The sequence below is a fragment of the Saccharopolyspora sp. NPDC045839 genome (assembly GCF_056431645.1).
This window is the reverse complement of sequence record NZ_JBWKKH010000007.1, coordinates 1-115,343: the sequence shown is the minus strand read 5'-3', so window position 1 is coordinate 115,343 and position 115,343 is coordinate 1. Positions and strand designations below refer to the sequence as shown.

Below are 115,343 nucleotides of genomic sequence, written 5' to 3'. Positions count from 1 at the left end.
GTGCTGGTCGCCGAGCACGTCGCGCACCTCAAGGCGGTCGCCGCGATGAGCGGCCGCGACCTCGACCCGTACGTCGGGGACGCGCTGATCAGCGGCGGCCTGGCCACCACGCTGGCCGGCTCGGCGGGTGGGTCGGCGCTGAGCAGCTACGCGGCGAACATCGGGGTGATGGCCGCGACGCGGGTTTACTCGACGGCGGCCTGCCTGGTCGCCGCGGTGGGCGCGATCGTGCTGTCGTTCTCGCCCAAGCTCGGCGCCCTGATCAACACGATTCCGCTCGGCGTGCTCGGTGGCGCGACGCTGGTGCTCTTCGGGCTGCTGGCGCTGGTCGGGGCGCGGATCTGGCTGGACGCCGCGGTGGACTTCGCGGATCCGGTGAACCTGGTGGTGATGGGCACCGCGGTGATCGCCGGGGTCGGCAACCTGACGCTGCAGGTGGGGGAGCTCCGGATCACGGGCCTGGTGTGGGGTTCGGTCGGCATCGTGCTGATCTACCCGATCCTGCGGGGCCTCGCCGACGCCCGCGACGCGGCCAACGAAAGCTGACGCACCGATACCGCGAATCCTTGGGCGCTGCAAGGCTGTTTCGTATGCGGTGGTGTGGGTGCGGTAGGGCGGGTTATGAGCGGCGCAGCCGCTTAGCCCACCCTCGCAGCCGGCACCGCCGCAGGTTCACGGCGCCCACCCCTCCGGGGTTCTCCCAGCGAGGACAGCCGCGACGTGGTGAATTGGCATTCATGATGTCGGGGATCCCACAGCGAGAAGGCGGCAGTGACTCCCGCAGGGGGCCGCTACCCACACCACCACGCAAAACGATCCTGGAAACAACCTCTATCAGGGTTGGCAGCGGGGGCAGTGGTAGGTGACGCGCGCTTCGACGTCGTCGCCCTGGGTGCCGCGGCGGACCGGGCCGCCGCAGCGCAGGCAGGTGCGCCGGTCGTAGACCCAGTGCTGGGTGCCGCGCCGCAGGCTCTTGGTGGTGGACTGCTCGGGGTGCCAGGCGTTGCGCAGCAGCAGTTCCCGGCACAGCCGCACCGCGCGTGCCGCGTCGATCTCCGCGACCGGCGTCCACGGCGAGCGGCCCAGCAGGAAGCACACCTCCGTCTTGTAGATGTTGCCGACCCCGGCCATCACGGTCTGGTCCAGCAGCGCCAGGCCGAGCTCCCGGTCCGGGTCGGCGGTCAGCCGCCGGATCGCCTCGGCCGCGTGCCCGTCGTCCCACGCCGGATCGAGCAGGTCCGGCCCGAGATGGCCGATCAGCTCGGATTCCGCCGAGGTCGGCAGCCAGCGGAGGTCGTGCAGGTTGAACCCGACCGCCACCCGGTCGGCCGTGCCCAGGACGGCCCGGGCCTGATGCGCCGGCCGCCGCCACCTGGCGCCGGGGGAGTAGAGGTGCCAGGCGCCGTCCATGCGCAGGTGGTTGTGCAGGGTGTGGCCGTCGTCGAAGCGGATCAGCAGGTGCTTGCCCGCCGGGCGCACCTCGCGCACCCGCCGGTCATTGAGGTCCAATGTGGACAGGCGGGGGTGCCGCAGCTCGCCACGGGTCAGGACCTGCCCGGCCAGCGCCTCGTGCAGCCGGTGGCAGGTGAGGAAGACCGTGTCGCCTTCGGGCAGGGCTCGCTCACCCCTCGGCTGCCAGCTTCAGGCCCAGGCCGATCAGCACCGTCGCGGTGATCCGGTCCAGCCAGGCGCGCACCCGCTGCCGCTGGAACAGCGCGCGGGCCCGGCCGGCGAGCCACACCAGCGCGGTGGACCACAGCAGCCCGATGGAGATGTGCGTCGCCACGAGCAGCGGGCCCCAGGCGAACGCCGCCGCCCCGGGCGGCAGGAACTGCGGCAGCAGGCTGACGTAGAACACGCCCACCTTGGGGTTGAGCAGGTTCGTGGCCATCCCCGAGCGCAGCGCGCCGAAAGCGGTCAGCGCCACCGGTTCGACCGGGACGTCGTCGGCCTGCTGAACCCTGTTGCGGGGCAACGACTTCCACAGCGCCGAGCCGCCCAGCCAGAGCAGGTAGACGGCGCCCGCCACCCGCACGATGTCGTAGGCCACCTGGGAGGCGGTGAGCAGCGCGGTCAGGCCCGCGATGCTCGCCGTGCCCCAGATCAGGCAGCCGAGGTTGATCCCGAGGAACGTCGCCACCCCGACGCGGCGCCCGCCGAGCAGCGAATGCCGCAGGATCAGCATCGTGTCCAGGCCGGGCGTCAGGACGCCGATCAGCGCGACGAAGACGAACGTCAGGAACAACGTCGTGGTCATTCGGCACCGTCCAGCAGCTCGTCGTCGTCCGGCTCGGCTCGGCGCGGCCGGCCTGCCCGCAGCGTACGGGCCAGCACCAGGTTGAACGCCAGCGCGACCTCCCGCGCTCCCGGCGTGCCCCACTGGTGGATCGGCATGCACGCCCCTTGCGCCTGCTGCACGGCCAGCCGATCGGGCAGCGCGACCGGCAGCACCAGCGGGCCGAAGATGTCCCGCAGCTCGTCGATGCGGAACTGGTGCTCGTGGGAGCGCGGCCGAACCCGGTTGACGATGACGCCGAGCGGCTGCAGGTCAGGGTTGGTCGACTGGCGCTCGGCCTGCACCGCCTCGAACGCCCGCTGCACACCGGAGACCGCGAAGATCGTCGGCTCGGTGACCAGCAGCGCGCGATCGGCGGCGATCAGCGCGGAGCGGGTCAGCCGCCCCAGCGACGGCGGGCAGTCCAGCAGCACCAGCTGGTACGGCAGCTCGCCGTCGGCGATCAGGCCGTCCAATTCGGACAGTGCCGTGGTGAGGCGGGACAGATGTTCGCCGTCGCCGTGCTGGCCGTTGTGGCTCTCGGCGTCCTCGGAACCGACCAGGACGTCGACCTCTTCGCCCCAGGAGCTGCCGGTCACCGCCGCCCGCAGCACCTCCGGGCTCGGGTCGGCCAGGACGTCGCTGAGGCCCTTGGCGGTCTCCTCCGGCTCCAGGCACGCGGTCGCGTTGCACTGCGGATCGAGGTCGACGACCAACGTCCGAACCCCGCGGCGCATGGCGGCCGAGGCAAGCCCGAGCACCACGGTCGTCTTGCCCACGCCACCCTTGAGACTCAGCACTGCCACCGTCTGCACGGTCGTAGCCTACGGAACCGGGGACCGTCCCAGAACTGCTCCCTGAAACTTGATCAATGCCAGTGGTGCGGGTGGCGGAACGGGTTCTGCGGAATGCCGCCGGGAATCCGCCGATCCGCACTCCGGTGAAACCCGTCCGCGACCCCGCATTACGCTGCTCACCATGAGATCCGACGCCGTCCACCAGGTGCTGGAAGCCGAACTCGACGCTGCGCGGCGGCGACGCGGCGGGCGCCCGCCGCGGGTGCTCGACGTCGGTGGCGGCAGCGGCGTGTGGGCCGTGCCGCTGGCTTCCGCGGGCTGCTCGGTGACGGTGGTCGATCCGAGCCCGAACGCGTTGGCGATGCTCCAGCGCCGGGCCGTCGACGCCGGCGTGGCCGACCAGATCACCCCGCTGCAGGGCGACACCGACGCGCTGGCGGCGTTCAGCCCGGAAGGTGGCGCCGATCTCGTGCTGGCGCACGGGCTTCTGGAGGTCGTCGACGACGTCGAAGCGGCGGTGGCGGCGCTGGCCGCGGCCACCGCACCCGGCGGCGCGGTGTCTGTGCTGGCCGCCAACCGGTACGCCGCGGTCCTGGGCTGGGCGCTGGCCGGCCGGCTCGCCGAGGCGCTGCAGCTGATCCAGGACCCGAACGGGCGGCTCGACGAGGCATCGGACACCCTGCAGCGCCGGTTCGACACCGACGGCCTGCGCGATGTCTTGACGGGTGCCGGATTGGCCGTGGAGCTGATCCAGGGCCAGGGCGTGCTCAGCGACCTGGTGCCCGGCTCGGCGCTGGACAACAACCCCCGGGCGGCCGACACGATGGCCGAGCTGGAGCGGGCGGCGGCACGCCGAGCGCCGCTGCGCGACATCGCGACCCGGCTCCACGCCATCGCGCGCCGGCCGGCATAAGGACTGCTTCCAGGCTTGTTCGGCCAGCTTGCAACGCCGTTTCCGCTGGGCGTGGCGGCCCGGTGCGGATCGATCACTGCCCCGAGGGGATGATGTCGGCAACCTCGCACAGTTCCGGTGCCGGGACCGGGTAGTACTCGCGTGCCGGGAACCGTATCCTCAGGGGTGACGCCCCCAAGCGTTCGCCGGTCCCCAGCCTGTGTGGGCAAAAGCCCACCGGGTCTCCGGCGCCACTGAGAGACCTGTGCCGGAGGAGGAGTCATGCCACTCTCCGAGCACGAGCAGCGACAGCTCGAACAAATCGAGCGCGCGCTCTACGCCGAGGACCCCAAGTTCGCCTCCACCGTGCGCGGAGGACGGCTGCATCGCCCATCCAGACGCCGGCGGCTGCAGGGCATCGCCGTCTTCGTCCTGGGGTTGGCCCTGCTGGTAATCGGTGCGGTGATCCCGGCCCTCAGGCCGGCCGACATCCCCGTGTTGAGCGTGGTCGGCTTCCTCGTGATGTTCGGCGGAGCAGTGATCGTCCTGTCCGCGTTGCGCGGTGGCGGGGACGACATCGAATCGGGACTGGAGAACGGCGGTGGTGGTCGGCCGAAGCGGGGCGCAGACCGCAGCAAGCCCGGACGCAGCTCCTTCACGCAGCGGATGGAGGAGCGTTTCCGCAAACGCTTCGATCAATAGCGGCTGATCGACCCGGAGATCGCCGCCGATTCTGCTCCACCGAGCAGAACCGGCGGCGATCTCCGCTATGCACGCGCTTTCACGGCCGATCCTCCGGGGCCGCTGCAGGGAAACCTTTGCGGCGATTTCGCGCGAAATCGCCAACCCTCGCCACAAGGCTTCGGCACTGCAGAGGCGGATGCACGGGTGGCATCACCACGTCCCGCCGTGGCAACTCAGGGGTTTCCGGCCGCGTGTTGCTCCGGGTCAGCGGCTGGCCTGGCGGAGCTCCAGCACCGAGCGGGGGAACAGGCGCGAGCGCCAGTCCAGCGGTGCCGTGCGGCGGAGGCTGTCCAGGACGCCGCGCAGCGTCTCCGGGAGCGTCGCCTCCGGTTCCTGCCCCGGTGGTGCGTACCACTCCCGCTCCACCGCCACCACCAGCGCTCGCATCGCCTTGGCGCCGGACTCGTCCAGGCCGTGGCGCTCGATCAGCCCCGTCGCGACCCGGCGTGCCGTGTCGGCGGCCGCCGGCCGCGTGCCCCGGTCCTGGAACTCGTCCAGCACCTCCCGCCACGCGATCCCCGCGGCGCCCTCCGCGCCTTCGGCGACCGCGCGCAGCCGTCGCCTCCGGCGGACCTCCCGCACCGCGGCCGGCGCGGCTAGCAGCACCGACCCCAGCACCAGGACGCCGATCACGACCGGCCACGGGTTCGGGCTCTCCGCCTCGTGCGGTGCCCGGGGGGTGCCGACGTCCGCGCCGTCCGGGTGCTCCGACCCGGGCACCGAGCCGGCGGTGGGCGGCGTGCTCGGCTGGGGCTGGCCGGGCTGCGGCGCCGGTTGCTGAGCCTGGTTCAACTCGCCGTCGAGGAACTCCGGCAGCGCGGCCCGGCCGTCGCTCAGCGGCGTCGGGTCGAAGGTCTGCCAGCCCCAGCCGGGGAAGTACGCCTCGACCCAGGCGTGCGCGTCCTCGGTGGTGATCACCCGCTCGTCGCCGTCGCGATAGCCGGGGGTGAAGCCGATCGCCACCCGGGACGGGATGCCGACCGAGCGCAGCAGCACCGCCATCGACGAGGCGTACTGCTCGCAGAACCCGCGCTTGCCGCGGAACAGGAAGTCGGACAGGGCGTCGCCGCCGGTCGACGGGGCGGTCTGCAGGTCGTAGCGGAAGCCGTTGGCCGGGTCGGTGAAGTAGCGGTTGAGCGCGACCGCCTTGTCGAAGTCGGTGGGCGCGTTCGCGGTGAGCCGCCTGGCCAGGTCGGCCACCTGCGGCGGGATTCCCGCGGTGTCCAGATAGGCGGGCGCGATCGGCGCCGGGCCGTGGGCCTGGCGCAGCTGGTCCGGCGTCGGCCGCTGGACGAGCAGCTGCTCGACGTAGGGGCGGCTTTCCTGGTTGGTCTGGGTGAACACGATCCCGGCGGACGGGTCGTAGCGCCAGTTCGTGCCCATCCCCGAGACGAACAGCGGGACGCCGAACACCGGCAGCCACGGGTCGCGGTAGCCGATCGGCTGAATCTCGACCCGTTCGTGGTCGCCGAGCATGATGTCGGTGCCGTCGGGCAGCGCGAGCTTGGCGTTGGCGTCGACGCCCTGGGTGAGGCCCTCCAGCTCCCAGCCGCGCTCCGGGTCGAACTTCCGCAGCGTCATCGCCCGCAGGTAGGTGTCCTGCCGCAGGCTGCGGACCCGGAACAGCTCGACGACGCGGTCCCGGTTGAGCTGGCCGCGCAGCGAGGTGAACGGCTGCAGCCCGATGCCGTCGGTGCCGCTGAACTGCTCCGGCACGGATCCCGGCAGCCGGCCCTCGGTGCCGACGCCGGTGAACACCACGCCCGTGAGCACCGCGATCACCCCGGCGGTTCCGGCGATCGTGGCGGTGGAGCGGCCGAACACGGTGTGCGCGACCTGGTTGCGATCCTCCTGCCGCCGCCACCTGCGGTGCTGGCCGCCCGAGGCCAGCAGCACGGCGTAGCCCAGTGCCCCGGCGGTGGAGGCCCACCACGGCAGCATGTCGTCGGCCAGCGACGCCGGGACGGCGAACACGCACAGCAGCACCAGCCCGGCCACCGCCGGGCTGCGGTAGGTCACCACGATGACGTCGACCGCCAGCGCGACCAGCCCCAGGCCGAGGCAGACCATCAACTGCAGCGCCGGTTCGGCGGGCACCGGCGGCACCCCGGTGCGCACCAGGTCGCCGGACTCGGTCAGCAGGCCGCCGAGCTCCCCGAGGGCTGCCGGGCCGGGCAGCACGCCGAGCACCGCGCTCTCGGCGAACTGCGCGGTCAGGACCACCAACAGGCCGGACAGCTGCGCGAGCACGGTCAGCGGCAGCGACCACCGGACCCGGCGGCACAGCGCCCCGATGACCGCGACGGCCAGCACGGTGACCATCGTGGGGAAGACCCACCGGCTGTCGGCCAGCACCCCGGCGAACGCCGTCGACGCGCACAGCACGGCCAGCGCCGCGGCCGCGGTCGCCACCAACGACATGTCGATGGCCGCCGTCATCCGGTTCGCGGTCATGGCGCGACCTCCGATTCCGGTGCGGTCGTCTCCCGGCAGAGCCGCTGCCAGACGTCGGAGATCGCGACCCCCGGGCCGTCCACGACGACCACCGTCCAGCCGGCCGCGCGCAGCCGCCGGGCGGTCTGCTGCGGGTCGAAACCGCCGCCGTTCTCCCCGTTCCAGGCACCGACGTCGAGCAGCAGCGCGAGGCTTCGAGTCTCTTGTGGACGGAGCTTGGTCAGCTCGGCGACCGCCGCGGTGGTCGTCTCGCCGAGCACCGCGATGAGCTCCTGCCCGCTGCCCGGATCGCGGGTGGCCACCAGGTCGCGCTGCGGCGAACTGCGCACCGCGGCCAGCGCGTCCAGCACCGCGTCGTCGTCGTGCCCGCCATCGGACGGCCCGGTGCCGCCGGTCAGCACCTGCCCGTCCTCGGTGACCAGCCGGACCTGCTGGCCGTTCTGGTGCAGGTGCAGGCAGATGCTGGCCGCCGCGGAGATCGCCCACTCGACGCTGCTGCGCGCGCCGCTGCCCCGGTGGGCTGCCGAGCGCCGGTCCAGCAGCACCGTGACGCCGCCGTGCCAGGGCCGTTCCTCGACCCGCACCATCAGCTCGTCGCGGCGCGCGGTGGACTTCCAGTGCACCCGCCGGATGTCGTCGCCGTGCCGGTACTGCCGCACCATCGTGTCGTCATCGCCGTGCCCGGAGCGCAGGCGGGTCGTGCCGTCGTCGCCGGTGCCCAGCCCAGAACCGGCGGGCAGTCCGGTGAGCCGGAACACCCTCGGCACCGCCACCAGCCGGTTGCGGCCGGCGAGCTCCCGTTCGAACTCGGAGAGCCCGAAGGGATCGTTGATCCGGGTGCGCAGCGGCCCGATGTGGTGGATGCCGCGCAGCGTGGGCGTCACCGCGTACTCCAGGATCGTGCCGCCGTGCCGGGGCGCCGCGTCCAGCCGGAACCGCGGCCGCCCGCCGAGCGCGTGCGGGGTGTTGTCCTCCAGCACCAGCCCGTCGACCGGGAGCCGGCCGCTGCCGGTGACGTGCAGCTGGACGCTTGCCTCGGTGCCGACCGGGACGCGCGGCTGCACCACCTGCCGCCGGGCCGCGATGCCGAACCGGGTGCGGCTGGCGAGCACCAGCGCCAGCAGCGGCAGCGCGATCACGAACGCAGACACCCGCAGGAGGTCCCGCTCGTCCAGCACGAGCGCGCAGATGCCGGCGGCCACGCCCGCCGCCAGCAGGCAGCGCCCGCGGATGGTCAGCCCCGAGAGCACGACTACCTGCGTTCGCCGTCGCTGTCGCCGCGCGGCACCGGGATCCGGTTGAGCAGCTGCCGCACCAGGTCCGTCGCCGAGCGGCGCGACGCGCGGGCCTCGCTGGTCAGCACCAGCCGGTGGGCCAGCACCGGGACGGCGATCGCCTGCACGTCGTCGGGGACGACGAACTCGCGACCGGACAGCGCGGCCTGCGCGCGGGCGGCGCGGACCAGCTGCAGGGTCGAGCGGGGCGAGGCGCCCAGCCGCAGCTCGGGGAGCTGGCGCGTCGCCGTCACCAGGTCGATCGCGTAGCGGCGGATCTCGGTGGACAGGTGCACCCGGCGCACGGCCCGCAACAAGGCCTGCACCTCGCCGCCGTCGGCGACGGGGCGCAGGTCGCGCAGCGGGTCGTGCCCGGCGTGCTCGTCCACCATCGCCAGCTCCGCCTTGGCGTCCGGGTAGCCGATCGACACCCGGGTCGTGAAGCGGTCGCGCTGCGCCTCGGGGAGGGCGTAGGTGCCTTCCATCTCGATCGGGTTCTGGGTGGCGATCACCATGAACGGCGCGCTGAGCCGGTAGGTCTCGCCGTCGACGGTGACCTGGTTCTCCTCCATGCACTCCAGCAGCGCCGACTGGGTCTTCGGCGAGGCCCGGTTGATCTCGTCGCCGACGACGATGTTGGCGAACACCGGGCCGGGCCGAAACTCGAAGGACTCGGTCTGCCGGTTGTAGATGGACACGCCGGTGATGTCGCTGGGCAGCAGGTCCGGGGTGAACTGGATCCGGCTCACCGAGCAGTCGATGGACCGGGCCAGGGCCTTGGCCAGTGAGGTCTTGCCGACCCCGGGCACGTCCTCGACGAGCAGGTGGCCCTCGGCGAGCATGGTGACCAGCGCCACCCGCACCACCTCGGGCTTGCCCACCAGGACCTGCTCGACGTTGGCGGCGATGCGCTGGATGGTGCCGTGCAGCCGGTCGATGCTCGGTGCGGGCTCGGTGCCGGTCGGCGCGGCGCCGGACAGCTGGGCTTCAGGCGTCACGCCACCTCCTGCGTGTTGCGGCGCGGCAGCACGCCGGAACGGTCGCGCATGCGAACCTCCAAAGTCTGCGGCCGGCGGGCGGTTGTCGCGGTCCGCGCCGGCACGCCCGGCAAAGCGGAAACGATCACCTGATCGAGACCGGCGGGCACGTGCAGTGTGCCAAACCGGCGGTGCCCGGCGGGACACCCGCACCGAACCTCGCCGCGGGCGGCGGACCGCACGCCCCACTTCGCCCCACCGCGCTCGCGCCACCGGTCGGCGACCGGTGCCCGGTCGGGCGGTTCCCGAGCATAACCGCGCGCTCCGACGGGTTGATCAAGGTCGGGCGGGCGAAACCCCCCACTGTGCCGCCACGCTGTGCTACCAGGGCAAACGGGGCCAATCCTGCCGGGGGAACCGAGGCAACTCGTGTTGACGGTGGAGTGAAGTGGGGTAGTGTGGGGGAAGGTGGGGCAAACGGGGGTCCTGCCTCTTGAGGTGGGGCACTGCTTCAGGTGGGCACTGCTTCCGATGGCCATCGGATTTGGCGACCAGCGGGAGCACCGGCTCGGAGGCCGTTCGGGGAGTGGGCGGCATCGGGACGGTCCGGGGTCGTCCTGCGGGCGGCCTGGGCGGGGAGGTGGACCGGGATGTTCCTCGGCACCCACCACCCGAAGCTCGACGACAAGGGGCGCTTGACGCTGCCGGCCAAGTACCGGGAAGCATTGGCGGGGGGGTTGATGGTCACCAAGGGACAGGACCACTGCCTCTACGTCTTCCCGCGCGATGAGTTCGAGCAGATGGCGCGCAAGGTCGCCGAGGCGCCGTTCACCAACGAGGCGGTCCGCGCCTACCAGCGGTACCTGTTCGCCGGCACCGACGAGCAGCAGCCGGACGGGCAGGGCCGGATCAAGATCGCGGCGGAGCTGCGGCGCTACGCCGGGCTGGCCAAGGAGTGCGTGGTCATCGGCGCGATCAACCGCCTGGAGATCTGGCACTCGGAGAGGTGGCAGAGCTACCTCGACGAGCACGAGGAGGGCTATGCGAAGGCGCAGGAGGAGGTGTTGCCCGGCGTGTTCTGAGCGTTCCGCCGACCGGCGGGGCGGGAGTTGACGGCAAGGGACCCGGGTTTCGTGAGGCCTCGGTCCGCTCGGCTATCGCATGCCTGGTGCATCTTCCCCGGCACCAGGACGCGACGGGCGGGCGGGGACCTGACGGGATCCGGAAAACCAGGGGGCTTACCGAAGATCGCCACGCGCCGCTCGCGCGTGGCGATCGGCGGTATTCGACCGCGGTGTCGAACCGGAACGGGGCACGCGGGAAGGGAGGGACCGCCGTGGCCGAACAGCGGCATGATCAGGGCGGATCCGCCCGCGACAAGCACGTTCCCGTGCTGCTCGACCGGACGCTGGAGCTGCTCGCGCCCGCGCTGTCCCGCGAGGGGGCGGTGGTCGTCGACGCCACGCTCGGCATGGGCGGGCACTCCGAGGCGATGCTCGCCGCGCACCCCGGGCTGACGCTGGTCGGGCTGGACCGCGACACGGACGCGCTGCGGCTGGCCGGTGAGCGGCTCGCGCCCTACTCCTCCCGGATCCACCTGGTGCACGCGGTGTACGACGAGTGGGCCGACGTGCTCGCCGACCTCGGACTGCCCGAAGTGGACGGTGCGCTGTTCGACCTCGGGGTTTCCTCGCTGCAGCTGGACGAAACCGCCCGCGGCTTCGCCTACGCGCACGACGCCCCGCTGGACATGCGGATGGACCCGGGAGCGCCGCGCACCGCCGCGGACGTGCTCAACACCTACAGCGCGGACGAGCTGGCGCGGGTGCTGCGGACCTACGGCGAGGAGAAGTTCGCGGGCAAGATCGCCGGGGCGATCGTCCGGGAACGCCAGAAGGAGCCGTTCACCAACAGCGCGCGGCTGGTCCAGTTGCTCTACGACACCGTGCCGGCCGCGAGCCGGCGCACCGGCGGGCATCCCGCCAAGCGCACCTTCCAGGCGCTGCGCATCGAGGTCAACGCCGAGCTCGACGTGCTGGACCGCGCGCTCCCGGCGGCGCTGGACTCGCTGGCCGTGGGCGGTCGGATCGCGGTGATGTCCTACCACTCGCTGGAGGACCGGATGGTCAAGCGGGCCTTCGCCGACCGGACGAAGTCGCGCACCCCGGTCGACCTGCCGGTGGAACTGCCGGGCCACGGACCGGAATTCCGGTTGCTCACCAGGGGCGCCGAGCTCGCCGGTGAGCAGGAGATCGAGGCCAACCCCAGGGCCGCATCGGTGCGGCTGCGGGCCGCGGAGCGGGTCGGCCGGGGGAACGCATGAGCGGCAAGGCGAGGGAGGCGAGATGACTGCACCTACGCGTGCCGGCAAGAAAGCCGCTTCGCGGGCGGGTTCTGCCGAGCGAACGCAGCAGGCCGCCCAGAAGACTGCGCAGAAGAGCAGCCAGAAGAAGTCCGGGCAGAAGCCCGCCCAGAAGTCGGGGCAGAAGACGAGCGAGAAGCCGCGGACGCGGTCCGCCGCGGCCGAGCGCGCCTACGCGCGTCGCGAGGAGCGGCGGGACCGGTCGGTGCGGGAGCCCGCCGACCGGCGGCCGCGCCAGCTGCGGCAGGGCGTTGAGGAGCGGCGCCCCGCGGCGAAGCCCAAGGCGAAGGCGAAGCAGCTGCACGAGCGGGTTTCGCTCGCGCGGTTGCCGCTGGTGGTCGTGGTGATGGCGGTGCTGGCCACCGGGCTGGCCGCGACGTTGTGGCTGTCCATCGCCGCGGTCAGCGGCAGCTACCGGCTGCAGCAGGGCGAGGACCAGATCAACGCGCTGAACGAGCGCAAGGAGCAGTTGCTGAGCGAGGTCAGCTCGATGGGCTCGACGCCGGAGATCCAGCGTCGCGCCGAAGAAGCCGGCCTGCGGCAGGCGCCGTCCCCGGCCCGGCTCGTCCAGCAACCGGACGGCTCGGTGACCGTCATCGGTGAGCCGAAGAAGGTCACCGCCGCACCGCCGCCCGCTCCGCCGCAGCCGCCGGCCGGGCAGCCCCCGGCGGAGCAGCCGCAGGCCGGGCAGCCTCCGGCGGCGGAAGGCCAGGTGTCGCAACAGCCTCCTGCGGACCAGCAGGTCGCGCAGGCGGGCCGCTGATGGCCCGAGGGTCGACCAGCGGTATCCGGCGGCGCACCGCGCGCACGAACGTGGCCGGCAGCAACCGGCGGCTGCTCGTCGGCCGGTTGCTGCTGGTGATCGCTTTGGTGCTCACCGGCGGCAAGCTGATCCAGGTGCAGGGGTTCGAGGCCAGGGCCCTGTCCGAGAAGGCGCAGGCGCAGCGCGCGGCCAAGCAGATCATCCCGGCCGAGCGCGGATCCTTCACGGACCGCAGCGGGAACGTGCTCGCGTTCAGCGGTGAATCGCGGCAGCTCTACGCCAACCCGAACCTGCTGACCAAGACCTTCGACGAGGAGCACGCGAAGAACCCCGCGAAACCCACTTCGGAGCAGTACAAGCGGGAGATCGCCCGCTACATCGCGCAGGTGCTGCCGGGGGTGATCGGTGAGCAGGAAGTGCTGGACGCGCTGTTCAAGGACGCCGGGTTCACCTACTTCGGCCCGCCGATCGATCCGAGCCAGGCGCGGCTGATCACCGAGAAGTACCCGCACATCGGGGCCGAGTACCGGGCGACCCGCGAGTACCCGGCGCGCTCCGTGGGCTCGAACATCATCGGCGTCGCGAACTGGCGGCGGGACGACCGGAAGATCAAGGGTCTGATGGGCCTGGAGGCCTCGATGGACCCGCTGCTGGCCGGCACCGCCGGAGAGAAGGTCTCCGACACCGCGAGGGATTCGAACCTGGTCATCCCCGGCACCGAGCGGGAGCTGAAGGCGGCGATCCCGGGCTCCGACGTGCAGCTGACGATCGACTCGGATCTGCAGTTCATGCTGCAGCGCCAGCTCGCCGACTACACCCGCGCGGCCCAGGCAAGGAGCGCCAGCGCGGTGGTGCTGGACGCCAAGACCGGCGAGATCTACGCGCTGGCCAACGACAAGGCCTTCGACCCGGGCGCCCCGTCGTGGGGCGACAGCCCGGACAGCAACCCGGCGGTGACCACGCCGTACGAGCCGGGCTCGGTGGGCAAGGTGATCACCGCGGCCGGGGCGATCGAGAACGGCATCGTGAAGCCGGACACCGTGCTGCAGGTGCCGGGCTCCATCAAGGTCGCCGACCGGACCGTCGGCGATGCCTGGGCGCACGGCACGCTGCCGCTGACCTTCACCGGCGTGCTGGGCAAGTCCTCCAACGTCGGCACCCTGATGGTCGCGCAGCAGCTCGGCGAGGACCGGTTCTACGACCTGGCCAAGAAGTTCGGGCTGGGCCAGGTGACCGGCAGCGGCCTGCCGGGGGAGAGCGCGGGCAGCCTGCCGCCGCGCCAGTCCTGGTCCGGGTCGACGTTCGCGAACCTGCCGATCGGCCAGGGCCTTTCGATGACGGTGCTGCAGATGGCGGGCATGTACCAGGCGATCGCGAACGACGGGGTGCGGGTGCCGCCGCGGATCATCGCGGCGGAGACCGGGCCGGACGGCACGCGCGTGGAGCGCCCGCGACCGGAGGGCGTGCGGGTGGTCAGCCCGGAGACGGCGCACACGGTTCGGGACATGCTGCGCTCGGTCGTGCAGAACGGGCCGGGGCGCGAGCAGGACGGCACCGGGCCGGGCGCGGCGCTGCCGGGCTTCCAGGTCTCCGGCAAGACCGGGACGGCGCAGCAGGTCGACCCGGCCTGCCGCTGCTACAGCCAGTCGAAGTACTGGATCACCTTCGCCGGGATGGTGCCCGCGGACAACCCGCGCTTCGTGGTGGGGCTGATGCTGGACCAGCCGGCCTACGGGACGCAGGACGGTTCGTCGGCGGCGCCGCTGTTCAACGAAGTCGCGTCGTTCCTCACCCAGCGCTACCAGATCCCGCCGTCCAAGGAGCAGGCGCCGATCCAGACCCTCCAGGTCCCCTGACGGCCGACGTCAGGGGACGAGGGGCGTCTGGATCAGCTGACGACCCTGCCGGCGGCTGACGAGGGTGCCCCTGCCCGGTGGGAGCGAGCGCGAGGGCTCGATGCCGATCAGATTGCGGTCGTCGGGCTTCGCGCTCATCAGCAGTGCCGGAGGCCGGGTTTCGCGCAGTACGGCGATGAAGCGTTCGTACAGCGCCCGTCCCGCACCGGCGGAGTCGCGGGTCAGCACGACGTGCAAGCCGAGATCGGCGGCCATCGGCAGGAACTCCGCCAGCGGCGCGAGCGGGTTCGCGCCGCCGGACGCCACGAGTTCGTAGTCGTCGATGACGATGAACAGGTCGGGGCCCGACCACCAGGAGCGGTTCCGCACCTGTTCCTGCGTCACGTGCGGTCCCGGCATCCGCTTCCGCAGCGCCGGGATCACATCCTCGACGTGGCTCCTGAGCTGGTCGGGGGTGATCACGTACGCGGCCAGGTGCTCGGTGGTGAGGAACCCGAGCAGCGTGCGCCGGTAGTCGACCAGCAGGATCAGCGCTTCCTGCGGCGTGTACCGCTCGGTGATGCCGCGGATGATGGTCCGCAGCAGCGTGGTCCGGCCGGATCCGGGCTCGCCGATCGCGTAGAAGTGCGGATCCTGGCGGAAGTCCAGGTGCACCGGTTGCAGGGCCTTCTCGCCGATGCCCAGCGGGATCAGCTTCGGGTCGTTCGCCGGTGGGAACCGGTACGGCAGCTCCGTCGGCAGCAGCCGCACCGGCGGTGCCGGGTATCCGCGCCAGCCGGACCGCACCCGGTCGACCAGGTCCGCGACGGCGTCGGCGTGGCTGTCGCGGTAGACCTCCTGCACCGGACGCGGCCACCGGCCCTTTTCGTGGGCCGCTTGCCGGCCGGCTTCCACCAGGTCTGCCGGCTTCGGGCCGTCCACCCGGGGCAGCGCGGTGAGGAAGTGCTGCTTGCTCGGGTGCAGGCCGCGGCCTGGTCGGGCCTGCGGCACACGTTCGGCATCCTTGGGGTCGATCTGGGACTGGTCCGGGTCGCCGAGGCGCAGTTCGATTCGGGTCTGCAGCAGATTCCGCGTCATGAGGCGGATCTCGGACCACCGTTTGGCCGTGACGAACACGTGGATGCCGTACGGCAGGCCCCTTTCGGCCAGGTGGTGCACCGCGGTCGCCAGCTGGATGGATCCTTCGTGGAGAGCTCCCCAGCCGTCGATCAGCAGGAACACGTCGCCGTACGGGTCGGGGTCCGGCTCGCCGCGCAGCCTGCGGTCGCGGAGCTCCGCCATGCTCTGGATGCCGAGCTGCTGGCAGAGCTGCTGCCGCCGGGCAAGCAGCTCTTCCAGCTCGAACGTGGTTCGATGCACCGCGTCGACGTCGAGTCCGGTGATGACAGAACCCACGTGTGGAAGGTCCCGGAAAGCCGCGAGCGAACCGCCACCGAGATCGACGCAGTAGAACTGCACCTCGCGCGGCGTGTGGGTCAACGCCAGCGATGCGATCAGCGTGCACATCGCGGTGGACTTGCCCGAAGCATCACGGCCCACGATCGCGCCGTGGGTGTCCAGGTCCAGCACCATCGGGTCCTGCCGGCGCAAGTACGGGTCGTCGAGCAGTCCCATCGGCACCTGCAGCGGCCGGTCCGCCGGGCGGCGAACCGCCGCGTAGCCCCGGACGTCGTTGTGCTGCAACGGGGGAAGCAGAGCGTCCAAAGTAGGCGGTGTCTCCAGCGGCGGCAGCCAGATCTGCCGTGCGGCCGGAGCCTTGCCGCGCATTTCGGCCAGCGTCGTTTCGAGGAGGCTGGTTCCGGGCTCGCCGCCGGACACATGAGCCGTCTTGAATTGCCTGATGCCGTCGGAAGTGCGCAGGTACCCGACGCCGGGCTCCGGCGGCAGGTCGTAGGCGTCGGGCACTCCGATCGCTGCGCGGGACTCGGCGGCGCTGAAGGTCCTCAGCGCGATGCGGTAGGACAGCATTCCGTCCAAGGGGCGCAGCCTTGTGTCGTCGGCCCGCTGCGAGGTCAGCAACATGCGGACGCCCAACGAGCGACCTAGTCGGCCGATCATCACCAGCGTCTCGACGAGATCCGGTTGGTGCGTCAGCATTCCGTCGAAATCTTCGAGGACCACGAACAGCATCGGCAACGGCTCCGCGCAGCGCTGATCGCCGGATTCGCGCATCTGACGGTAGTCCCAGATGCTGTTCGCGCCTGCAGTTCTGAGCAGTTCTACGCGCCTGACCAACTCGCCGGCCAGCGAGTCCCGGAACCTGGCGAGCAGCTCGGACTCGGCGATCAAGGCCGGGATGGTCGCGGCGACGTGCGGCGTGTTCTTGAATTCGGGGAACGTCGCGCCACCCAGGTAGTCGGCGAGCACGAAGTTGACGTCGGTCGGCGGATGCGTGGCCATCAGGCCGAGGACGATGGTGCGCAGGAGCTCCGACTTGCCGGACCTGGTCGCGCCGATGATCAGGCCATGGGGCCCGATCCCGCCGAGCTCGGCTTCCTTGAGGTCGAGCTCGAACGGATCACCGGCTTCGTCCACGCCGATCGGGATCCGGTAGAGGTCCTCGATCGGGCGCGGCGACCAGGCGCGGGAGCCGTCGAATCCCGGCCCCAGGTTCATCAGGCCGGCGGCCAGATTCGGCGGTGGCGCGGGCGGCAGGATCTGTCGCGCCGAGGGGGCTTTGTCCCGCATCGCTGCCAGGGCGGTCATGAGCGCCCCGTTCTCGGAATCGCTCTGGGGCACGGTCGCGGTCTTGAACTGCTCGATGCTGTCCGGGGTGCGCAGATATCCGCGGCCGGTGCCGACCGGTATTTCGCCGGCGTCGGGGGTTCCGATCACCATGCGCGACTCGTCGGCGTTGAAAGTCCTCAGCGCGACGCGGAAGGGCAGGAATGGTTCGAGAGCTCGCAGATCTCCCTTTTCCAGCCGGTGCGAGGCCAGCAACATGTGGACGCCCAGAGAACGTCCCAACCGCCCGATCCGCACCAGGAGCTCGACGAAGTCCGGCTGTTCCTCCAGCACTCTGAGGAATTCATCGATGACCACGAAGAGGGCAGGCAGCGGTTCCTGGCAACGCTGATCACCGGACTCCCGCATCTGGCGGTATTCCCAGAAGTTCTTCGCCCCGACGGATCGCAGCAATTCCATGCGACGGCTCAACTCGACTTCCAGCGAGTACCGCAGGCGCCGGAGCAGATCCGGATCGGACTCCAAGTCGGGGGCGAAGGCCGAAATGTGCGGCGCGTTCTCGAGGTCGCCGAAACCTGGGCTGCCGATGTACTCGGCAAGCACCAGGTTCACGTCGGTCGGGGAATGGGTCGTCACAAGGCCGGTCACGATCGAGCGCAGGAGGCTCCCCCTGCCGGAGCCGCTACCGCCGACGATCAGGCCGTGCGGACCCATTCCACCGAGGGCCGTTTCCTTGAAGTCGAGCTCCACGGGATCACCGGCCTCGTCCACGCCGATCCGCAGCCGGTAGAGGTCCTTCGCCGAGCGTGGTGCCCAGGCGCGGGCGATGTCCCAGCGTGGCCCCAGGTTCCACAGCTCCGCCGGGTCGGCGTTGTGGATCCACGCCTCGGTCATGCACGTCCCCCCTGAACGTCGTGATGCGGCAAGCCGTTTATATCAAGCGGCCTGCCGCACCACGGTCGTTCGACCGACCCGCCGTCAGGCGGCCCCACCTGTCTTGCTCGGTGAGGTCTGGATCTCCTCGGCGGGGGCTTTGAAGCGGGACAGCGTCAGGAACAGCGCCGCCGCCGCGAAGCCGCAGAACGCCAGCATGTACAGGCCCGCCGTCTGCGAGCGGAAGGAGGTCTCGATCCAGGTCTTCGCGATCGGGGCCACGAATCCGCCCAGGTTGCCCAGCGAGTTGATCAGTCCGATGCCGGCCGCCGCGGCCGTGCCGGTCAGGTACGCCGCCGGGAACGTCCAGAACACCGGCTGCACCGAGATGTACCCGGCGGCGGCCACCGACAGGCCCGCGATCGCCAGCACCGGGCTGCTGAAGTACGCCGACGCCGCGATGCCGACGGATCCGGTGGCGACGCAGGCCGCGGCGACGAACCGCTTCTTGGGCTGGGCGAGCCGGTCCGCGCCGGTGGACACCGCGATGTTCACCAGCAGCGCCACGGTCCACGGGATCGCCGTCACCAGGCCGACCAGCAGGCCGACCTTGCTGCCCACGGCGGCGGCCACCTGCGTCGGCAGGTAGAACGTCATGCCGTAGACGCTGCACTGGATCAGGAAGTAGATCAGGCAGAAGAACAGCACCCGCCGGTCCACCAGGGTCGACCACATCCGGTGCGGCCCGTGCGCCTTCTTGGCCTCGGCCTCGCGGTCGACCGCGGTCTGCAGGGCGGTGCGCTGGTCGGGCGAGAGCCACTTGGCGTCGGCCGGCTTGTTGTCCAGGTAGAAGTACGCCCACACGCCGACCACGCACGCGATCAGGCCTTCGACCGCGAACATCCACTGCCAGCCCAGGATTCCCGCCGCGCCGTCGAGTTCCAGCAGCAGCCCGGAGAGCGGGCCGCCGAGCACCGAGGCGAGCGGGATGCCGAAGTAGAACAGCGCGTTGCAGCGCGCCCGGTACGCGTGCGGCACCCAGTAGGTGATGTACAGGATGACGCCGGGGAAGAAGCCCGCTTCGGCGACGCCCAGCAGGAAGCGCAGCAGGTAGAACAGGAACTCGCTGTTCACCAGGGCCATCGCGGCCGAGATCAGGCCCCAGGTCACCATGATCCGGCACATCCACCAGCGCGCGCCGACCCGCGTCATGATGAGGTTGCTCGGCACCTCGAACAGCGCGTACCCGATGAAGAACAGCCCGGCCCCGAGCGCGTAGGCCGCCTCCGAGATTCCCGCGTGCGCCTGGAACTCCTGCTTGGCGAACCCGATGTTGACGCGATCCAGGAACGCGATCACGTACATGAAGAACAGGAACGGCAGCAGCCGCACCATGACCCGCCGGATCGCGGTCGTGAGCGCCTCGTCGGGCGCTCGCTCGCCGGTGTGCACCATGCCTCCCCGCTGAGGTGGTGAGCGTTCGAAATATCGAACTTCGTTCGTGATTTGGGTCACGAGCGTAGGGCTGCTGGTCGGGGCCGTCAATGGCGCGTCCGGTATCGCAACCATTGTTCGAGATTGCGGATGGTCTGGGCCGGGCTATTGCGCCCGGCCGAGCGAGCTGGTTACGTCGCAGTGGTCAGACCATGGTCTCTTATGGAGGACGCATGAGGAGCCCTGTGTCAACCCCAGTCCTGCTCAACCGCACCTCAGGGGAACGTGACGCAAACCAGCCACAAGAAACCGCGAAACGTGAGATCGAGCCGGACGCAACCACAACTGTGAAGCGCGGAGAGACGGGATGGGCATGAGCACGCCACGGCGCAGTGCGAGTTGGTTCGGGGCCCACGGCCGGGCCGGGATGACCGCCCGATCCTGGGTCAAGAACCAGGGCTACAGCGACGAGGTGTTCGACGGCCGCCCGGTGATCGGCATCGGCACCACCTGGTCCGAGCTGGCGCCGTGCAACGCCCACCAGCAGCGGATCGCCGAGGCGGTCAAGCGCGGGGTGTGGCAGGCGGGCGGTTTCCCGCTGGAGTTCCCGAACATGGCGCTGGGCGAGACGCTCATGCGCCCGACCACCATGCTCTACCGCAACCTACTCGCGATGCAGGCCGAGGAGACGATCCGCGCCAACCCGCTGGACGCCGTCGTGCTGCTGTCCGGGTGCGACAAGACGACCCCTGGCCTGCTGATGGCGGCGGCCAGCGTCGACCTGCCCACCGCGATGCTCACCGGCGGGCCGATGCTCAACGGCAAGTACAAGGGCACCGATATCGGCTCCGGCACGGCTGTCTGGCAGGCCGAGGCCGACCTCGTGGCGGGCAAGATCACGCAGGACGAGTGCTACTTCATCGAGGGCTGCATGTCCCGCTCCAACGGGCACTGCATGACGATGGGCACCGCGTCCACGATGGCCTGCATCGTCGAGGCGCTCGGCATGCAGCTGCCGTACGCGGCGTCCTGGCCGGCAGTCGACGCGCGCCGCTACGCCGCCGCCCAGCAAACCGGGCAGCGCATCGTCGAGATGGTCGAGGAAGACCTCAAGCCTTCCGACGTGCTCACCCGCGACGCGTTCCGCAACGCGATCCGGGCCAACGCCGCGATCGGTGGCTCCACCAACGCCGTCGTGCACCTGATCGCCATCGCCAAGCGCGTCGGCGTCGAGCTGACCGTCGACGACTTCGACACCGACACCCGCGACGTGCCGACGCTGGTGAACCTGCAACCCAGCGGCAAGTTCCTGATGGAGGACTTCTGCTACGCGGGCGGGCTGCCCGCGGTGCTGAAGGAACTCGGCGACCTGGTCGAGCGCTCGGCGGTGACGGTCACCGGCCGCTCGATGGGCGAGAACATCGCCGGCGCGGAAGTGCACAACCGAGAGGTGATCACCGCGTTCGACGAGCCGTTCCAGGCCGTCGGCACCGGAACGGCTGTGCTGCGCGGTTCGCTGGCGCCGGGCGGTGCGGTGATCAAGCAGTCCGCGGCGTCGCCCCGGCTGCTGCAGCACCGCGGCCCGGCGATGGTCTTCGAGGATGTCGACGACTACTACGCGGTGTGCAAGGACGACGATCTCGACGTCGACGAGAACACGGTGCTGATCGTCCGCAACGCGGGACCGAAGGGCTATCCGGGCATGCCGGAGGTGGCCAACGTGCCCGTGCCGAAGAAGGTGCAGGATCGCGGATTCGACGACATCGTGCGGATTTCCGACGGCCGGATGAGCGGCACGGCCTACGGCACGGTGATCCTGCACGTCACGCCGGAGGCGGCCGCGGGTGGCCCGCTGGCCTTCGTGCGCACCGGCGACATCGTCAGCATCGACGTGCCGAACCGCCGCCTCGACCTGGAAGTGCCGGCAGAGGAGCTGAACCGCCGCCGGGCGGAGTGGAAGGACCCCGACAACCCGTACCCGCGCGGCTACCAGCGGCTGTACTACGACCACGTGCTGCAGGCGTCCGACGGTGCGGATCTGGACTTCCTGGTCGGCAAGTCCGGCAGCTACGTGCCCCGCGACGGCCACTGACGGCGATCGCGGGTCTTCCAGGGCGTCCTGGAAGACCCGCGACCGGCCAGGAGTGTCCACTGTGGTCAGCCGCGCGGCACCTGCGGGTCGCTCCAGCCCAGGTAGTTCTTGAAGTAGGAGACGCTGTCGGCGTGGCCGATCTTGCCGCCGATGCTGCTCGCGTAGATGCCGCCCTTGCCGTCGGCGATGCCGACGTGCCCGTACTGGCTGATGTTCCAGTAAACGAACGCGCCCTTGGGTGGGGTGGAGCCGTCGGTGTGCGCCTTGCCCGCGCGCACCGCGCCCTGCCAGTGCGCGATCGCGGACGGCCAGACGCCCGTCGTGCCCCAGGCGTTCTCCACGGCCTTCTCGCAGAGGCCCTGGTAGGAGGTGTCGCCCTGGTGCTTCTGGAACCATTCGACGGCGCCCTGCGCGGTGCCGTCGCCGGGACTCATCTGTACGGCCTGCGATGCGGGTTCGGCGATCACGCTCGGCGCGGCGAGCGGAGCGAGCACGAGTGCTGCGGCAACACCGCAGGCGCCGGTTAATCGAACGAGACGGTTCTTGTTCACGAAGTCCTCCCGGAGCGCAAAAATCTCCAACGAACGGGAAGGACGCTAGCGATCTCCGCAGCCGAACACCATCACCTGAACAGCCGATGACGGTCGCCCCGCCGCCGGTGTCAGCCGGCGAGGCACGAGTGCAGGCGGCGAAGCCCCTCGGCGATGTCGGGTACGGCGATCCCGCCGTATCCGAGGACGAGCCCCGGACGACCGCGCTCCGCCTTCCGGTATGGACGCAGCGCGAGGACTCCGACGCCGGTGTCCCGAGCGCGTTCGGCGATCGACTCGTCGTCGGTTCCCTCCGGCAACAGCGCCGCGAGGTGCAGACCTGCGGCGGCTCGGATCGGCTCGACCAAGCCGGTGAAGTCCCGCCGCAATGCGGTCGAGATGAGTTCATGCCGTTGCGCGTATTCGGTCCGGGCGCGACGAATGTGCCGGGCCAGCAAGCCTTCCTCGATGAACTCCGCGAGCGCGGCCTGCAACGGCATCGGCGCGTGCAGATCGGCGACGTACTTGGCGGCCTGCAGCGCGGTGCGGAGGCTCCGCGGCGCGATCAGGAAACCGATTCGCAGCACGGGCAGGAGCACCTTGGACATCGAGCCGACGTAGATCACCCGGCCCGCGCGGTCGAGGCTCTGCAACGGTTCGATCGGCCTGCCCGAGAAGCGGAATTCGCTGTCGTAGTCGTCCTCGACGATGACCGAGCCGGTGCGCTCGGCCCACTCCAGCAGCGCCGTCCGGCGCGGCAACGACATCGGCATGCCGAGCGGGAACTGGTGCGACGGCGTGACGTACACGATCCGGGCGCTGTCGGGGATCTGGTCGACCTGGATGCCTTCGGCGTCCACCGGTACACCGACGACCTTCGCGCCCAGCGCCCGGAACAGCTGACGAGGCGGCGGATACCCCGGATCCTCGACGGCAACGCAGGTCCCGGGTTCGATGAGGACCCGGCCGACCAGGTCGAAGGCCTGCTGTGCCCCATTGGTGACCACCACGTCATCGGCGGTCGCCCGCACAGCCCGGGACACCCCGACGTGCCGCGCCAGCGCGGCGCGCAGCCCGGAATGCCCGGCGGGGTCGCCGTACATCGGCGAACCGACGCCCGACGTGCGGAACCAATGGGCCAGCAGGCGGCGCCAGGCCGCGTGGGGGAACAACCGGATGTCGGGAATTCCGGCTCGGAAGTCGAAGTCCGGGGTGGGCCGATCCATCCGGGGAACCCGGATCCGCTCCCAGCCCGGGACGGGCCGGATGTCCTGCCCGGTGGCCGATTCCGGTGCCCGGTCGAAGCCGCCCGGCTGCACGTAGGTGCCCGATCCGGTTCGGCCGGCCACGAAGCCCTCGGCGGTCAGCCGGTCGTAGGCCGCGCTGACGGTGTTCCGGGACACCGACAGGCGTCTGGCCAGTTCGCGAGTGGGTGGCAGCGCCTCGCCGGTGCGAAGCCTGCCGTCCAGGACCGCTGCCTTGACCTGCCGGTAGATCTGCCCGGCCAGGTCGTCCCGGCCGACCAGGCTCACGTGGAATTCCACGCCGCGAGGTTAGCCGAAATCGGCCCGGTGGAGTTGGCGGAATTTGGCCCTACCGCTGGGCCGATGGCCGTCCATAATCTCGACGCGTGGACATTCGGAACTTGCACCGGCGGGCCATGCGGGGCACCGGTGACGTGATCGCCCAGATCTGCCCCGACCAGCTGCGCCTGCCCACGCCGTGCGCGGACTGGACGCTGCACGGGCTGTTGCGGCACATGGTGAGCGAGAACCTGGCGTTCGCTCGCGCCACCACGTCGGGCACGGAACCGTCCGATGTGGACTGGGATGCGGGGCGGCTCGGCGCCGACCCGGCGGAGGACTACCGCGGTTCGGCCGCCGAGTTCGGCAAGGCGTTCGGCGCCGAAGGCGTGCTGGACCGGCGGCTCCGGGTCCGGGAATTCGGCGTGTTCCCCGGCAGAGCGGCCCTGGTCTTCCACTTCGTGGACATGGTGGTCCACGGCTGGGACGTGGCGAAAACCATCGGCGCCCGCTACGAACCGGACGAGGACCTACCGGCCACGGCACTGGAAATCATGCGCCGAAACCCGCCGCCCCAGGACGGCACCGGAGTTTTCGCCCCGATGATCGAGGTCCAGGACTCGGCGCCTGCCCTGGACAAGCTGCTCGCCTTCCTCGGCCGCAACCCGAATTGGCCGGAACCGCGGTGAGCACCAGGGCTCAAGGCATGGTGGGGTAGTCGAAAACGGTGATCGGTTCCTCGACGTCTTCCGACGGTGCGCCGCGGAGTTCGGCGAGGACTGCGCCGGCCTTGTCGCTGGAGAGGTCGACGAGGCCGATGTGCAGCGGTGCGTTGTCGGCTCCGCGGGCGGTGAGGGCTGCCGGCAGGGCGTGCAGCAGCTCGACCAGGACCGGGCGGTTCTTCACGCCGAGCTGCTCGACCTTGGTGAACAGCAGCGCTTTCGCCGGAACCCGGGCGATCGCCTCGGCGAGGGTGCCTGAGCCTGGTGAGATCGCGTGGGCAAGGGCCCGGGTGGACGGCACGTTGCGGACATCGACCTCGATCAGCCGTCCAGGGCCGCTGCCGAGCTGCTGAACCCAGCGATTGACCTGCGAATGCGGCAGATCGACGTGGATCGCGGTCGTGGTGGGGTCGAGTGGCTCAAAGGTCGGCTTGAGGACGTGAAGATGATTTTTTGGAGTTGGGGTAGGCGCTGGAGCGCTTTGCGGGTCGGGTGCTCGAACGGCGATGTTTGCGCCTTGGCTGTGGAACCATTTCTCCAGTTCCGTCCCGTCCAAGGCAATTCTTTGGGGATGGGTCTCAATTACTACAGGGCCGACGATGTGTCCGGTTGCGCCTTCGAGTTTGGCTGCTGCGAGAGTTGCGCCCCGTAGTGAACTGCTGCCGAGCTCGCAACGCGTCAGCACAGCATTGCTGAAATCGGTCTTGGAAAGCAGGGATGCAACTAGGTTGGCCCCGGTCAGGTCTGCTCGGTGAAAGCTTGCTCCCATTGCTGAGATCTTCGTCAGGTTGGCTCGGGTTAACCGCGACATTGCGAAGTTGGCGCGATCGGCGCTGGCTTTGGCCAGGTTGGCTCCGCTCAAGTCTGCTCTGGTAAACCTGGCTTCGGTGCACTCTGCGTCGATTAGAATCAGGTCGCGCAACACTGTATCTGCAAGGTTGCTTCCCGTGAGCCAAGCTCCGGTGAGATCGCCACCAGTGAAATCGGCGCCACGTAGATCTGCGTCCAAGGCGTAAAAAAGTTCGTGTGCTTCGCCGGCGAGCCACTTTCGGAGATCTTCGGCGACCGCGGGATCGTGCGGCCACCGGTGCGGCTGCCAATCATGGGTACCAGAGGACACGATCTTCCCACCCGTTCTTCTGGACAATCTCAGTCATGAATCCTAACGCATCTGAGTTGACGTTGCGCGTATCGACGATTACTTTGTTTCCTCCGGCGAACTCCTTGGTCAGCGAGTCTTCGAACCTTTCTGGTGTGATCGCATGCTTGAACGGCCCCTTCCGGTGGTCTTGTGGTATGTGCTCGGGGTAGTCGCTGTAGAAGCTCTTGATGTCCCAGCGTTCGCGTGTTTTTGAGTCTATGAAATCGCCATGGTCGGGATTTGTTGGGCGGGTCAAGGAGTCGGGAAGCCGGCCACTCTCGCGCATGTCGAGTGCGATTCGACTCTCGTTTATGGTTCCCGGGCTGGACTTTCCCACGTGCGCGGGGTCGTTGGTTCGCCAATCGTCGAAGTCTCCTGGGTAACGTTGCTGCAGCTCGTCCAGGTACTTCGAGTGCGCTTGCTTCTCCGCAGGCGTCATCTCCGGGTGCGGAGTATTGGGATCGTCGGGTGTCCTGGGAAGATGATCGTGCCCACCTCGCCGATCCGGATCGTCCGGGTCGGGGTGGCCGGTTTTCGGGTCGTCCGGTGGGTCGTCCGGTGGGTCGTTGGGGTTTTTCGGGGTGTTCGGGTCGTTGGGGGTGTTCGGGGGCTTTCCCGGGGGCTGCGGGGCGGGTTTGCCGTGGGTTATGTCGGTGAGGATCTTCCGGAGCCGGCCGAGGAGGTCGACCAGCTTGCGGAGGAGGGGGACCAGGTCGCCCAGGGCTCGCAGCAGCTTCTGGACGACCTCCATGATCCGGACGGCCCAGCGGGCGACGCGGGCCGAGGCTTGGACCGCTACCGCGGCGAGGCCCACCCCGGTGGCCGCTTCGATGGCCCAGGACACCAGCCTGCCCACGCAGTCGGCGATCAGATCGCGGACCACCTCGCGGATGGTGCCGACGAGCATGCCGGCCGTTTCGGTTCCTTCGGCGAGCGCTCCGGCGGCCTGCGACTGGGCCCGGATGAGCTCGGCGGTGGCCGCCAGCTGGGAGCGGTAGGCGTCGGCCGCCGCACCCATCCAGCCCGTGGTGTCCCGGTTGACGTCGGCCTGCAACGCATCTGCGGTGGAGCGCAGGGATTCGCCGGCGTTGCGCCAGGTCTGGGCGTGGGCCGCGACCGCGTCGGCGTTTCCCGCCAGCCAGTCGAGCATGTCGGTGAGCGGCTGGACGAACTCGATCAGCCAGCCGACGAGCCAGGACACCCCCGTGCCGATGGGGTCGAGGACCGCGGACAGGGCCTCCAGCCCGGCGCCGAGCACGGAGTAGCCGATCTCGGCCCACGAGCCCGATTCGATCGCCGAGCTGACGTCGGAAATGGCTTCGACGATGCCGATGCCGGTGTACCAGCTGGAGGAGTCCTGCGGTTGTGCGATCAGCGGGTTGTCGCCCACGTCGTCACCCGCCGAGTTCGTCGGCGAGGCGCTCGAGGCCGGTGGCGATCTCGGCGTCGGTCGCCTCGTGGTCCGCGACGGCGTCGCGCAGGGCGGCCGAGAGCGCCGAAACCGCGTCGTGCGCCGCGGATGTGGTGGACAGCACGGTCTCGGCGGTGCTGTCCAAGATCGGTGGGAGGAACTGGCAGATCATGCCGTAGGCGTCCGTGCCCAGTCGCACGCTCCGCCCGGCGTCTGCGGCCTGGCCGATCGCCGAGGCGTGGCCGTCGAGGCGGTCCGCGTGCGCGCGCAGCTGTTCGGCCGGCATCTGGAAGCCCTCGGCCATCGATTCCCCTCAGAAGGTTCCTAGTTCAGGAACGTCTCGTCGCTGAAGTCGCCGTCGTCGTGGGCGCCGTGCGCCTGCGCCGGACCGGCCTGCGGCGGTGGGCTGGGTGGCGGCGGTGGGCCGGGTGGCGGCGGTGGGCCGGGCGGTGGAGGCGCAGGTGCCGGCGGCGAGGTCGGGCCCGGCGGAGGGGGCGGGGAAGAAGCCGGGGGCGCCGATGGGAACCGCTGCCGGTAGTTCTCGGTCACCGCGTTGGCGACTTTCGCGTCGCGGGCGCCGAGCGTGGACTTGGTGGCTTCCGCCACCTGGTCGGCGATGCGGGACTGGGCTCGGCGCAGGACCGCCATGAACTCGGCGCTCAGCTCCGCTCCCGAGGTCCGTTGATCGTTGAACCGAACGTCCGTCGGGACGCCCTCGGCGTCGACGGTCACGGTTACCGAGCGGCCGCGTTCGGTGACGCGGATGCGGCTGATCTCCTGCTGCATCGCCGCCGTGCGTTGTGCCTTCTCCTGCAGGCCCTGCGCCCAGTTCTGGAGCGCCTTCTCCGCCTGCGCCGGATCCGCCCCGAAGTCCGGTGGCTGCAACTCGTCCCCCTTGGCCCGAAAATTCGAGTCAGGGGAGTTCTACGGCACCTCGGGAGCGCGGCGGCGCGGGCGAATCGGGGTTGGGCCGGACGGCTCAGCGCGTGCTCGACCGAACGGGTGGCCGACCATGGGGATGCTTCCTCAGGTGGTACCGGTAGCCTGTCGCGACGTGCCTTCCGCGGTCGCGACAGCTCCGCCTCGCCCGTCTCACGTCGAGCCGGTGGAGATCGAGAAGCTCGCCGATTTCATCGGCGCGCGTGTACTTCGCGCCCCTGGTCACAGCGCTGCCGCAGCGCCGGTGACCGGGGCGACCCTGCGTGCTCAGCACGTTCGTCCCGGCGATCTGTTCGCCGCGCTGCCGGGCACTCGCGTGCACGGCGCCGACTTCGCCGAGCAAGCGCTGGATTCCGGCGCCGTCGCCGTGCTCACCGACCAGGCCGGGATCGAGCGGGTCACCCTCGCCGAGCACCCCGCCGTCCGCGAGGGCAAGGTCGCGCTGCTCGTGCACGACGATCCGCGCGGCGTGCTCGGCGCGGCCTCGGCGCTGATCTACGGCGATCCGTCGCAGAAGCTGAAGCTCCTCGGCGTGACCGGCACCTCCGGCAAGACCACCACGACCTACCTGCTGGAGTCCGCGCTGCAGGCCGCCGGGTTCGGCACCGGGCTGATCGGCACCGTCGAGACCCGCATCGCGGGCGACCGCCTCGACAGCGCGTTCACCACCCCCGAGGCGCCGGACCTGCAGGCGCTGCTGGCCGTGATGGTCGAGCACCGGGTGACGTACGTGCCGATGGAGGTCTCCAGCCACGCGCTGGCCATGGGCCGCGTCTCCGGCACCCGGTTCGCCGTCGGCGCGTTCACCAACCTCTCCCAGGACCACCTGGACTTCCACCGCGACCTCGAGGACTACTTCCAGGCCAAGGCGCTGCTGTTCGACGGCCGCGCCGAGCACGAGGTCGTCTGCATCGACACCGACTGGGGCAAGCGGCTGGTCAAGCCGGACACCATCACGGTGTCCACCGCCACGGACGCGTCCTGGTCCGCCACCGACGTGCAGGCGTTCCCCACCGGGGAGCAGACCTTCACCGCGCACGGCCCCGACGGCCTGGAACTGCACATCCGGCTGCGGCTGCCCGGCCCGTTCAACGTCGCCAACGCGCTGCTCGCGATCGGCGTCCTGCACGCCGCCGGCGTGCCCATCTGGGCCATCGAGCGCGGCCTCGCGGAGGTCGACGTGCCCGGCCGCATGGAGCGTGTCGCGCTCGGGCAGGACTTCACCGCCGTGGTGGACTACTCGCACAAGCCCGGCGCGGTCGCCGCGGTGCTCGACGCGGCCCGCGCGCAGGTCGACGGCAAGGTGATCGTCGTGCTCGGCTGCGGAGGCGACCGGGACGTCGCGAAGCGGCCGTTGATGGGCGAGGCGGCCGCCCGCCGGTCCGAGTTGCTGATCGTCACCGACGACAACCCGCGCAGCGAGGACCCGGCGGACATCCGGGCGGCCATGCTGGCCGGCGCGCAGGAGGTGCCCGCCGACCAGCGCGGGGACGTGATCGAGATCGGCGACCGGCGCGCGGCCATCGCCGCGGCGGTCGAGCGAGCCGAACCGGGCGACATCGTCGTCGTCGCGGGCAAGGGCCACGAGACAGGGCAGGAGGTGGCAGGCGTCGTGCACCCCTTTTCCGACCGGGAGGAACTCGCCGCAGCCCTGCGCCATAGGCTCGGGGACCCAGGAGATACCGATGTTCGTCGGGGGCAGGGCGACGAGGAGGCAAGTTGATCCGGCTCAGCCTCGCTGACATCGCGGAAGCGGTGGACGGCAGGCTTCATCGTGCGGAAGGCCCGGAGATCGTCAGCGCGGGTGTCGAGTTCGACTCCCGCAAGATCGAATCCGGCGGGTTGTTCGTGGCCGTGCCCGGGGAACGGGTCGACGGGCACGACTTCGCCGCGCAGGCGATCGCGGAGGGTGCGGCGGGCGTGCTCGCCGCGCGGGAGGTCGACGCCCCGGCGGTGATCGTGCCGCCGGTGGACGACGACAGGCTCGGCGCGCTGGCGCTGGCCGGCGACGTGGACGGTTCCGGTGCCGCGGTGCTGGCCGGGCTGGCGAAGCTGGCCCGCCACGTGGTCGACCGGCTGCCGCAGCTCACCGTGGTGGGCGTGACCGGCTCGTCGGGCAAGACGTCCACCAAGGACCTGATCGCGCAGCTGCTGGAGCCGATGGGCTCGACGGTCGCGCCGCCCGGCTCGTTCAACAACGAGCTCGGCCACCCGTGGACCGTGCTGCGCGCCGACGAGAGCACCCGGCACCTGGTGCTGGAGCTGTCCGCGCGCGGCGTCGGGCACATCGCGCACCTCTGCGAGGTGGCGCCGCCGCGCATCGGCGCGGTGCTCAACGTCGGCCACGCGCACCTCGGCGAGTTCGGCTCGCAGGAGGCGGTGGCGCAGGCCAAGGGCGAACTGGTCGAGGCGCTGCCCGCGGACGGCGTGGCGGTGCTCAACGCCGATGATCCGCTTGTCGCGGCGATGGCCGAGCGCACGAAGGCCCGCGTCGTGTTCGTCGGCGAGCATCCCGACGCGCACGTGCGCGCCGTGGACGTCGACGTCGACGAGCTGGCGCGACCGACGTTCACGCTGGTCACCGCGCAGGGCGAGGCCCGGGTGACGCTGCCGCTGTTCGGCGAGCACCACGTGGGCAACGCGCTGACCGCGGCCGCCGTGGCGCTGGAGCTCGGCGCGACCGTCGAGGAGGTGGCCGAGCGGCTCGGCTCGGTGCGCCGGGTGTCCGCGCGGCGCATGGAGGTCAGCGAGGCGCCGGGCGGCATCACGGTCGTCAACGACGCCTACAACGCCAACCCGGAGTCGGTCCGGGCGGCGCTGAAGACGCTGGCCGCGATGACCCGCGGGCGTCCGGGCCGGGCCTGGGCGGTGCTGGGACCGATGGCCGAGCTCGGCGAGTCGGATGCCGAAGCGCATGACGAGATCGGGCGGCTGGCCGTCCGGCTGAACATCGACCGGCTGGTGGTGGTCGGCGAGCAGGCCCAGGTGATGCACCAGGCGGCATCGCTGGAGGGGTCGTGGGGAGAGGAGTCGGTTCTGGTGCCGGACGTCGAGGCGGCCGTCGCGCTGCTGCGCGCCGAGCTGCGTTCCGGTGATGTGGTGCTGACCAAGGCATCGAATTCCGCCGGGCTGTGGCGGGTCGCCGAGGCCCTGCTGACCGAAGGGGATGCGGGGAGGCAGCAGCCGTGAAGCCGATCCTCGTGGCGGCCGCCGTGTCGCTCGTCGTTTCGATCCTGTTCACGCCCTACCTGATCCGGGTGTTCTCCAAGCAGGGCTTCGGCCAGGAGATCCGGGAAGAGGTGCAGAGCCAGCACGCCGCCAAGCGCGGCACCCCGACCATGGGTGGCGTGGCGATCCTGGTGGCCATGTGGGTCGGCTACCTGGTGAGCCACTTGATGGGCGGCGACCCGATGACCGCGTCCGGGCTGCTGGTGCTGGGCCTGACCACGGCGCTGGGCATCGTCGGGTTCCTGGACGACTTCATCAAGATCCGCAAGCAGCGCAACCTCGGGTTGAACAAGACCGCGAAGCTGGTCGGCCAGCTGATCGCCTCGGTGCTGTTCGCGATCCTGGCGATCCGGTTCGCCAACCAGAACGGCGTCACCCCGGCGTCGGTGGAGCTGTCGTTCCTGCGCGACATCACGGTGATCTCGTTCGGCGCGATCGGGTTCGTGATCTTCGCCTACGTCGCGATCAGCGGCTGGTCGAACGCCGTCAACTTCACCGACGGCATGGACGGCCTGGCCGGTGGCACCGCGGCGATGGTGCTGGCCACCTACGTGCTGATCTCGTTCTGGCAGCTGCGCAACGACTGCTTCGCGCCGTCGGGGCCGATGCCGGGCTGCTACACGGTGCGGGACCCGCTGGACATCGCGGTGGTCGCCGCGGCGGCGATGGCGGCCTGCGTCGGGTTCCTGTGGTGGAACGCCGCGCCCGCGAAGATCTTCATGGGCGACACCGGTTCGCTGGCGCTGGGCGGCCTGCTGGCCGGGCTGTCCATGGTCACCCGCACCGAGCTGCTGATGATCGTCATCGGCGGCGTGTTCGTGGTCGAGGCGCTTTCGGTGGTGCTGCAGATCGTGGTGTTCCGCAGCACCCGGCGACGGCTGTTCCGGATGGCGCCGTTCCACCACCACTTCGAGCTCGCCGGGTGGGCGGAAACCACGGTGATCATCCGGTTCTGGGTGCTGGCCGGGATCAGCTGCATGTTCGGCGTCGGCCTGTTCTACGCGGACTGGCTCGAGAAGGCCATGATCCTCAAGTGACTGTGCGGAGGTCGTGAGTGCGCAACCGGGTGCCAGCCCGGTTGCGCACTCACGACCACGCTGCGAGACGCGTTAGGGAGGCGAACCGGTGGCAGGGCGGTTCGAGGGGCGGAACGTGCTGGTGGCCGGTGCCGGGGTATCCGGCCGATCGGCCGCCGAGGCGCTGCTGGCGGCGGGTGCGGCGGTCACCGTCACCGACGCCTCCGCCGACCGGCTGGTCGCGCTGGCGTCGCTGCAGGCGCAGGGCGCGGAACTGGTCGCCGGGCTGGTCGAGCCGCCCGCGGGTACCGACCTGGTCGTCACCAGCCCCGGCTGGCGGCCGGACGCGCCGCTGCTGGCGGCGGCCGTGGCGGCCGGCGTCGAGGTGATCGGAGAGGTCGAGCTGGCCTGGCGGCTGGACCAGGAGAAGGACGTGCCGGCCAGGTGGCTGGCGGTCACCGGCACCAACGGCAAGACGACGACGGTCAGCATGCTGGAGTCGATCCTGCGGGCCGCCGACGTCGACGTGGTGGCCTGCGGGAACGTCGGGTTGCCGGTGGTCGACGCGGTTCGCGCCGGGCACGAGGTGCTCGCCGTGGAGCTGTCCAGCTTCCAGCTGCACTGGTCGGACTCCGTCGCGGCGTTCGCCGCCGTCGTCCTCAACCTCGCCGCCGACCACCTGGACTGGCACGGTTCCCTCGCCGCCTACGGCGACGCCAAGGCGAAGGTGTACGCAGGCAACTCCGTCGCCGTCGCCAACGCCGACGACGAGTGGTCGACCCGGCTGTCCGCCGCTGCCGCGGCGGGCGCCCGGCGGGTCTCCTTCACCCTGGGCGCCCCGGCGGAGGGGCAGCTGGGTGTCGAGGGCGGTTCGCTGGTGGACCGGGCCTTCGGCGACGGCGTGGTGCTCGCGGAGCTCGCGGACGTGCATCCGGCGGGCCCGCACAACGTGGCGAACGCGCTGGCCGCGGCGGCGCTGGCGCGGGCCTACGGCGCCGGCCCGGCGGCGGTGGCCGACGGGCTGCGGGCGTTCCAGCCGGGCGCGCACCGGTCGGTGGTCGTCGCGGCGGCCGCCGGTGTGTCCTATGTGGACGATTCCAAGGCGACGAACCCGCACGCGGCGGACGCGGCGCTGCGCGCGCACCCCCAGGTGGTGTGGATCGCGGGCGGGCTGCTGAAGGGCGCCGAGGTCGACGAACTGGTCGCGGCCAACGCCGACCGGCTGACCGCCGTGGTGCTCATCGGCCGCGATCGGGGCCGGTTCGCCGCCGCGCTGGCCCGACACGCGCCGGATGTGCCGGTCCGCGAGGTCGCCGCAGGGGACGATGCGGGCATGCTGGAAGCTGTTCGCGCGGCCGACGAGTTCGCGCGTCCGGGCTCGGTGGTCCTGCTCGCCCCGGCCGCCGCGTCGATGGACATGTTCACCGACTACGCCCACCGGGGCCGGGCTTTCGCCGACGCGGTGCGCGCGGTGCTGGCCGACGCCCCGGCGGCGCACGGCGGGTGATCCGCCGTGACCACGATGACCAAACCCGCGGCCGCTCGCAGCCCGAAGAAGCGCGCCACCCGGAGCGTGCTGTCCCCGCTGACCGCTTGGCTGACCCGGCCGCTGGCGTCGTTCCACCTGCTGCTGGCCGTCTTCGGCCTGCTGACGATCTTCGGCCTGGTGATGGTGCTCTCGGCCTCCAGCGTCGACTCGTTCAACAAGGACGGCTCGTCCTACAGCGTGTTCAGCAAGCAGGTGTTGTACTGCCTCGCCGGGCTGCTGGTGTTCTACGCCGCGATGCGGGCGCCGGTGCGGCTGATGCGCCGGTACAGCCTGATCCTGCTGACGGTCTGCCTCGGGCTGCTGGTGGCGGTGCTGACGCCGCTGGGCACCAAGCTGAACGGGGCGCAGAGCTGGTTCATGGTCGCCGGCGTGTCCTTCCAGCCGGTCGAGTTCGCCAAGATTTCCTTCGCGCTGTGGGGCGCGCACGTGCTCGTCACCAAGCGCGGCCTGATGACGCAGTACCGGCACCTGCTGGTGCCGGTGGTGCCTGCGGCGCTGCTGATGTTCGCGCTGGTCATGATGCAGCCCGACCTCGGTTCCACGATCACGCTGTTCATCGTGCTGCTGGCGCTGCTGTGGTTCGCCGGTGCACCGCTGCGGCTGTTCCTGGTGATGCTGCTGGGCGCGGTGACCGCGGGCGTGGTGCTGGCGATGGTCGCCGACTACCGGATGGCGCGGCTGACCAGCTTCCTGGATCCGCTCGCCGACCCGGCCGGCAACGGCTACCAGGCCTCGCAGGCGCTGTTCGCGCTGGCCGACGGCGGGCTGTTCGGCCGCGGGCTGGGGCAGGGCTGGTCGAAGTGGCAGTACCTGCCCAACGTGCACAACGACTTCATCTTCGCGGTGATCGGTGAGGAGCTCGGGTTCGTCGGCTGCGCGATGGTGCTGGTGCTCTTCGGCACCACCGCTTACGTGGGCATGCGCATCGCGTTCCGCAACACCGACCCGTTCATCCGGCTGGTTTCGGCGACGTTGACGATGTGGCTGGTGGGGCAGGCGATCATCAACGTCGGCTACGTGGTGGGCCTGCTGCCCACCACCGGGTTGCCGCTGCCGCTGATCTCCTCGGGCGGATCGTCTGTGGTCACGACGATGCTGGTGTTCGGCCTGCTGGCGAACTTCGCCCGGCACGAACCCGAGGCGATCGCCGCGCTACGGTCTTTGGGACCGGGTCGGGTAGGCAAGCTGCTGCGGCTGCCCACCCCGGCGCCGTACCGGCCACCGGCGAAGCGGCGGCCGGCACGACCGACCCCACGAAGCCGGCCCGGCGCGAAGAGCTCCGGGGCGGCGGCAACTCGCCGGGGAAGCGGGGACACGCGCGCGCGTGGTACGCGCAGCGGACCCGGATCCCGGGCGCAGACACGAGGAGGACACCGTTGAGCGGGGAGCAGACGGTCCGCATCGACCAGGGTGCTGTGGCCGACCCGCGGGGCGCCGCCATGGGCAGGCGGCCGCTGTCGGTGGTGGTCGCCGGCGGCGGCACCGCCGGGCACATCGAGCCCGCGCTGGCGCTGGCCGACGCGGTGCGCCGGCTGCGGCCGGACGCCCGGGTGACCGCGCTGGGCACCGAGCGGGGCCTGGAGAACCGGCTGGTGCCGGCCCGCGGCTACCCGCTGGAGCTCATCCCGCCGGTGCCGATGCCGCGCAAGCCCAACGTCGACCTGCTGAAGCTGCCGCTGAAGGTGCGGGAATCGGTGAAGCAGACCCGCGAGGTGCTGGAGCGCGTCGGCGCGGACGTGGTGATCGGCTTCGGCGGCTACGTGTCGCTGCCCGCCTACCTGGCCGCGCGCGGACGGGTGCCGATCGTGGTGCACGAGGCGAACGCGCGCGCGGGGCTGGCGAACAAGGTCGGCGCGAAGTTCGCGGAACGCGTGCTGTCGGCGACCCCGGACAGCGGCCTGGCCGGGGCGCAGACCATCGGCATCCCGCTGCGCGAGTCGATCACGCAGCTGGACCGCCTGCGCCTGCGGATGCAGGCCCGCCAGCACTTCGGGCTGCACCCGCACGCCCCGACGATCCTGGTGTTCGGCGGCTCGCAGGGCGCCCGCACCCTGAACACCGCGTTCTCCGGCGCGGCGGAAGCGCTGGGGCGCGCCGGGATCGGCGTGCTGCACGCGCACGGCCCGAAGAACACCATCGCGGTGCAGCAGGTTCCGGGCGCGCCCGCGTACACGGCGGTGCCCTACCTGGAGCGGATGGACCTGGCGTACGCGGCGGCGGACCTGGTGGTATGCCGGTCCGGGGCGATGACCGTCGCCGAGGTCTCGGCCGTCGGGCTGCCCGCGGTGTTCGTGCCGCTGCCGCACGGCAACGGCGAGCAGGCGCTCAACGCGCAGCCGGTGGTCGCCGCGGGCGGCGCGCGGCTGGTGGCGGACGCGGACCTGACCACGCAGCGCGTCATCGACGAGGTGCTGCCGCTGGCGCTCGACGCCCAGCGGCTGCAGGAGATGAGCCGGGCGACGCTGGGCAGCGGCCACAGAGAGGCGGACCGGGTGCTCGCGCAGATCGTGCTGGAGGTGGCCGGACAGTGACCGGACCATCCCCCTCGAACTTCAACACCGTGGACCTTTCGGACCTGGAAGCCGTGCTGGCCCGGGTGCACCTGGTCGGCATCGGCGGCGCCGGGATGAGCGGCATCGCCCGCATCCTGCTGGCCCGCGGGCAGGAGGTGTCCGGCTCGGACGCCCGCGACTCGCGCACGGTGCTGGCGCTGCGCGCCCAGGGCGCGCACATCGGCATCGGCCACCGGGCCGAGAACCTGGACCAGTTCGACGCGGACCCGACGGCGGTCGTGGTGTCCACGGCGATCAAGCAGGACAACGCGGAGCTGGTCGAGGCGCAGCGCCGGGGAGTCACGGTGCTGCGCCGCGCCGAGGCGCTGGCCGCGCTGATGGCCGGGCACCGGGTGGCGTGCGTGGCAGGCACCCACGGCAAGACGTCGACGACGTCGATGCTGACCGTGGCCCTGCAGCACTGCCGCTTCGACCCGTCCTTCGCCATCGGCGGCGACCTCAACGAGTCGGGCGCGAACGCGCACCACGGCGACGGCAGCATCTTCGTCGCCGAGGCGGATGAGAGCGACGGCTCGTTCCTGGTGTTCGCGCCGTCGGTCGCGGTGGTGACCAACGTCGAACCGGACCACCTGGACCACCACGGCACCGCCGAGGCCTACATCTCGGTCTTCGACGAGTTCGTGCGGCGGATCGAGCCGGGCGGCGTGCTGATCGCCTGCGCCGACGACGCGGGCTCGGCCGCGCTGGCCGACAAGGCGGCGGCGCTCGGGATCCGCGTGCGGCGCTACGGGAAGTCGGTGACCGGCGAGGGCGACGCCCGGCTGGTCGGCTACCGGGCCGAACACGGCTCCGGGGTGGCGACCGTGGAGCTCGGCGGCGAGCGCGTGGACGTGCAGGTGGCGGTGCCGGGCGAGCACATGGCGGGCAACGCGGTCGCCGCGCTGCTGGCCGGGCTGGAGCTCGGTGCGCCGCTCGGCGGCCTGCTCGACGGGCTCGCCGCGTTCGGCGGCGTCCGGCGCCGCTTCGAGTTCAAGGGCCGCGCCGACGGCGTCCGCGTCTACGACGACTACGCCCACCACCCCACCGAGGTCGACGCACAGCTGCGCGCGGCGCGGCCGGTGGTCGGCGACGGCCGGCTGATCGTGGTGTTCCAGCCGCACCTGTTCTCCCGCACGGCGGCGTTCGCCGGCGAGTTCGCGACGGCGCTGGGCCTGGCAGACGAGGTCGTCGTGCTGGACGTCTACGGCGCGCGGGAAGACCCGCAGCCCGGCGTCACCGGCAAGCTGATCGCCGACGAAGTGCCGCTGTCGCAGGGGAAGGTGCACTACGAACCGTCGTTCACGGCGGCGGCGCCGCTGGTCGCGGGCCTGGTCCGGCCGGGCGACCTGGTGCTGACGATGGGGGCCGGCGACGTGACGATGCTCGGCCCGGAGATCCTCCGCGAGATCGACCGCGACACCGCGGAGGACCAGGGGTGAGCCCGACGCGCCGCCGTGCGACGGAACGTCCCGGGATGCGCAGCACCCGGGGTCGTCCGGTGCGGGGCGGCGCGACGGCGCCGCCGAAGTGGCGGCGCTGGGCGTTCCCCGCGGTGCTGGCCGCGGTGACCGCGATAGCGCTCGTGCTGTACTTCACGCCGCTGCTGGGCGTCCGGTCGGTGCAGGTCGTCGGCAACGCGACGCTGGGCCAGGACCAGGTGGTGCAGGCGGCGGGCATCGAGCTGGGCACGCCGATGCTGCAGGTCGACGTCGACCAGATCCACGAGCGCCTGCAGGTGGTGCCGAAGATCGCGGCGGTGCAGGTGTCGCTGAGCTGGCCGTCGACGGTGCAGGTCCAGGTGACGGAGCGGGTGCCGGTGGCGTTCCTGGTGGCCCGCAACGGGATTCAGCTCGTCGACGCCGGAGGTGTGCCGTTCGAGGCGGTTCCGGACCGCCCGGCCGACCTGCCGGAGCTCCGGGTGCGCGAGGCGTCCCAGAACGACGCGGCGACCCGAGCGGCGATGACGGTGCTGATGGCCCTCTCGCAGCCGGTGCGCGCGGACGTGACGGCGGTGATCGCGGAGAACCCGAACGACATCCGCCTGACGCTCAAGGGCGACCGCGAGGTCCACTGGGGAACGCTGGAGGAAACCCCGAGGAAGGCGGCGATCCTCCTGCCGCTGCTGACCCGCCCGGGCGACGTCTACGACGTGACGACCCCGGCGCTGCCGACGGTGGCCTGACGCGCCGCTTTCGGCGGCGATCCTCCTGCCGCTGCTGACCCGCCCGGGCGACGTCTACGACGTGACGACCCCGGCGGTGGCCTGAGCGGAGTTCAGGTGTCGTTGGCGGCGTGGTCGATGAAGCGGGTCAGCAGGGTGTGCAGGCGGTGCTGGTCGGATTCGGACAGGGGCGCCAGCAGTTCGCTCATGGTCTGCGCCGCTATCCGGGTGACTTCGGCGAGGCGGGCGCGGCCTTCGCCGGTGAGGTGGACGGCGTACCGGCGGCGGTCGTGCTCGTCCTTGCGGCGGTTGACCAGGTCCTGCCGTTCCAGCTCGTCGAGCACGTAGACCATCGAGGACTTGTCCATCTGCAGCTGGCCCACCAGCGCGCTCTGCGGGGTCGGGCCCGCCTCGGCGAGGTGGCCGAGCACGGCGAAGTGGCGCAGGTCGAGCCGGTGCGCGCGCAGGGCGCGGTTGGTCGCGGCGCGGGCGTAGCGGTGGGCCAGGTACAGGTCGCCGCCGATCAGCAGCTCGAGATGTTCGCCGGGCTTGTCCACGTGCACATTATGCCCGATGACAAATCATCTGAATTCAGATAATCTCTGTTCGGTGGACATCATCGTGGTAGGAGCGGGCCTCGCGGGGCCCCTGCTCGCTCAGGGTCTGGTCCGAGCCGGCTTGCGCGTCGCGGTCTACGAGCGGGAAGCCGCCGTCGACCAGCGCAGTCAGGGCTACCGCATCCACGTCGGGCAGGAGGGCGATCTCGCCTTGCGCGCCTGCCTGCCGCCCGAGCTCTACGAGCGGGCGGTGGCGACTTCGGGCGTGCTCGGGTCTGGGGTGTCCTTCCTCGACCCGCAGCTGCAGGTCGTCCACCGCCTGGAGGTTCCGCCGGACTCCGACGACGCCGCGGGGCAGCACCTGGTGGTCGACCGGGTCACCCTCCGCCAGATCCTCCTGACCGGCCTGGACGTGCGCCACGGCTCGCCGTTCGAGCGCTACGAGCTGCTCGACGACGGGCGGGTGCGGGTGTTCTTCGCCGGCGGCGAGGTCGCCGACGCGGACCTGCTGGTGGCGGCGGACGGAACGCACTCGCGGATCCGGGCCCAGCTGCTGCCCGACGCCGAGATCGTCGAGACCGGCCAGTTCCTGATCTACGGGAAGACGCCGTTGACGCCGCGGGTGCGGGAGCTGGCGCCTGCCGGCGCGCTGGACGGGTTCTCCATCGTGAACGGGCCGGACGGCCGGTACATGCCGTTGGCCGCCTTCGAGTCCCGCACCGGTGCCGGCGTCGAGGACTACCTGATGTGGGTCGTCGGTGCCCCCGGCTCGCTCCGGTCGGCCGTGGAGTCCGCTGTGGACGGGCGCGAGTTGCAGGAGGCGGCGGCCGAGCTGATCGCGGACTGGCCCGCCGCGCTCGGCGAGCTCGTCCGGCTCGGCGATCCGCGGAGCGTGCACTCGACGACGGTCCGGACCGCGGAACCCGTGCCGCCCTGGCGGACCGTCGCGGTCACGGTGATGGGCGACGCCATCCACACCATGGTCCCGACCGGGAACAGCGCGGCCGTCGCGATGCGCGATGCGGCCTTGCTCTGCCGCCGCATCGTCGAGCTGCGCGGATCCCTGCTCGACGCGGTTCGCGAGTACGAGGCGGAGATGCTCGACTACGGCTTCGCCGCCGTGGCGCAGTCGCTGCGCGGTGCCTGATCGCGCCGGGTGTGCGGGACGCTGCTCAAGATCGTCTTCGTCACGCTAACGTGTGGTCGTGTTCAGGGTTAGTGGCGACGCACCGGAGTCGGTCTTCTCGGGACAGGCTCAGCGGACCAGGCGGCTGCACTCGGTTCGCGCGGTGCCGGCCCGCCCCGCGCCGCCGGTGGACATCGCCGAGGCCGAGGAGTTCCTGCGGCTCTTCCACGCCGAGAACCGGGATTCCGGGTCGCTGCAGCAACGGCTGGACCGGATGCGGTACGAGGTCGAGACCGTCGGCAGCTACCGGCACACCCCGCAGGAGCTGACCTTCGGCGCGCAGGTGGCGTGGCGCAACAACGCCCGCTGCATCGGGCGGCTGTACTGGCGGAGCCTGAAGGTGCGGGACCTGCGCGACGTGCACGACGTGTCCGCCGTCGCGGCGCACTGCGTGCAACACCTGCGGATGGCCACCAACAACGGCAAGATCCGCCCGGTGATCAGCGTGTTCCCGCCGGAGATCCCGCAGCGCCCGGCGCCGCGGATCTGGAACGAGCAGCTGATCCGCTACGCCGGCTACCGGCGTCAGGACGGCTCGGTGCTGGGCGATCCGCGGTACGTGCGCTTCACCGACGCGCTGATCGGCTTCGGCTGGCGCCCGCCGGCCCAGCGCTCCGCGTTCGACGTGCTGCCGCTGGTGGTGGAGACCGCCGAGGAGGGGCCGCACATGTTCGCCCTGCCCGCGGAGCTGGTCAAGGAGGTCCCGCTGAGCCACCCCGAGCTGCCCTGGTTCGCCGAGCTCGGGCTGCGCTGGCACGCCGTCCCGGTGATCAGCAACATGCGGCTGCGCATCGGCGGGGTGTCGTACCCGGCGGCGCCGTTCAACGGCTGGTACATGGGCACCGAGATCGGCGCCCGGAACTTCGGCGACACCGACCGCTACGACCTCGTCCCGGTGGTGGCCGAGAAGCTCGGGCTGGACACCTCGCGCGAGGACACGCTGTGGCGGGATCGCGCGCTGGTGGAGCTCAACCGCGCGGTGCTGCACTCCTACCAGCAGGCCGGGGTGACCATCACGGACCACCACACCGAGTCGAAGCGCTTCCTGACGCACCTGGCCAAGGAGGAGGCGGCGGGTCGCAAGTGCCCGGTGGACTGGTCCTGGATCGTGCCGCCGATGTCGGGCTCGCAGACCCCGGTGTTCCACCGCTACTACGACGAAGACCCGCAGCGCCCGGACTTCCTCCTCGACGACGACGCGACCCGCCGGGCCCTCGAAGGCGGCCCACCCCGCTTCGCCCCGGGCCCGCGCCGGTAGGGCCTGAGGATCAGGCGGCGGGCCAGGGCGTCGCCCAGGGCTCGGGTTCCAGGTCGAGGGCGTTGCACACGTCCTGGGGTCCCGCAATTTCAATGGAAATCAGAGGTTCGATTTCCATTGAAATTGCGGTCCACCGGAGCCTTGATCACTCGGGCGGGGGGCGGGGGGCGGGGGGCGAGCCGACCGGCGGGTCCGCCACGAATGGCGCATTGACTCACTCGGTGGGTGATCAATAGCGTCAGCAATCGTTTTCTGGGGTGGTGTGGCTTACCGGGGGTGATCGGCGTGGCTCGTCCGGAGGGGAACGTGAGCCGCCGCGGGTTCCTGCGCGGCGTCGGCGCCGCCGCTCTCGCCGCTCCCGCGCTGGTCGGCTGCGCCCCGGCGCGCAATCCCCGCGAGATCACCTTCTGGAACTTCCTGGGGCCCGGCGGCGAACCGAAGGCGCGCAGCGACTGGGTCGTGCGGCTGGCCGCCGAGTGGAACGCCACCCACGACGTCAAGGTCCGGCTGCGCTACGTGCCGACCAAGGACTACACCTCCGGACCGACGCTGCAGACCTCGTTCAGCGCGGGCGCCGGGCCGGACGTCTTCATGCTCAGCCCCGGCGATTTCCTGCGCTACTACAACGGCGGCGTGCTCGCCGACCTCACCCCGCACCTGGATCCCGCGGTGCGGGCCGATTTCCTGCCGCAGGTCCTGCAGACCCGGCTGGTCGACGACCGCGTCTACGGCCTGCCGATGGAGATGGAGCCGCTCGCGCTCTACTACGGCGAGGAGGCCTTCGAGCAGGCCGGGCTCTCCGAGGGTGACCTGCCGCGCACCTGGGACGACCTGATCGCGGTGGCGGAGCGGCTGACCACGCCCGACCGCTTCGGGATGCTGTTCGAGACGAATCCCGGCTACTACCAGAACTTCACCTGGTACCAGTCGATGTGGATGGCCGGCGGCGAGGTGTTCGCGCCCGACCAGCGCCGGTCCGCCTTCGACGGACCGGGCGTGCACGCCGCCCTGCGGTTCTGGCAGGACACCGTGCGGGCCGGGGTCGCGCCGCGCCGGGTGCGGGGCGCGGGCGCCAACGACACGATCTCCAACATCGCCGACGGGTACTGCGCGATGCAGCAGCTCGGGATCTGGGGCATCGCCGAAATCGCCGAGCAGGCACCGGATTTCCGCTACGGCGTCACGCCCATGCCCGCTCCGCCCGGCGGCACCTACACCACCTCGCTGGGCAGCTGGGCGCTGGTCGCCAACGCCAAGGGCGCCAACCCGGAGGCCGCGGCCGAGTTCGTGGTGTGGGCGCTGGGTTCCGCCGATCCGGCGTGCATCGAGCGGATGCGGCTGTGGAACACCGTCGCCAAGACGAACCTGCCGCCCCGCTACTCGGTGCAGCGCGCCGCCGAGGAGCACGGCGCGTTCGAGCACGGACCGATGCGGGTGTTCGCCGAGCAGGTGATGGCCGAGGCGCGGCCCGAGCCGAGGTATCCGCCGGAGGTCTACCGGGCGGTCTCCGACGCGTTGCAGGCCTGCCACCTCGACGGCGCGGATCCGGTCGAGGCCGCCGGCGCCGCCGCCGAGCAGATCGACACGTTCCTGTCCACCTACGACGGAGCGCCGATCCATTGAGCACCCGACGAAGCGGAGACCGCAGAGCCGACGCCGCAGCGGCGTTCGCCTTCCTCGCCCCGGACGGGATCGGGCTGCTGCTGTTCGTCGCGATCCCCACGGCCCTGGCGCTGGTGGTGGGCCTGTTCGACGTCGACGGCTTCGGCAACGTCGCCTGGGCCGGGCTGGACAACTTCCGGCTGATGGCCGGGGACGGCCTGCTGTGGCGCAGCTTCGGCATCACCGCCACCTACGCGGTGCTGTTCGTGCCGCTGGCGTTCGCCGCCGCGCTCGGGCTCGCGCTGCTGGTCAAGGACCACTTCCCGGGCGTCGGGATGGTGCGCGCCGCGCTGTTCCTGCCGAACGCGGTGAGCCTCGTGGTCATCGGCCTGCTGTGGCAGTTCCTGCTCGCCGACAAGACCGGCGCGGTCAGCCGGCTGACCGGCCTGGACGGCGTTTCCTGGCTCGGTGACCCGAATCTGGCGCTGATCACCCTGGTGCTGATCAGCGTGTGGTTCCTGATGGGCTACCAGATGCTCATCTTCCTCGGCGGCCTGCAGGACATCCCGCGCGAGCTGTACGACGCGGCCGTCATCGACGGCAGCGGCCCGTGGCAGCGGTTCCGCCACGTGACCTGGCCGATGCTGCGCCCGACGAGCTTCTTCGTGCTGGTCACCTCGACGATCAACGCGGTCACCGGCATGCAGGTGTTCGACCTGGTCTTCGTCACCACCTCCGGCGGCCCGGCCAACGCCACCACGACCGTCGTCTACTACGCCTACCAGCAGGCCTTCCAGTTCGGCCGGTTCGGCTACGCGGCGGCGATCTGCGCGCTGCTCGTGCTCGCCCTCGGCGCTGTCACCGGCGCCATGTTCGCCCTGACGAGGGGAGGTCGTTTCGATGCGTAGGACCTCCGGCAGGGCGGTGCTCGCCTACCTGGTCGCGCTGGTGACCGTCGCGCCGCTGCTCTGGTTGCTGCTCAGCGCCTTCCGCCCGGAATCGCAGCTGTACGACCTCGGCTGGCCCCGCGAGCTGACACTGTCCAATGTGGCCTACGTGCTGACCGAGGTGCCGTTCCTGCGCTACCTCGCGAACAGCGCGCTCGTGGCCGTCTCGGTCACCGTGATCGCGCTGTTCCTGCACTCGATGGCGGCCTACGCGCTGGCCCGGTTGTCCTTCCGGGGCAGGGGATTCGCGTTCGCCTCGGTGGTGGCGACGCTGCTGATCTCGCTGCCGGTGATCCTGGTGCCGCTGTTCATCGTGGTCCGCGGGCTGGGCATGGTCGACACCTACGCGGGACTGATCGTGCCGGGCCTGTTCAACGCGTTCGGCATCTTCCTGCTCCGCCAGTTCTACCTCGGCGTGCCGCGGGAGCTGGAGGAGGCGGCGCACCTCGACGGCTGCGGCCACTGGCGGATCTACTGGCACGTCGTCCTGCCGCTGAGCCGCCCGATGCTGGCGGCGCTGGCGGTGCTGTTCTTCCTGGCCAACTGGAACTCGTTCCTGTGGCCGCTGGCGGTGGCGCAGGACGAGTCGCTGCGGGTGGTCCAGGTCGGGATCGCGTCCCTGCAAGGCCAGTACGCCTCGAAGCAGCACTACGTGCTGGCGGCGGCGATGCTCGCGGCGCTGCCGACGATCCTCGTCTTCCTCCTCGGCCAGCGGTGGCTGGTCGCCTCCCTCAAGACCTCCGGCCTCCGCTGACCAGGTGGCGGTTTCGCACGAAACCGGCGATCAGCCGTTGGCCTCCAGCTGGTTGGCCGCGCGGATCAGGCCGTCGAACAGGTCGCGGAGCACGACCAGCCACGTGACGGCGTCGGAGAGCGCCTTGCCGAGCGCCTCCATCAGCTGCCCGGCGATGCGCACCACCTGCGCGATCTTGCTGGTCGCCTGGGCGACCACCAGCGGCGCCGCGGCGCCGAGCGTGCAGGCCAGCTCGATGGCCCAGCTCACCAGGGCGCCGGCGATGCCCGACAGCAGGTCGCGGACCGCGGTGCGCACGCCGTTGACGACTTCGGCCATCCCCAGCGTCAGGCCCGCGATCGCGTGTGCGCCGCCGGCGGCGTCCTGGCACAGCCCGGCCAGCGTCCCGGCCTGCCTGCGGTAGGCGTCGGACGCCCTGCCCTGCCAGAACCCGGCGGTGTTCGCGGCCGCGGTCCGGTACTGGTCGCTGACCTTGGTCATCTCCTCCTCGACGTTGGTCCAGGAGGCGGCGTAGCCCTTGACCATGTCGGGGTTCCCGGACAGCGCGTGCAGCGCGGCCCTGGCCGGCTCGATGTGTTCGAGCATCCAGGAGAACAGCTGCCCGGCGACGTAGGCGATCGGGTCCATGGCGGCGCCGACCACGTCCAGCGTGCCGGCCGCCAGGCCGCTGACCGCGATCTTCCAGTCGCCCTTGTCGATGCCCTCGGCGATCGCCCACCCGGCCTCGAAGGCGGTGATCCCGGTCATCGCACCGGCCCCGGAATCCTGGCTCGGGGCGCCCGTGTTCTCCAGCGGATTGGCGTCCTGGAGGTAGTTGTTGCGGACGTCGGCGCTGTCCTCGATCAGCGGGTTGTCCGGCGATTCGTCGATCCCGAGCGACATCAGCGGCCTCCCCGGGTGATCGACCGGGCATCGTCGAGCAGCTTGGTGAACGCGTCGGCGGCCCGCCGGTCGGCGTCCTCGATCGCCTTGGCCGACTCGTCGAGGTCCCGGTTCATCCGGTGCAGCTGCTCGGCGGCGATCCGCAGGAACCGGGTGCCCGTCGCCTGCGGTGCCTTGAGCATCATGGCGAACGGCTGGCAGAACAGGCCGTAGGCGTCGTCGAGCCGGGTGAGCTGGGCGCCGGCCCCGGCCGCGGTGTCGGCGCTGCCGGCCAGCCCGTCGACCTCACCGGCGTGCGAGCGGACCCGCTCCACGTCCATCGAGAATCCGTCTGTCATCGGTGCTCCTCACCGCAGGAAGGACTGGTCGCCCCAGTCCTCGTCGTCGGCGTGCTTCGGCGGCTCGGCGGAGTCCGCTTCCGCCGCCGGGAACCGGGATTGGTACTGGGCGATGCGGTTGAGCGCCGGCGCGTCGTCGCCGGGCACGGTGGCCCGCACGAGCTCGGTCACCTCGGCGCGCAGCTGAGCCTGGGCCTGGTGCAGGCAGGTCATCAGCCGTTCGGAGAGCGTGCCCGGGTCCATGCCGCGGGCCTGCTCGTTGAGCCGGAGTTCGGTGGGGACCCCGTTGGAATCGACGGTCACCGCGACCGCGCCGTCCGGAGAACCGGCCCGCGCGGTCGTGGCGTCCATCTGGCGCTGCAGGTCGGTGTACTGCCGGGCACGCTGTTCGAGCCCCTGCGCCCACTTCTCCAGTTCCTCCGCCGCCTTCAGCGGGTCCTGGTTGATCACTCGTTCCTCCGGTCCGGTTCGGTCGTCGACGCCAGGACGTTAACCGGAGAAAACGGGCGCAAAGGGGGCATCCTGATGGAAAATGATCGGCGAGATCCTTCATATTTGCGCTTTTCGCCACTCGGCGACGCGCCGCTCAATCAGGAGTCGTGCGGATCGCATCCGCCGGGCTGTCGGTGCGGTGGCGTAGTTTGCCCGGAGTGCGTGCGTCGCGGTTGGTTTCGTTGCTGTGCTTGTTGCAGGTGCGGGAGGTCATGACCGGACCGGAGCTCGCCCGCGAGCTGGAGGTCTCCGAACGGACGGTGGCCCGCGACGTGCTCGCGCTGGCGGCGGCCGGGGTGCCGGTGTACGCGGAGCGCGGGCGGACCGGCGGATACCGGCTGCTCGGCGGCTACCGGGCGAAGCTCAACGGGCTCCACCAGGCCGAAGCGGAGGCGCTGTTCCTCGCCGGCGTGCCGGGCCCGGCGAGCGACATGGGCCTCGGCGAGGCCGTCGCCGCCGCGAGGCTGAAGGCGTCGGCCGCGCTGGCGCCGCCGTTCCGCGATGCGCCGCAACGGGTGGGGCAGCGGTTCCACCTCGACGCGCCCCGCTGGTTCCGCGAGGCCGAAACCCCGGCGGTGCTGCCGGAACTGAGCCGGGCGGTGTGGCGCGACCGCAAGGTCGTCGCCCGCTACCGGCGCGGCGACGAGGAGGTGCGGCGCGAGCTGGAGCCGTACGGGCTCGTGCTCAAGGCGGGCGTCTGGTACCTGGCGGCCCGCAGCGGCCGGCGGTTCCTGACCTACCGGGTCGACCGCTTCCGCGAGGTGGAGGTCGTCGGCGACGAGTTCGCCCGCGACGAGACCTTCGACCTCCCGGCCTTCTGGGAGGAGAAGTCCGACGAGTTCTCCCGCTCCCTGCTGACCGAACGCGTCGAGATCCGGATCAGCCCGGCGGGCCTGCGGAAACTGCACGCGACGACCGACGGCGCCGCGGCCCGCGAAGCGGAAGCGGCCGCGGGCGAACCCGACGCGCAAGGCTGGGTGACCACCACGTTCCCGGTGGAATCCCTGGAAGTGGCCTACGACCAGATCCTCGCGCTGGGCCCGGAAGCGGAGGTCCTGATCCCACCGGACCTCCGCACCCGCCTGGCCGACGCGGCCACCCGCTTCGCCGCCCTCTACGACCTGGGCTGACGCCCCGGCGATCAGCGGTAGTCGGCCGGGCTACCGGGGTTGCCGGGCCATTCGACCTCGAGGATGTAGCGCCAGGCGTCCGGCTGGGAGCCGTCCGCGTCCGTGAAGCCGTAGACCTTCGCGAGATGGCCGCTGGACAGCGACTCCTTGTTCCAGCGGGCCACCTCCGGGTCCGTCGCCAGCGCGACCACCGCGCGGCCGACGAACTGCGGCGACTCGGAGATGCCGAAACCCTCCGGCGCCGTCGTGGACTCCCGCCAGTTCTCCTCGGTCACGCCGAAGAGTTCGAGCATCATCTCCGACCGCAGCCAGCCCGGCGTCAGCGAAACCGCCGTGCCGCCGTGCTTCTCCAGTTCCTCGCCCTGCGCCCGGGCGAGGCGATGCGCGGCGACCTTGACGACGTCGAAGAACGCGCCGCCCTCGCTGCGGTAGTACTGGTCGTGGACCTCCGCGGTGCCGTCGGTGAGCTCCACGACCAGCCCGCCCGGGCGCTTGCTCAGCAGCGCCAATGCGAAATGGCTGGTGATCATGTGCGCCTCGATGCCGACCCGCAGCCGCTGCAGGCCCTTCGTCAGGTCCTGCTCCCAGATCGGCTTGTGCCAGTGCATCAGGTTCTCGCCGCCGAGGTCGTTGATCAGGATGTCCAGCCTGCCCTGCTCCGCCTCGATCCGCCGGACCAGCTCGCGGACCTGGTCAGGGTCGGTGTGGTCGACCTGGACCGCGATGCCGTTGCCGCCGGCCCGGGTCACCAGCTCGGCAGTGTCCTCAATGGTCTCCGGCCGGTCGTAGTCCGAGCGCTGCGCCCGGGTGCTGCGCCCGGTCCCGTAGACCGTCGCGCCGGCCGCCCCCAGCTCCACCGCGATGCCGCGGCCCGCACCGCGGGTCGCCCCGGCCACCAGCGCGACCTTGCCGTGCAGTTGTCCACTCATGTCTGCGATTCCTCCTTCTCCGAACGGTTCGGAAGCGAACCTGCCAGCGAATCCGGACACCTGCGGTCAGGATTCCCCGCCGGGTTCCGGATCGCCCCTCGCAGCTCCGCCACTCGAAAGGAGTTCACGCACCTGCTCTTCTGCCTGCCTCGACCGGGTGAGCGGTACTCGGGGTACGGTATTGGTGGTGATCACGTCCGCGACGCGATCACCACCAAGGGGAGGAACAAGACTGGGCTCGCTGCGGCGGACGGACCCGCCGGGCGGCGGTGAAAGCGGTCGGGACGGAAGCGACAAGGTGCGCGGCACAACACACCTGCTGAAACTCCCGGCGTGGCTGCTGGACGCGGGGGCGGTTGCTTGCCTACCGTCCGGACCGGGCACTGGAACGGCCGAAGCTCGCATCCCGCACCGAAAGCGACCGGGGGAACCCGCGTCGGCGACGACCGGTACCGCGGCCGCCCCGGCGGTCGACGCAGAGAGCACAGAGCCACGATCAGGAAGGCGGATCCGATGACGCCCCCGCACAACTATCTCGCGGTGATCAAGGTCGTCGGCATCGGCGGCGGCGGCGTCAACGCCGTGAACCGCATGATCGAGGTCGGGCTCAAAGGTGTCGAGTTCATCGCGGTGAACACCGACGCCCAGGCCCTGCTGATGTCGGATGCCGACGTGAAGCTCGACATCGGCCGCGAGCTGACCCGCGGCCTCGGAGCCGGTGCGGCTCCGGAGGTCGGCCACAAGGCCGCCGAAGACCACAAGGAAGAGATCGAAGAGGTCCTCAAGGGCGCCGACATGGTGTTCGTGACCGCCGGCGAGGGCGGCGGCACCGGCACCGGCGGCGCGCCCGTCGTGGCGTCGATCGCGCGCAAGCTCGGCGCGCTGACCATCGGCGTGGTCACCCGGCCGTTCTCCTTCGAGGGCAAGCGCCGCGCGGCCCAGGCCGAACAGGGCATCAAGGAGCTGCGCGACTGCTGCGACACGCTCATCGTCATCCCGAACGACCGACTGCTGCAGCTCGGCGACATCGGGGTGAGCCTGATGGACGCCTTCCGGTCCGCGGACGAGGTGCTGCTCTCGGGTGTCCAGGGCATCACCGACCTGATCACCACCCCGGGTCTGATCAACCTCGACTTCGCCGACGTCAAGAGCGTCATGTCCGGCGCGGGCAGCGCGCTGATGGGCATCGGCTCGGCACGCGGCGAGGGCCGGGCGGTGCAGGCCGCGCAGAAGGCGATCAACTCGCCGCTGCTCGAGGCGTCCATGGAGGGCGCGCACGGAGTGCTGCTGGCGATAGCGGGCGGTTCCGACCTCGGGCTGTTCGAGATCAACGAGTCGGCGTCGCTGGTGCAGGAATCCGCGCACCCCGAGGCCAACATCATCTTCGGTACGGTCATCGACGACTCGCTCGGCGACGAGGTGCGGGTGACCGTGATCGCGGCCGGGTTCGACTCCGGCACGCCCACCCACAAGAAGCTCGAACCGACGAAGGTCGGCGCGCGCACCGAGGAGCCCGAGCCCGCTCCAGTCCCGGAGAAGCCCGCGCCGCAACCGGTGGCGAGCGAGCCCGCGCCGCCGCAGCCCGCGCCGCAGGCGCCGCAGCAGCAGTCGATGCCGGCGCCGCAGCCCGCGCCGCCGGTACAGCCCACCCCGCCGCAGCCCGCTCCGCAGGCGGAACAGCCGACGGCCCAGCCGGTTCCGGCGCAGCCGGAGCCCGCACCGGAACCGCAGCAGCGGCCGAACCTCGGCCAGCGGTCCGGGCTGTTCGGCAGCGACGGCTCCTCGACCGGGCAGCAGAACGTCTCGGTGCCCACCCGCCCCACCGGCGGCTACCCGACGCACAGCGGTACCTCCGCCACGGGCCGCCCCGGTGCGATGTCCAACCGCGGCGTCCCGGTTACCGACGACACCGACGACGACGTCGACATACCGCCCTTCATGCGCCGCTAGCGCGGTGCCCGCACCGCACGGCGCATGAGCGAGAATCGACACCGGAAACACCGTGTTTCCGGTGTCGACTTGTGTTCGGGAGGCTGAGCAGCAGTGCGGATTCGGCGCGTGATCACCACGCGGGAGGGCGGGAGTTCCCGGCCGCCCTTCGACTCCTTCAACCTGGGCGGCCGGGTCGGTGACGACCCCGCGGCCCTGGCGGCGAACCAGCGCAAGCTGGCCGACGGCATCGGCCTGCCCGAAGAGCGTCTGGTGTGGATGGAGCAGATCCACGGGCGCACCGCGACCAACGTCGACGGGCCGCAGCCGGTGCCGGTGGAGGCGACCGATGCGCTGGTGACCGCCGAGCCGAAGCTGGCGCTGATCGCCCTCACCGCGGACTGCGTGCCGGTGCTGCTCGGCGACCCGGAGACCGGCGTGGTCTCGGCGGTGCACGCCGGCCGGGTCGGCGCGCGCGTTGGAGTGCTCGTCGCGGCGCTGAAGGCGATGCAGGAGGCGGGCGCGCGACTGGACCGCATCGAGGCGCTGCTCGGCCCGGCGGCCTGCGGCGAGTGCTACGAGGTGCCTGCGGAGATGCAGGCCGACGTCGAGAAACACCTGCCGGGGAGCGCGTGCAAGACCCGCAAGGGCACCGCCGGGCTCGACCTGCGCGCGGGGCTCTGGGAGCAGCTGGCCGCGGCCGGGATCGCCAAGATCGGCGTCGATCCCCGCTGCACCATGGAATCCCCGGAGCTCTACAGCCATCGCCGCGACAACGGCCGCACCGGCCGGTTCGCCGCGGTGATCTGGGCCGAGCCGGAGGAGACCGAGTGAGCGAGGAGTTGCGGCGGGCTGAGCTGGCGGAGTCGCTGCGGGAGGTCCGCGACCGGGTCGACCGCGCCTGCCGCGCGGCGGGGCGCGAGCCCGACGAGGTCGGGCTGCTCGCGGTGACGAAGACCTTCCCGGCGTCGGACGTGGCGCTGCTGGCCGATCTCGGGCTGACCGAGTTCGCCGAGAACCGGGAGCAGGAGGCGCGCGGGAAGGTCGCCGAGTTCGCCGCGCTGCGGCCGGCGGCGGAGGCGCACTGGCACATGGTCGGGCAGCTGCAGCGGAACAAGGCCCGGGCCGTGGTCCGCTGGGCCGACGTGGTCGAGTCGGTGGACAGCGAGCGGCTCGTCGAGGCGCTGGGCCGGGCCACCGCGAACGCCCTGGACTCGGGGGAGCGGGAGCGGCCGCTGGACGTCCTCGTGCAGGTGGGCCTGGACGAGGCGACCGGGCGCGGCGGCTGCCGTCCGGAGGACGTGCCGGCGCTGGCCGATATGATCACGCGTACGAGTGGACTTAGGCTGCGCGGCGTGATGGCCGTCGCCCCGTTGGGTGGCGAACCCGATGTGGCTTTTGCCACACTTTCCAAGATCTCCGAGCGCTTGCGCCGTGATCACCCCGAAGCTGGCGAAGTGTCGGCGGGGATGTCCGGCGACCTGGAAAGTGCCGTTGCCCACGGCTCGACCCGGGTGCGTGTCGGAACCGCGCTGCTCGGTGGGCGGCGGTTAACCTCGCCATAGCCGTGAACAGGGGGGTCGAGGGCCGGCCGCCTCGTGCTCGGTGCTAAGGAGTCGCAGAGGAAGGGCATGCCGATGAGCGCTTTGCACAAGTTGAAGGCCTACTTCGGCATGGTCCCGGCCGACGAGGTGGACGACTACGACGACGAGCCCGGCTATCGCGATCGGTACTCCGACGCCGATCGCGATGCCTACGACGGCCCGTCGGAACGGGTCGGTGCGCGTCGCCGGGTCGGCACCCGCGGCGGCTACCAGGCAGAGGCCGAGGCGGAAGCGGACAGCTTCGTCGAGGAGTACCGCGAGCCCGCGGCGCGACCCCGGCGGCAGTGGGCACCGGAAGCGCCGGTGCGCAGCGTGGCACCGGCCGACCCGCCGCGGGAGTCCGTCTCCCGGCTGCGGGCGGTCACCGACACGGGCACCCAGTTCAACTTGAGCAAGATCACAACGCTGCACCCGCGCAGCTACAGCGAGGCCCGCACGATCGGCGAGCAGTACCGCGACGGCACGCCGGTGATCATGAACCTGACCGAGATGGAGGAGGCCGACGCCAAGCGCCTGGTCGACTTCGCCGCAGGTCTGGCGTTCGCGTTGCGGGGCTCGATCGAGAAGGTCACCAACCGCGTGTTCTTGCTCTCACCGCCGAATGTGGACGTCGCGGCGGAGGACAAGCGGCGGCTGGCCGAGGGTGCCTTTTTCAACTACGGGTGAGTGGTGGCACAGTTGAAGCGTGAACCCGGTGCAGATCGTCCTGTTTTACGTTCTGTTCTTCTTCTGGCTGCTGCTCACGGCCCGTATCGTGATCGAACTCGTTCGAGTGTTCGCTCGCGATTGGCGGCCCGTCGGAGGGGTTGCAATCGCGTTGGAGAGCATCTACACAGTGACCGACCCACCCGTAAAGTTGGTGCGTCGGGTGATTCCGACGGTCCGGATCGGCGGCGTCGGACTGGACCTATCGATTATGGTGCTGCTGCTGGTCGTGTTCATACTGATGCGACTGGTGCAGCCCGGGTGACGGGGAACCCGGGCTACCCGCAGCCGAGGAGTGCGTGAGGTGATCTTGTGGGCCTGACCCCCGCCGACGTGCATAACGTCGCGTTTAGCAAACCTCCGATCGGTAAGCGGGGCTACAACGAGGACGAGGTGGACGCATTCCTCGACCTGGTTGAAGCCGAGCTTGCCCGGCTGGTGGAGGAGAACAACGACCTGCGCAGCCAGGTGGAGCAGCTGGAGTCCCAGCTGCAGACCGCGCAGGTCGACTTGGACGACGCGCGCAGCCAGGCCGCGTCGGTTCCCTCGACCCCGGCCGCCCCACCGGAGGAACCGCGCCGGCTTACCCCGGTCCCGGCGCCGACCGCCGCCGAGCAGACGTCCCCGGGCGGTGACCACCACGTGCAGGCCGCCAAGGTGCTGGGCCTCGCACAGGAGATGGCCGACCGGCTGACCGGTGAGGCCAAGGCCGAGGCCGACGGCATGTTGTCCGAGGCGCGGACGAAGTCCGAGCAGCTGCTGTCCGAAGCGCGCTCGAAGTCCGACAGCATGGTCAACGAGTCCCGGACCCGTGCCGAGACGATGCTCAACGACGCCCGCACGCGGGCCGAGACGCTGGAGCGGCAAGCCCGCGACAAGGCGGCGAGCCTGGAGCGCGACGCGCAGCGCAAGCACGCCGAGGTGATGGGCAACATCACGTCGGAGAAGAACGCCCTCGAGAAGAAGATCGAGACCCTGCGCACGTTCGAGCGCGAGTACCGCACTCGACTGCAGACCTACCTGGAGTCGCAGCTTCGCGAACTGCAGGACCGGGGCTCGGCCGCGCCTGCGGACAGCAGCGGCAGCCGGTCGTCCGGTCAGCAGGCCAGCTACAGCTTCGGGGCGCGTGCAGCCGAAGCCGGCTGAGCGAGTTCGTCCGCATCGGCGGCGACGGGCTGAACCGCCCGTCGCCGCTGACGTGCATCGGGGGCGTTCGGCGAGGGGCGTGAGGTCGCGTGCTGTTGGTCGTGCTGCTGCTGGTCCTGGTGGCCGGCGGTGTTCTGGCCGGGGCGGTCGCCGCGGGCGAACCGGATCTGGCGTGGCTGTCGGTGCTGATCAGCGTCGTCGGCGTGGCGCTGCTGGTCGCCGATCGGCGGCGCCGGGCCGGGCCGCGCGAGCGGCCGCCGGCGGAGCCCGCGCCGGTCGACGGCAAGGAGCCGGGCGAGGAGCGCAGCAACGCCGCGGAAGCGGCGGATCCGGGCGCCGAGGTGCTAGTGCTCGACGAGCGGCCGCGCTACCACGTGCGCACCTGCGAGTGGCTCGGTGATCGGAAGAGCCTCGCGCTGCCGCTGCGCGAGGCCCGGGAGCTCGGCTTCACGCCGTGCGCCCGCTGCGCGCCGAACGCGACGCTGGCCGCCGAGGTCCGCCGCGCGTAGTGCGGTTTCAATTGAAACCGCGCGCCGGTGAAAACCGGTGGCGGGCGCCCGGTACGCTGGAAAGACCAGGGCAGTGATCCGGCCATCACCGGGGAGCCTCCGGAAGAACGGGTGCCCGGCCAGGGCGCCTCAGTAGAACCGGACGGGTCCAGCCCGTCACAGCTGGCAACGAGTGGTCGTCGGCGTCCGCCGACGGCAAGCGGGGTGGTACCGCGGATCTCGTGCGGGCATGCGCGCGAGGTGTCGTCCCCGTGTGGGCACCGAAGTTTCGGTGACCGTGCGGCGGAAACGACACACCGCGAGGAGCACAACCGCGATGGCTTATCCCAAGGTTCAGTTCGGCGACGCCGGTGAGCACGGCGTGGCGGCCCAGCCCGTGTTCCCCGAGATCGAGCGCCAGGTGCTGGATTTCTGGGCCGACGACAAGACCTTCCGGGCCTCGGTGCAGGCCCGCGAGGCCGGCGCCAACGGCGCCAACGAGTTCGTCTTCTACGACGGGCCGCCGTTCGCCAACGGGCTGCCGCACTACGGGCACCTGCTGACCGGCTACGTCAAGGACGTGGTGCCGCGCTACCAGACCATGCGCGGCCGCCGGGTGGAGCGCCGGTTCGGCTGGGACTGCCACGGGCTGCCCGCCGAGGTGGAGGCGGAGAAGCAGCTCGGCATCACGTCGAAGTCCGAGATCGAGCAGATGGGCGTCGCCGCGTTCAACGACGCGTGCCAGGCCTCGGTGCTGCGCTACACCGCCGAGTGGGAGGACTACGTCACCCGGCAGGCCCGGTGGGTGGACTTCGACAACGACTACAAGACGCTCGACCTGGACTACATGGAAAGCGTCATGTGGGCCTTCAAGACCCTGTGGGACAAGGGTCTGGTCTACGAGGGCTTCCGGGTGCTCTGGTACTGCTGGCGGTGCGAGACGCCGCTGTCCAACACCGAGACCCGGATGGACGACACCTACCGCCAGCGGCAGGACCCGGCGGTGACCGTGGGCCTGCGGCTCGACGCGCCCGGCAAGCCCTTCGACGGCGCGCTGGCGCTGGTGTGGACGACGACGCCGTGGACGCTGCCGTCGAACCTGGCCGCCGCGGTGCACCCCGAGGTCGACTACGTGGTCGTCGCGCCGGGCGGCGGCACCGAGCGGTACGTGCTGGCCGAGGCGCGGCTCGGCGCGTACGCGCGCGAGCTGGGCGAGGACGTCGCCGAGCACGTGGTGGCGCGGTTCAAGGGCGCCGAGCTGCTCGGCACGAAGTACGCCCCGCCGTTCGACTTCTTCGTCGGCCGGGAGAACGCGCACCAGGTGCTGGCGGCCGACTACGTCACGACCGAGGACGGCACCGGGCTGGTGCACATCGCCCCGGCCTTCGGTGAAGAGGACAAGGTCGTCACCGACGCCGCGAACATCGAGCCGGTGGTCCCGGTCGACGCGCACGGCAAGTTCACCGGCGAGGTCCCGCCGTACGAGGGTCTGCAGGTCTTCGAGGCCAACAAGCAGATCATCCGCGACCTCAAGGAAAAGGGTCTGCTGCTGCGGCACGAGACCTACGACCACCCGTACCCGCACTGCTGGCGCTGCGACAACGCGCTGATCCAGCGGGCGGTGTCGTCCTGGTTCGTGGCGGTCAGCCAGTTCAAGGACCGGATGGTCGAGCTGAACCGGCAGATCAACTGGGTGCCGGGGCACATCCGGGACGGCCAGTTCGGCAAGTGGCTGGAGAACGCCCGCGACTGGAACATCTCCCGCAACCGGTACTGGGGTTCGCCGATCCCGGTGTGGGTCTCCGACGACCCGGCCTACCCGCGCACCGACGTCTACGGCTCGCTGGACGAGCTGGAGCGCGACTTCGGGGTGCGGCCGGCGAACCTGCACCGCCCGGAGATCGACGACCTGACCCGGCCGAACCCGGACGACCCGACCGGGAAGTCGACGATGCGCCGGGTGCCGGAGGTGCTGGACTGCTGGTTCGAGTCCGGCTCGATGCCGTTCGCCCAGGTGCACTACCCGTTCGAGAACTCGGAGTGGTTCGAGCACCACTACCCGGGCGACTTCATCGTCGAGTACAACGGCCAGACCCGCGGCTGGTTCTACCTGCTGCACGTGCTGGCGACGGCGCTGTTCGACCGGCCGGCGTTCACCAACGTGCTGGCGCACGGCATCGTGCTCGGCGACGACGGCCTGAAGATGTCGAAGTCCAAGCGCAACTACCCGGACGTCAACGAGGTCTTCGACCGCGACGGCTCCGACGCGATGCGCTGGTTCCTGATGGCCAGCCCGATCCTGCGCGGCGGCGACCTGGTGGTCACCGAGCGCGGCATCCGGGACGCGGTGCGCCAGGCGGTGCTGCCGCTGTGGAACTCCTGGTACTTCCTGGCGCTGTACGCCAACGCCGAGGGCGTCTCCGGCGAGTCCAAGGTGGACAGCGAGCACGTGCTGGACCGGTACATCCTGGCAAAGACGCACGAGCTGGTCGGCGACGTGCAGTCCGCAATGGACTCGTTCGACCTCGCCGGCGCCTGCTCGGACGTGCGGGACTTCCTGGAAGTGCTGACCAACTGGTACGTGCGCCGGTCCCGCGACCGCTTCTGGGCGGGTGACCGGGACGCGATCAACACGCTGCACACCGTGCTGGAGGTGACCAGCCGGGTGGTGGCGCCGATGCTGCCGCTGACCGCGGAGGCGGTCTGGCGCGGGCTGACCGGCGGCCGCTCGGTGCACCTGGCGGACTGGCCGCTGGTCGACGAGCTGCCCGCGGACGCCGCGCTGGTGACCGCGATGGACGAGGTGCGCCAGGTGTGCTCGTCGGTGTCGAGGCTGCGCAAGTCCAACAACCTCCGGGTGCGGTTGCCGCTGGCCAAGCTCGTGGTCGCCACCCCGGACGCGGAGGCGCTGCGGCCCTTCGCGGACCTGATCCGCGACGAGGTCAACGTCAAGGACCTGGAGCTGAGCACCGACGTCGCCGCGCACGGTCACTTCGAGATCGCGGTGAACGCGCGGGCCGCCGGTCCGCGGCTGGGCCGCGACGTGCAGAAGGTGATCAAGGCGGTGAAGTCGGGCGAATGGCAGCGCACCGGCGGCACCGTGGTCGCGGCCGGCATCGAGCTGCAGGAGAACGAGTTCGACGAGCGGCTGGTCTCCACTGACCCCGGCGCGGCATCGGCGCTGCCCGGCGGCAAGGGCCTGGTGGTGCTGGACACCGAGGTGACCCCGGAGCTGGCGGCCGAAGGCCTGGCCCGCGACGTGGTCCGCGTCGTCCAGCAGGCCCGCAAGGAGGCGGACTTCCAGGTCTCCGACCGGATCGCGGTGGCGATCTCGGCCCCGGCCGAGGTCCTGTCGGCCGTCGCCGAGCACCGCGAGTTCATCGCGGCCGAAACGCTGGCGAACGCGGTCGAGTCCGGCGACGTGGCGGACGGCTTCACCGGCACCGCCGGTGAGGGCACCGAGATCAAGATCGGCGTCACCAAGGCCTGATCCCGCGAGGTCAAGGGCGCTTTCCGCCGGATTTCCCGGCGGGAAGCGCCCTTCGCGCTTCCGGGATCGGTGTGACCAAGGCCGCTCCCACGATCCGGGATCGCTGTTGTCCGGTGCCGCAGCGGTTTTCTAAGGTCCGTAGTCGAAGGTCATGAGTGCCAGCGTCAAGCCCCGGCTTGCTGGCCGGCAACCCTCCAACCGCGGTGGGGTGCCCCGGGTGAGGACCTGGCCGGTCGTGCAGGGCGATCCGGCAAGCGCGGACCCCTCCTGGGCGGGTCCGATGAGGCCCCCGAGGAGGCCGTCATGTCTTCTGCCGTCATCGACATCCCGAAGCAGTCCGATGTGGACTACCGGATCCCCGCTGTCGTCGGCCGCTCGCTGCAGGTCCCGCTGGTCACCGGCGAGCACATCGGATACGCGAACCTCGATCACGGGGCGAGCGCGCCTTGTCTGGAGCCGGTGCAGTCGGCGGTGAACGAGCTGCTGCCCTGGTACGCGAGCGTGCACCGCGGCGCCGGGTTCGCCTCCCAGGTGTGCACCCGGGTCTACGAGGGCGCCCGGGACAAGCTCCGGGCCTTCGTCGGCGCCCGGCGCACCGACTCGGTGATCTTCACGCGCAACACCACCGACGCCCTGAACCTGCTGGGGCGGGCGCTGCCGCGCGGCACCTCAGTCGTCGTCTTCGACACCGAGCACCACGCCGCGCTGCTGCCCTGGTCCGGCCCGCGGGTGCGCCGGCTGCCCGCGCCGGAGACCCCGGCGGACGCGGTCGCCGCGCTCGACGCGGCGCTGGCCGAATGCCCGGAGGGGCCGCGGCTGGCGGTGATCACGGGCGCCTCCAACGTCACCGGCGAGGTGTGGCCGGTCGCCGAGCTGGCGAAGGCAGCGCGGCGGCGCGGGGCGCGCACCGTGCTGGACGCCGCGCAGCTCGCGCCGCACCGGCCGGTGCGGATCGGTGAGCTCGACGTCGACTACGTCGCGATCTCCGGGCACAAGCTCTACGCGCCGTTCGGCGCGGGCGCGCTGATCGGCCGCGCGGACTGGCTCAACGCCGCCGAGCCGTACCTGGCGGGCGGCGGCGCGACCCGGCTGGTGCAGGAGCGGTCGGTCAGCTGGACGACCGGGCCGGAGCGGCACGAGGCCGGTTCGCCGAACACCGTCGGGGTGCACGCGCTGGCCAAGGCCTGCGAGACCCTCGCGGCGAACTGGCCGGACGTCGTCGAGCACGAGGAGACGCTGCTGCGCCGGCTGCGGGCCGGGCTGCGCGGCGTGCCGGGGCTGCGCGAGCTCCGGTTGTTCGACGCCGATCATGACCGGGTCGGCGTGGTGAGCTTCACCATCGACGGGCAGGACCCCGGCCTGCTGGCCGCGGCGCTTTCCGCGGAGCACGGCATCGGCGTCCGCGACGGCCTGTTCTGCGCGCACGTGGCCACGCGTCGGCTGCTCTCGCGGGCGGGCTCGGCCGCCGACCGCGCGGTGCGCGTCAGCGTCGGGCTGGGCACGACGGCGGAGCACATCGACCGCCTGGTGAACGCGTTGCGGCGGCTGGTGGCAGTGGGTCCGGTCTGGCGGTACGAGCAGGTCGACGGCCGCTGGGCGCCGGTCAACGACCCGCGCCCGCTGCCGGACTTCCTCGGCTGACCGCTCCGCACCGCGGAACCGGACTTCCATTCGTCCCGATTTTGCCTAAAATCGGGAGCTTCCCGCACCGGGCCGGGTCTCCCGATTTTGCCTAAAATTGGGAATCTTCGTGGCGGGGCGCAACGATCGGGGCTTCCGGTTTTGCCTAAAATCGGGCGGTTCCCCGCGTCGGGGTTCAGCGATTCGGTACTGCCGTGATGCGCCCGTCCAGGTTCAGGGACAATGGCCGGTGTGAGCACCGAGCAGTCCTCCCCGAGGGAGTCCTCAGCAGAGCCGGCGGGCACCGAGCCGACCGCCGCGGAACAGGCACCCGAGACGCAAGCCGAGGCGGCGGAGTCGCCCAAGCGCGCCTCCGGGAAGCTGCTCGGGTTGCTGGGCGGGGTCGCCGTGGTGGCCCTGGCCATCGACATCCTCACCAAGGTCGCCGTGGTGGCCAACCTGGAGGGCAAGCAGCCGGTCGAGTTGTTCGGCGGCCTGCTCTACCTCGACGTGCTGCGCAACCCCGGTGCCGCGTTCTCGCTGGCCACCGGGATGACCTGGCTGCTCGCGCTGCTCGCCATCGCGGTCGTCGGCGTGATCATCTGGCTGGCGCCGAAGCTGCGCTCGCCGGGCTGGGCGGTGGGACTCGGCCTGGTGCTCGGCGGCGCCTGCGGCAACCTGGTCGACCGGATCTTCCGCGCCCCCGGACCGCTGCAGGGGCACGTGGTCGACTTCCTGTCGGTGTTCGCGCCGGGCGGCGCGGTGTGGCCGGTGTTCAACGTCGCCGACTCCTGCATCGTCTGCGGCGGCATCCTGGTCGTGCTGATGTCGCTGCTGGGTCGCGACTACGACGGCACGGTGCACCGCAAGAAGAAGGCAGCGCAGTCGTGAGCGATCTCCGAACGCTGCCGGTTCCCGATGGGCTGGACGGCATGCGGGTCGACGCGGGCCTGTCGAAGCTGCTCGGCCTGTCCCGCAGCGCCGTCGCCTCGCTGGCCGAGTCCGGTGACGTGCTCGTCGACGGCAACCCGGCGGGCAAGTCGGACCGGCTGGCCGCCGGGGCCTGGCTGGAGGTGACGCTGCCGCCGGCGCAGCAGCCGCTGCAGGTCGTCGCGGTGCCGGTGGACGGGCTCAGGATCCTGCACCAGGACGACGACATCGTCGTGGTCGACAAGCCGATCGGCGTCGCCGTGCACCCGAGCCCGGGCTGGGAGGGGCCGACCGTGGTCGGCGGGCTCGCCGCCGCGGGCGTGCGCATCGCGACGTCCGGAGCCTCCGAGCGGCAGGGCGTCGTGCACCGCCTCGACGCGGGCACCACGGGTGTGATGGTCGTTGCCAAGAGCGAGCACGCGTACTCGGTGCTCAAGCGCGCGTTCAAGGAACGCACCGTGGACAAGCGGTACCACGCCGTGGTGCAGGGGCATCCGGACCCGAGCCGCGGCACCATCGACGCGCCGATCGACCGGCATCCGCGCCACGACTACAAGTTCGCGGTCGTCACCGGCGGCAAGCCCAGCGTCACCCACTACGAGATGGTGGAGGCGTTCCGCGCGGCGTCGCTGGTGGACGTGAAGCTGGAAACCGGGCGCACGCACCAGATCCGGGTGCACTTCTCGGCGATCAAGCACCCCTGCGTCGGCGACCTGACCTACGGCGCGGACCCGGTGCTGGCCCGGCGACTCGCTATTACCAGGCAGTGGTTGCACGCGCGCAGCCTCTCCTTCGAGCACCCGTCCGGCGGCTGGGTCACGTTCGAAAGCGAATACCCCGGCGACCTGCAGCACGCGCTGGACGAGCTCCGCGGTCAGGACGGCTGAGCCGGGTACGGTGGCGGACAAGCCTGTGAACGAGCAAGGGGGCTTGATGGCACAGTCGAGGTCGTTCGATGGGTCGGATGCACCGACGCCGCCCAGCGGCATACCGGTGTTCGACGCCGGAGCCGACGCGGACACGCCGCCGGCCGGTTTCACCAGCCTCGGCGACGTGATCAGCGCGGAGGACGTGGGGAAGGCGGCGCCGTCGGTGCTCGGCGCTCCGGAACCGAACCAGGCGGGGAGCGAAGCGGGGGACTGGCCGACGCTGGAGTACCGCAGCCGCAACAAGCCGGAGCGCCCCAAGCGCAGCAACCCGCTGAACATCTTCCGCCGCGGCAAGGAGTCATGAGCCGGCGCCTCACAGCGCCTTGAGCTCTTCGACCACTTCTCGTACCGAGGCCTTGGCGTCGCCGAAGAGCATCGTCGTCTTCGGGTCGGTGTAGAGCGGGTTGTCCACGCCCGCGAAGCCCGCCCGCATCGAGCGCTTCAGGACGACGATCGCCTTCGCCTGGTCGACGTTGAGGATCGGCATGCCGTAGATCGGCGAGTTCGGGTCGGTGCGGGCCGCCGGATTGGTGACGTCGTTGGCGCCGATCACCAGCGCGACGTCCGCCCGGGCGAACTCGTCGTTGATCTCGTCCATCTCCTTGAGCTGCTCGTAGGGCACGTCGGCCTCGGCGAGCAGCACGTTCATGTGGCCGGGCATCCGGCCCGCCACCGGGTGGATCGCGTAGTCGACGGCAACCCCGTTGTCCGCCAACAACTTCGCCATGTCCTGCACCGCGTGCTGGGCCTGCGCGACCGCCATGCCGTAGCCGGGCACGACGATCACCTGCCCGGCGTAGGCCAGCTGGATCGCCACGTCGGCCGCGCTGACCGAGCGCACCGTGCCGTCGGTCGCCGCCGGGGCCGCGGCCGCGCCGCCGCCGAAACCGCCGGCCACGATCGACGGGATCGACCGGTTCATCGCCTTGGCCATCTGGTCGGTGAGGATCGAGCCGGACGCGCCGACCAGCATGCCCGCCACGATCATCGCGGTGTTGCCCAGCGCCAGCCCGGCCGCGGCCGCCGACAGCCCGGTGAACGCGTTGAGCAGCGACACCACCACCGGCATGTCGGCCCCGCCGATCGGCAGCACCACCGCGATCCCGGCCAGCCCGGCCAGCACCAGCACGGCCACGATCAGCGGTTCGGCGGTGCCGCCGAGGCCGATCGCCACGGCGCAGCCGATCGCCCCGGCCAGCAGCAGCACGTTCAGCGGCATCTGCAGCCGGCCGACGGTGATCGGGCGGCCCGGCACGATCTCCTGCAGCTTGCCGAAGGCGACGAGCGAGCCCCAGAACGAGATCGAGCCGACGATCGCCGCGAACAGCGTCGAGATCGCCACGTTCGCCGGCTCGCCCTGGAACCCGGTGGTCTCCCGGAACTCCACCCACGCGGTGAGCGCCACCGCGCCGCCGCCGACGCCGTTGAACAGCGCGACCATCTGCGGCATCGCGGTCATCTTCACCCGCCGCGCGGCGGGCACGCCGATGACCGTGCCGAGCACCAGCCCCAGCACGATCAGCCACCAGTTGCCCAGGCCCGGGGTGAGCAGCGTGGCGACGACGGCGACCGCCATGCCCGCCGCCGCGGTCGCGTTGCCGCGGACCGCGGTGCGCGGGCCGGTCAGCCCCATCAGGCCATGGATGAACAGCGCGAACGCCAGGATGTAGAGCACCGAGCGCAGGGTGATCACTTGTCGGCACCCTTCCGCATCGGCTCCGGCTTCCGCTTGAACATGCCCAGCATCCGGTCGGTGACAAGGAATCCGCCGACGACGTTGATGGTGCCGAACACGATGGCCACCAGCGCCAGCAGCTGCGAACCGAGGTCCTCCACCCCGGACCCCAGCACGAGCACGCCGCCGAGCAGCACGATGCCGTGGATGGCGTTGGTGCCGGACATCAGCGGGGTGTGCAGCGTGTTCGGCACCTTCGAGATCACCGCGAAGCCGACGAACCCCGCCAGCACCAGGACCGCGAGATCGGCCAGGAACATCGCCCCTCCTCCTGTTCGCCTAAGGAAGCTCGTTGACGCTCATGCCGGGTCCGGACAGGTGATGCAGGCGGCGGCGAGGACCTCGTCGGTGAGGTCGGGCGCGAGGCGGCCGTCGACGAGCATCAGTTCCAGGAGCGCCTGGACGTTGCGGGCGTAGAGCTCGCTGGCGTGCTCCGGCATGGTCGCCGGGAGGTTCAGCGGCGCCGCGATGGTGATCTCGTGGCCGACCACGGTTCGCCCCGGCTCGCTGAGCTCGCAGTTGCCGCCCGTCGCGCCCGCCAGGTCGACGATCACGCTGCCCGGCCGCATCCGGCGCACCGCCTCCGCCGGGACCAGCTGCGGGGCCGGCCGGCCCGGCACCAGGGCGGTGGTGATCACCACGTCGAAACCGGCGATGGCCGAATTGAGCCGGTGGGTCTGCTCGGCGCGCTCGTCGGCGGTCAGCTCCCGGGCGTAGCCGCCCTCGCCGACCGCCGAAACGCCCAGGTCCAGCCACTTGGCGCCCACCGAGCGCACCTGGTCGGCGACCTCCGGTCGCACGTCGTAACCGGTGGTGCGGGCGCCGAGCCGCTTCGCGGTCGCCAGTGCCTGCAGACCGGCCACCCCGACGCCGAGCACCAGCACCGACGCGGGCTTCACGGTGCCCGCCGCAGTGGTCAGCATCGGGAAGAACCGGGTGCATTCGCTCGCCGCCAGCAGCACCGCCCGGTAGCCCGCGACGTTGGCCTGCGAGGACAGCGCGTCCATCGACTGGGCCCGGGAGATGCGCGGCACCGACTCCAGCGCGAAGCCCCGCACCCCGGCGGCCCGCAGCCGGTCGGCGATGTCCGGATCGGTCAGCGGCGCCAGGAACCCGATCAGCGCCGACCCGGGCGACAGCCGGGCGATCTCCGCCTCGGTCGGCGCGTTCACCTTGACCACGACGTCGGCGGACCACGGATCGCCGATGCTCGCGCCTGCCTTGGCGAACGCCTCGTCCGGGATCAGCGCGGCCTGCCCGGCACCGGCCTCGACCACGACGGCGAGGCCCTGCGCGCACAACCGCTCCGCCACGCCCGGGACGAGCGCGACCCGCCGTTCACCGGGCACCGTCTCGCGCGGCACACCGACGCTGGTGCGACCGCTCTCCGGAGAGGTCATGACTCCAGCTCGTCACACCGCGGCGCAAACCGCAAGAGCACCCGCCCGTTCGCCCCGGCAGATCACCAGGACAGACGTACTGATGGACGGGAGTTCTGGCATTCACCGGATTTGCGGCCCCGATGAACGGGAACGCGGCGAGGAGCTCAGAGGTCGGTGATGTCCCACATGAGGGTGCGCTGCTCGTCGCCGGGGCGGGGCGTCCAGCGGACCTTGGTGAGCTCCGTGTTCTCCGGCAGCACGTACACCGTGTGGCCGCCCGCGGTTTCGCCCGGCTGCACGCCGATGCGGTGCGGTGGGCGGGAGGACAGCGACACCGGCGCCTTCGACACCGCCCCGCCGTCCTCGGTGATCAGCTCCAGGTACAGGTCGGGCAGCGAGGCGAACGGCGTCGCCCCGCGGTTGGTCAGTTCGGTGTGCACGACGACCGCGCGCTCGCCGTCCTGCAGCTCGTAGCCCGCCGCGGTGAACAGGAAGTCGGCCGGGTCCACGACCTCCACGAGCAGGATCGTGATCCGCTCGCCCTCCAGGCCCTCGACGTCGAGCTTGCTGCCGACCTTGCCGGTGCGCACCGGCTGCTGCTGCGGCGCGGGCTGGGCGCCCGGCCACTGCTGGTCGCCGCGGGCCCAGGCGGCCGATCCCGGCGGCCCCCACACGTTCATCGGGTTCGGCGGCGCGGGCTGCTGCTGGAAGGACGTCGCCGGCGGGCCGGCCGGGACGAACGGCTGCGGGCCGCTCGGGCCGCCGTACGGCGCCGGGTAGCCGCCGGTGGGCATCGGGTAGCCGCCGGTGGGCTGCGGGTAGGAGCCGGACGGCTGCACCTGGTGGCCGCCGCTGGCCTGCCCCTGCACCTGGTACGGCCCGCTGGCCATGTTCTGCTGCGCGGCCCAGTGCTGGGCGGCCGCGACCGCGTTGCGGATGGCCTGGGGGTCGCACTCGACGCCGACGATCAGCGGCAGGCCGGTCGTGGAGAGGGCAGCAAGGCGTGCGGCGACGTCGCGCACGTCCATGCCGAGCCGACCGGCGATCTCGGGAACCGCCGCACGGCCCATCTCGGCGACGACGCTCAGCAGACGCACGTCCACGGGATCAGGGCCAGCCACGTCGTGCCACGCTACCCGCTCACCCCGACCCAAGCGTAAACGGCATGTGCTTTTGATCCGGACTTCGCGACCGGGCGGCCGGGTGGCGGGGCGGCTCACACCCCGCCCGCGTGGAAACACCGCGCAACGCCGGGGGAATCTCCGGCCGAGTCGGGGCCGGGAGTTAGGCTGGCACCTCTCCCCGAAGCCCGCCGAAGGAGGACTTTCCCGTGCCTGTCGACCCCTTCGTTCACCTCCATGTGCACACCGAGTACTCGATGCTCGACGGTGCGGCGAAGGTGGGGGCGTTGTTCGCCGAAGCCGAACGGCTGGGCATGCCCGCGGTGGGGATGACCGACCACGGCAACATGTTCGGCGCGGACGAGTTCTACCAGCAGGCGCGCAAGACCGGCATCAAGCCGATCATCGGGATCGAGGCGTACCTCGCGCCCGGCAGCCGGTTCCACAAGAAGCCGGTGTTCTGGGGCGAGGCCAAGCAGCGCGGCACCGACGAGTTCGGTGAGGGCGGTGACGTCTCGGGTGCGGGTGCCTACACGCACATGACGATGGTGGCGCGCAACGCGACCGGCCTGCGCAACCTGTTCACGCTGTCCAGCCGCGCGAGCTTCGAGGGCATGTACCGCAAGCCGCGGATGGACAAGGAGCTGATCTCGGAGTTCTCCGAGGGCATCATCGCCACGACGGGTTGCCCGTCCGGTGAGGTGCAGACCCGGCTGCGGCTGCGGCAGTTCGACGAGGCGCTGCGGGCGGCGGCGGAGTACCAGGAGATCTTCGGCAAGGACTACTTCTTCCTGGAGCTGATGGACCACGGGCTGCCGATCGAGCGGTCGGTGCGCCAGGGGCTGCTGGAGATCTCCAAGAAGCTGGGCATCCCGCCGCTGGCGACCAACGACAGCCACTACGTCACGGTCGACCAGGCCGAGTCGCATGGCGCGTTGCTGTGCGTGCAGTCGGGCAAGACGCTCAGCGATGAGTCGCGGTTCAAGTTCGACGGCGACGGCTACTACCTGAAGTCCGCGGCGGAGATGCGGGAGTACTGGGACAAGGAGGTCCCGGGCGCGGCGGACAGCACGCTGCTGATCGCGGAGATGGTCGAGTCCTACGAGGAGGTCTGGTCCTTCCAGGACCGGATGCCGCGCGTCACCGATGGCACCGGCCGCAGCGAGCGCGAGCTGCTGGAGGCCGAGGTCGAGCAGTACCTGCCGACTCGGTACCCGGACGGGGCGACGCAGGAGTGCCTGGACCGGATCAAGGTCGAGCTGGACGTGCTCGACACCAAGGGCTACTGCGCGTACTTCCTGGTCGTGGGCGACCTCACGCGGTGGGCCAAGTCGCAGGGCATCCACGTCGGGCCGGGCCGTGGCTCGGCGGCGGGTTCGCTGCTGGCCTACATCCTGCACATCACGAACCTGGACCCGCTGGAGCACGGGCTGATCTTCGAGCGGTTCCTGAACCCGGAGCGCGACTCCCCGCCGGACATCGACCTCGACTTCGACGACCGCCGCCGCGACGAGGTGCTGCAGTACGCGATCAACAAGTACGGCCGCGACAAGGTGGCGCAGGTCATCACCTTCGGCAAGATCAAGACGAAGGCGGCGATCAAGGACTCCGCGCGGGTGCACCACGGCCAGCCCGGGTTCGCCATCGCGGACAAGATCTCCAAGGCGCTGCCGCCGCCGATCGCGGCCAAGGACATCCCGCTGTCGGGCATCGTCGACCCGCAGCACGAGCGCTACGCCGAGGCCGCCGAGGTCCGCAGCCTGATCGAGACCGATCCGTCGGTGTCGCAGATCTTCGACACCGCGCGCGGCCTGGAGGGCCTGATCCGCAACGCCGGCGTGCACGCCTGCGCGGTGATCCTCTCCTCGCAGCCGCTGCTGGGCACGGTGCCGCTGTGGGCGCGCGACGACGGCTCGATCATCACCGGCTGGGACTACCCGTCGTGCGAGGCCATCGGCCTGCTGAAGATGGACTTCCTGGGCCTGTCGAACCTCACGATCCTCGGTGACTCGCTGCGGATGGTGAAGGAGAACCACGACCGCGACATCGACCTGTCCAACCTGGGGCTGGACGACAAGACCACCTACGAGATGCTCGCCCGCGGGGAAAGCCTGGGAGTGTTCCAGTTCGAAGGTGGCGGCATGCGGGAGCTGCTCAAACGCCTGCAGCCGACCGAGTTCGGCGACCTGGTGGCGGCCAACGCGCTGTACCGGCCGGGCCCGATGGACGTCAACGCGCACCTCGACTACGCGGACCGCAAGAACGGCCGCAAGGAGATCGAGCCGATCCACCCCGATCTCGAAGAGGACCTGCGCGACATCCTCGACGAGACCTACGGCCTGATCGTCTACCAAGAGCAGATCATGGCGATCGCGCAGAAGGTGGCGGGCTACAGCCTCGGCCGAGCGGACATCCTGCGCCGCGCGATGGGCAAGAAGAAGAAGTCGGTCCTGGACCAGGAATTCGAGGGTTTCCAGGCCGGCATGCAGGCGAACGGCTATCGCGACGAGGCCATCACCAAGCTCTGGGAGACGGTGCTGCCGTTCGCCGGCTACGCGTTCAACAAGTCGCACGCGGCCGGTTACGCCCTGGTGGCGTACTGGACGGCGTACCTGAAGGCCAACTACCCGGCCGAGTACATGGCCGGGCTGCTGACCTCCAACGGCGACAACAAGGACAAGATGGCGATCTACCTCGCCGAATGCCGCCGGATGGGCGTCAAGGTCCTGTCGCCGGACGTCAACGACTCGAAGGACACCTTCGCCGCCGTCGGCTCCGACATCCGCTTCGGGATGAGCGCGATCCGCAACGTCGGGTCCAACGTGGTGGCGTCGATCGTCAAGTCCCGCGACGAGAAGGGCCGCTACACCTCGTTCACCGACTTCCTGGACAAGTCGGAGATCCTGGCCTGCAACAAGCGGGTCATCGAGTCGCTGATCAAGGCGGGCGCGTTCGACTCGCTGGGGCACACCCGGATGTCGCTGGTGCAGCACCACGAGGCCGCGGTGGACGCGGTGATCGGGCTGAAGCGGCAGCAGGCGATGGGCCAGTTCGACCTGTTCGGCGCGGATTCCTCGGAGGACAGCGCGGACGCCTCGCCGCTGGCGCACCTGGTGTTCACCTCGGAGGAGTGGCCGCGCAAGCAGCTGCTGTCCTACGAGCGGGAGATGCTGGGCCTGTACGTCTCGGCGCATCCGCTGGACGGGGCGGAGCGGCTGCTCGCGCCCTACCAGGACACCGGCATCGCCCACCTCGTCGGCGGTGAGCGGGAGTTCGGCGGCGGCAAGGAGCAGCTCAAGATCGCCGGCATGATCTCGGGCATCCAGCGCCGCATCAACAAGAACGGGCACCCGTGGGCGATCGTCACGCTGGAGGACCTGGACGCCAGCGTGGAGGTGCTGTTCTTCCCGAAGTCCTACGAGATGTTCTCCGACTGCCTGGTGGAGGACACCGCGCTGGCGGTCAAGGGCCGCATCAACGAGCGGGAGGGCACGATCAGCGTGTTCGCCTCGGATGCGGTGCCGGTGGACATCTCGGCGGCGGAGACCGACCCGGGCACCGACCCGGCGTTCGTGATCAAGGTGCCGGTGGGCCGGGTCGACCAGTCGCTGGTGGCGGAGCTGAAGCGGACGCTGCAGGCGCACTCGGGCACCACGCCGGTGCAGCTGAAGCTGCAGAGCCCGCGCGGCACGACCCGCCTGGCGTTGTCCAGCGACTACTTCGTGTCCACCGAGAACGGTCTGCAGGGCGAGCTGAAGGGCCTGCTCGGCGCGGGCTGCTTCGAGGCGTACTGACGCGTAGAACCTGGTTCCAGGCTTGTTTTGCGTGACGGTGCGGGTGGCGGAACCTCAGGTGCCTTCTCGCTGTGGGATCCCCGACTCATGAATGACCAATTCACCACGTCGGGGCTGTCCTCGCGAGAAGACCCCTGAGAACCCGCGGCGGTGCGAGCCGCGAGGGTGGGCTAAGCGGCTGCGCCGCTTCACAGACAACAACCCGCCCTATCGCACCTCACAACGCCCTGTCCCGGTGCTCAGCTGTCGCGGAGGCGGCTGATCAGGCCCGCGAGCATGGCGATCTGGCCGGGCGACTCGCCCGGGATCACGTGCTCGTCGCGGGAGTGCGGCCCGGCGCCGACCGCGCCGAGCCCGTCGAGGACCGGCTTTCCCAGTGCCGACACGAAGTTCGCGTCGCTCACCCCGCCCACGGCGGTGCCCTCCAGGTCCCGGCCGATGTCCTGCGCGGCGGCGCGGGCGGCGTCGAACAGCCGCTCCGACGGCGGGTTCGGGTTCATCGGCGGCCGGTTCCAGTCGCCGGTGATGTCGAACTTGATCCGGTCGTCAGTGACCGCCAGCGCGGCGAAACCCGCGTCGATCCGGGCCGTCTCGGCCGGGTCCTGGATGCGGATGTCGATCTCGCAGGTCGCGCGGCCGGCCACCACGTTGCGGCCGGTGCCGCCGGTGATCAGGCCGATGTTGATGGTGGTGCCGCGCTCCGGCGTGGCCAGGGCGGTGATCTGCGGGACGAGCTCGGTGATGGCGTTGATCGCGCTCGCGCCGGCCGTCGGATCGAGCCCGGCGTGCGCTTCGACGCCGGAGACCGTCAGGTCGAACATGCCCAGGCCCTTGCGGCGGATCTTGGCCATGCCCTCCCGGCTGGGCTCCAGCACCAGGGTCGCGGTGGCCTCGGCGCAGGCCCGCTCGATGTGCGGGCGGGACGCGATGCTGCCGATCTCCTCGTCGCCGGTGAGCAGGAACCGCACCGCCGGGTGCGGGATCTCCAGCTCGCGCAGCAGGCGCAGCGCCCACACGCCGTGGACGATGCCGAGCTTCATGTCCAGGCAGCCCGGCGCGGTGATCCGGTCGCCTTCGACGGTGAACGGCCAGTCCGCCAGGGTCCCGATCGGCCACACCGTGTCGTAGTGGCACAGCAGCAGGGCGGTTCCGGCCGTGGTGCCGGGGAAGGTGATGTCGAGGACGTCACCGCGGTCGCCGCAGTCGTGCCGGGTCCGCGCGGCCGGCTCGCCCAGCCGCTCGGCGAGCCAGTCCGCGATGTCGGCGAGCCCGGCGTCCAGCGCGGCCTTGTCGTTGCTGGGGGTCTCGTGCTCGACCAGCCGGCGAAGGTCGTCGATCACCTCGGGAAGGTCGCGCTCGGCCGCACCGGTCAATGCCGTCGCACTGCTCACTCGTCGTCACCTCTCTGCTCGTGCTTGCGTGTTCATCGCACCGGGGCGCCCGGGCCCAGCGGCACGCCGAGTGCCCACCACGCGATGAAGAACAGGGTCCAGCCGACCAGCACCGCGAAGGAGATCGGGATGGTCAGCGACATGAGCGTGCCGATCCCGGCCTCCTTGCGGTACCGCTGCAGCAGGCCGAGCGCCATCGCGAAGTACGGGCTCATCGGGCTGATCAGGTTCGTCGCGGAGTCCGCGATGCGGAACACCGCCTGCGTCGTCTCCGGCGACACGCTGAGCAGCATGAACATCGGCACCAGGATCGGGCCGACCAGCGCCCACTGCGCCGAGCCGCTGGTGATCACCAGGTTGATGCAGGTGACGAGCGCGATCAGGCCGAGGAACAGCACGAGCGGGTGCACGTTCGCCGCCTGCAGCAGCGCCGCGCCGTGGATGGCGATGATCTCGCCGATGTGCGTCCACTTGAAGTAGGCCAGGAACTGCGAGGCGGCGAAGAACAGCACCACCACGGGCGCCAGGTCGACCACGCCCTTGGCCATCGCGCCGGGGATCTCGGCGGCGCGGCCGATCGATCCGGTGCTGCGGCCGTAGACCGCGCCGGTGAGCAGGAAGGCGAAGCCCAGGACGTAGGCGACCCCGGTGATGATCGGCGAGCCGAGGACGTCGCCGTCCTCGCCGCGGAACGGCGAGCCGCTGGGCACCAGCACCGCCACCAGCACCGCGACGAGGGCCAGCAGCGTCAGCCCGGCGTTGCGCAGGCCCCGGCGCTCGGCGGCGGTCAGCCGCATCTCGCCGAGCTGCTGGTCCGGGGCGCCGTCGCCGTCGGCGGCCATCCCGGCGGTGCGCTTGGCGAGCACGAGCTCGGTGACCAGGGTGATCACGAACGCGAGGAAGATCGCCGAGCCGATCGAGAAGTAGTAGTTGGCCAGCGGCGTGACGGTGTAGTTCGGGTCGATGAGGTGGGCGGCCGTGGTGGTCAGCCCGGCCAGGATCGCGTCGGTGGGCGTCAGCAGCAGCGAGGCGTTGTAGCCGGCCGAGATCGAACCGAACGCCACCACCAAGCCGAGGACCGGGCTCCGGCCGACGGCCTTGAACACCATCGCGCCCAGCGGGATCAGCACCACGTAGGCGGCGTCGGAGGCCACGCTGCCGCTGATCCCGGCCAGCGCCACGACGAACGTCAGGTACTTGGCCGGGACGCGGGTGACGCTGCCGCGCAGCATCGCGCTGAGCAGGCCGCTTTGCTCGGCGACGGAAACGCCCAGCATCACCACGATGATCAGCGCCAGCGGCGGGAAGGCCGCGAAGTTGTCGACCGCGTCGCCGATGATCGCCTGCACGCCTTCGGCCGACAGCAGGCTCTTCACCTGGATCGTCTTGCCGTCCACGGGGGACACGGCGGAGACGCCGATGGCGCTGAGCACCGCGCTGAGCGCGATGACGAGGCCGGCCATCATGGTGAACAGCCAGAACGGGTGTGGCAGCTTGTTCCCCAGGCGTTCGACGCCTTGCAGGAATCGCAGCAGCAAGGACATCGAGCGCGTGCTCCGCGCGTCCCCGGTGGTGGTCACCTTGCAGCTCCTAACCCGGTGCGGTCGATCACATAGTTGCTCCGATAGGGCGACATTCAAATCGGACATGACGTGAACTGTCAATAGTGGCGATCGAGATGGTGCATCTATTCATCCAACGGGAACATGTGGGTTTAGTATCGACGATGTGGGCGGAGATGCCGTGCTGGACGAGCTCGATCTGAACCTGGTCGCCGCGTTGCAGGAGGCGCCGCGGGCGCCCATCAACGCGCTGGCCGAGGCGCTGGGCAGTTCCCCCAGCACCGTCGGGCGGCGGTTGCAGCGCCTGCACGGCGACCGCCTGTTGCGCGTGATCGGGCAGCTCGACTGGCGGCTGTTCTCCGACACCCATCCCCGGCACGTCTGGATCACCACCGAGGCCGGGCAGCTGCAGAACGTCGCCCACCGCGTCGCCGAACTCCCCGAAGCGCAGTACGTCGCCATGACGACCGGGCGCGCGGACGTGTACTGCACCGTCCACCCGGCGCGCCGGGACGCGGTGAAGGACCTGCTGACGCGGCGCATCCCGGGCCTGGCCGGGGTGGTCGCCACGCAGTCGGACCTGGTGCTGCGGCCCTTCGGCCGGGCCGACGCGTGGCGGGTGCGCCAGCTCGGCGACGACCAGCGCGCCGTGCTCGCCCCGCACCGCATCGAGCAGCCGGAAGATCTTGCGGCCCAAGGGTTTTCCGAGCACGAGCGCCGGGCGGCCCGGATGCTGCACGCCGACGCGCGGCTGACGTCCAGCGAGCTGGCGCGCGACCTGGGCGTCAGCCAGTCCACCGCGCACCGGCTGATCGCCGGGTTGCTGGAGCGGCAGGTCGTCCGGCCGCGCGTCGAGGTGGAGCCCGCCCTGCTGGGCTTCCACCTGGAGGTGGCGCTCTCGCTGACCACCGAGCCGGGCTCCACCGACGAGGTCGGGCGGGCCCTGGGCGGCCATCCCTCCGCCCGCTACGTGTCGATGGTCGCGGGCAACGCGACGGTCATCCACCAGGGCGTCTTCCGGGACGAGGAGCACCTGGCGGACTTCCTCTCCGGCGACCTGGCGCAACTGCGGGGCATCCGGTCCGTTGAGGTCTCGGTCGTTTTGGACGTCCTGCGCCGCTACTGGATCGGCCGGGACCGCAACCGCCTCGGCGAGGCCCGCCTGCCCACCGGCGGCTGATACCCCGGGTCGTGCGCCGGCTGCCGGTCAGCCGTCTCGACCCGTGAGTGCTTTGGGGCGCTATGGCACCCCGAAACACTCACGGGTCACACGGTTTCGAAGGTGGCCATCATGCCCATGTCCTCGTGCTCCGCGTTGTGGCAGTGGAAGACGTAGCGGCCCCGGTAGCCGTCGAAGCGGGTGATGACCTCCACCGCCTCGCCCGGGCCCAGGTCGACGGTGTCCTTCCAGCCGCCGTCCAGCGGGCCGGGCGCGCGGCCGCCGCGGGAGAGGACCTGGAAGTTCACCAGATGCAGGTGGATCGGGTGGTGCAGGTCGGTGACGAAGCGCCAGATCTCCACGTCGCCGAGCCGCGGCCGGGCCGCCACGTAGCCGGTGTCGAACGGGCGGCCGCCGATCAGCCAGCCGTGCCGGTCGCCGTGCCGCCCGCTGCGGAAGGCGAAATCCCTCGTCACCACGGCCTGTTCGCGGCGCAGCGGCTCCACTTCGGACAGTCTCGCCGGGATGGCGGTGTCGTCGCGTTCCCGCCGCGTCACGCGGAACCGCAGCACCTGCGCCGTCGGGCCGGCGCCCAGCCGGTTGACGAGGGTGACCTCGGTGCCGACCGGGTAGCGCCCGAAGTCGACGATCGCGTCGACGCGTTCGGCGGACGCGAGGGTGATGCTGCCGTGCTCGCGCGGGGATTCGAGCAGGCCGCCGTCGGATCCGATCTGCACGAACGCCGGGCCGCCCGGGGGCGGCGGGTCCAGCGCGAGCTCGTAGCGGCGGGCGTTGGAGGCGTTGAGCAGGCGCAGCCGGTGCCGCGTCGCCGACACCTCGTGGACCGGCCACGGCACGCCGTTGACCAGGATGACGTCGCCGAGCACGCCGGCCAGGTAGGGGTCGGTCACGCCGGGCACCCGGGTCAGCGACGGGTCGAGCGACGGGTAGTCGAAGGAGCCGTCCGCGGCGAACGCGCGGTCGGTGATCAGCAGCGGGATCTCGCGCTCGCCGCGCGGCAGCGGGAGGGCGTCCTCCTCGTCGTCGCGCACGATGTGCAACCCGGCCAGCCCGCGGTACACCGCCGGGCCGGTGAAGTCCATCCGGTGGTCGTGGTACCAGAGCAGCGCCGCGCGCTGGTCGAGCGGGAAGGTGTAGTCGCGCGTGCCCTCGGTGATCACGGCCGCCGGGTCGTGCATCGAGTGGTGGCCGCCGGACCAGCCCCGGGCGGGCAGGACCAGGTCGGTGGGGTAGCCGTCGGACTCCGGCGGGGTGTGCCCGCCGTGCAGGTGCACGACGGTCGGCACCGGAAGGTCGTTGCGGTGCCGGACGATCGCGGGGCGGCCGCGCCGGGATTCGATGGTCGGGCCGGGGAAGATGCCTTCGTAGCCCCAGATCGGCGTGCGCACGCCGGGCAGGATCTCCGCCGCCGCCTCCCGGGCGGTGATCTCGTAGTGATCGGCTTTCCCGTCCCGCGCAACGGGTTCGAGCACCGGCGGCAGGCGCAGCGGCAGCTGGAACGGGGCGGGCGGCCGGATCGCGCTGCGCAGGATCGTGCCGGTCGACGTGCGCTGCGCCAGCAGCTGGGGGCCGCCCAGCCCGGCGGCCAGCACCAGCCCGGCGCCGCCGGTGAGGCCGAGGAACCGGCGGCGTCCCAGCCGGCCGCTCATCGGGTCACCTCCGGGAGGCCCAGGGTGCTCGGCCGCAGGAGCGCGATCAGCGAGGTGACGGTCAGGACGATCAGCGCGACGCCCAGCGGGAAGTGCAGGTCGAGCGCGCCTTTCAGGCCGGCGAAGTACTGGACCGTTTCGCCGAGGACGATCAGCAGGGCCACCGCGCTCGGCCAGCGCGCCCCGCGCAGCGCCCACAGCACGATCGCGGCGACGAGCTGCACCAGGGCGAGGTAGAAGACGACGTCGGCGCCGACGGCGTGGTTGTGCAGCATGTCGTAGTCGCCGCTGAGGAAAACGCCCGCGAACACCGGTTGCCCGAAGATGGCGACCGCGTGGGCCGCCGCGACGACGCGGAGCGCGAACAACGCCGGACGGGTCCGGTCTCGGGCAGGTGCGGCCGGTTCGGCCGAAGTGGACGGTCCCATCGCGGTTCTTCCTGAATGGTCGGGATTCTCGGATCAATCGCGACGTTAATGGCGTTCTCCGATGCATTCCAAGGCCAATTTCGCTATGTGCTCATGCCTCATAAGGCATGATGATCTGATGGACCTGCTGCCGCTGCGCTACTTCCAGGCCGTCGCGCGCCACGAGCACATCAGCCGGGCCGCGGTGGAGCTGCGGGTCTCCCAGCCGTCGCTGAGCCGCACCATCGCGCGGCTGGAGACCGAGCTCGGCGTCCCGCTGTTCGACCGGCAGGGGCGTCACATCCGGCTGAACCGCTTCGGCGCGGCGTTCCTGCGGAGGGTCGACCGGGCGCTGGGGGAGCTCGACGACGGCCGGCAGGAGCTCGCCGACGCGGCCGGGCTGGCACACGGCAGCATCGTGGTCGCCTCCGAAACGATGTACACGCTCGTCTCCCCGCTGGTCGGCTTCCGCGCCGAGCACCCGGGCGTCGACGTGCGGCTCTACCAGGCGCCGGCGGAGGTGATGCTGCAACGGCTGCGCCACGGCGAGGTGGACCTCTGCCTGTCGTCGCAGCCGGTGGACGACCCGGCGCTGGAGGTGGCCGAGGTGCTGCGCGAGGAGGTGCTGCTCGCGGTCCCGGCCGGACACCGCTTGGCGTCCCGGGAGAGCGTCGGCATCGAGGAGCTGGCGGGCGAGCCGTTCATCACCACCGACCACGGCTACTGGCCGCGCGTGCTGGCGGAGCGGTTGTTCGCCGCCGCGGGGCAGCCGCTGTCGATCGCCTGCGAGGGCAACGAGCCGGGCGGGACGGCGTTCCTGATCAGCATGGGGCTCGGCGTCGGATTCATCCCGGAGATGGCCGGCCACCACGACATGGCACCGCTGGCGCTGCTGCGCGTCGATTCGCCCGATTGCCACCGCACCCTGTCGTTCGCGTGGCGCCGGGACGCCTACCTCTCCGCGGCCGCGCGCCGGTTCCGGGAGCACGTCACCGACGCCATCCGCCGCGAAGCGGCGAGGTGACGAAACGGTCGAAAAACGCTTTCCGCCACGGGTGTTGCGCCGTTCGGCGGGGGTGGCGCGCGGCCGAACGCGCATAGCTGAGCGGGCTCTCAGATCGGTGTGACAGCCAGACGTGAAAGGAGTTCACTGGATTTCAGCGTCAACGATTGCCTAGTGCGAAGGAATCCGATGTCCACCACCGAGGCGTACACCGATCTTCCCGTCTTCGACCAAGACTTCGTGCAGCACCTGCACGCCCGGTACGACCAGCTGCGGGCCGCCACCCCGGTGCAGCGGATGGTCACGCGGGACGGCCTGGAGGTCTGGGTGATCACCCGCTACGACGAAGCGCGCGCCGCGTTGGCGGACTCCCGGTTCAGCAAGGACGTCACCCGGCTCCGGCTGGTGATCAACGAGAAGCTGCCGCCGGACGCGCACCGCCGGGAGTTCGCCAGCGAGCTGGGCGGGCACATGCTGAACACGGACCCGCCGGACCACACCCGGCTGCGCAAGCTCGTGGTCAAGGCGTTCACCGCGCGCCGGGTGGAGGGCATGCGCCCGCGCGTCGAGGAGATCAGCGCGACGCTGCTGGACGCGATCGCCGATGAGTCCGAAGTGGACCTGCTGGACGCCTTCGCGTTCCCGCTGCCGATCCAGGTGATCTCCGAGCTGCTCGGCGTCGACGAGTCCCGCCGGGACGACTTCCGGGCCTGGACCAACACCCTGCTCGACGCCTCGGACCACGAGTCGGCCAAGCAAGCCGCCGAGGCGGTGGCCGAGTACATGATCGAGCTCATCGAGATCAAGCGCCGCGAACCGGCCGACGACCTGCTCACCGGGCTCATCGAGGCCACCGAGGACGAGGACCGGCTCAGCGAGCAGGAACTGATCTCGATGGTGTTCCTGCTGCTGGTCGCCGGGCACGAGACGACGGTGAACCTGATCGGCAACGGGGTGCTGGCGCTGCTGCGCAACCCCGACCAGTGGGCGGCGCTGGTGGCGGATCCGGGCCTGGTGCCCGCCGCGGTCGAGGAGATGCTGCGCTTCGACGGCCCGTTGATCCACGGGACGTTCCGGTTCACCGCCGAGGCTGTCGAGGTCGGCGGCGTGGAGATCCCGGCGGGCGAGATCGTCTGGGTGGGGCTGGCGTCGGCGAACAACGACCCGGACCGCTTCGCCGAGCCGGAGCGCTTCGACATCGAGCGCGACGCGCACGGCCACCTGGCCTTCGGCCACGGCATCCACTTCTGCCTGGGCGCGCAGCTGGCCCGCCTGGAGGCGCAGATCGCGATCCGGCACCTCGTCGAGCGCTTCCCGAACCTCCGGCCGGTCGGCTCGGTGGAGGACGCCCAGTGGCGCTTCAGCAGCCTGATCCACGGCCTCCGCAGCCTCCCGGTCCACCCCGGAACCCGCTGACCCGAGATGGGTGGTCCGCAGTTTCAATTGAAACTGCGGACCACCGGCTGAAATCGGACTTCCAGTTTCAATTGAAACTGCGACCACACGCGGTGGAGGTGCCGGTCCGAGGTTGAGGGTCCGCAATTTCAATGGAAATCGGACCTTCGATTTCCATTGAAATCGAAGAAGTTGTCCACACTCCCCGGTGTGTCGGGCCACGACATGCCGGACGTTGTGGATGATCCGCAATTTCCATTGAAATTGGACCTTCGATTTCAATGGAAATTGCGGTCACGCGGGCGCGGGGTCACGTGGGCACGGGGTGCTCGGTTGCCGGTGTGGTAGGCGTTTCGTGGCGGGGTGATCTCCTCCTCGAGGAGGAGGTTCCGGGCCGGGTGGCGCGGTTACCTTGGTCCGATGCGGATCTCGTGGCCGGGCCGACCGCTGGTGGCCGACGGCGTGGTGGCGGTGCTCGTCCTCGCATTGGCCGGCGGCACGTCGCTGACCGCCGTGCGGGGCGCCGATCCGCTGCTGTGGGCGGCGCTCCTCGCGGTTTCGGTCTGGCTCTCCGCGAGCCTGGCCTTCCGCCGGGTGCGGCCGACCGGGGCGTTCGTCGCGGGCTCGATCGCGATGCTGGTGCTGGTCGCGCTGCCGGACATCCCCGGCGACATCTCGCCGGTGCTGCTGCCGTTCTCGCTGATCTACCCGGTGCTGCTGTACTCGGTCGTCGCATACGCCGAGCGATCCGCGCTGCCGGTGCTGTGCGGCTTGCTCGGCGCCGCGATCGTCGTCGCACGGGTTCTTTTCGGCTACCCGGCACTTGCGATCGACTGGCCCGCCGTCGTCGGCCTGGGGGCCGGGGCGGTGGGCTCGGTGCTCGCGGCCTGGGCGCTCGGCCGGTACCGGCGGATCAGGATCGCTTACGTGCGCTCGCTGGAGGAGCGCGCGGCGCAGGCGGAGCAGCTGCGCGAGCAGCAGGTGCGCGACGCCATCGCCGCCGAGCGCCGGCTGATCGCCCGGGAGATCCACGACGTGGCCGCGCATTCGCTGGCAGTCGTGCTCGCCCAGGCCGACACCGCGCGACTGGTCTTCGACCGCGATCCGGAGAAGGCGCGGGCGATGATCGGCACGGCGGTGGAGGTCGGCCGGGAAGCGATGGGGGAGATGCGCAGCATGCTCGGCGTGCTGCGCGCCGGCGACGAGAGCATCGAGACCGGCGGCGACCTCTCCGAGCTGGTCGAGAAGTTCCGCGGCACGGGCGCCGACGTCGAGCTGGTCGGCACCGGCACCCCGCGCGAGATCAGCACCGCGCAGCGCCACGCCGTCTACCGGATCGTCCAGGAATCGGTCACCAACGCCCTCAAGCACGTCGGATCCGGGGTCTCCTGCCGGGTCGCCCTGGACTGGGGCGCGGACCGGCTCGTGGTGGCGGTGTCGGACGACGGGCCGGGAACCGCGGCCGATCTCACCGCGCGCGGCGGCTATGGCATCGTCGGCATGGCCGAGCGCATGCGGCAGATCGGAGGCGATTTCGTGGTGCGCAGTGAGCCTGGTGCCGGGACCGAGGTCCGGGCCGAGTTCGGGTATTCCGCGCGATGACGATCCGAGTCGTCGTCGCCGACGACCAGCAGCTCATCCGGTCCGCGCTGACCACCGTGATCGGCCTGCACGACGACCTGGAATGCGTGGCCGAGGCGTCGACGGGCCGGGAGGCCGTCGAGGCGTGCCGGGCCCACCGGGTGGACGTGGTGCTGATGGACATCCGGATGCCCGGCCTGGACGGCATCGCCGCGACCGGGCTGATCACCGGTGAGGTACCCGGCACCCGCGTGCTGGTCCTGACCACGTTCGACCTCGACGAGAACCTGTTCGCCGCGCTGCGGGCCGGCGCCAGCGGATTCCTCACCAAGGACACGCCGGGCGAGGACGTCGTCGACGCGGTCCGGACAGTCCACAAGGGACATTCGATCGTCTCGCCCCGCGCGACCGGGAGCCTGCTGGAACTCGCCCGCCGCGCGGCGCCCCGGCACCGGCCGGCGTGGGAGGCCCTGACCGCCCGGGAACGCGACGTGCTCGTCGAGCTGGCCCGAGGGTCGTCCAACGCCGAGATCGGCGCCGAACTGCACCTGGCGGAGACGACGGTGAAGACCCACGTCGGCGGCATCTTGCGCAAGCTCGGCGTCCGGGACCGGCTGCACGCGGTGATCTGGGCCTACGAGAACGGCGTGGTGTGACCGCGCCTCCTCCTCGAGGAGGAGGAAGCCGGGCCGTCGCGGAGGAGGTCCGCCACCGGTGTCCAGGGTCAACATCGGGTCATGACAACCAAGAGACGTAGTCTTCCGGTCTACCTGGTCGGATTCGTCGGGCTGGCCCTGGTCGCGATCGCGCTGGTCTGCTGGGCGGCCGGTCTCACCAATCCGCTGGCCGATTCCGGCGACAGCTTCGGGCGTTCCCTGGCCTTCTTGCCGCAAACCGCCGCGCACCTGGTCGTGGCCGCGGTCGGCGTGCTCACCATTGCCGCCGCGGTTTGCGCGCGGCGCGACGGGAGAGCTGCTCGAGTCGTCGGGGTGACCGCGACCGGTGCGTTGGTCCTCGTGCTGGACGCGGGCGTGCTGGCCATGCTCGGGTATGTGCCGTTCACGATCATCTCGCTCCTGACGGGGCATGCCGAGCGCCTGAGCGTGTTCCTGTCCACATCGCTGCTGGTCCAGTTCGGCATCGCCGCCGCTGCCGGGAGTCTCCTGTGGATGCAGGTGGTTCGGGCGACGGAGAACGCCGCCGGGAAGGACCCGGCAGCAGCGCACGAGCGCGCCCGGGTGCGGACCCGGCGGTGGACCGTGATCGCCATGGCTGTACCGCTGGCGTACGCGCTTACGCGGTTCCTGATGGCATTGCAGGTGCCCGGTTTCGAAATGCCGCCTGGCGACGCCACCGGAATCCTCGCCCCGCTCGGGCTCGCCCTGGCGGCGACCGGAGGTGCGGTGCTCACCTGGGGGCTGATCCGCCCGTGGGGCGAGCGCTTCCCCCGCTGGATCCCGTGGGCGGCGGGGCGGCGGGTCCCGATCGACCTCGCCGCGGCGCCCCCGCTGGCGGTGTCCCTGCTGGCGCTGGCGGCGTCCAAGCTGCTCTTGGCGCCGACCTTCACGGAGACCGAGCTGGGCTGGGGCGACGTGCTGATCGCGCTGCCGATCTACCTGTGGCCGCTGTGGTCGGTCGCCCTCGTGCTGGCGGCGGTGAACTACCGCATCCGCCGCAGCACCGGTCAGCGCAGCGCGATGATGGTGTAGGGGCCGACCTCGCGCTTGGCGAAGGCGGGCGAGTCGAACACCGCCGGGTCGAAGTAGACGTCGTAGTCCCGGACGTTCGGCAGCTGCGGGAAGGCGTCGTCCTTCAGCTGCAGCACCAGCTTGCCCGCCTCGTCATCCGGGAGCTCCACTGTGGAGTACGGGCTCGCCGGGTTGGTCAGGACGAAGACGTTGGGCGTCTTGAACCGGCTGTCGCGCAGCATGCCGAGGAACTCGTCGGCGGTCTTCGCGGTCGTCCACCGGCGGATCTCGGCGGCCCGCTCCTGGTAGTCCGCCAGCGGGTTGGCGTAGTGCGGCGTCTCCTGCTGGAAACCCCAGTAGGGCTTGAAGGACATCAGCTTGTAGTCGGTCGTGAGCAGCACGTTGTGCTCCGGCGCGCGGCCGGTCAGCTCGGCGATCGCGGCGATCTCGGCGGGGGTCCACGAGCCGAGCTGCTGCGGATCGCGCTGACCCATCGCGTTGTCGCCGGTGGGGTAGTAGTCCGCGTAGGCGCGTTCGACGGACGGCTGCAGCGCCAGCCCGATCGCGCCCTGGTTGATGGTGATCGCGCCGAGCAGCCCGAGCGCGGTGGCGACCATGCTGATCCGCAGCGCGTACCGGGCGTCCAGCTTGTGCCGCAGGTAGCCGATGAGTTCCAGCAGGCCGAAGACGCCCGCGACGGCCAGCGTCACGTCCAGGATCACGTTGAGCCGGAACGCCAGCAGCGTGGTCTTGGCGATCAGCGCCACCGTCGACAGCACGAACCAGCCGTAGACGGCGAGGACGGTGGTCAGCATCGCGGCGGCGACCTCGCTGCGGCGGCACCGCAGCAGCAGCCACACCAGCCCGGCCAGGCACAGCATCCCGAACGCGGTGCCCTCCAGCATCGGCACCGGCAGGAACGCGCCGTCCTCGGGAAGGTAGTGCTGTGCCGCGCTGCGCGGGTTGGCCAGCAGGAAGTTCGTGGACAGCAGGTACGGCAACCAGACCAGCAGCGTGATGGCGAGGCTGACGATGCCGATCGGCAGCAGCCGCAGGAACAGCTGCCGCGCCGTCGGCCACAGCCGCTGCCCCTGGTGCACCCGGAACGCGCCGATGAGCACCGCCATCAGCACGACCATCAGCACCGCGAACGCGAAGTGCAGGGTGTAGGTGATCGCCGCGAAACCGACGTAGCCGCCGATGCAGACGAGCGCCCACCGCGGAGCGCGCTCCTGGCGGCGCAGCGCGTGCCAGGCCAGCACCGCGACCGGCGCCAGCCACGCCGCCGACGGCCACGCGTAGGGCTCCTCGATGCCGTGCAGCATGCCGGCGAGCGCCGTCACCACCGCCGCGAGCAGCGCGAGCCGACGGCGCACCACGACGCTCCACAGCGTGAAGGCGACGACGGTGGTCACCGCCACCCAGGCCAGCGCGTAGGGCTTGTACGCCGCCCAGCCCTCCCAGCCGATGAGGTTGGCGAACCGGCCGCCCAGCCAGAACCAGCCGCCCGGGTAGTAGGGGGAGGTGTCGGCGTAGTTGAGGTCGGCCAGGCCCGGGGTGGTGGCCATCCGGGTCATGTACTGCAGGCGGAATCCGTTGTCCACGGAGGACCCGCCGTAGTAGAACCTGGTGGCCTGCAACGGGATCGCGAGCGCGAACGTGCTGAACGCGCTCAGCGCCACCCAGGTGCCGAACACCCGCGCCCACCGCGGCGAACGGCGATGCCCGAACGCCAGCAGCAGGAACAGCACCGTCAGCACCAGCGCGCTGCTGACGGCCGCGAGGGCCTCCGGCGCGAAGCTGGGTTCGCTGATGCTCAACCTGGTGATGGCGAACTGCAGCACCAGGCTCACCACAGCCGCCACGAACGCGCCCAGCAGCAGCTCGGCGACGGTGCTGCGCAGCGGCAGCCGGACGGCCGAATTTCGGCGAGGTTCGTCGATCGGGCTCGGTCCGGTCAACAGCGGACTCGGCAGGATTCCCGCCACTTCGCGCGTCCTTCGGCGTAGCTGACATGGGGGCTCGCGCAGAATAGTTGATGTGCGCCCTGAGCCCCGCCATCGGGTGATGCTGGCAGGGCGCGGCGGAACGCTAGGGTGACGCAGCAGAACGGTCGTGGTAGCCGCTAGGAGGAGGTCGGCGGGTGGCGGACAGCCCGGTGGAGCCCGGCGGCACGCGCGCCGCCCCGGAGCGGATCGAGCCCAGGGCCGGCGCCGCGGCGGAAGTGCCGGTGCCGCGACTGGCCCCGCCGGTGCCGCCCGTGGTGGTCAAGGCCGACCTGCTGCCCGCGGTGAGCGCGGTGTCGCTGATCGCGCTGCTGGGCCTGCCGATCGGCTGGGTGTGGTCGCGGCTGGCGCCGCCGCAGGAGAGCGTGCTCGGCGAGCGGGGAAGGCTGACCCCGCTGCTGGTGGAGGGCTACCACGACTTCGACGCGATCGCGATCTTCGCCCTGCTCGCCTTCGCCGCCGGGCTGCTGACCGCCGCGGTGCTGTGGCTGCTGCGCGGGCGCCGCGGCCCGGTGCTGCTCATCGCCGGTGTGCTCGGCGCGCTGATCGCGTCGTGGCTGGGCGTGCAGATGGGCACCTCGTTCGCCGCGGGCCTCTACGCGATGCCGCCGAACGCGAAGCTGGGCGACCTGATCACGGTGGCCCCGCAGGTCGCCAGCGGCTGGGTGCTGCTGCTCCAGCCGCTGGGCGTCGCGCTCGGCTACGGCCTCGCGGCCTCCTGGAACGGCCTCGACGACCTCGGCCGCCGCCTGCGCTGAGCGATCACTTCGGCATCGCGCGCAGGGACTGGGTCATCTTGTTCAGCGTGTCGACCGGGACCGCGTCCGGCACGTCCTGATCGGCGACGGCGAGGAACACCATCGAGCTCTGCCCGTCGCTGTTGGTGGCGAGCACGCTGACCACGGCGTTCTTGGAGTCGCACGGGCCGGGCGCCATCAGCGTGACGCGGGCGGTGACCCGGACGGCCGGGAGGCCGCCGGGGAGCTGCACCTGCTCCGGCGGGCCGAGGACGACCAGGGGCTTGTTGCCGTCGCGGACGTAAGCGAGTTCGGCCAGCTTCTGCGCCGTCTCGTTGGCCACCGTGGTGTCGTCCGCGCCCTTGCGCGCGCTCACGCCCGCGGTCGCCCGGAAGCTGCCGGCGTCGCCGGAGCAGAAGCCCTCCATGTAGTCGGCGACGCCGGTCATCGTCACCGGGTCGTCGGGCGGGCCGAAGGCGTGGACGTTCTCCGGGTTGGGGTCGAGCTTCCAGCCCTGGCCGGCCGGCAGGTCGTAGACCGCGCCCCGCTTCGGCACGGTCGCCACCTGCCAGCCGTCCACCACCGGCGTCAGGTTCGGGTTGGCCACCCCGGACGTGGGCGGGGGTGCGCTGGTGGTCGGCTTCGCGGGGGAGCTGGTGCGCGCCGGGGGCGGCGGCGACGCCACCGGCGAGCCGCCGGAGGTGCTGAGCACGACGATCGTCGTGACGATGGCGATCACGGCCACCGAGGCGAGCGCGATCGCCGCGATCATCGGCCCGCGGCTCTTGCCCGGCGGAGCCGGTTGCACCGGGTAGCCGCCGGCCATGCCCGGATGGACCGGCGGCGGCTGCTGCGGCGGCTGCTGGGGTTGTTGCGGCGGCTGCTGGGGTTGCGAGAACGTGCCGAACCCCTGGTACTGCGCGCCGGGTTGCGGCGCCGATCCGCCGGGATTGCCCGCGATGGGCTGTCCCGTGATCGGGTCGTACTGCCCGTACTCGTTGGAGCCCCAGTTGCCAGGTGATGACATGCGGCGATCCTAGCGAGGCGCGTGAATACCTCAGTTGACGCTGGCGTGTTGCGCGAATTCGGTCAGCGGCGCCGGAACCGCGCGGAGCTCGCGGAGGAACTCGGCCTCCCGCAGCAGCAACCGCCGGATGCTGCGCAGCCGCTCCAGCGGATCGGTCTCGGCCAGCAGCTCCTGCCGGTCCTCGACGGTCAGCACGCAATCGTCGGCCAGCAGGTAGGAGAGCGCCGCGGCATCGGCGTCCTCGCCGGGCACGTCGCGCCGCCCGCCGCGCAGCCCGGTGTCGTGGTAGCGCTGGTGGGCCGCGCGGGCGGCGGTGATCAGGTGCTCGCGGCGGGCCGGCGAGTCGTGCTCCGGAGCGGTGTCCGGCAGCCACTCGACCTCGGCCATCAGGTACGGCGCCGCGGCCCGGTCGATCTGCAGCAGCCGGAACCGCCGCTCGCCGGCGGCGCTGATGTCGTAGCGCCCGCCGGGCAGCTGCCGCACCTGGTCCAGCAGCGCCGAGCAGCCGACGTCGTACATCGAGTCGACGTTGTCCTCGCCGACCTCCCAGCCCTGGCGGATGCCCACCACGCCGAACCGGCGGTCGGGCAAGTCCTCGCCGACCAGGTCGGTGACCAGCTGCCGGTAGCGCGGCTCGAAGATGTGCAGCGGCAGGTGGCCGCCCGGCAGCAGCGCGGAGCCCAGCGGGAACAACGGCAGCACGTCAGTCACGCCCCAAACCTACGTGCCAAATCACCCGATGGCACCACAGTGATTCCCGGCGCCGGCCTCAGGCCCGGTCATACGGGTGTCGGGGATCCCACAGTGAGAAGGCGGACGTAATTCCCGCAGGTGGCCGCTACCCGCACCGCCACGAGTCTGGGAACACTCCATTACGCCGGCGGGCGGAACACCGCGAAGGGGTCCGTGACCTGCAGGTCGCGGCACGTGAACTGGAACAGCGCGGGCGGGCGGCCGCCGGCCGGGCCCGCGGGCACCGTCCGGCCGGTGGGTTCCAGCACGCCCCGCCGCGACAGCACGCGCTGCAGGTTCGTGGCCGCGACCTGGTAGCCGAGCGCGGCGGAGTAGATCCGGCGCAGCTCCGAGACGGTGAACTCGGCCGGAGCCAGCGCGAAGCCGATGTTGGTGTAGGACAGCTTCGCGCGCAGCCGGTCCTGCGCTGCGAGCACGATCAGCTCGTGGTCGAAGGCCGTCGGCGGCAGGGCGTCGACCGGGTGCCAGGCGGTGTCGGCGGGCACCTCGGGGTCGATGTCGGAGGGCACCAGGCCGAGGAACGCGGTGGCGACCACCCGGCGGCCGGGCACCCGGTCCGGGTTGCTGAACACCGAGAGCTGCTCGACGTGGGACAGCTTGTGCACGTCGACCTTCTCGGCCAGCTGGCGGCGGATGGAGGTCTCGACGTCCTCGGTCGCCGCGAGCCGCCCGCCGGGCAGTGACCAGCGGTGCACGTCCGGTTCCCGGGCGCGTTGCCAGAGCAGCACCCGCAGCCCGTCGTCGCGGATCTGGAGCACTCCGGCGAGCACTTCGTGACCAGCGTCGCTCTTGTCCGCACAACTTGCGATGTTAGTATGTGGCACGTTTTCGATTCTAAGGCGAAAACCTCGGAGCGCTTGATCCGGGGTGCTAGCGGACCTTCCGGGCGGGTTGTCCCGGAGGGTCCGGCGAGGAGGACGACATGGCCGCGACTGCAACCTGGGAGCGGACCGAGACCGGTTACACCGGGGTGGAGCCCACCGCGGACTGGGCGCGCGAGGTGCGCCGGCTGGCCGACGAGCGGGACGCGGTGCTGCTGGCGCACAACTACCAGCTGCCGGAGATCCAGGACGTCGCTCACCACACCGGCGACTCGCTGGCCCTCAGCCGCATCGCGGCGAACAGCTCCGCGAGCACGATCGTCTTCTGCGGCGTGCACTTCATGGCCGAGACCGCGAAGATCCTCGGCCCGGAGAAGACGGTGCTCATCCCGGATGCCCGGGCGGGCTGTTCGCTGGCCGACTCGATCACCGCGGACGAGCTGCGCGCCTGGAAGGCCGAACACCCCGGCGCGGTCGTGGTGTCCTATGTGAACACCACCGCCGAGGTGAAGGCGGAGACCGACATCTGCTGCACGTCGTCGAACGCGGTGGACGTGGTGCGCTCGATCCCGGCCGACCGCGACGTGCTGTTCTGCCCGGACCAGTTCCTGGGCGCGCACGTCAAACGCGAGACCGGCCGCGAGAACCTGCACATCTGGGCCGGGGAGTGCCACGTGCACGCCGGGATCAACGGGCCCGAGCTCGCCGACCGCGCGGCCGCGAACCCGGACGCGGACCTGTTCATCCACCCCGAGTGCGGCTGCGCCACCTCGGCGCTCTACCTGGCCGGCGAGGGCACCGTCGCCAAGGAGCGGGTGAAGATCCTGTCCACCGGCGACATGCTGACCGCGGCGAAGGAGACCGGCGCGCGCTCGGTGCTGGTGGCCACCGAGATCGGCATGCTGCACCAGCTGCGCCGCGCCGCCCCCGAAATCGACTTCCGCGCGGTCAACGACCGGGCGTCCTGCCGCTACATGAAGATGATCACCCCCGCGGCGCTGCTGCGCTGCCTGCGCGAAGGCGCCGACGAGGTGCACGTGCCGGCGGACGTCGCCGACCGCGCGCGGGCCTCGGTCGAGCGGATGATCGCGATCGGCAAGCCGGGAGGCGGCGAATGAGCTGGGAAGCGGGCGCGGACTTACTCGTCGTCGGCACCGGCGTCGCGGGCCTGACGGCGGCGCTGCGGGCCCGCGAGCTGGGCCTGCGGGTGCTGGTGGTCAGCAAGGACTCCGCGGCGGCGGGCAACACGAGCTGGGCGCAGGGCGGCATCGCCGTGGTCCGGTCCGACGAGCTCGACCCGGGCGACAGCCTGCGCGAGCACGTCGAGGACACGCTGACCGCAGGCGTCGGGCTGTGCTGGCGCCCGGCGGTGCGGGACATCCTCGCCGACGGCGCGGCGGCGATCGCGCGGCTGCAGGCGACCGGCGCCCGGTTCGACGTGGGCCCGGACGGCGAGCTGGCGCGCGCCCGCGAGGGCGGGCACAGCGCGTTCCGCGTGATCCACTCCGGCGGCGACGCGACCGGCGCGGAGGTGCAGCGCGCGCTGTCCGAAGCCGTGCGCGGTGGCGGGATTCCGGTGCTGGAGCAGCATTGCGTCGTCGAGCTGCTGCGCGGCGACAGCGGCGCCGTGGCCGGCGCGGTCGCGATGGACGCCGAGAACAGGCCGGGTGTACTGCGCGCCCCGGCGGTGCTGCTGGCGACCGGCGGGCTCGGCCAGCTCTACGCCGCGACCACCAACCCCGAAGTGTCCACTGCGGACGGAATCGCGCTTGCGCTGCGGGCCGGTGCCTCCGTCGCGGACCTGGAGTTCGTGCAGTTCCACCCGACGGTGCTCTACACGCCGGGCGGGCCGAGGGGGCGGCGGCCGCTGATCACCGAGGCGGTGCGCGGCGAAGGCGCGGTGCTCGTCGACGTGCACGGGCGCCGCGTGATGGAGGGCGCGCACCCGCTCGCCGACCTCGCGCCGCGCGACGTCGTATCGGCGGCGATCAGCAGGCGGGCCGCCGAAACCGGTGCCGAGCACGTGTTCCTCGACGCCACGAGCATCGGGGCCGGGTTCCCCGAGCGGTTCCCGACGGTCCACGCGGCGTGCCGGGCGGCCGGGATCGACCCGGTCCGCGAGCCGATCCCGGTGGCCAGCGCCGCGCACTTCTCCTGCGGCGGCGTGGTGTCCAGTGTGGATGGCCGCACCGCCGTGACCGGGCTCTACGTCGCCGGTGAGGTCGCGTGCACCGGGCTGCACGGCGCGAACCGGCTGGCGTCCAACAGCCTGCTGGAAGGCCTCGTGGTCGGCGGGCGCGCGGCCGAGGCGGTGGCCAAGGACCTGTGCTGCGGGCTGCTCAACCGCAAGCCCGCCGGCACGGCCCTGCAGTCCGCGATGGCGGTGGTCGACCGGGACCTGCTGCAGCGCACCATGAGCCGGTACGCCGGCATCTGGCGCGACGACGAGGGCCTGGCGACCGCGACGAAGGAGCTGGACCGGGCGGCCATCGTCCGTCCACTTAAGAATCGGCAGGTGGTCGAGGACTCCTCGCTGGCGCTGACCGCGCAGGCACTGCTGGCGGCGGCCAGGCAACGCGCGGAGTCCCGCGGCTGCCACCGCCGAACGGATTTCCCGGACACCGATGACCTGCGCTGGCGGCGCAGCACGGTGCTCCGGCTGGACGCCTCGGGGTGCCTCATCCGCACCACGGCCGGGATTGCGAGGGCGGCATGACCATCGATCTGGACGACGCGCGCGAAGTGGTGCGCACGGCACTGGCCGAAGACCTGCGCTACGGGCCGGACGCGACGACCGCGGCGACGGTCCCGGCCGGCGCGGTCGCCGAGGCGGGATTCAACACCCGCAAGGCCGGCGTGGTCTCGGGCCTGCCGCTGGTGCGGCTGGTGCTCGACGAGGTGCTGGGCGCGGACGCCTACGCGGTGCTCTCCGAGCGGGCCGACGGCGACGTGCTGGAGCCCGGCGACTGCGTGCTGCGGGTGAAAGCACCGGTCCGCGGCCTGCTCACGGCGGAGCGCACGGCGCTGAACCTGCTGTGCCACCTCTCGGGCATCGCGACCGCGACGGCCGCGTGGGTCGAGGCGGTCGAGGGCACGGGCTGCCGGATCCGGGACAGCCGCAAGACGCTGCCGGGCCTGCGGGTCCTGCAGAAGTACGCGGTGCGCTGCGGCGGCGGCGTCAACCACCGGATGGGCCTCGGCGACGCGGTGCTGATCAAGGACAACCACGTGGTCGCGGCGGGCTCGGCGGTGGCGGCGGTGCGGGCCTGCCGGGAGCACGCGCCGGACCTGCCGATGGAGGTCGAGGTGTCCACTCTGGACGAACTCGACGAGGTGCTGGCGGAGGACGTGGCGCTGGTCCTGCTGGACAACTTCACCCCGCAGCAGTGCGCGGAAGCGGTGCGCCGGGTCCGCGCGGCGGCGCCGCGAACGGAGCTGGAGGCATCGGGCGGCCTGACCCTGGAGGTGGCGAGGCCCTACGCGGAGACGGGAGTCCAGTACCTGTCGGTGGGAGGCCTGACGCACTCCTCCCCGGCCCTGGACCTCGGCCTGGACATGTGATCACTCGGTGGTCGCGGGCCCGCCGAACAGGCCCGCGTCCCACTGCTCGACCAAGTCCCGATGCGTGCGATGCCATTCGTTGTGCTCGCGACAGTGCCGGAGAGCGTCGTCTCGATCAAACGCGGTGCCGTGCGTATCGAACTCGGTCACAGCAGCGATTCGAAGTCGATGCGCACCTCGACGGGATCGGACACCGCCAGCTTGCCGGTGTCCACCCCGGCGGGCGCGTAGGTCCGGGTCGTGGGGTCGAGGCGGTAGCGGAACGCGGTCAGTCGCCGGTCGTCCTGGTGTTCGCGTTCGATACGCCAGAAGTGTTCGATACCCGCGGCGGCGTACTCGGCGGGCTTGTCGGTTTGGTCGGCGGTGACCGAGCCCGGTGACATCACCTCGACGACCAGCAGGCAGTGCTGCGGGCGAAGCACAGCCTCGTCTGGCAGCGCGGAGTCGTAGACGACGATGTCCGGTCGGCGGTTGAGCAGGGGCACGTCCCGTAGCCGAAGGTCGACATCGAAGTCGACAGTGAGCTCGGGGCCAGCGGCAAGAGCCAGTTCCTCCGCAAGGCGGCGAACGATCCTCTGGTGCGAGCGACGGGGGGCGGGAGTCACGACGATGGCTCCATCGACAATCTCGATGCGGCGGCACACTTCCTCGGGCAGCGCCTCGTAGTCCGCAGCGCTAAGCCCCTCCGGCGGTAGCGTCATCCAGTCAGGAAGTGCGGTCATTGCCGAGCCCTTCTCCCTATGGGTACCGGACCAGCGTAGCTGTAGCGACTTCGTCGCCGGGGATCTTGCAAGATGATTCCTTCACCTGGAGTGACTGAATACTACCGAACGTGTTCGGGCTTGTGGATGTCGGGCATGATTTGGTCATGGGTCGGCTGATCGGGGTGGAGTACTGGTGAGCACTGTGCAGCCCGAGCGGGTTCTGCCTTCTCCGCTGTTGGGCGGGATCTACCGGGCCCGGCGGCCCACCGGTCCGGTGGTCGGGTTGCTCGTCGTGTTGTTCTGCCTGCTCGTCGGGCAGGCCGTCGCCGGGGTGGTGCTGGTCGCCGCGTTCGGGTTGCCGATCAGCGCTCTGGTCGGCGGCGAGCTGGGACTGACCACTCAGCTGGCGCTGATGCTCAGCTTCGCCGGGGCCTCCGGCCTGCTGGCGCTGTGGATCCTCGTCAAGGAGCGACGGCCCTTCGGCTCCGTCGGGTTCTTCCCCGCGTCGCGCATCGGCGCGAATCTGGCGCTCGGGACCGCGGTGGCGGTGGTGCTGCTGTCCGTGCCGGTCGGCATCAACGTGCTCGGCGGGCAGTTCGAGATCGGCTCGGTGCGCGCCGCGCAGATCGGCGGCGCGCTCGTGGCGCTGATCGGCTTCGCCGTGCAGGCCGGCACCGAGGAGATCCTCACCCGCGGCTACCTGATGCAGGTCACCTACCGGAAGTGGGGCCTGGTCGCCGCGATCGCCTTCCAGGCGCTGGTGTTCGCCGCGCTGCACGGCGTCAACGCAGGCGTCAGCGTGATCGCGCTGGTCAACATCCTGCTGATCGCCGTGGTGCTGGCGTTCTGGGCGCTGGCGGAGGGCGGCCTGTGGGGCGTGTGCGCGTTCCACGCGGTGTGGAACTGGTGGCAGGGCAACGTGTACGGCATCGAAGTGTCCGGAATGGACATCCAGACGACCGTGCTGGAGATCGGCGGCTCGCCGGGCAGCGCGCCCCTGCTCACCGGGGGCGGGTTCGGCATCGAAGGAAGCCTGCTCACCACCGCGGTCCTGGCCGTCGCCGCGGTGCTCGCCGCGCTCGCCTACCGCCGGAAGCTCGCCCGCTCGCAGGCCGCGTGAAGGGCGCCTTCCTGCTTCGGGAAGGCGCCCTCCGCGGTGGGACTTCAGAAGCGGCGGTTGGCGAGGACCGGGATGGCTTGGCGGGCCTGCTCGACCGCGGCCGGATCGATGTCCACGACGAGGATGTCGGGGGAGTCGGCGAGCTGCGCGTGCACTTGGCCCAGCGGGGTCGCCGCGAGGCTGTAGCCGATGCCGGTCGGGGCCTTGCCGCTCGGCTCCCGGCCGGTGCTGCGCGGGTCGGCCTGGTCGCAGGCCACCACCCACGACGTCGAGTCCAGCGCGCGGGCGCGCACCAGCAGCTCCCACTGCTCGCGCTTGCCCTCGCCGGAACCCCAGGACGCCGAGGTGACGATCACCGACGCGCCCTGGTCGGCCAGCTTCGTGAACAGCCCGGGGAAGCGCACGTCGTAGCAGGTCGTGAAGCCGACCTTGGTGCCGCCGAAGTCCACCACCACGGGCTGCTCGCCCGGCGCGACGGTGTCCGACTCGGCGAAGCCGAAGGCGTCGAACAGGTGGATCTTGTCGTAGGAGGTGTCCACGCCGCGGCCGGTGATCAGCAGCGTGTTGGTCACCCTGCCGTCCGCGGTGGGCGTGAACATGCCCGCCGCGACGGCGATGCCCGCCTCCTCGGCCAGCCGCCGCACCTCGGTGGCCCACGGCCCGTCGAGCGGCTCGGCCAGCGGCCCGAGCTTGATCCCGAAGCAGGCCATCGTCGCCTCCGGGAAGACCGCGAGGTCGGCGCCGGCGTCCGCGGCCCGCCGCACGTAGTCGGCGACCAGCTCCAGGTTCGCCTTGGGGTCCGGGCCGGAAACGATCTGGCAGAGAGCAATCCGCATAACCACAACCATCCTTCAGGGATTGTTTTCCAAACTCGTCTTGCGTAGCGGGGCGGGTGGCGGCCCCCCTGCGGGAATTACAGACGTCGTCTGGACTGTGGGATCCCCGACTTGTGCATGTCCAATACGCGGCATCGGGGCTGTCCTCGCCAGACGACGTCTGAGAACCCGCGGTGGTGCGAGTCGCGCAGGCGGGCTAAGCGGCTGGCGCCGCTTCAAAGAAGAACGACATTTGAACTCCCTACAGCGCTCACCCGTTACGATGTTTGTATACCAGCGATATGCATGCAGCTAGATTTCACACAGGGGGGGTCTTCGTTGCCGTCGGGACGCGAACTGGCTTACGACCATCTCAAGGACACGGTCCTCAGCGACCCGTCGATGCAGGGGCAGTTCGTCAACGAACAGGCGCTCGCCGACGAGATCGGGGTGTCCCGCACGCCGATCCGCGAGGCCCTGCTGCTGCTCGCCGCCGAGGAGCTGGTGCAGCTCGTGCCCAAGCGCGGCGCCTACATCGCGCCGGTCGGCGGCCGGGAGATCCGCGAGCTGTTCGAGATCCGCACGATGATCGAGTGCTACGCGGCCCGCCGCGCCGTCGAGCTGGACGCGGTGCCGCTGGAGCAGATGCGCGCCGAGCTGGACGCCCAGCGCGAGCTCGGCGGCGACGACCAGGCGCGCGCGTTCATCGACCGCGACCACGGGTTCCACGCCGCGCTGGTGTGCGCGGTCGGCAACGACATGCTCAGCAAGACCTACGACGCGCTGCGGGCCCGCCAGATCCGCGCGGGCATCGTGGCGCTGTTCAGCGTCAGCGGACGGCGCAAGGCGGTGCTCGCGGAGCACGAGGCGATCCTCGCGGCGCTCGCCGCGGGCGACGCGGAGGCCGCGACGAAGGCGATCACCGAGCACCTGACGGCGACGCAGCAGGTCGTCCTGGCGGGCTGATGAGGGGCTCTCAATTTTAGGCAAAATTGGGAACCCCGCCCCCGGGCCTCCCGGCGGGCGAGGTTTCCAATTTTAGGCAAAATCGGGCGGGTCACTGCGCGTTCCGGCGGCCCAGGGACAGGCCGATCAGGGTCACCACGCAGGTCGCCGTGAGGTAGCACGCAGGGGCGAACCAGGTGCCGAACGAGGCGAACAGGTAGGTGAACAGCAGCGGGGCCAGCGCACCGCCGATGACGCCGGCCAGCGTGTACGCCAGGGACGATCCGGTGGCGCGCAGCGCCGGGCTGAACTGCTCGGACACGAACGCCGCCTGCGGCCCGTACATGAGCGCGTGCCAGACCAGGCCGATGATCACGCCGAAGATCAGCAGCCCCGCCGAGCCGCCGCCGACCATCGGGAAGAACACGAACGGCCACACGCCGGCGCCGATCGCGCCCACCGCGTAGACCTTCCGCCGCCCCCACCGGTCCGACAGCGCCCCGGCCAGCGGCATCAGCACGAGCTGCAGCGTCGAGCCGAGCATGACCCCGGTGACCGCCCAGCTCTTCGGCATGTTCAGCTGCTGGGTGGCGTAGGTGAGCACGAACACGGTGAACAGCGCGTAGAGCACGTCCGGGCCGACGCGGGAGAGGATCGCCGACACCAGCGCGCGGGGTTCGCGGGTGAAGACGTCCCGCACCGGCGCCCCGGCCTGCTCGCCCTTCTCCTGCAGCTCCTTGAAGACCGGGGTCTCCTCCAGCTTCACCCGGATCCACAGGCCGAACAGCACCAGCACGGCGGAGAGCAGGAACGCGACCCGCCAGCCCCAGGACATGAACTGCTCCTGGGTGAGCAGCGCCGCGAGCGCCGCCAGGACGCCGTTGGCCAGCAGGTTGCCCGCGGGCGGGCCGATCTGCGCGGCCGACGCCCAGAAGCCGCGGTGCTTGTCGCTGCCGAACTCGCTGGACAGCAGGACCGCGCCGCCCCATTCGCCGCCGATGCCCACGCCCTGCGCGAAGCGCAGCACCACCAGCAGCACGGCGCCGAGCGCGCCGACCTGGCTGTGCGTCGGCAGCAGCCCGATGAAGACGGTCGAGATGCCGGTGATGAGCAGGGTGATGACCAGCACCTGCTTGCGCCCCAGCACGTCGCCGAGCCGGCCGAACACGAAGCCGCCCAGCGGCCGGGAGACGTAGCCGACGGCGTACGTGGAGAACGCCAGCAGCGTGCCGGAAAGCGGGTCGTGGCTGGGGAAGAACAGCTGGCCGAACACCAGCGCCGACGCCACCGAGTACGCGGCGAAGTCGTACCACTCCAGGGAGGTGCCGCTGAGGCTCGCGACGAAGGCCTTGATCAGGTCCTTGCGGGCCGGCCGGGCCGGCGTGGATAGCGCTTGGGTCATCGGGGTCCATTTCCTGTGCCGGGCTGCCGGGGGTCGTTCGGCTCGTGGATGCCGACCACCGGGGTACTGTGATACACCAAATGTATACAACCAGTATGCGGACGTTGGAGGACATCTTGTTTCCACTGAGTTTCGATGTCAACGGCGAGGTCGTCGAGGTGTCGGTGACGGCCCTGCTCAACGGCGGCTACGCCGGGCGCAGCCAGGAGGACGTCGCGGCGCACGTCGCCGAGCTGGCCGAACTCGGTGTGCCCGCGCCGACGAAGACGCCGTGCCTCTACCCGGTCGCGCCCTACCTGGCGATGCAGGCCGACGAGGTGCCCGCGCAGCACGAGCGCACCTCCGGCGAGGCGGAGTGGGCGCTGGTCGTCGCCGGCCCCGAGGAGCGGGACGTGCTGCTGACCGTGGCCTGCGACCACACCGACCGGGCGCTGGAGGTGCACGGCGTCGCGTGGAGCAAGCAGGCCGGCCCGGACGTGCTGGGCCGCAAGGCCTGGCGGCTGGTCGACGTCGCCGACCGGCTCGACGAGCTGACGCTGACCGCGTGGGCCGACGGTGCGGTGATCCAGAAGGGCACCCTGGCGGAGCTGCTGACGCCCCAGTTCTGGCTCGACGACCTGCGCGAACGCGGCCTGCTGAAGCCGGGCACCGTGCTGCTGTCGGGCACCATTCCGATGGACGCCGCCGTCGACCAGTTCGCCGGCTCCTGGCGGGTCGAGCTCGGCGACCCGAAGACCGGCGACGTCATCGCCTGCGAGTACCGGGTCAGCCGGATGCCCGAGCCGGTGGAGTGATTCCGGCGGGTTTCCGCTGGTCGGTTCTCGTGGGCGTTTTGGGCCGCTATGGCGATCCAAAACGCTCACGAGCCGGTGCCGCTGCGCCGTCCCGGCGAGCAAGATCTCAGGTTATTGAGAACTACTTGCAACAGCACCTATTGTTCGGGAGTGCTGAATCGTCGTGCCTTCTTCGTCGCCGTTCCGGTCGCCCTGGGCCTGCTCGGGGCCGGTTGCGCCGCGCCCTCCGCGCCGGGCACCGGCGATCCCGGGTCGATGCTGCTAGCTGACGGCTTCGAGCCGGAGAGCCTGAACCCGCTGCTGGGCTACGGCGTGGAAGGCGCCGCGAAGTTCTACGACGGGCTGCTGGCCTTCGACGGCCAGGCCGCGCTGCGCCCCGCGCTGGCCGGCGAAGTGCCGCAGTCCACGCCGGACGCCAAGACCTGGACGGTCAAGCTCCGCGACGGCGTCCGCTTCCACGACGGCACGCCCTTCGACGCCGACGACGTCGTCGCCACCTACCGCGCCGCGATCGACCCGGCCTACGCCTCGACGGTCTCGTCGGACTTCGACATGCTCGCCGGCGTCCGCGCGCTCGACCCGCACACCGTGCAGTTCGACCTGAAGATCCCCTACGCCGCCTGGCCGTCGAAGCTGGTGCTCGGCATCGTGCCGAACGAGCAGCTCGCCGGGCCCAAGCCGCAGGAGAGCTCGCCGCTGAACACCAAGCCGGTCGGCACCGGCCCCTACAAGCTCGTCGAGTGGCGCCAGGGCGACCAGATGACCTGGGAGGCCAACGCCGACTACTGGGGCGGCGCGCCCGCGGTCGGCAAGGTCACCGTCGTCTTCGCCAAGGACGACAACACCCGCGCCCAGCGCCTGTCCGCCGGCGAGTTCGACGGCACCGTGCTGCCACCGGTGCTGGCCGAGAGCGTCGGCCGCGACGGCTACCGGACGGTGCACCACAGCACCGCCGACTACCGCACCATCGCGCTGCCCAACGAGCACCCGGTCGCCGGCGATCGCGCCGTCCGGCAGGCGCTGAACCTCGCGGTCAACCGCGAAGGCATGATCCAGGCCCTGCTGGGCGGGCACGGGAAACCCGCCTACGCCCCGATCCCGGAGTCGATGGGCGCGAACTACGAGCCCGCCGCCCGGTTCGACTTCGACCCGCAGCGCGCCGCGAAGGTGCTCGACGACGCCGGCTGGCGCGTCGGCGGCGACGGCATCCGGGAGCGGGGCGGGGTCCGCGCCGAGTTCACGGTGATGTACTTCGCCGACGACAGCCTGCGCAAGGACCTGGCCCGCGCGTTCGCCTCGGACGCCAAGGCGGTCGGCATCCAGGTCGAGCTCGCCGGGGTGGACCGCTCGGCGGTGGCCGCCCGGCTGGCCACCGACGGGATCGTGCTCGGCGGCGGGAACCCGATGGACCCCGACCCGCAGGCCTACGCCAGCCTGCACTCCTCGGTCATCGGCACCGGCACGTACAACAACCCCGGTAAGTACCGCAACGCCGAGGTGGACGCCACGCTCGACGGTGGCCGCCAGGAGCTCGACCCGGCCAAGCGGGCGGAGTTCTACAAGCAGGCGCAGCGCGCCTACGTCGCCGACCCGGGCCTGGTGTACCTGGCGTTCATCGACCACAGCTACGTGATGCGCGACGGCAAGTGGTCCGGCTACCAGCCGCCCGTCGAGCCGCACGTGCACGGGACCACCTGGGGCCCGTGGTGGAACATCGAGTCCTGGAAACCGCAGGCATGAGCCGCGCGATCGGCCGCCTGGTGCTGCGGCGGATCGGGTTCGCGGTACCGGTGCTGGTGATCGTCGCGTTCGGGATCTTCCTGCTCGCCGCCGCATCCCCGTTCGACCCGATCCACCAGTACTACGGCGTGGAGATCTTCGGCGCGTCCGCCGCCGACGTCGCCGCAGTGCGGGCCCGGCTGGGGCTCGACGAGCCCGTGCTGGTGCAGTTCTGGCAGTGGGCCACCGGCGTCTTCGGCGGCGATCTCGGCGTGTCGCGCTCGTTCCGGCAGCCGGTCGCGCAGGTCGTCGCGGAACGGCTGCCGTGGACGATCCTGCTGGCCGCGACCGGGCTCGCGCTGGCCGTGGTGATCGCGCTGGTGCTGGGCACCGTCGCGGCGTGGCGGCAGGGCGGCTGGATCGACCGGTTCGTCACCGCCATCGGCCACGCGCTCGAAGGCGTGCCGCCGTTCGTGCTGGCGCTGCTGTCGATCGCGGTGTTCTCGCTGGGCCTGGGCTGGCTGCCGGTGGCGGGCCTGACCGACGCGGGCACCGCGGTGTCGTTCGGGCAGGTCGCGAAGCACCTGGCGCTGCCCGCGCTGGTGCTGGGCATCTCGCAGTCGCCGTGGCTGGTGCTGCACGTCCGGCAGTCGATGCTGACGTCGCTGTCCGAGGACCACGTGACCGGGGCGCGGGCGCGCGGCCTCGCGGAACACGTCGTCGTGCTGCGGCACGCGCTGCCGACCGCGCTGCTGCCGTTCGTCACGCTGATCGGCGCGCGGGTTCCGGAGCTGGTCACCGGGGCGGTGCTGGTCGAGGAGGTCTTCTCCTGGCCGGGCCTGGCCGCGGCCGTCGTCACCGCCGCGACCGCCGTCGACTACCCGCTGCTGGCGATCCTGACGCTGGTGGCCACGGCGGCGGTGCTGCTGGGCTCGCTGCTCGCCGACATCGCCGCGATCGTGCTCGACCCGAGGGTGGCCGCCGATGGCTGACGAATCCGTGCGCTCCACCGCCGCCCGTCCGTCCACGTCGGCCGGTCCGTGGCGCGCCGCGGGGCGCGGGCGCGCCGGGACGTCCCGCGCCCGGCCCAAGGCCCGGCTGTGGGTGTCGCTGGGCGGCCTCGCGCTGCTGGTGCTGGCCGCGATCGCGGTGCCCGCGGTGTTCGGCAGCGAATCGGTGCGCTACGACTCGATCCGGCTCGCGCCGAGCCCCGCGCACCCGTTCGGCACCGACTCCGGCGGCCGGGACCTGTTCGTGCAGTCGCTGGCCGGGCTGCGGATCTCCCTGCTGGTGGCCGGGATCAGCGCCGTCGTGTCCACAGTGCTCGGTTCGCTGGTGGGCGCGATCGCGGGCAGCACCGGTGGCTGGCCGGACCGGCTGCTGATGCGCCTGGTCGACACCGTCAACTCGGTGCCGCACCTGCTGCTGGGCATCGTGATCGTCGCGCTGTACCGGGGCAGCCTGGTGGCGGTGATCCTGTCCATCGCCCTCACGCACTGGACGACGGTGGCGCGCATCGTGCGCTCGGAGGTGCTCTCGCTGCGGCAGCGGCCGCACATCGACGCGGCGATCGCGGGCGGCTCGTCGCGGTGGCGGATCCTGAGGCGGCACCTGCTGCCCGCGATCGTGCCGCAGGCCGCGCTGTCGGCGGTGCTGCTCGTGCCGCACGCGGTGTGGCACGAAACCGCGCTGAGCTTCCTCGGCCTCGGCCTGCCGCCGCACCTGGCCAGCATCGGCAACATCCTCGGCGACGGCCGGGAAGCGGTGCTGCTCGGCGCGTGGTGGATCGTGCTGTTCCCGTCGGTGCTGCTGGTGTTCACGACGCTGGCGGTGTCCGGGCTGGCCGCCACCTGGCGCGACCGGGTCGTGCCGCGACGGCGATCGGAGTTGGCGCTGTGAGCGAACCGCTGCTCGAACTGGACCGGCTCTCGGTGCGGTTCCTGCTGGGCCGTGGGACCGAGGTGCGGGCCGTGACCGACGCGACGCTGCGGCTGCGCCCGGGCCGGGTGCTCGCGCTGGTCGGGGAGTCCGGCTGCGGCAAATCGGTGCTGGCCTCCGCGCTGCTCGGCCTGCTGCCCGGCAACGCGCAGGTGCGCGGCGAGGCCGTGCTCGCCGGCGGCATCGAGCTGCTGGCCGCGCCGGAAGCGGTGCTGGCCGGGCAGGTCCGGGGCCGGCAGGTCGGCCTGGTGCCGCAGTCCGCGGGCACCCACCTGACCCCGGTGCGGACCGCGCGCAGCCAGCTCGTCGAGGCGATCCGGGCGCTGGACGGCGCGGCCGGGCCGGACGAACTCGCCGAGCGCGTCGGGCTGGACCCCGCCGACCTGGACCGGTACCCGCACGAGCTCTCCGGCGGGATGGCGCAGCGGGTCGCGGTGGCGCTGGCGCTGGCCGGCGACCCCCGGATCATCCTCGCCGACGAGCCGACCACCGGACTGGACCGGCCGCTGGTGCACCGCACCGTGGACCTGCTCGCCGCGGCCGCTGCCGAGGACCGAGCGGTGCTGCTGATCACCCACGACCTCGCGGCCGCCCGCCGGGTCGCCACCGACGTCGCGGTGATGTACGCCAGCCGGATCGTCGAGGCGGGGCCCGCGGCGCAGGTGCTCGCCGAGCCCTGGCACCCGTACACCGCGGGGCTGCTCGGCGCGCTGCCCGACGGCGGCTTCCAGCCGATCCCGGGCCATCCGCCGGCCCTCACCGAACTGGCCCGCCTCGAACAGGAATGGGGTTGCGTGTTCTGCCAACGCTGTCCGGACGTGCCCGGATTCGGGTCCTGCACGGGAGATCCGGAACTGCTCGAACTCGGCGACCGGTGGGTCGCCGCGCACCCGCCGTGCTGAGCGCGACCGGCTTGGTCGCGGGCTACCGGCGCGGCGAACCGGTGCTCGACGGCGTCGACCTGGACGTCCCGGCCGGTGCGGTGGTCGGGCTGGCCGGGCCGAGCGGGTGCGGGAAGTCCACGCTGGCCCGGGTCCTCGGGCTGCTGCACGAGCCGTGGTCCGGGCGGGTGGCGCTCGACGGCGAACCGGTCACCGGCTTCCGGCATGCGACGCCGCGGGCGCAGCGGACCGCGATCGGCATCGTGTTCCAGCATCCGCGGCCCGCCGTGGATCCGCGCTTCACGCTGCGCGAGATCATCGCCGAACCGCTGCGCGCCACCGGCGCCGACGGCGGCGTCGGCGAGCTGGCCGACGAGGTGGGGCTGACCGCGGAGCTGCTGTCGCGGCGACCGCACGAGGTGAGCGACGGCCAACTGCAGCGGGCCTGCCTGGCGCGGGCGCTGGCGCCGCGGCCCCAGTACCTGATCTGCGACGAGATGACCGCGATGCTGGACGCGTCGACCACGGCGGCGCTGGTGCGGGTGGTGAACCGGCGCGTCGAGGAGCACGGCGCCGGGGTGCTCGCGATCAGCCACGACGAGGACCTGCTGGGGCATTGGGCGGTGCACGTGGTTCGCCTCGGCGGCGGGGCGATATGACATCGTGGGGCGAACGCGGTCGCGGGGGACCGCTCGGCAAGTGACGACGGACCCTAGGAGTCGACGTTGAGCGAGGGCGAAGGCACGACCTTCATGCAGTGGCGGGAACGGGCCCAGACCGAGGTCCGCGACGACCGCCCCAAGATGCGGGCGATCATGATCATCGCGGCGGTCGTGGTGGTCATCGGGATCGTCGTAGGATCCCTCTTCCTGCTCCTGTCCTGACCCGGATGTCCGCAATTTCAATGGAAATCAGAGGTCCGATTTCCATTGAAATTGCGGAAGTTGTCCACAGCCTCCGGCGTGTCGTGGTCTGACACGCCGGAGGTTCGCGGTTTCAATTGAAACTGCGAACCCCGGCATGGGGTCACTGCTCCTCGGGGAGTTCGGTGACCAGTAGGCGGGAGACGCGGTGGCCGTCCATCGTGCGGACCGTGAAGCGGTGGCCCAGGGCGTCCAGGGAGTCGCCCTCGGCCGGGACGCGGCCCAGACGGCTGACCACGAAACCCGCCACCGTGTCGTAGGGGCCGTCGGGCAGCGCGATCCCGGTCTGCTGCTCGAAATCGGCGCGGTGCAGCAGGCCGTCGGCCTCGAAGCTCCCGTCGCCCTGGGGCCGCACCGGCGCGGCGCTGGGGTCGTACTCGTCCCAGATCTCCCCGACGACCTCCTCCACGAGGTCCTCGACGGTGACGATGCCCGCGGTCCCGCCGTACTCGTCGACCACCACGGCCAGGTGCCCGCCGCGCCGCCGCATCTGCGACAGCGCGGCCAGCACCGGCTTGCTGGCCGGCAGCGCCGTCACCGGCCGGGTCAGGTCGCCGACCGTGCGCGCCTCGTGGCCGCCGTGGGTCGTGGCGAGCATGTCCCGGACGTGGATGAACCCGACGATGTCGTCGGCGGTTTCCCGGATGACCGGGTACCGCGAGTGCGGCTTGCCGGCCACCTCGGCGATCGCCTCCGGCAGCGGCGTGGTGCTGTCCAGGAAGTCGACCTCGGTGCGCGGCACCATCACCTCGCCCAGCACCCGGTCGGTGGCCTTGAACGCGTCGCTGAGCAGCCGCCGCTCCTCGATGGTCAGCTGCTCGTTGGTGCGCACCATGTCGCGCAGTTCTTCCTCGCTGACCTTGTCCTGGGCGGCGCGCGGATCGATGCCCATCAGCCGCACCACCGCGTTGGTGGACCTCGACAGGAACCAGATCAGCGGCCGGAACAGCGTCGCGAGCCGGTCCAGCACACCGGCGGTGACCAGCGCGACGTTTTCGGACTTCTGCAGCGCCAGCCGCTTGGGCGCGAGCTCGCCGAGCACCAGCGACAGGTACGAGACGAACAGCGTCACCAGCACCAGGGCCACCGACGCGGCGACGCCGATCGGCAGGCCCCACCCGGCCAGCATCGGCTCCAGGCGCACCGCGATCGTCGCGCCGCCGTAGCTGGAGGCGAAGAACCCGGCGAAGGTGACGCCGATCTGCACCGCGGAGAGGAACCGGTTGGAGTCGGCGCGCAGCTTGGCCACCCGGGCGCCGCGCCGGTCGCGTTCGGCGAGCTTGCGGACCTGGCTCTCGCGCAGCGACACCAGCGCGATCTCGGCGGCCGCGAAGTAGCCGCCGAACAGCACGAACAGCAGCACCAGCGCGAGGTTCCAGACGACACCGTCCATCTTCCGATTGTTCCACCCGCGGCGGACGCGAGCCGGGGAGAACCGGTCAGCCGGTGGCGCGCCAGTACTGGTGCTTCTTCTCGTCGCGCACCAGGATTCCGTGCTGGGCGAGCTCGGTGCGCAGCAGCGCCGCTTCCTTGCGGTCGCGCTTGCGCAGCACGCGTTCGCGGGCCGCCATCAGCGCGTTGATCCGCAGCGGCAGTTCCGGGGTGTCCTCCACCCACCGGGCGTAGTGGCCGGCGAACGGGTCCTGCTCCCGCCACGGGTAGCCGTGCTCGACGAACGCCCGGCGCAGCTTCGTCCAGTCCAAATCGGACGGTTGCCGGGCCTGCTCGGCGCCGGATTCGTCCAGCACCACCAGGTGTTTGCGGTCGAGGAACACGGAGCCGATCTCGTCGCGCGCGATGTGCTGCGCCGAGCTGCCGATGGCCAGCGTCACCCGCTCGGGCTCGACGGTGACGGTCAACCGCTCCTGCGCCATCAGCCCGGCGAAGCCGAGCCCGATGATCAAGCCGATGGCGACGGCGCCGACGGTGCCCCACGGATCGGGCACGGACGCGGCGAGCTCGAAAACGCCCTGGAACGGCGCCCACGGCAGCTCGGCGACCCAGCCCGCCGCCATCCGCAGCAGCCAGATCAGCAGCGCGCCCAGCAGCGGGCAGATCAGCCACGTGCCGTGCCGGATGAATCGGTGCTCGGCCACGGTGGTGGCAGCAGGTTCGGCGGCCATACCGCCATTATCGCCGCCCGGGAAACGGAAGGGCCCGGGGTGCCGTGGCGCCCCGGGCCCTTTCCCCCTCTCACCGGATCAGGCGCCTGCCTCGCGGATCAGGATGTCCACCGCCGAGTCGTTGCGGGCGGTCTCCTTCTCGATCACGTCGTCGGGCGGGTAGAACCCGTCGATGCCGCCGCCGTTGGCCGGGTACATCTCGAAGGTGTAGGCCAGGATCTTGTGCTGGCCCCACATCCAGTCCAGGCTGTCGCCGTCGGTGACGTAGAGGTCGCTGGACTGCTGCGGGGTGTAGCCGTTGGCCTGGGCCATCTCGCCGCCGACCCGCGCGAACCGGTCGTACTCCTCCTGCGTCATGTCCTCGGTGACGTCGTCGCTGGTGTGCCCGAAGGGCCACAGGACGAGCTCGGAGTAGGTGTGGAAGTCGATCGCGGCCTTGATCTGCTGGGCGCCGCCGACCACCCGCGAGTCGATGAAGTCGCGCATCGCCGCGGTCTCCGGCGCCGACCACTCGGCCGTGCCCCGGTAGGTCTCGCCGTTCGGGTCGTCATCGGAGCCGCCGCAGCAGCCCCACTTGTAACCCCAGTTGCGGTTGAGGTCGGTGCCGGCGTCCTGCCGGTTCTTGCGCCAGCCCTGGAACTGGCCGGACTCCACGTCGTAGGACGAGCCGTCCGGGTTGACCACCGGGATGATCCAGATCTCCCGGTTGTCGACGGCGTCCTTCACGGCCTGGTCGCTCGCGTAGTCGTCGGTGAACCGGTTGGCGATGCGCAGGCACATCTCGGTGGTGAGGTGCTCGCGGGCGTGCTGGTTGCAGTTGAACAGCACCTCCGGCTCGTCCTCGTCCTGGCCGACGTTGTCGCTGATCTTCAGCACCGGGATGTCGCGGCCCTCGAAGGACTTGCCGATGCTGGACTTCGACGCGATGTCCGGGTGGTCCTTGACCACGGTGTCGAGCTCGGCGTTCATCTCGTCGAGGTTGTGGTAGCCCTCGTACCCGGGCGGGAAGTCGCCGGGCACCTGCTGCGCCTGCGCCGGGTTGATCCGCTTGAGCGCGTCGGCGACCTTGGTCTCGTCGTTGAGCACGAAACCGGCCGCCCGCAGCTGCTCGGCCTGCGCCGGTGTGGCCTCCACGGTGGCCACGGCGCCGGACACCGCGATGACCTGGGCGCCGGTGCGGTTGATCTCGGTTCGCGTCTTGCTGTCGGTGTTGGGAACGGTGTAGGTGGCCAAGTCCTGGGCGGCGGTCGCCCCGGTCGGCTCCGCGGACACGCCGGCCTGGATCGGGGCCAGCAGGACCAGGCACGCGGCTGCCGCCACGGTCACTGCCTTGCGCCGTGAGCTGAACATCGGGTCTCCGATCGATCACTGGTGGTGATGTTGGCAGGTTCTAGGAGCCGCCCGATGTTGGCAAGCCACTGGCGAACAATGGCCTGCCGTTGACGTTTTCCCATTCCGCGCGTGCCCCGGGTGACCTGCGACCGGGTTCGGGGACGGCGGGGCCCGGCGGCGATTACCCTGGTCGGTGTAGCCCCCGGGTATTGGAAGGACGCACATGCTCACCCGTACCGACCTGCGCGGTCGCGTTCCGTCCACCGTCGAGCTGCGCGCGACGCTGCCGCGCGCCGAGATGGACGTCGAGCACGTGCTGCATCGGGTCCGGCCGGTGATCGAGGCGGTCCGCGACCGCGGGGTGGCGGCCGTCCTGGAATTCACCGAGAAGTTCGACGCGGTCCGACCGGAACGGGTGAGGGTGGCGGCCGACGAGCTGCGGCGCGCCCTCGACGAGCTCGACCCGGCGGTGCGCGCGGCGCTGGAGGAGTCGATCGCCCGCGCCCGCAAGGTCCACGACGACCAGCGGCGCACCGACACGACCACGCAGGTCGTGCCCGGCGGCACGGTCACCGAGCGCTGGGTGCCGGTCGCGCGCGTCGGCCTGTACGCGCCGGGCGGGCTGGCGGTCTACCCGTCCAGCGTGGTGATGAACGTCGTCCCGGCGCAGGCCGCCGGGGTGGAGTCGCTGGTGGTGTGCAGCCCGCCGCAGGCGGAGTTCGGCGGCCTGCCGCACCCGACGATCCTGGCCGCCGCGCAGCTGCTCGGCGTCGAAGAGGTCTGGGCGGTCGGCGGCGCGCAGGCGGTGGCGCTGCTGGCCTACGGCGGGCACGACACCGACGGCGCCGAGCTGGTGCCGGTGGACATGGTGACCGGGCCGGGCAACGTGTACGTGACCGCCGCGAAGCGGCACCTGCGCAGCCTGATCGGCATCGACTCGGAGGCCGGGCCGACCGAGATCGCGGTGCTCGCCGACGCCACCGCCGACCCGGTGCACGTGGCCGCCGACCTGATCAGCCAGGCCGAGCACGACACGCTCGCGGCGAGCGTGCTGGTGACCACCTCGGAAGAGCTGGCCGACGCGGTCGACGCCGAGCTGGAGCGCCAGGTGGCGCAGACCAAGCACGTCGAGCGGATCGGCACCGCGCTGGCCGGCGTGCAGTCCGGCTGCATCCTGGTGTCCACTGTGGATGATGGGATCCGGGTGGTGGACGCGTACGCCGCCGAGCACCTGGAGATCCAGACCGCGGACGCCGGAGCGGTGGCCGCGCGGGTGCGCAACGCGGGCGCGATCTTCGTCGGCCCGTACGCGCCGGTGTCGCTGGGCGACTACTGCGCGGGCTCCAACCACGTGCTGCCCACCGGCGGCTGCGCGCGGCACTCGTCCGGCCTGAGCGTGCAGAGCTTCCTGCGCGGCATCCACGTGATCGCCTACAGCGAGCAGGCGCTCCGCGACGTCGCGGACCAGGTGGTGGCACTGGCCAACGCCGAGGACCTGCCCGCGCACGGTCAGGCGGTCACCGCCCGCTTTCCCCGCTGAGCGCCCGGAACAACCGAAGGTAGAACCCATGAGTGACGTGCCCGGCGCCGACACGACGCTGGCCGACCTGCCGTTGCGGGACGATCTGCGCGGCCGCAGCCCCTACGGCGCGCCGCAGCTGGACGTCTCGGTCCGGCTCAACACCAACGAGAACCCCTACCCGCCGCCGCAGGAACTCGTCGACGACGTGACCGCCGCGGTGCAGGAGGCCGCCACGGCGCTGCACCGCTACCCGGACCGCGACGCCAAGGCGCTGCGCGCCGACCTCGCCGCCTACCTGACCAAGGCCACCGGTGTCGCGCTGGTGACCGAGAACGTGTGGGCGGCCAACGGCTCCAACGAGGTCCTGCAGCAGATCCTGCAGGCATTCGGCGGGCCGGGGCGCACCGCGCTCGGCTTCGAACCGTCGTACTCGATGCACCCGATCCTGTCGGCGGGCACCCGCACCGACTGGGTGCCGGCGCCGCGCCGCGACGACTTCAGCCTGGACGGCGCGCAGGCCGCCCGCATCGTCGCCGAGAAGCAGCCCGGCGTGGTGTTCGTGACCAGCCCGAACAACCCCACCGGGCAGTCGGTGTCGCAGGACGACCTGCGCGCCGTCCTCGACGCCGCACCCGGCGTGGTCGTGGTGGACGAGGCCTATGCCGAGTTCTCCGCCCGGCCCAGCGCGATCGAGCTGATCCGCGAGTACCCGGCGAAGGTGATCGTCAGCCGCACCATGAGCAAGGCGTTCGCGTTCGCCGGTGGCCGGCTCGGCTACCTGGCGGCCGCCCCGGCGATGATCGACGCCCTGCTGCTGGTGCGCCTGCCGTACCACCTGTCGGTCGTCACCCAGGCCGCCGCGCGGGCCGCGCTGCGGCACGCCAAGGCCACCCTCGGCTCGGTGCGGGCGCTCATCGACGAGCGCGAGCGGGTCGTGGAAGCGTTGCGGGAGCAGGGTTTCTCGCCGGTGCCCAGCGACGCCAACTTCGTCCTCTTCGGACGGTTCGCGGACGCGCACCGCGCCTGGCAGCGCTACCTGGACGCCGACGTGCTGATCCGCGACGTCGGCATCCCCGGCCACCTGCGGGTCACCATCGGCACGCCGGAGGAGAACGACGCCTTCCTGACGGCGAGCAAGGTCGTGAGCGAGGAGATCAGCAAGTGACATTCCAGCCCGGGACCCGCATCGGGCGGGTCGAACGCACCACCAGGGAATCCTCGGTGCTGGTCGAACTCGACCTCGACGGCACGGGGCAGGTCGACATCGACACCACGGTGCCGTTCTACGACCACATGCTCACGGCGCTGGGCACCCACGCGGCCTTCGACCTCAAGGTGAAGTCGACCGGCGACACCCACATCGACGCGCACCACACGGTGGAGGACACCGCGATCGTGCTCGGCCAGGCGCTGCGCCAGGCGCTCGGCGACAAGAAGGGCATCCGCCGCTTCGGCGACGCCTGGATCCCGATGGACGAAACCCTCGCGCACGCGGCGGTGGACGTCTCGGGCCGCTCGTACTGCGTGATGACGGGCGAACCGGAGCAGTACAACAGCTTCACGATCGGCGGGAACTACCCGTTCGTCCTGAACCGCCACGTGTTCGAGTCCCTGGCGTTCCACGCCCAGATCAACCTGCACACCAGGGTCATCCACGGCCGCGACCCGCACCACATCGCGGAAGCCCAGTACAAGGCGATCGCCCGGGCGCTCCGCGCGGCGGTCGAACCGGACCCCCGCTTCACGGGCGTGGTCCCGTCCACGAAGGGCGCCCTGTAAGAGCGAGTCGTTTCGAGAGGGGCGCCGTCGACCGGCCGAATCGGCCGACGGCGCCCCTCGCTCTTTCCCCTTTGGTATGACTGTGCGGAGAGTGCACTGATCGGCACTCTCCGCACGGTCGTAGCAGGGGGAAACCGGTGGCGCGTCAAGAACGTCCGCTTCCTGCTCGGCGCGGGCGTGGTGATCCCGGCGGCGTACTTCGTGTGGCGGCAGCGGAAGCTGCGCACCGAGCACGAGTGGGACGTCGCCGAGGGCGAGGTACTCACGGTCGGGGATGAATTCGAAGTCGACCAGCTCGCCTGGGCACCCGGACGTCCGGTTGTCAGCGCCGATGAACAGGGCCGAATTCGTTTCTGGGACGTGGATTCGGGGCAAGTGATAGCTACGCTTCCTGCGCATGAGTCGTATCAGCTATCCGTACTCTGCTGGCGTGACGACGGCCTGCTCGTCACTGCGGGTAAAGACTGCCGGATCCTCACCTGGGACGTCGACACCGACGCCGAGCGCTTGCTCCGCGAGGCGGATGAGCGCGGCGTGCGGCGCCTCACCGACCAGGAGCGCGCTCGCTTCGGCCTGGCCTGATAGCCACGGAACGTGGTGTTAGGAATGCCTACCGTTGCGCCGTTTGGCTGATGCCGGTGGTTCACCGTTGCGTCACTGCGGGTCTTACGCCGCTTGGCTTTCTTCGGTGACGATGTCCGCTCGTGACTGAGGTTTCTCGACGTCGGGTGTTGGCCGGTGCCGCAGGTGTGGCCGGTGGCGTTGCCGCCGCTTCGCTGCTGCCGCCCTCGCTGCACCGGGCCATGGCGAAGCAGGTTCCGCAGGGCGGGCTGGACGCTGTCGAGCACGTCATCGTGCTCATGCAGGAGAACCGCTCCTTCGACCACTACTACGGCACGCTGCGCGGGGTTCGCGGCTACGGCGACCGGTCGCCGTTGCAGCAGCCCGATGGGCGGTCCGTCTTCCAGCAGCCCGCCACCGGCGGTGAGGTGCTGCCGTTCTCGCTGCGGCAGGGCGCCGAGCGGGAGGGGCGGCCGGTTTCCGACATCCAGTACCTCGGCGACCTCGACCACAGCTGGGGCGGCAGCGGCAAGGCCTGGGCGGGCGGCTGGAACAACGACTGGGTCGCCGCGAAGACCGCCGCCACCATGACCTACTACGAGCGGCAGGACATCCCGCTGCAGTACGAGCTGGCCGACACCTTCACCATCTGCGACGCCTACCACTGCTCGGTCTTCGGCTCCACCAACCCGAACCGGAACTACCTGTTCACCGGCACCACCGGCTACGAGCCGGGCACCACGAAGCGGGCCGTCACCAACGCCGCCTACGACTACGACCACGCCGGCTACGAGTGGACGACGTACCCGGAGCGGCTGGAGAAGGCCGGGGTGCCCTGGCAGATCTACCAGGAGTGGGACAACTTCACCGACAACTCCGTCGAGTACTTCAAGACCTTCAAGGCGATCGGCCGCAAGATGCTCGCCGCGGTGGACGGCGAGTTCCGCACCACCGAAGAGTTCTACACCGCCCTGTTCGACAAGCCGGCCCAGGAGCAGGAGCGGCTGCTCAAGCAGCTGGAGGCGGGTCGCGATGCGCTGACCGACGCCGAGCGCAGCCTGTTCGACCGCGCGATGTACCGCAGCAGGCCGGGCACCCTCGTCGAGCGGCTCCGCGCCGACATCGAGGCGGACCGGCTGCCGAAGGTGGTGTGGCTGGTTCCGTCCGCTGTGGACTCCGAGCACCCGGGCAGCTCCACGCCGGTCGGCAGCGCCAGCCTGATCTACGAGGTGCTGGACGCGATCGCCGACCCGAAGATCTGGCCGAAGACCGCGCTGCTGCTCAACTTCGACGAGAACGACGGCTTCTTCGACCACGTGCCGCCGCCGGTGCCGCCGAAGCCCGAATCCGGCGAGGGCGACGACTACTTCGAGGGCCGGCCGATCGGCCTCGGCCCGCGGGTGCCGATGACCGTGGTGTCGCCGTGGACGATCGGCGGCTTCGTCGACTCCGAGGTCTTCGACCACACGTCGGTGCTGCGCTTGCTGGAGCGCTGGACGGGCGTGCAGGAGCCGAACATCAGCTCCTGGCGGCGCACCGCGTGCGGCGACCTGACCTCGGTGTTCGACTTCGAGAACGCGGCGAAGCCGCCGAAGCCCGCCGAGCCGGGCCCGGTGCCGGAGCCGATCGAGCGCTGGCACCCCAAGCCGCCGGCGGAGCAGGCGCTACCGCTGCAGGAGCAGGGCCGCAGCCCGGCGCGGGCCCTGCCGTACCAGCCGCAGGTCTCCGCCGCGCTGAACGGGGAAGCGGTGGCGCTGCGGTTGGGCAACGTCGGCGCCGGGGCGGCGCACTTCGCGATCTACGCGTACGCGGGCGAGCTGCCCGGACCGTCCCATGTGGACGTTCGCGGCGAGCGGGTGGTGAACGTGCCGGCGAAGGAGGAGTACCGGCTCGCGGTGCAGGGGCCGAACCGGTTCTGGTTCGAGCTGAGCGGCTCCCGCGACGGCAAGGCCGCGGGCCTCGACGTGCGGACGAACCCCGACGCCCGCACCGGCGGCCTGTTGCTGGAACTGCGCAACAGCGGCGCCGAGCCGATCACGGTGCGCCTGCGCTCCCTGGGCTACGCGCCCGGCGAGCAGCGCGAGGTCCGGCTCGCCGCGGGCGGCGCGGAGTCCGTGGCGTGGCCGACGGACCAGGGCTGGTACGACGTCGAGGTGACGGCCGCACAGGACCGGTCGTTCCGGCGCCGGGCCACCGGCCGCGTCGAGAACGGAGCCCCGGGCGTCACCGGCTGAGCCCGCGCCCCTCGGTACGCTGGCCGGGTTGAGGGGAGGAGTCGACGGGTCGAGGTTTTCTCGACCGCTTTTGATCAAAACTGGAGAGATCGAGTAGGGTGTCAGGCATCGGGAGGTTCCCGGTAACGGCCCGTTTCAGACTCAGGGATCACACGTATCGGTCTAGGTCGGTGCGTCACCGTTCGTGCGGGGTTCCCTGGAGAAGAAGCGGAACCGTAGTCACCGCCGCAGGTTGCGGAAGGGTGGCCGATCGGCTGAGACTGCCCAGCCTGGACTCCAGTCGTACTGTTGGTGCGGCGGAGAGCGAAATATTCTGCTCGAACAGCTGTGGACAACGAGTAGGAAGCAGTGGTGATGCAGAGCTACCTGCCGATCATCCTGCTGGCCGTCGCGGGTTTCCTGATCGGCGGCGTCTACGCGACGTGGAAGACCGCCCGGTTCTTCGCCGTGGTGCTCGCGGTCGCCGCGCTGATGGCCATCGTCGGCGGCATCGGCTGGATGATCTACGGCTGAGGCTGAACGCGCGAAGGGCGCCCCCGACCGAGTCGGAGGCGCCCTTCTGCTGTGGAGCGTCAGCTCTTCGCCGTGACGGTTTCCCTCTCGGGCTCGTCGTCCTCGCTGGTCGCGCCGCCGTGGCCCTCGTCGACGAAGGACTGCTCGTCGAACGGGCTTCGTCCCGAGAACACCTGCTGCATCTGGCCGCGGTCGATCTCCTTCGTCCACGCGCCGATGAGGACCGTCGCCACCGCGTTGCCCGCGAAGTTCGTCAGCGCCCGCGCCTCCGACATGAACCGGTCGATGCCCACGATCAGGCCCACGCCGTCCAGCAGTTCCGGCCGGTGCGACTGCAGGCCGCCCGCCAGCGTCGCCAGCCCGGCGCCGCTGACGCCCGCCGCGCCCTTCGAGGCGATCATCATGAACAGCAGCAGCCCGATCTGCTCGCCCAGCGACAGCGGGTCGCCCATCGCGCTCGCGATGAACAGCGACGCCATGGTCAGGTAGATCATGGTGCCGTCCAGGTTGAACGAGTAGCCGGTCGGCACCGTGATGCCCACGACCGGCTTGCTCACGCCGAGGTGCTCCATCTTCGCGATCAGCCGCGGCAGCGCGGCCTCCGACGACGAGGTGGACACGATCAGCAGGAACTCGCGGCCCAGGTAGCGCAGCAGCGAGAGGATGTTGACCCGCGCGAACAGCCACAGCACCGGGCCCAGCACCAGGAACACGAACAGCACGCACGTGATGTAGAAGCCGAGCATGATCACGGCCAGGCCCTTGAGGGCCTGCACGCCGGTCGCGCCGACGACCGCGGCGATCGCGCCGAACGCGCCCACCGGCGCCGCCCACATGACCATCGCCAGCATCTTGAACACCAGCCGCTGGATGTGCTCGATGCCGCGCAGGATCGGGGTGCCCTTGTCGCCCATCGCCTGCAGCGCGAAACCGGCCAGCAGTGCCACCAGCAGCGTCTGCAGCACCTGTCCCTCGGTCAACGAGGACACCAGGGTGTGCGGGATGATCCCGAGCAGGAAGTCCGTGGTGCTCTCGGCGCCCTCACCGGCCTGCTGCACGCCCTGGCCGCGCAGCGATTCGGTGATGTGCAGGCCCTCGCCGGGGTGCAGCACGTTGCCCACCAGCAGCCCGATGATCAGCGCCACCACGGACATGATCATGAAGTAGGCCAGCGCGAGGCCGCCGACCTTGCCGACCTTGGCGGCCTTCCGGACGCCTCCCACGCCGAGCACGATGGTGCAGAAGATGACCGGCGAGATCATCATCTTGATCAGGTTGACGAACCCGGTGCCCAGCGGCTTCAGGGCCTTGCCGAGGTCGGGCGCGAGGAAGCCGACCGCGATGCCGGCCAGCACCGCGACGATCACCGCGATGTACAGGTAATGCGTTCTATCCCGACGGCGTGTCCGCGCAGCGTCTTTGCTTGCCACTTTTGCACTCCTACTGGGCTACCGGGTCACACTCGTACCGGCCGTGTCCCAGGTCACGGTCCGGCCGGGAGAGACTATCTGTGCCGGGTATCGTCAGCGTCACGCTTCTGTTCATTGTGTTCACATCTCCGACACGGATCCGTGATGCCCACCGCCGATGACCGGAACTGGTTCGGCCGCGTCCGGCCCAGCTGGAGCCTGGCCCGCCAGCTCTTCGTGCTGCAGGTGGTCGTGGTCGCCGTCGTCGTCCTCGCCGGTGCCGTGCTGGCCTGGTACGACGCGCGGCAGCGCAACGACGACGCGGCCACCGAGAAGGTCGTCGCGGTGGCCCGCACGCTCGCCGCGCAGCCCGCCGTCCGGGACGGCCTGACCGCGCCGAACCCGACCGCCACGTTGCAGCCGCTGGCCGAACGCGTCCGGGCGGAGACCGGCGTCGACTTCATCACGATCATGTCCCCGGCGGGCATCCGCTACACGCACCCCGACCCGGCGCAGATCGGGCAGCGGTTCCTCGGGCACATCGAGCAGGCCCTCGCCGGGGAGGTGTTCACCGAGACCTACACCGGCACCCTCGGCCCGTCGGTGCGCGCCGTGGTGCCGGTCTACGACGACGCGCACCGGCTGGTGGGCCTGGTGTCGGACGGCATCACGGTGCGGATGCTCACCGCGGAGCTCAGCGAGCGGGTCACGGCGCTGGTCGTGGTCGCCGCGGCCGCGCTGCTGGTCGGCGGGCTGCTGACCTACCTGGTCAGCGCCCGGATGCGGCGCCACACCCACGGGCTGCGGCCCGCCGAGCTCAGCCGCATGTACGAGTACCACGACTCGATCCTGCACGCGGTGCGCGAGGGACTGCTGCTGGTGGCGCCCTCCGGGCGGATCACCCTGTGCAACGATGGGGCCGCTGTGTTGCTCTCGCTGGATCCCATCGAAACCGAAGGCAGGCACGTGTCCGGGCTCGGCCTGCCGGTGTCCCTTGTGGACACCCTCGCGGCGGGGCGGGCGGTGCGCGACGAGGTCCACCTGACCGACGACCGCGTGCTGCTGGTCAACGTCTCGCAGATCCGCAGCGGCGATCGCGACCTGGGCACGGTCGTCACGCTGCGGGACCACACGGAGCTGCAGGCCCTCAGCGGCGAACTCGACTCGATGCGCGGCTTCGCCGAATCGCTGCGCTCCCAGGCCCACGAGTCGGCGAACCGGCTGCACACCGTGGTCTCGCTGATCGAGCTGGGCCGCGCGGAGGAGGCCGTCGCGTTCGCCACCGACGAGCTCCGGCTCGCCCAGCAGCTCACCGATCGCGTCGTCGGCGCGGTCGGCGAGCCGGTGCTGGCGGCGGTGCTGCTGGGCAAGAGCGCCGAGGCGGGGGAGCGCGGCGTGGAGGTCGTGCTCGGCGCGGGCACCGAGATCGACGACGTCGACCTGGAGCACATCGACTCCCGCGATCTCGTGACCATCCTCGGCAACCTGATCGACAACGCGGTCGAGGCGACGCTGGAGGGCTCGCGCCCGAGCGTCGAGGTGACCATCCGGTCCACATCGGACGGTGTGCTGATCCGGGTCGCAGACAACGGGCCGGGCGTCGATCCGGACAGCGCCCAGCGGGTCTTCCAGCGCGGCTGGTCGACGAAGGAGGACGGCCGCGGGCTCGGGCTCGCGCTGGTCGGGCAGAGCGTGCGCCGCCACCGGGGCACCATCGAGGTGCACAACGACGGCGGCGCGGTGTTCACCGTCCGGTTGCCCGGCCGCTCGGGGACGGACGTGGCGCGGTGATCTCGGTCCTGGTCGTCGAGGACGACCCGCTGGTCGGCGAGGCGCACGAGGCCTACGTGAACCGGCTCGACGGGTTCGCGGTCGCGGGCCGGGTCCGCACCGGGCAGGCGGCCCTGCGGTTCGTCGAGCGCACCGCGGTCGACCTGGTGCTGCTGGACCTGCGGCTGCCCGACATGGACGGCCTGCAGGTCGCGCGGGCGCTGCGCACCGCGGGCAGCAACGCCGACGTGATCGCGGTGACCTCGGCCCGCGACCTCAAGGTCGTCCGCGCGGCGGTGTCCAGCGGAGTGGTGCAGTACCTGCTGAAGCCGTTCACCTTCGCGGCGATGCGGGAGAAGCTGGAGCACTACGCGCGATTCCGGGCCAGCCTCGGCGACGACCGGGAAGTCAGCAGCCAAGCCGAGATCGACCGGGCGTTCTCCGCGCTGCGCGGCGTCGACCGCGCGGCACTGCCGAAGGGCATGAGCGAGGAGACGCTCGCGGCGGTCGTCTCGGCGCTGCGCGCCAACCCCGACGGAGCCCCGGCGGGAGCCGTGGGCGAAGCCGCCGGGGTGTCCAGGGTGACGGCCCGCAGGTACCTCGAATACCTGGTCAACAACGGCATGGCCGACCGCCGGCCGCTGTACGGCGCGGTCGGCCGGCCGGAGATGGCCTACCGCTGGATCGGCGAAGCCTGACCGGAACCTCAGGCCCCGGCCCGGCCAGACGCGCGGGTACGGGCGACGGAACCCGGGAGACCGTCCCGACGCCGCAATTTCCATTGAAATCGAACCTTCGATTTCAATGAGCCTTTTTCATCCTGCTTCGTGTTCGAGGGTGAGGATGGCTTGGGCGAGGGTGCCGACTTGGTGGGGGCAGCAGCGGACGCGGTCGAGGATG

General features: G+C 71.1%; 103 protein-coding genes and 1 riboswitch (1 of these 104 running past the window's edge). Of the genes, 63 read left to right on the top strand and 40 right to left on the bottom strand.

All coding sequences use genetic code 11. From position 1 onward, the window contains the following. Positions 1-546 carry the 3' portion of a uracil-xanthine permease family protein gene (locus tag AC07EQ_RS12560; protein WP_478388255.1) on the top strand. Its footprint begins 732 nt before the window's first position, so the window shows 546 of its 1,278 coding nt (coding positions 733-1,278); its start codon lies beyond the left edge, outside the window; it ends in the stop codon at positions 544-546. 288 nt (positions 547-834) lie between these two features. On the opposite strand, the gene AC07EQ_RS12555 is transcribed toward AC07EQ_RS12560, so the two are convergent. From AC07EQ_RS12555 to AC07EQ_RS12545, 3 genes are read right to left on the bottom strand one after another with little or no spacing between them, the layout of a single operon-like run. Next, entirely contained in the window at positions 835-1,614 is a 780-nt protein-coding gene (locus AC07EQ_RS12555; RefSeq protein WP_478388254.1) for an Fpg/Nei family DNA glycosylase, read from the bottom strand. A 7-nt stretch (positions 1,615-1,621) separates the two neighbouring features. Beyond that, a complete protein-coding gene (locus tag AC07EQ_RS12550; protein WP_478388103.1) occupies positions 1,622-2,257 on the bottom strand; it encodes a LysE family translocator in 636 nt (211 codons plus the stop codon). Then, a complete protein-coding gene (locus AC07EQ_RS12545) occupies positions 2,254-3,090 on the bottom strand; it encodes a ParA family protein (RefSeq protein ID WP_478388102.1) in 837 nt (278 codons plus the stop codon). Before AC07EQ_RS12545 ends, AC07EQ_RS12550 begins: the two co-directional genes overlap by 4 nt. A 163-nt stretch (positions 3,091-3,253) precedes the next feature. Here AC07EQ_RS12545 and AC07EQ_RS12540 point away from each other — a divergent pair, with 163 nt between their 5' ends. Beyond that, positions 3,254-3,985, top strand: a complete 732-nt coding sequence (locus tag AC07EQ_RS12540) for a class I SAM-dependent methyltransferase (RefSeq protein WP_478388101.1) — start codon at positions 3,254-3,256, stop codon at positions 3,983-3,985. 261 nt (positions 3,986-4,246) lie between these two features. Continuing rightward, positions 4,247-4,666: a DUF3040 domain-containing protein gene (locus AC07EQ_RS12535; RefSeq protein WP_093261617.1), complete on the top strand. Its 420-nt coding sequence runs from the start codon at positions 4,247-4,249 to the stop codon at positions 4,664-4,666. A 246-nt stretch (positions 4,667-4,912) separates the two neighbouring features. Here AC07EQ_RS12535 and AC07EQ_RS12530 read toward each other — a convergent pair whose 3' ends face one another. From AC07EQ_RS12530 to AC07EQ_RS12515, 4 genes are read right to left on the bottom strand one after another with little or no spacing between them, the layout of a single operon-like run. Then, on the bottom strand, positions 4,913-7,162 hold the full coding sequence (locus AC07EQ_RS12530; RefSeq protein ID WP_478388100.1) for a transglutaminase TgpA family protein: 2,250 nt from the start codon (positions 7,160-7,162) through the stop codon (positions 4,913-4,915). Further along, complete coding sequence (locus AC07EQ_RS12525) at positions 7,159-8,412, bottom strand: DUF58 domain-containing protein (protein ID WP_478388099.1); 1,254 nt, start codon at positions 8,410-8,412, stop codon at positions 7,159-7,161. Before AC07EQ_RS12525 ends, AC07EQ_RS12530 begins: the two co-directional genes overlap by 4 nt. Positions 8,413-8,414: 2 nt before the next feature. Beyond that, positions 8,415-9,416 (bottom strand): AAA family ATPase, encoded by a 1,002-nt coding sequence (locus AC07EQ_RS12520; protein WP_478388253.1) that lies wholly within the window; start codon positions 9,414-9,416, stop codon positions 8,415-8,417. Positions 9,417-9,430: 14 nt separating this feature from the next. After that, the gene (locus AC07EQ_RS12515) at positions 9,431-9,583 is read right to left on the bottom strand and encodes a hypothetical protein (RefSeq protein WP_478388098.1); all 153 of its coding nucleotides are present in this window, start codon (positions 9,581-9,583) and stop codon (positions 9,431-9,433) included. Between the two features lie 480 nt (positions 9,584-10,063). Between AC07EQ_RS12515 and mraZ the strand changes: the two genes are divergently transcribed. The 4 genes from mraZ (at position 10,064) to AC07EQ_RS12495 (ending at position 14,394) form a co-directional block, all read left to right on the top strand. Then, positions 10,064-10,495: a division/cell wall cluster transcriptional repressor MraZ gene (gene mraZ / locus AC07EQ_RS12510; RefSeq protein WP_132485633.1), complete on the top strand. Its 432-nt coding sequence runs from the start codon at positions 10,064-10,066 to the stop codon at positions 10,493-10,495. 254 nt (positions 10,496-10,749) lie between these two features. Continuing rightward, entirely contained in the window at positions 10,750-11,736 is a 987-nt protein-coding gene (rsmH, locus tag AC07EQ_RS12505) for a 16S rRNA (cytosine(1402)-N(4))-methyltransferase RsmH (protein WP_478388097.1), read from the top strand. A 22-nt stretch (positions 11,737-11,758) separates the two neighbouring features. After that, on the top strand, positions 11,759-12,538 hold the full coding sequence (gene ftsL, locus AC07EQ_RS12500; protein ID WP_478388096.1) for a cell division protein FtsL: 780 nt from the start codon (positions 11,759-11,761) through the stop codon (positions 12,536-12,538). Then, positions 12,538-14,394, top strand: coding sequence for a peptidoglycan D,D-transpeptidase FtsI family protein (locus AC07EQ_RS12495; RefSeq protein ID WP_478388095.1), 1,857 nt, complete (start codon positions 12,538-12,540; stop codon positions 14,392-14,394). The genes ftsL and AC07EQ_RS12495 overlap by 1 nt, the downstream gene beginning before the upstream one ends. A gap of 9 nt (positions 14,395-14,403) precedes the next feature. On the opposite strand, the gene eccCb is transcribed toward AC07EQ_RS12495, so the two are convergent. Both eccCb and AC07EQ_RS12485 read right to left on the bottom strand, forming a co-directional pair. Continuing rightward, entirely contained in the window at positions 14,404-17,973 is a 3,570-nt protein-coding gene (gene eccCb / locus AC07EQ_RS12490) for a type VII secretion protein EccCb (RefSeq protein ID WP_478388094.1), read from the bottom strand. 84 nt (positions 17,974-18,057) lie between these two features. After that, positions 18,058-19,407, bottom strand: a complete 1,350-nt coding sequence (locus AC07EQ_RS12485) for an MFS transporter (protein WP_478388093.1) — start codon at positions 19,405-19,407, stop codon at positions 18,058-18,060. 352 nt (positions 19,408-19,759) lie between these two features. Here AC07EQ_RS12485 and AC07EQ_RS12480 point away from each other — a divergent pair, with 352 nt between their 5' ends. Beyond that, entirely contained in the window at positions 19,760-21,478 is a 1,719-nt protein-coding gene (locus AC07EQ_RS12480) for an IlvD/Edd family dehydratase (RefSeq protein WP_478388092.1), read from the top strand. Positions 21,479-21,543: 65 nt separating this feature from the next. Here AC07EQ_RS12480 and AC07EQ_RS12475 read toward each other — a convergent pair whose 3' ends face one another. Further along, a complete protein-coding gene (locus tag AC07EQ_RS12475; protein ID WP_478388091.1) occupies positions 21,544-22,029 on the bottom strand; it encodes a CHAP domain-containing protein in 486 nt (161 codons plus the stop codon). Between the two features lie 110 nt (positions 22,030-22,139). Further along, positions 22,140-23,552: a MocR-like pyridoxine biosynthesis transcription factor PdxR gene (gene pdxR / locus AC07EQ_RS12470; protein ID WP_478388090.1), complete on the bottom strand. Its 1,413-nt coding sequence runs from the start codon at positions 23,550-23,552 to the stop codon at positions 22,140-22,142. Positions 23,553-23,638: 86 nt separating this feature from the next. Here pdxR and AC07EQ_RS12465 point away from each other — a divergent pair, with 86 nt between their 5' ends. Next, complete coding sequence (locus AC07EQ_RS12465; protein WP_478388089.1) at positions 23,639-24,220, top strand: TIGR03086 family metal-binding protein; 582 nt, start codon at positions 23,639-23,641, stop codon at positions 24,218-24,220. A gap of 10 nt (positions 24,221-24,230) precedes the next feature. Here the strand turns inward: AC07EQ_RS12465 and AC07EQ_RS12460 are convergent, their stop codons facing one another. Genes AC07EQ_RS12460 through AC07EQ_RS12445 form a run of 4 tightly spaced genes read right to left on the bottom strand, consistent with a single transcriptional unit; the run spans position 24,231 to position 27,690 of the window. Continuing rightward, positions 24,231-25,373: a pentapeptide repeat-containing protein gene (locus AC07EQ_RS12460; RefSeq protein ID WP_478388088.1), complete on the bottom strand. Its 1,143-nt coding sequence runs from the start codon at positions 25,371-25,373 to the stop codon at positions 24,231-24,233. Then, positions 25,354-26,784, bottom strand: coding sequence for a WXG100 family type VII secretion target (locus AC07EQ_RS12455; protein WP_478388087.1), 1,431 nt, complete (start codon positions 26,782-26,784; stop codon positions 25,354-25,356). The genes AC07EQ_RS12460 and AC07EQ_RS12455 overlap by 20 nt, the downstream gene beginning before the upstream one ends. 4 nt (positions 26,785-26,788) lie before the next feature. Beyond that, a complete protein-coding gene (locus tag AC07EQ_RS12450) occupies positions 26,789-27,109 on the bottom strand; it encodes a type VII secretion target (protein ID WP_478388086.1) in 321 nt (106 codons plus the stop codon). Between the two features lie 20 nt (positions 27,110-27,129). Beyond that, complete coding sequence (locus AC07EQ_RS12445) at positions 27,130-27,690, bottom strand: YbaB/EbfC family nucleoid-associated protein (RefSeq protein WP_478388085.1); 561 nt, start codon at positions 27,688-27,690, stop codon at positions 27,130-27,132. 220 nt (positions 27,691-27,910) lie between these two features. Between AC07EQ_RS12445 and AC07EQ_RS12440 the strand changes: the two genes are divergently transcribed. From AC07EQ_RS12440 to AC07EQ_RS12405, 8 genes are all read left to right on the top strand, one after another. Then, entirely contained in the window at positions 27,911-29,467 is a 1,557-nt protein-coding gene (locus AC07EQ_RS12440; RefSeq protein WP_478388084.1) for a UDP-N-acetylmuramoyl-L-alanyl-D-glutamate--2,6-diaminopimelate ligase, read from the top strand. Beyond that, the gene (locus AC07EQ_RS12435) at positions 29,464-30,933 is read left to right on the top strand and encodes a UDP-N-acetylmuramoyl-tripeptide--D-alanyl-D-alanine ligase (RefSeq protein ID WP_478388083.1); all 1,470 of its coding nucleotides are present in this window, start codon (positions 29,464-29,466) and stop codon (positions 30,931-30,933) included. The genes AC07EQ_RS12440 and AC07EQ_RS12435 overlap by 4 nt, the downstream gene beginning before the upstream one ends. Continuing rightward, positions 30,930-32,009 carry a phospho-N-acetylmuramoyl-pentapeptide-transferase gene (gene mraY / locus AC07EQ_RS12430; RefSeq protein ID WP_132485480.1) on the top strand — a complete coding sequence of 360 codons (1,080 nt, stop codon included), beginning with the start codon at positions 30,930-30,932 and terminating at the stop codon, positions 32,007-32,009. Before AC07EQ_RS12435 ends, mraY begins: the two co-directional genes overlap by 4 nt. Positions 32,010-32,097: 88 nt before the next feature. Continuing rightward, positions 32,098-33,495: a UDP-N-acetylmuramoyl-L-alanine--D-glutamate ligase gene (murD, locus tag AC07EQ_RS12425; RefSeq protein WP_478388082.1), complete on the top strand. Its 1,398-nt coding sequence runs from the start codon at positions 32,098-32,100 to the stop codon at positions 33,493-33,495. 6 nt (positions 33,496-33,501) lie between these two features. Next, positions 33,502-34,917: a putative lipid II flippase FtsW gene (gene ftsW, locus AC07EQ_RS12420; protein ID WP_478388081.1), complete on the top strand. Its 1,416-nt coding sequence runs from the start codon at positions 33,502-33,504 to the stop codon at positions 34,915-34,917. Positions 34,918-34,976: 59 nt separating this feature from the next. Continuing rightward, positions 34,977-36,068 carry an undecaprenyldiphospho-muramoylpentapeptide beta-N-acetylglucosaminyltransferase gene (gene murG, locus AC07EQ_RS12415; protein ID WP_478388252.1) on the top strand — a complete coding sequence of 364 codons (1,092 nt, stop codon included), beginning with the start codon at positions 34,977-34,979 and terminating at the stop codon, positions 36,066-36,068. A 95-nt stretch (positions 36,069-36,163) separates the two neighbouring features. After that, a complete protein-coding gene (gene murC / locus AC07EQ_RS12410; RefSeq protein WP_478388251.1) occupies positions 36,164-37,528 on the top strand; it encodes a UDP-N-acetylmuramate--L-alanine ligase in 1,365 nt (454 codons plus the stop codon). A gap of 35 nt (positions 37,529-37,563) precedes the next feature. Next, on the top strand, positions 37,564-38,271 hold the full coding sequence (locus AC07EQ_RS12405; RefSeq protein WP_478388080.1) for a cell division protein FtsQ/DivIB: 708 nt from the start codon (positions 37,564-37,566) through the stop codon (positions 38,269-38,271). A gap of 92 nt (positions 38,272-38,363) precedes the next feature. Here AC07EQ_RS12405 and AC07EQ_RS12400 read toward each other — a convergent pair whose 3' ends face one another. Next, positions 38,364-38,807 carry a MarR family winged helix-turn-helix transcriptional regulator gene (locus tag AC07EQ_RS12400; protein WP_478388079.1) on the bottom strand — a complete coding sequence of 148 codons (444 nt, stop codon included), beginning with the start codon at positions 38,805-38,807 and terminating at the stop codon, positions 38,364-38,366. A 52-nt stretch (positions 38,808-38,859) separates the two neighbouring features. Here AC07EQ_RS12400 and AC07EQ_RS12395 point away from each other — a divergent pair, with 52 nt between their 5' ends. From AC07EQ_RS12395 to AC07EQ_RS12375, 5 genes are all read left to right on the top strand, one after another. Next, on the top strand, positions 38,860-39,954 hold the full coding sequence (locus AC07EQ_RS12395) for an FAD-dependent oxidoreductase (RefSeq protein WP_478388078.1): 1,095 nt from the start codon (positions 38,860-38,862) through the stop codon (positions 39,952-39,954). 58 nt (positions 39,955-40,012) lie between these two features. Next, positions 40,013-41,251: a nitric oxide synthase oxygenase gene (locus tag AC07EQ_RS12390; RefSeq protein ID WP_478388077.1), complete on the top strand. Its 1,239-nt coding sequence runs from the start codon at positions 40,013-40,015 to the stop codon at positions 41,249-41,251. Positions 41,252-41,557: 306 nt separating this feature from the next. Beyond that, positions 41,558-42,874 (top strand): ABC transporter substrate-binding protein, encoded by a 1,317-nt coding sequence (locus AC07EQ_RS12385; RefSeq protein WP_478388076.1) that lies wholly within the window; start codon positions 41,558-41,560, stop codon positions 42,872-42,874. Then, positions 42,871-43,761 carry a carbohydrate ABC transporter permease gene (locus AC07EQ_RS12380; RefSeq protein WP_478388075.1) on the top strand — a complete coding sequence of 297 codons (891 nt, stop codon included), beginning with the start codon at positions 42,871-42,873 and terminating at the stop codon, positions 43,759-43,761. Before AC07EQ_RS12385 ends, AC07EQ_RS12380 begins: the two co-directional genes overlap by 4 nt. After that, the gene (locus AC07EQ_RS12375) at positions 43,754-44,554 is read left to right on the top strand and encodes a carbohydrate ABC transporter permease (protein WP_132485494.1); all 801 of its coding nucleotides are present in this window, start codon (positions 43,754-43,756) and stop codon (positions 44,552-44,554) included. Before AC07EQ_RS12380 ends, AC07EQ_RS12375 begins: the two co-directional genes overlap by 8 nt. Before the next feature lie 30 nt (positions 44,555-44,584). On the opposite strand, the gene AC07EQ_RS12370 is transcribed toward AC07EQ_RS12375, so the two are convergent. Genes AC07EQ_RS12370 through AC07EQ_RS12360 form a run of 3 tightly spaced genes read right to left on the bottom strand, consistent with a single transcriptional unit; the run spans position 44,585 to position 46,224 of the window. After that, on the bottom strand, positions 44,585-45,436 hold the full coding sequence (locus tag AC07EQ_RS12370; protein ID WP_478388074.1) for an EspA/EspE family type VII secretion system effector: 852 nt from the start codon (positions 45,434-45,436) through the stop codon (positions 44,585-44,587). Then, positions 45,436-45,774, bottom strand: a complete 339-nt coding sequence (locus tag AC07EQ_RS12365) for a type VII secretion target (protein ID WP_478388073.1) — start codon at positions 45,772-45,774, stop codon at positions 45,436-45,438. Before AC07EQ_RS12365 ends, AC07EQ_RS12370 begins: the two co-directional genes overlap by 1 nt. A gap of 9 nt (positions 45,775-45,783) precedes the next feature. After that, positions 45,784-46,224, bottom strand: a complete 441-nt coding sequence (locus tag AC07EQ_RS12360; RefSeq protein WP_478388072.1) for a YbaB/EbfC family nucleoid-associated protein — start codon at positions 46,222-46,224, stop codon at positions 45,784-45,786. A gap of 149 nt (positions 46,225-46,373) precedes the next feature. Between AC07EQ_RS12360 and AC07EQ_RS12355 the strand changes: the two genes are divergently transcribed. After that, complete coding sequence (locus AC07EQ_RS12355) at positions 46,374-47,396, top strand: helix-turn-helix transcriptional regulator (protein WP_478388071.1); 1,023 nt, start codon at positions 46,374-46,376, stop codon at positions 47,394-47,396. A gap of 11 nt (positions 47,397-47,407) precedes the next feature. Here AC07EQ_RS12355 and AC07EQ_RS12350 read toward each other — a convergent pair whose 3' ends face one another. Then, positions 47,408-48,325 (bottom strand): SDR family oxidoreductase, encoded by a 918-nt coding sequence (locus AC07EQ_RS12350; protein ID WP_478388070.1) that lies wholly within the window; start codon positions 48,323-48,325, stop codon positions 47,408-47,410. Positions 48,326-48,838: 513 nt separating this feature from the next. Here AC07EQ_RS12350 and ftsZ point away from each other — a divergent pair. The 12 genes from ftsZ to AC07EQ_RS12290 all read left to right on the top strand — a co-directional run bounded on the left by ftsZ (position 48,839) and on the right by AC07EQ_RS12290 (position 61,470). Beyond that, on the top strand, positions 48,839-50,275 hold the full coding sequence (ftsZ, locus tag AC07EQ_RS12345; protein ID WP_478388069.1) for a cell division protein FtsZ: 1,437 nt from the start codon (positions 48,839-48,841) through the stop codon (positions 50,273-50,275). A gap of 108 nt (positions 50,276-50,383) precedes the next feature. Then, positions 50,384-51,088 (top strand): peptidoglycan editing factor PgeF, encoded by a 705-nt coding sequence (gene pgeF / locus AC07EQ_RS12340; protein WP_478388068.1) that lies wholly within the window; start codon positions 50,384-50,386, stop codon positions 51,086-51,088. Further along, entirely contained in the window at positions 51,085-51,819 is a 735-nt protein-coding gene (locus AC07EQ_RS12335; protein WP_478388067.1) for a YggS family pyridoxal phosphate-dependent enzyme, read from the top strand. The genes pgeF and AC07EQ_RS12335 overlap by 4 nt, the downstream gene beginning before the upstream one ends. A 72-nt stretch (positions 51,820-51,891) precedes the next feature. Continuing rightward, positions 51,892-52,524 (top strand): cell division protein SepF, encoded by a 633-nt coding sequence (locus AC07EQ_RS12330; RefSeq protein ID WP_478388066.1) that lies wholly within the window; start codon positions 51,892-51,894, stop codon positions 52,522-52,524. A 19-nt stretch (positions 52,525-52,543) separates the two neighbouring features. Next, positions 52,544-52,828, top strand: coding sequence for a YggT family protein (locus AC07EQ_RS12325; RefSeq protein WP_093160639.1), 285 nt, complete (start codon positions 52,544-52,546; stop codon positions 52,826-52,828). 47 nt (positions 52,829-52,875) lie between these two features. Further along, entirely contained in the window at positions 52,876-53,709 is an 834-nt protein-coding gene (wag31, locus tag AC07EQ_RS12320; protein ID WP_358576575.1) for a DivIVA-like cell division protein Wag31, read from the top strand. Between the two features lie 89 nt (positions 53,710-53,798). Continuing rightward, positions 53,799-54,218, top strand: a complete 420-nt coding sequence (locus AC07EQ_RS12315; RefSeq protein WP_478388065.1) for a hypothetical protein — start codon at positions 53,799-53,801, stop codon at positions 54,216-54,218. A 316-nt stretch (positions 54,219-54,534) separates the two neighbouring features. Continuing rightward, positions 54,535-57,687, top strand: coding sequence for an isoleucine--tRNA ligase (ileS, locus tag AC07EQ_RS12310; protein WP_478388064.1), 3,153 nt, complete (start codon positions 54,535-54,537; stop codon positions 57,685-57,687). 147 nt (positions 57,688-57,834) lie between these two features. Further along, positions 57,835-57,950: riboswitch (SAM riboswitch) on the top strand. A gap of 40 nt (positions 57,951-57,990) precedes the next feature. Beyond that, complete coding sequence (locus AC07EQ_RS12305) at positions 57,991-59,328, top strand: aminotransferase class V-fold PLP-dependent enzyme (RefSeq protein ID WP_478388063.1); 1,338 nt, start codon at positions 57,991-57,993, stop codon at positions 59,326-59,328. Positions 59,329-59,550: 222 nt separating this feature from the next. Then, positions 59,551-60,198 (top strand): signal peptidase II, encoded by a 648-nt coding sequence (gene lspA / locus AC07EQ_RS12300; RefSeq protein ID WP_478388062.1) that lies wholly within the window; start codon positions 59,551-59,553, stop codon positions 60,196-60,198. Between the two features lie 41 nt (positions 60,199-60,239). Further along, positions 60,240-61,124, top strand: coding sequence for an RluA family pseudouridine synthase (locus tag AC07EQ_RS12295; protein WP_478388250.1), 885 nt, complete (start codon positions 60,240-60,242; stop codon positions 61,122-61,124). 46 nt (positions 61,125-61,170) lie between these two features. Continuing rightward, complete coding sequence (locus tag AC07EQ_RS12290) at positions 61,171-61,470, top strand: hypothetical protein (RefSeq protein WP_478388061.1); 300 nt, start codon at positions 61,171-61,173, stop codon at positions 61,468-61,470. Between the two features lie 9 nt (positions 61,471-61,479). Here AC07EQ_RS12290 and AC07EQ_RS12285 read toward each other — a convergent pair whose 3' ends face one another. The 4 genes from AC07EQ_RS12285 to AC07EQ_RS12270 all read right to left on the bottom strand — a co-directional run bounded on the left by AC07EQ_RS12285 (position 61,480) and on the right by AC07EQ_RS12270 (position 65,404). After that, positions 61,480-62,859: an NAD(P)(+) transhydrogenase (Re/Si-specific) subunit beta gene (locus AC07EQ_RS12285; protein ID WP_478388060.1), complete on the bottom strand. Its 1,380-nt coding sequence runs from the start codon at positions 62,857-62,859 to the stop codon at positions 61,480-61,482. Continuing rightward, positions 62,856-63,161, bottom strand: a complete 306-nt coding sequence (locus AC07EQ_RS12280) for an NAD(P) transhydrogenase subunit alpha part 2 (protein WP_478388059.1) — start codon at positions 63,159-63,161, stop codon at positions 62,856-62,858. The genes AC07EQ_RS12285 and AC07EQ_RS12280 overlap by 4 nt, the downstream gene beginning before the upstream one ends. A 39-nt stretch (positions 63,162-63,200) precedes the next feature. Then, positions 63,201-64,301 carry a Re/Si-specific NAD(P)(+) transhydrogenase subunit alpha gene (locus AC07EQ_RS12275; protein ID WP_478388058.1) on the bottom strand — a complete coding sequence of 367 codons (1,101 nt, stop codon included), beginning with the start codon at positions 64,299-64,301 and terminating at the stop codon, positions 63,201-63,203. 146 nt (positions 64,302-64,447) lie between these two features. Next, positions 64,448-65,404, bottom strand: coding sequence for an AsnC family protein (locus AC07EQ_RS12270; protein WP_478388057.1), 957 nt, complete (start codon positions 65,402-65,404; stop codon positions 64,448-64,450). Between the two features lie 209 nt (positions 65,405-65,613). Between AC07EQ_RS12270 and dnaE the strand changes: the two genes are divergently transcribed. Next, positions 65,614-69,198 carry a DNA polymerase III subunit alpha gene (gene dnaE / locus AC07EQ_RS12265; RefSeq protein ID WP_478388056.1) on the top strand — a complete coding sequence of 1,195 codons (3,585 nt, stop codon included), beginning with the start codon at positions 65,614-65,616 and terminating at the stop codon, positions 69,196-69,198. A 239-nt stretch (positions 69,199-69,437) separates the two neighbouring features. On the opposite strand, the gene AC07EQ_RS12260 is transcribed toward dnaE, so the two are convergent. Further along, on the bottom strand, positions 69,438-70,589 hold the full coding sequence (locus AC07EQ_RS12260; protein ID WP_478388055.1) for a M20/M25/M40 family metallo-hydrolase: 1,152 nt from the start codon (positions 70,587-70,589) through the stop codon (positions 69,438-69,440). A gap of 32 nt (positions 70,590-70,621) precedes the next feature. After that, positions 70,622-72,133: an AbgT family transporter gene (locus AC07EQ_RS12255; RefSeq protein ID WP_478388249.1), complete on the bottom strand. Its 1,512-nt coding sequence runs from the start codon at positions 72,131-72,133 to the stop codon at positions 70,622-70,624. 184 nt (positions 72,134-72,317) lie between these two features. Between AC07EQ_RS12255 and AC07EQ_RS12250 the strand changes: the two genes are divergently transcribed. After that, positions 72,318-73,331: an Lrp/AsnC family transcriptional regulator gene (locus tag AC07EQ_RS12250; RefSeq protein ID WP_478388054.1), complete on the top strand. Its 1,014-nt coding sequence runs from the start codon at positions 72,318-72,320 to the stop codon at positions 73,329-73,331. Positions 73,332-73,417: 86 nt separating this feature from the next. On the opposite strand, the gene AC07EQ_RS12245 is transcribed toward AC07EQ_RS12250, so the two are convergent. Further along, the gene (locus AC07EQ_RS12245) at positions 73,418-74,980 is read right to left on the bottom strand and encodes a multicopper oxidase family protein (protein ID WP_478388053.1); all 1,563 of its coding nucleotides are present in this window, start codon (positions 74,978-74,980) and stop codon (positions 73,418-73,420) included. After that, on the bottom strand, positions 74,977-75,408 hold the full coding sequence (locus AC07EQ_RS12240; RefSeq protein ID WP_478388052.1) for a hypothetical protein: 432 nt from the start codon (positions 75,406-75,408) through the stop codon (positions 74,977-74,979). The genes AC07EQ_RS12245 and AC07EQ_RS12240 overlap by 4 nt, the downstream gene beginning before the upstream one ends. 118 nt (positions 75,409-75,526) lie before the next feature. On the opposite strand from AC07EQ_RS12240, the gene AC07EQ_RS12235 reads away from it, so the two are divergent. The 5 genes from AC07EQ_RS12235 to AC07EQ_RS12215 all read left to right on the top strand — a co-directional run bounded on the left by AC07EQ_RS12235 (position 75,527) and on the right by AC07EQ_RS12215 (position 81,075). Continuing rightward, entirely contained in the window at positions 75,527-76,411 is an 885-nt protein-coding gene (locus tag AC07EQ_RS12235; RefSeq protein ID WP_478388051.1) for a LysR family transcriptional regulator, read from the top strand. Between the two features lie 168 nt (positions 76,412-76,579). Then, complete coding sequence (locus AC07EQ_RS12230; RefSeq protein ID WP_478388050.1) at positions 76,580-77,806, top strand: cytochrome P450 family protein; 1,227 nt, start codon at positions 76,580-76,582, stop codon at positions 77,804-77,806. 399 nt (positions 77,807-78,205) lie between these two features. Continuing rightward, positions 78,206-79,387 carry a sensor histidine kinase gene (locus AC07EQ_RS12225; RefSeq protein WP_478388049.1) on the top strand — a complete coding sequence of 394 codons (1,182 nt, stop codon included), beginning with the start codon at positions 78,206-78,208 and terminating at the stop codon, positions 79,385-79,387. Continuing rightward, entirely contained in the window at positions 79,384-80,022 is a 639-nt protein-coding gene (locus AC07EQ_RS12220) for a response regulator transcription factor (protein WP_478388048.1), read from the top strand. Before AC07EQ_RS12225 ends, AC07EQ_RS12220 begins: the two co-directional genes overlap by 4 nt. 81 nt (positions 80,023-80,103) lie before the next feature. After that, positions 80,104-81,075, top strand: a complete 972-nt coding sequence (locus AC07EQ_RS12215) for a hypothetical protein (RefSeq protein WP_478388047.1) — start codon at positions 80,104-80,106, stop codon at positions 81,073-81,075. Here the strand turns inward: AC07EQ_RS12215 and AC07EQ_RS12210 are convergent. Continuing rightward, positions 81,051-83,015 carry an arabinofuranosyltransferase gene (locus AC07EQ_RS12210; protein ID WP_478388046.1) on the bottom strand — a complete coding sequence of 655 codons (1,965 nt, stop codon included), beginning with the start codon at positions 83,013-83,015 and terminating at the stop codon, positions 81,051-81,053. The genes AC07EQ_RS12215 and AC07EQ_RS12210 overlap by 25 nt on opposite strands. 182 nt (positions 83,016-83,197) lie before the next feature. Here AC07EQ_RS12210 and AC07EQ_RS12205 point away from each other — a divergent pair, with 182 nt between their 5' ends. Next, on the top strand, positions 83,198-83,818 hold the full coding sequence (locus AC07EQ_RS12205) for a DUF2567 domain-containing protein (protein WP_478388045.1): 621 nt from the start codon (positions 83,198-83,200) through the stop codon (positions 83,816-83,818). A 4-nt stretch (positions 83,819-83,822) separates the two neighbouring features. Here the strand turns inward: AC07EQ_RS12205 and AC07EQ_RS12200 are convergent, their stop codons facing one another. From AC07EQ_RS12200 to AC07EQ_RS12190, 3 genes are all read right to left on the bottom strand, one after another. Next, complete coding sequence (locus AC07EQ_RS12200; protein WP_478388044.1) at positions 83,823-84,824, bottom strand: DUF8017 domain-containing protein; 1,002 nt, start codon at positions 84,822-84,824, stop codon at positions 83,823-83,825. Between the two features lie 30 nt (positions 84,825-84,854). Beyond that, on the bottom strand, positions 84,855-85,535 hold the full coding sequence (locus tag AC07EQ_RS12195) for an LON peptidase substrate-binding domain-containing protein (protein ID WP_478388043.1): 681 nt from the start codon (positions 85,533-85,535) through the stop codon (positions 84,855-84,857). A 161-nt stretch (positions 85,536-85,696) separates the two neighbouring features. Next, on the bottom strand, positions 85,697-86,347 hold the full coding sequence (locus tag AC07EQ_RS12190; RefSeq protein WP_478388248.1) for an NUDIX hydrolase: 651 nt from the start codon (positions 86,345-86,347) through the stop codon (positions 85,697-85,699). A gap of 152 nt (positions 86,348-86,499) precedes the next feature. On the opposite strand from AC07EQ_RS12190, the gene nadA reads away from it, so the two are divergent. From nadA to nadC, 3 genes are read left to right on the top strand one after another with little or no spacing between them, the layout of a single operon-like run. Next, the gene (gene nadA, locus AC07EQ_RS12185) at positions 86,500-87,516 is read left to right on the top strand and encodes a quinolinate synthase NadA (RefSeq protein WP_478388042.1); all 1,017 of its coding nucleotides are present in this window, start codon (positions 86,500-86,502) and stop codon (positions 87,514-87,516) included. Then, a complete protein-coding gene (locus tag AC07EQ_RS12180; RefSeq protein ID WP_478388041.1) occupies positions 87,513-89,114 on the top strand; it encodes an L-aspartate oxidase in 1,602 nt (533 codons plus the stop codon). The genes nadA and AC07EQ_RS12180 overlap by 4 nt, the downstream gene beginning before the upstream one ends. Further along, positions 89,111-89,959 (top strand): carboxylating nicotinate-nucleotide diphosphorylase, encoded by an 849-nt coding sequence (nadC, locus tag AC07EQ_RS12175; RefSeq protein WP_478388040.1) that lies wholly within the window; start codon positions 89,111-89,113, stop codon positions 89,957-89,959. Before AC07EQ_RS12180 ends, nadC begins: the two co-directional genes overlap by 4 nt. Here nadC and AC07EQ_RS12170 read toward each other — a convergent pair whose 3' ends face one another. Further along, a complete protein-coding gene (locus AC07EQ_RS12170) occupies positions 89,960-90,109 on the bottom strand; it encodes a hypothetical protein (RefSeq protein ID WP_478388039.1) in 150 nt (49 codons plus the stop codon). After that, positions 90,106-90,681, bottom strand: coding sequence for a Uma2 family endonuclease (locus AC07EQ_RS12165; protein ID WP_478388038.1), 576 nt, complete (start codon positions 90,679-90,681; stop codon positions 90,106-90,108). The genes AC07EQ_RS12170 and AC07EQ_RS12165 overlap by 4 nt, the downstream gene beginning before the upstream one ends. 175 nt (positions 90,682-90,856) lie before the next feature. Here AC07EQ_RS12165 and AC07EQ_RS12160 point away from each other — a divergent pair, with 175 nt between their 5' ends. Next, the gene (locus tag AC07EQ_RS12160; RefSeq protein ID WP_478388037.1) at positions 90,857-91,783 is read left to right on the top strand and encodes a lysostaphin resistance A-like protein; all 927 of its coding nucleotides are present in this window, start codon (positions 90,857-90,859) and stop codon (positions 91,781-91,783) included. 44 nt (positions 91,784-91,827) lie between these two features. Here AC07EQ_RS12160 and AC07EQ_RS12155 read toward each other — a convergent pair whose 3' ends face one another. Further along, positions 91,828-92,619 carry a carbon-nitrogen hydrolase family protein gene (locus AC07EQ_RS12155; protein ID WP_478388036.1) on the bottom strand — a complete coding sequence of 264 codons (792 nt, stop codon included), beginning with the start codon at positions 92,617-92,619 and terminating at the stop codon, positions 91,828-91,830. 318 nt (positions 92,620-92,937) lie between these two features. Between AC07EQ_RS12155 and AC07EQ_RS12150 the strand changes: the two genes are divergently transcribed. Continuing rightward, positions 92,938-93,564 (top strand): GntR family transcriptional regulator, encoded by a 627-nt coding sequence (locus tag AC07EQ_RS12150; protein ID WP_397529338.1) that lies wholly within the window; start codon positions 92,938-92,940, stop codon positions 93,562-93,564. A gap of 91 nt (positions 93,565-93,655) precedes the next feature. On the opposite strand, the gene AC07EQ_RS12145 is transcribed toward AC07EQ_RS12150, so the two are convergent. Then, complete coding sequence (locus AC07EQ_RS12145) at positions 93,656-94,945, bottom strand: MFS transporter (protein ID WP_478388035.1); 1,290 nt, start codon at positions 94,943-94,945, stop codon at positions 93,656-93,658. Positions 94,946-95,061: 116 nt separating this feature from the next. Here AC07EQ_RS12145 and AC07EQ_RS12140 point away from each other — a divergent pair, with 116 nt between their 5' ends. From AC07EQ_RS12140 to AC07EQ_RS12110, 7 genes are all read left to right on the top strand, one after another. Further along, on the top strand, positions 95,062-95,739 hold the full coding sequence (locus AC07EQ_RS12140; RefSeq protein ID WP_478388034.1) for a DUF2848 domain-containing protein: 678 nt from the start codon (positions 95,062-95,064) through the stop codon (positions 95,737-95,739). 150 nt (positions 95,740-95,889) lie between these two features. Further along, the gene (locus AC07EQ_RS12135; protein WP_478388033.1) at positions 95,890-97,479 is read left to right on the top strand and encodes an ABC transporter substrate-binding protein; all 1,590 of its coding nucleotides are present in this window, start codon (positions 95,890-95,892) and stop codon (positions 97,477-97,479) included. Then, on the top strand, positions 97,476-98,450 hold the full coding sequence (locus tag AC07EQ_RS12130; RefSeq protein ID WP_478388032.1) for an ABC transporter permease: 975 nt from the start codon (positions 97,476-97,478) through the stop codon (positions 98,448-98,450). The genes AC07EQ_RS12135 and AC07EQ_RS12130 overlap by 4 nt, the downstream gene beginning before the upstream one ends. Further along, complete coding sequence (locus AC07EQ_RS12125; RefSeq protein ID WP_478388031.1) at positions 98,443-99,357, top strand: ABC transporter permease; 915 nt, start codon at positions 98,443-98,445, stop codon at positions 99,355-99,357. Before AC07EQ_RS12130 ends, AC07EQ_RS12125 begins: the two co-directional genes overlap by 8 nt. Continuing rightward, positions 99,354-100,298, top strand: coding sequence for an ABC transporter ATP-binding protein (locus AC07EQ_RS12120; protein WP_478388030.1), 945 nt, complete (start codon positions 99,354-99,356; stop codon positions 100,296-100,298). Before AC07EQ_RS12125 ends, AC07EQ_RS12120 begins: the two co-directional genes overlap by 4 nt. Beyond that, positions 100,271-100,936, top strand: coding sequence for an ABC transporter ATP-binding protein (locus AC07EQ_RS12115; protein WP_478388029.1), 666 nt, complete (start codon positions 100,271-100,273; stop codon positions 100,934-100,936). Before AC07EQ_RS12120 ends, AC07EQ_RS12115 begins: the two co-directional genes overlap by 28 nt. 66 nt (positions 100,937-101,002) lie before the next feature. After that, positions 101,003-101,161: a hypothetical protein gene (locus AC07EQ_RS12110; protein WP_478388028.1), complete on the top strand. Its 159-nt coding sequence runs from the start codon at positions 101,003-101,005 to the stop codon at positions 101,159-101,161. A 142-nt stretch (positions 101,162-101,303) separates the two neighbouring features. Here AC07EQ_RS12110 and AC07EQ_RS12105 read toward each other — a convergent pair whose 3' ends face one another. The 3 genes from AC07EQ_RS12105 to AC07EQ_RS12095 form a co-directional block, all read right to left on the bottom strand. Further along, positions 101,304-102,593: a hemolysin family protein gene (locus AC07EQ_RS12105; protein ID WP_478388027.1), complete on the bottom strand. Its 1,290-nt coding sequence runs from the start codon at positions 102,591-102,593 to the stop codon at positions 101,304-101,306. A 46-nt stretch (positions 102,594-102,639) separates the two neighbouring features. Next, positions 102,640-103,323, bottom strand: coding sequence for a YqeB family protein (locus AC07EQ_RS12100; RefSeq protein WP_478388026.1), 684 nt, complete (start codon positions 103,321-103,323; stop codon positions 102,640-102,642). Between the two features lie 78 nt (positions 103,324-103,401). Continuing rightward, the gene (locus AC07EQ_RS12095; protein WP_478388025.1) at positions 103,402-104,673 is read right to left on the bottom strand and encodes a M14 family metallopeptidase; all 1,272 of its coding nucleotides are present in this window, start codon (positions 104,671-104,673) and stop codon (positions 103,402-103,404) included. A 205-nt stretch (positions 104,674-104,878) separates the two neighbouring features. Between AC07EQ_RS12095 and hisD the strand changes: the two genes are divergently transcribed. From hisD to AC07EQ_RS12065, 6 genes are all read left to right on the top strand, one after another. Then, positions 104,879-106,195 (top strand): histidinol dehydrogenase, encoded by a 1,317-nt coding sequence (gene hisD, locus AC07EQ_RS12090; protein ID WP_478388024.1) that lies wholly within the window; start codon positions 104,879-104,881, stop codon positions 106,193-106,195. A gap of 28 nt (positions 106,196-106,223) precedes the next feature. Further along, the gene (locus tag AC07EQ_RS12085) at positions 106,224-107,342 is read left to right on the top strand and encodes a histidinol-phosphate transaminase (RefSeq protein WP_478388023.1); all 1,119 of its coding nucleotides are present in this window, start codon (positions 106,224-106,226) and stop codon (positions 107,340-107,342) included. Beyond that, positions 107,339-107,956, top strand: coding sequence for an imidazoleglycerol-phosphate dehydratase HisB (hisB, locus tag AC07EQ_RS12080; RefSeq protein ID WP_358576517.1), 618 nt, complete (start codon positions 107,339-107,341; stop codon positions 107,954-107,956). The genes AC07EQ_RS12085 and hisB overlap by 4 nt, the downstream gene beginning before the upstream one ends. A gap of 177 nt (positions 107,957-108,133) precedes the next feature. Further along, a complete protein-coding gene (locus tag AC07EQ_RS12075) occupies positions 108,134-108,538 on the top strand; it encodes a WD40 repeat domain-containing protein (protein ID WP_478388022.1) in 405 nt (134 codons plus the stop codon). Between the two features lie 122 nt (positions 108,539-108,660). Further along, positions 108,661-110,751, top strand: coding sequence for a phosphocholine-specific phospholipase C (locus AC07EQ_RS12070; RefSeq protein ID WP_478388021.1), 2,091 nt, complete (start codon positions 108,661-108,663; stop codon positions 110,749-110,751). Between the two features lie 351 nt (positions 110,752-111,102). Beyond that, positions 111,103-111,264 carry a hypothetical protein gene (locus AC07EQ_RS12065; RefSeq protein WP_478388264.1) on the top strand — a complete coding sequence of 54 codons (162 nt, stop codon included), beginning with the start codon at positions 111,103-111,105 and terminating at the stop codon, positions 111,262-111,264. 59 nt (positions 111,265-111,323) lie between these two features. Here AC07EQ_RS12065 and AC07EQ_RS12060 read toward each other — a convergent pair whose 3' ends face one another. Further along, positions 111,324-112,694 (bottom strand): cation:dicarboxylate symporter family transporter, encoded by a 1,371-nt coding sequence (locus tag AC07EQ_RS12060; RefSeq protein WP_478388020.1) that lies wholly within the window; start codon positions 112,692-112,694, stop codon positions 111,324-111,326. Between the two features lie 144 nt (positions 112,695-112,838). On the opposite strand from AC07EQ_RS12060, the gene AC07EQ_RS12055 reads away from it, so the two are divergent. Further along, positions 112,839-114,464 carry a sensor histidine kinase gene (locus AC07EQ_RS12055; RefSeq protein WP_478388019.1) on the top strand — a complete coding sequence of 542 codons (1,626 nt, stop codon included), beginning with the start codon at positions 112,839-112,841 and terminating at the stop codon, positions 114,462-114,464. Then, a complete protein-coding gene (locus tag AC07EQ_RS12050; protein ID WP_093261484.1) occupies positions 114,461-115,141 on the top strand; it encodes a response regulator in 681 nt (226 codons plus the stop codon). Before AC07EQ_RS12055 ends, AC07EQ_RS12050 begins: the two co-directional genes overlap by 4 nt. Positions 115,142-115,343: the final 202 nt, after the last annotated feature.

Excerpts from the sequence above, each read along its gene's own strand:
- AC07EQ_RS12255 (WP_478388249.1), bottom strand. The coding sequence starts at position 72,133 with ATGTCCTTGCTGCTGCGATTCCTGCAAGGCGTCGAACGCCTGGGGAAC.
- AC07EQ_RS12085 (WP_478388023.1), top strand. The coding sequence starts at position 106,224 with ATGAGTGACGTGCCCGGCGCCGACACGACGCTGGCCGACCTGCCGTTG.
- hisD (WP_478388024.1), top strand. The coding sequence starts at position 104,879 with ATGCTCACCCGTACCGACCTGCGCGGTCGCGTTCCGTCCACCGTCGAG.
- AC07EQ_RS12165 (WP_478388038.1), bottom strand. The coding sequence starts at position 90,681 with ATGACCGCACTTCCTGACTGGATGACGCTACCGCCGGAGGGGCTTAGC.
- lspA (WP_478388062.1), top strand. The coding sequence starts at position 59,551 with ATGGCCGGTGTGAGCACCGAGCAGTCCTCCCCGAGGGAGTCCTCAGCA.
- AC07EQ_RS12280 (WP_478388059.1), bottom strand. The coding sequence starts at position 63,161 with ATGTTCCTGGCCGATCTCGCGGTCCTGGTGCTGGCGGGGTTCGTCGGC.
- AC07EQ_RS12480 (WP_478388092.1), top strand. The coding sequence starts at position 19,760 with ATGAGCACGCCACGGCGCAGTGCGAGTTGGTTCGGGGCCCACGGCCGG.
- AC07EQ_RS12305 (WP_478388063.1), top strand. The coding sequence starts at position 57,991 with ATGTCTTCTGCCGTCATCGACATCCCGAAGCAGTCCGATGTGGACTAC.
- AC07EQ_RS12240 (WP_478388052.1), bottom strand. The coding sequence starts at position 75,408 with ATGGGACCGTCCACTTCGGCCGAACCGGCCGCACCTGCCCGAGACCGG.
- AC07EQ_RS12290 (WP_478388061.1), top strand. The coding sequence starts at position 61,171 with ATGGCACAGTCGAGGTCGTTCGATGGGTCGGATGCACCGACGCCGCCC.
- AC07EQ_RS12330 (WP_478388066.1), top strand. The coding sequence starts at position 51,892 with ATGAGCGCTTTGCACAAGTTGAAGGCCTACTTCGGCATGGTCCCGGCC.
- AC07EQ_RS12295 (WP_478388250.1), top strand. The coding sequence starts at position 60,240 with ATGCGGGTCGACGCGGGCCTGTCGAAGCTGCTCGGCCTGTCCCGCAGC.
- AC07EQ_RS12495 (WP_478388095.1), top strand. The coding sequence starts at position 12,538 with ATGGCCCGAGGGTCGACCAGCGGTATCCGGCGGCGCACCGCGCGCACG.
- murC (WP_478388251.1), top strand. The coding sequence starts at position 36,164 with ATGAGCGGCATCGCCCGCATCCTGCTGGCCCGCGGGCAGGAGGTGTCC.
- AC07EQ_RS12100 (WP_478388026.1), bottom strand. The coding sequence starts at position 103,323 with ATGGCCGCCGAACCTGCTGCCACCACCGTGGCCGAGCACCGATTCATC.
- AC07EQ_RS12375 (WP_132485494.1), top strand. The coding sequence starts at position 43,754 with ATGCGTAGGACCTCCGGCAGGGCGGTGCTCGCCTACCTGGTCGCGCTG.
- AC07EQ_RS12450 (WP_478388086.1), bottom strand. The coding sequence starts at position 27,109 with ATGGCCGAGGGCTTCCAGATGCCGGCCGAACAGCTGCGCGCGCACGCG.
- AC07EQ_RS12230 (WP_478388050.1), top strand. The coding sequence starts at position 76,580 with ATGTCCACCACCGAGGCGTACACCGATCTTCCCGTCTTCGACCAAGAC.
- AC07EQ_RS12220 (WP_478388048.1), top strand. The coding sequence starts at position 79,384 with ATGACGATCCGAGTCGTCGTCGCCGACGACCAGCAGCTCATCCGGTCC.
- AC07EQ_RS12105 (WP_478388027.1), bottom strand. The coding sequence starts at position 102,593 with ATGGACGGTGTCGTCTGGAACCTCGCGCTGGTGCTGCTGTTCGTGCTG.
- eccCb (WP_478388094.1), bottom strand. The coding sequence starts at position 17,973 with ATGACCGAGGCGTGGATCCACAACGCCGACCCGGCGGAGCTGTGGAAC.
- AC07EQ_RS12535 (WP_093261617.1), top strand. The coding sequence starts at position 4,247 with ATGCCACTCTCCGAGCACGAGCAGCGACAGCTCGAACAAATCGAGCGC.
- AC07EQ_RS12145 (WP_478388035.1), bottom strand. The coding sequence starts at position 94,945 with ATGACCCAAGCGCTATCCACGCCGGCCCGGCCGGCCCGCAAGGACCTG.
- nadA (WP_478388042.1), top strand. The coding sequence starts at position 86,500 with ATGGCCGCGACTGCAACCTGGGAGCGGACCGAGACCGGTTACACCGGG.
- AC07EQ_RS12485 (WP_478388093.1), bottom strand. The coding sequence starts at position 19,407 with ATGGTGCACACCGGCGAGCGAGCGCCCGACGAGGCGCTCACGACCGCG.
- murG (WP_478388252.1), top strand. The coding sequence starts at position 34,977 with ATGGGCAGGCGGCCGCTGTCGGTGGTGGTCGCCGGCGGCGGCACCGCC.
- AC07EQ_RS12200 (WP_478388044.1), bottom strand. The coding sequence starts at position 84,824 with ATGTCATCACCTGGCAACTGGGGCTCCAACGAGTACGGGCAGTACGAC.
- AC07EQ_RS12055 (WP_478388019.1), top strand. The coding sequence starts at position 112,839 with ATGCCCACCGCCGATGACCGGAACTGGTTCGGCCGCGTCCGGCCCAGC.
- ftsL (WP_478388096.1), top strand. The coding sequence starts at position 11,759 with ATGACTGCACCTACGCGTGCCGGCAAGAAAGCCGCTTCGCGGGCGGGT.
- nadC (WP_478388040.1), top strand. The coding sequence starts at position 89,111 with ATGACCATCGATCTGGACGACGCGCGCGAAGTGGTGCGCACGGCACTG.
- AC07EQ_RS12370 (WP_478388074.1), bottom strand. The coding sequence starts at position 45,436 with ATGTCGCTCGGGATCGACGAATCGCCGGACAACCCGCTGATCGAGGAC.
- AC07EQ_RS12215 (WP_478388047.1), top strand. The coding sequence starts at position 80,104 with ATGACAACCAAGAGACGTAGTCTTCCGGTCTACCTGGTCGGATTCGTC.
- AC07EQ_RS12365 (WP_478388073.1), bottom strand. The coding sequence starts at position 45,774 with ATGACAGACGGATTCTCGATGGACGTGGAGCGGGTCCGCTCGCACGCC.
- AC07EQ_RS12550 (WP_478388103.1), bottom strand. The coding sequence starts at position 2,257 with ATGACCACGACGTTGTTCCTGACGTTCGTCTTCGTCGCGCTGATCGGC.
- AC07EQ_RS12155 (WP_478388036.1), bottom strand. The coding sequence starts at position 92,619 with ATGCGGATTGCTCTCTGCCAGATCGTTTCCGGCCCGGACCCCAAGGCG.
- AC07EQ_RS12225 (WP_478388049.1), top strand. The coding sequence starts at position 78,206 with ATGCGGATCTCGTGGCCGGGCCGACCGCTGGTGGCCGACGGCGTGGTG.
- AC07EQ_RS12405 (WP_478388080.1), top strand. The coding sequence starts at position 37,564 with ATGCGCAGCACCCGGGGTCGTCCGGTGCGGGGCGGCGCGACGGCGCCG.
- AC07EQ_RS12350 (WP_478388070.1), bottom strand. The coding sequence starts at position 48,325 with ATGAGTGGACAACTGCACGGCAAGGTCGCGCTGGTGGCCGGGGCGACC.
- AC07EQ_RS12275 (WP_478388058.1), bottom strand. The coding sequence starts at position 64,301 with ATGACCTCTCCGGAGAGCGGTCGCACCAGCGTCGGTGTGCCGCGCGAG.
- AC07EQ_RS12095 (WP_478388025.1), bottom strand. The coding sequence starts at position 104,673 with ATGTTCAGCTCACGGCGCAAGGCAGTGACCGTGGCGGCAGCCGCGTGC.
- AC07EQ_RS12235 (WP_478388051.1), top strand. The coding sequence starts at position 75,527 with ATGGACCTGCTGCCGCTGCGCTACTTCCAGGCCGTCGCGCGCCACGAG.
- AC07EQ_RS12245 (WP_478388053.1), bottom strand. The coding sequence starts at position 74,980 with ATGAGCGGCCGGCTGGGACGCCGCCGGTTCCTCGGCCTCACCGGCGGC.
- AC07EQ_RS12530 (WP_478388100.1), bottom strand. The coding sequence starts at position 7,162 with ATGACCGCGAACCGGATGACGGCGGCCATCGACATGTCGTTGGTGGCG.
- AC07EQ_RS12540 (WP_478388101.1), top strand. The coding sequence starts at position 3,254 with ATGAGATCCGACGCCGTCCACCAGGTGCTGGAAGCCGAACTCGACGCT.
- mraZ (WP_132485633.1), top strand. The coding sequence starts at position 10,064 with ATGTTCCTCGGCACCCACCACCCGAAGCTCGACGACAAGGGGCGCTTG.
- AC07EQ_RS12125 (WP_478388031.1), top strand. The coding sequence starts at position 98,443 with ATGGCTGACGAATCCGTGCGCTCCACCGCCGCCCGTCCGTCCACGTCG.
- ftsZ (WP_478388069.1), top strand. The coding sequence starts at position 48,839 with ATGACGCCCCCGCACAACTATCTCGCGGTGATCAAGGTCGTCGGCATC.
- ileS (WP_478388064.1), top strand. The coding sequence starts at position 54,535 with ATGGCTTATCCCAAGGTTCAGTTCGGCGACGCCGGTGAGCACGGCGTG.
- AC07EQ_RS12130 (WP_478388032.1), top strand. The coding sequence starts at position 97,476 with ATGAGCCGCGCGATCGGCCGCCTGGTGCTGCGGCGGATCGGGTTCGCG.
- AC07EQ_RS12180 (WP_478388041.1), top strand. The coding sequence starts at position 87,513 with ATGAGCTGGGAAGCGGGCGCGGACTTACTCGTCGTCGGCACCGGCGTC.